The sequence below is a fragment of the Streptomyces sp. NPDC047453 genome (genome assembly GCF_040643155.1).
In the GTDB taxonomy this organism is placed as follows: Bacteria; Actinomycetota; Actinomycetes; order Streptomycetales; family Streptomycetaceae; genus Streptomyces.
This window is the reverse complement of record NZ_JBEYTS010000023.1, coordinates 1-113645: the sequence shown is the minus strand read 5'-3', so window position 1 is coordinate 113645 and position 113645 is coordinate 1. Positions and strand designations below refer to the sequence as shown.

104 protein-coding genes and 1 pseudogene (1 of these 105 running past the window's edge) are annotated in these 113645 nt (G+C 72.8%); 62 read left to right on the top strand and 43 right to left on the bottom strand.

What is annotated here, in order from left to right; all coding sequences use genetic code 11:
• Positions 1 to 442, bottom strand: partial view of a hypothetical protein gene (locus ABZ818_RS21460; RefSeq protein ID WP_361416714.1) — the 5' portion only. It extends 401 nt beyond the left edge of the window; only the first 442 of its 843 coding nucleotides appear in the window; it begins with the start codon at positions 440 to 442; the stop codon falls past the left edge of the window.
• A 399-nt stretch (positions 443 to 841) separates the two neighbouring features.
• Here ABZ818_RS21460 and ABZ818_RS21455 point away from each other — a divergent pair, with 399 nt between their 5' ends.
• Positions 842 to 1618, top strand: a complete 777-nt coding sequence (locus tag ABZ818_RS21455) for a hypothetical protein (RefSeq protein ID WP_361416711.1) — start codon at positions 842 to 844, stop codon at positions 1616 to 1618.
• Positions 1619 to 1703: 85 nt separating this feature from the next.
• Here the strand turns inward: ABZ818_RS21455 and ABZ818_RS21450 are convergent, their stop codons facing one another.
• Positions 1704 to 2996 (bottom strand): DUF1015 domain-containing protein, encoded by a 1293-nt coding sequence (locus tag ABZ818_RS21450; RefSeq protein ID WP_361416708.1) that lies wholly within the window; start codon positions 2994 to 2996, stop codon positions 1704 to 1706.
• Between the two features lie 73 nt (positions 2997 to 3069).
• On the opposite strand from ABZ818_RS21450, the gene ABZ818_RS21445 reads away from it, so the two are divergent.
• From ABZ818_RS21445 to ABZ818_RS21430, 4 genes are read left to right on the top strand one after another with little or no spacing between them, the layout of a single operon-like run.
• Complete coding sequence (locus ABZ818_RS21445; protein ID WP_361416705.1) at positions 3070 to 4095, top strand: HAD-IIA family hydrolase; 1026 nt, start codon at positions 3070 to 3072, stop codon at positions 4093 to 4095.
• Positions 4096 to 4153: 58 nt separating this feature from the next.
• Positions 4154 to 5197 (top strand): iron chelate uptake ABC transporter family permease subunit, encoded by a 1044-nt coding sequence (locus ABZ818_RS21440; RefSeq protein WP_361416702.1) that lies wholly within the window; start codon positions 4154 to 4156, stop codon positions 5195 to 5197.
• Complete coding sequence (locus ABZ818_RS21435) at positions 5194 to 6249, top strand: iron chelate uptake ABC transporter family permease subunit (RefSeq protein ID WP_361416699.1); 1056 nt, start codon at positions 5194 to 5196, stop codon at positions 6247 to 6249. The genes ABZ818_RS21440 and ABZ818_RS21435 overlap by 4 nt, the downstream gene beginning before the upstream one ends.
• Entirely contained in the window at positions 6246 to 7130 is an 885-nt protein-coding gene (locus tag ABZ818_RS21430) for an ABC transporter ATP-binding protein (protein WP_361416696.1), read from the top strand. The genes ABZ818_RS21435 and ABZ818_RS21430 overlap by 4 nt, the downstream gene beginning before the upstream one ends.
• Here ABZ818_RS21430 and ABZ818_RS21425 read toward each other — a convergent pair.
• On the bottom strand, positions 7114 to 7461 hold the full coding sequence (locus ABZ818_RS21425; RefSeq protein WP_361416693.1) for an SCP2 sterol-binding domain-containing protein: 348 nt from the start codon (positions 7459 to 7461) through the stop codon (positions 7114 to 7116). The genes ABZ818_RS21430 and ABZ818_RS21425 overlap by 17 nt on opposite strands.
• A gap of 42 nt (positions 7462 to 7503) precedes the next feature.
• On the opposite strand from ABZ818_RS21425, the gene ABZ818_RS21420 reads away from it, so the two are divergent.
• The 5 genes from ABZ818_RS21420 (at position 7504) to ABZ818_RS21400 (ending at position 13712) form a co-directional block, all read left to right on the top strand.
• A complete protein-coding gene (locus tag ABZ818_RS21420) occupies positions 7504 to 7839 on the top strand; it encodes a hypothetical protein (protein WP_361416690.1) in 336 nt (111 codons plus the stop codon).
• A gap of 7 nt (positions 7840 to 7846) precedes the next feature.
• Positions 7847 to 8662 carry a TlyA family RNA methyltransferase gene (locus ABZ818_RS21415; protein ID WP_361416687.1) on the top strand — a complete coding sequence of 272 codons (816 nt, stop codon included), beginning with the start codon at positions 7847 to 7849 and terminating at the stop codon, positions 8660 to 8662.
• Entirely contained in the window at positions 8659 to 9564 is a 906-nt protein-coding gene (locus ABZ818_RS21410; RefSeq protein WP_361416684.1) for an NAD kinase, read from the top strand. Before ABZ818_RS21415 ends, ABZ818_RS21410 begins: the two co-directional genes overlap by 4 nt.
• Before the next feature lie 82 nt (positions 9565 to 9646).
• Complete coding sequence (recN, locus tag ABZ818_RS21405) at positions 9647 to 11398, top strand: DNA repair protein RecN (RefSeq protein WP_361416681.1); 1752 nt, start codon at positions 9647 to 9649, stop codon at positions 11396 to 11398.
• Positions 11399 to 12581: 1183 nt separating this feature from the next.
• Positions 12582 to 13712 (top strand): glycosyltransferase family 4 protein, encoded by a 1131-nt coding sequence (locus ABZ818_RS21400; RefSeq protein WP_361416678.1) that lies wholly within the window; start codon positions 12582 to 12584, stop codon positions 13710 to 13712.
• Between the two features lie 3 nt (positions 13713 to 13715).
• On the opposite strand, the gene ABZ818_RS21395 is transcribed toward ABZ818_RS21400, so the two are convergent.
• Both ABZ818_RS21395 and ABZ818_RS21390 read right to left on the bottom strand, forming a co-directional pair.
• Positions 13716 to 15383, bottom strand: coding sequence for a PucR family transcriptional regulator (locus ABZ818_RS21395; protein WP_361416675.1), 1668 nt, complete (start codon positions 15381 to 15383; stop codon positions 13716 to 13718).
• 116 nt (positions 15384 to 15499) lie between these two features.
• On the bottom strand, positions 15500 to 17302 hold the full coding sequence (locus ABZ818_RS21390; protein WP_361416721.1) for a glycoside hydrolase family 15 protein: 1803 nt from the start codon (positions 17300 to 17302) through the stop codon (positions 15500 to 15502).
• Positions 17303 to 17817: 515 nt separating this feature from the next.
• Here ABZ818_RS21390 and ABZ818_RS21385 point away from each other — a divergent pair.
• From ABZ818_RS21385 to ABZ818_RS21345, 9 genes are all read left to right on the top strand, one after another.
• On the top strand, positions 17818 to 19485 hold the full coding sequence (locus ABZ818_RS21385) for a CTP synthase (RefSeq protein WP_361416672.1): 1668 nt from the start codon (positions 17818 to 17820) through the stop codon (positions 19483 to 19485).
• 85 nt (positions 19486 to 19570) lie between these two features.
• A complete protein-coding gene (locus ABZ818_RS21380) occupies positions 19571 to 20197 on the top strand; it encodes an NUDIX hydrolase (RefSeq protein ID WP_361416669.1) in 627 nt (208 codons plus the stop codon).
• A 160-nt stretch (positions 20198 to 20357) separates the two neighbouring features.
• Complete coding sequence (locus tag ABZ818_RS21375; RefSeq protein WP_361416666.1) at positions 20358 to 22445, top strand: tetratricopeptide repeat protein; 2088 nt, start codon at positions 20358 to 20360, stop codon at positions 22443 to 22445.
• Positions 22446 to 22580: 135 nt separating this feature from the next.
• Positions 22581 to 23705 carry an alanine dehydrogenase gene (gene ald / locus ABZ818_RS21370; protein WP_361416663.1) on the top strand — a complete coding sequence of 375 codons (1125 nt, stop codon included), beginning with the start codon at positions 22581 to 22583 and terminating at the stop codon, positions 23703 to 23705.
• 400 nt (positions 23706 to 24105) lie between these two features.
• Complete coding sequence (locus ABZ818_RS21365; RefSeq protein ID WP_141362315.1) at positions 24106 to 25242, top strand: ParA family protein; 1137 nt, start codon at positions 24106 to 24108, stop codon at positions 25240 to 25242.
• Positions 25227 to 25796, top strand: coding sequence for a hypothetical protein (locus tag ABZ818_RS21360; RefSeq protein ID WP_361416659.1), 570 nt, complete (start codon positions 25227 to 25229; stop codon positions 25794 to 25796). The genes ABZ818_RS21365 and ABZ818_RS21360 overlap by 16 nt, the downstream gene beginning before the upstream one ends.
• A 275-nt stretch (positions 25797 to 26071) precedes the next feature.
• Complete coding sequence (locus ABZ818_RS21355) at positions 26072 to 27184, top strand: segregation/condensation protein A (RefSeq protein WP_361416656.1); 1113 nt, start codon at positions 26072 to 26074, stop codon at positions 27182 to 27184.
• Positions 27181 to 27855 carry an SMC-Scp complex subunit ScpB gene (gene scpB, locus ABZ818_RS21350; RefSeq protein WP_361416653.1) on the top strand — a complete coding sequence of 225 codons (675 nt, stop codon included), beginning with the start codon at positions 27181 to 27183 and terminating at the stop codon, positions 27853 to 27855. Before ABZ818_RS21355 ends, scpB begins: the two co-directional genes overlap by 4 nt.
• Positions 27855 to 28916: a pseudouridine synthase gene (locus ABZ818_RS21345; protein WP_361416650.1), complete on the top strand. Its 1062-nt coding sequence runs from the start codon at positions 27855 to 27857 to the stop codon at positions 28914 to 28916. Before scpB ends, ABZ818_RS21345 begins: the two co-directional genes overlap by 1 nt.
• Before the next feature lie 34 nt (positions 28917 to 28950).
• Here the strand turns inward: ABZ818_RS21345 and ABZ818_RS21340 are convergent, their stop codons facing one another.
• Complete coding sequence (locus tag ABZ818_RS21340; protein ID WP_361416647.1) at positions 28951 to 29643, bottom strand: nucleotidyltransferase domain-containing protein; 693 nt, start codon at positions 29641 to 29643, stop codon at positions 28951 to 28953.
• A gap of 22 nt (positions 29644 to 29665) precedes the next feature.
• Positions 29666 to 30139 (bottom strand): Rieske 2Fe-2S domain-containing protein, encoded by a 474-nt coding sequence (locus ABZ818_RS21335; RefSeq protein ID WP_361416644.1) that lies wholly within the window; start codon positions 30137 to 30139, stop codon positions 29666 to 29668.
• 218 nt (positions 30140 to 30357) lie between these two features.
• Between ABZ818_RS21335 and aroH the strand changes: the two genes are divergently transcribed.
• The 5 genes from aroH to der all read left to right on the top strand — a co-directional run bounded on the left by aroH (position 30358) and on the right by der (position 34810).
• Positions 30358 to 30720 (top strand): chorismate mutase, encoded by a 363-nt coding sequence (aroH, locus tag ABZ818_RS21330; RefSeq protein ID WP_361416641.1) that lies wholly within the window; start codon positions 30358 to 30360, stop codon positions 30718 to 30720.
• On the top strand, positions 30717 to 31802 hold the full coding sequence (locus ABZ818_RS21325; RefSeq protein ID WP_361416637.1) for a prephenate dehydrogenase: 1086 nt from the start codon (positions 30717 to 30719) through the stop codon (positions 31800 to 31802). The genes aroH and ABZ818_RS21325 overlap by 4 nt, the downstream gene beginning before the upstream one ends.
• An 89-nt stretch (positions 31803 to 31891) precedes the next feature.
• On the top strand, positions 31892 to 32587 hold the full coding sequence (gene cmk, locus ABZ818_RS21320; protein WP_361416634.1) for a (d)CMP kinase: 696 nt from the start codon (positions 31892 to 31894) through the stop codon (positions 32585 to 32587).
• Positions 32584 to 33258, top strand: a complete 675-nt coding sequence (locus ABZ818_RS21315; RefSeq protein ID WP_361416631.1) for a lysophospholipid acyltransferase family protein — start codon at positions 32584 to 32586, stop codon at positions 33256 to 33258. The genes cmk and ABZ818_RS21315 overlap by 4 nt, the downstream gene beginning before the upstream one ends.
• A gap of 67 nt (positions 33259 to 33325) precedes the next feature.
• Positions 33326 to 34810, top strand: a complete 1485-nt coding sequence (der, locus tag ABZ818_RS21310) for a ribosome biogenesis GTPase Der (RefSeq protein WP_361416628.1) — start codon at positions 33326 to 33328, stop codon at positions 34808 to 34810.
• Positions 34811 to 34865: 55 nt separating this feature from the next.
• Here the strand turns inward: der and ABZ818_RS21305 are convergent, their stop codons facing one another.
• Together ABZ818_RS21305 and ABZ818_RS21300 are read right to left on the bottom strand one after the other, a co-directional pair.
• Entirely contained in the window at positions 34866 to 35240 is a 375-nt protein-coding gene (locus ABZ818_RS21305; protein WP_361416625.1) for a hypothetical protein, read from the bottom strand.
• A 38-nt stretch (positions 35241 to 35278) separates the two neighbouring features.
• Positions 35279 to 36172, bottom strand: a complete 894-nt coding sequence (locus ABZ818_RS21300; RefSeq protein WP_361416622.1) for a hypothetical protein — start codon at positions 36170 to 36172, stop codon at positions 35279 to 35281.
• A gap of 541 nt (positions 36173 to 36713) precedes the next feature.
• Here ABZ818_RS21300 and ABZ818_RS21295 point away from each other — a divergent pair.
• Positions 36714 to 37436, top strand: a complete 723-nt coding sequence (locus tag ABZ818_RS21295) for a transglycosylase family protein (protein WP_361416619.1) — start codon at positions 36714 to 36716, stop codon at positions 37434 to 37436.
• Positions 37437 to 37840: 404 nt separating this feature from the next.
• The gene (locus tag ABZ818_RS21290) at positions 37841 to 38056 is read left to right on the top strand and encodes an I78 family peptidase inhibitor (RefSeq protein ID WP_141362342.1); all 216 of its coding nucleotides are present in this window, start codon (positions 37841 to 37843) and stop codon (positions 38054 to 38056) included.
• A 39-nt stretch (positions 38057 to 38095) separates the two neighbouring features.
• On the opposite strand, the gene ABZ818_RS21285 is transcribed toward ABZ818_RS21290, so the two are convergent.
• Both ABZ818_RS21285 and ABZ818_RS21280 read right to left on the bottom strand, forming a co-directional pair.
• A complete protein-coding gene (locus tag ABZ818_RS21285; RefSeq protein WP_361416616.1) occupies positions 38096 to 39133 on the bottom strand; it encodes a phosphatase PAP2 family protein in 1038 nt (345 codons plus the stop codon).
• Between the two features lie 238 nt (positions 39134 to 39371).
• Positions 39372 to 40574, bottom strand: a complete 1203-nt coding sequence (locus ABZ818_RS21280) for a hypothetical protein (protein ID WP_361416613.1) — start codon at positions 40572 to 40574, stop codon at positions 39372 to 39374.
• Between the two features lie 290 nt (positions 40575 to 40864).
• Between ABZ818_RS21280 and ABZ818_RS21275 the strand changes: the two genes are divergently transcribed.
• Together ABZ818_RS21275 and ABZ818_RS21270 are read left to right on the top strand one after the other, a co-directional pair.
• A complete protein-coding gene (locus ABZ818_RS21275) occupies positions 40865 to 42466 on the top strand; it encodes an MFS transporter (RefSeq protein ID WP_361416610.1) in 1602 nt (533 codons plus the stop codon).
• Between the two features lie 138 nt (positions 42467 to 42604).
• Entirely contained in the window at positions 42605 to 43816 is a 1212-nt protein-coding gene (locus ABZ818_RS21270; protein WP_361416607.1) for an acyl-CoA dehydrogenase family protein, read from the top strand.
• A gap of 36 nt (positions 43817 to 43852) precedes the next feature.
• Here ABZ818_RS21270 and ABZ818_RS21265 read toward each other — a convergent pair whose 3' ends face one another.
• The gene (locus ABZ818_RS21265) at positions 43853 to 44290 is read right to left on the bottom strand and encodes a cell division protein SepF (RefSeq protein WP_225076049.1); all 438 of its coding nucleotides are present in this window, start codon (positions 44288 to 44290) and stop codon (positions 43853 to 43855) included.
• A 290-nt stretch (positions 44291 to 44580) separates the two neighbouring features.
• On the opposite strand from ABZ818_RS21265, the gene ABZ818_RS21260 reads away from it, so the two are divergent.
• The 7 genes from ABZ818_RS21260 to ABZ818_RS21230 all read left to right on the top strand — a co-directional run bounded on the left by ABZ818_RS21260 (position 44581) and on the right by ABZ818_RS21230 (position 54388).
• On the top strand, positions 44581 to 45774 hold the full coding sequence (locus ABZ818_RS21260; RefSeq protein WP_361416603.1) for a DUF5685 family protein: 1194 nt from the start codon (positions 44581 to 44583) through the stop codon (positions 45772 to 45774).
• 100 nt (positions 45775 to 45874) lie between these two features.
• Positions 45875 to 46216: a hypothetical protein gene (locus tag ABZ818_RS21255; RefSeq protein WP_361416600.1), complete on the top strand. Its 342-nt coding sequence runs from the start codon at positions 45875 to 45877 to the stop codon at positions 46214 to 46216.
• A 271-nt stretch (positions 46217 to 46487) separates the two neighbouring features.
• A complete protein-coding gene (locus tag ABZ818_RS21250; RefSeq protein WP_361416597.1) occupies positions 46488 to 47393 on the top strand; it encodes a S1 family peptidase in 906 nt (301 codons plus the stop codon).
• A 166-nt stretch (positions 47394 to 47559) separates the two neighbouring features.
• Entirely contained in the window at positions 47560 to 48396 is an 837-nt protein-coding gene (locus ABZ818_RS21245) for a slipin family protein (RefSeq protein WP_361416594.1), read from the top strand.
• Positions 48397 to 48645: 249 nt separating this feature from the next.
• Entirely contained in the window at positions 48646 to 49722 is a 1077-nt protein-coding gene (locus ABZ818_RS21240; protein WP_361416591.1) for a S1 family peptidase, read from the top strand.
• Between the two features lie 227 nt (positions 49723 to 49949).
• A complete protein-coding gene (locus ABZ818_RS21235) occupies positions 49950 to 53417 on the top strand; it encodes a DNA polymerase III subunit alpha (protein ID WP_361416589.1) in 3468 nt (1155 codons plus the stop codon).
• Positions 53414 to 54388 (top strand): hypothetical protein, encoded by a 975-nt coding sequence (locus tag ABZ818_RS21230; protein ID WP_361416586.1) that lies wholly within the window; start codon positions 53414 to 53416, stop codon positions 54386 to 54388. The genes ABZ818_RS21235 and ABZ818_RS21230 overlap by 4 nt, the downstream gene beginning before the upstream one ends.
• 17 nt (positions 54389 to 54405) lie before the next feature.
• Here ABZ818_RS21230 and ABZ818_RS21225 read toward each other — a convergent pair whose 3' ends face one another.
• The gene (locus ABZ818_RS21225) at positions 54406 to 54780 is read right to left on the bottom strand and encodes a cupin domain-containing protein (protein ID WP_361416583.1); all 375 of its coding nucleotides are present in this window, start codon (positions 54778 to 54780) and stop codon (positions 54406 to 54408) included.
• A gap of 100 nt (positions 54781 to 54880) precedes the next feature.
• Between ABZ818_RS21225 and ABZ818_RS21220 the strand changes: the two genes are divergently transcribed.
• Positions 54881 to 55327 (top strand): MarR family winged helix-turn-helix transcriptional regulator, encoded by a 447-nt coding sequence (locus ABZ818_RS21220; RefSeq protein WP_361416580.1) that lies wholly within the window; start codon positions 54881 to 54883, stop codon positions 55325 to 55327.
• Between the two features lie 185 nt (positions 55328 to 55512).
• Positions 55513 to 56373, top strand: a complete 861-nt coding sequence (locus ABZ818_RS21215; protein ID WP_361416577.1) for an alpha/beta fold hydrolase — start codon at positions 55513 to 55515, stop codon at positions 56371 to 56373.
• A 60-nt stretch (positions 56374 to 56433) separates the two neighbouring features.
• On the opposite strand, the gene ABZ818_RS21210 is transcribed toward ABZ818_RS21215, so the two are convergent.
• Complete coding sequence (locus ABZ818_RS21210; protein WP_361416574.1) at positions 56434 to 57510, bottom strand: lytic polysaccharide monooxygenase; 1077 nt, start codon at positions 57508 to 57510, stop codon at positions 56434 to 56436.
• A gap of 233 nt (positions 57511 to 57743) precedes the next feature.
• Between ABZ818_RS21210 and ABZ818_RS21205 the strand changes: the two genes are divergently transcribed.
• Complete coding sequence (locus ABZ818_RS21205; protein WP_361416571.1) at positions 57744 to 58205, top strand: GNAT family N-acetyltransferase; 462 nt, start codon at positions 57744 to 57746, stop codon at positions 58203 to 58205.
• 22 nt (positions 58206 to 58227) lie between these two features.
• Here ABZ818_RS21205 and ABZ818_RS21200 read toward each other — a convergent pair whose 3' ends face one another.
• Positions 58228 to 58362 carry a hypothetical protein gene (locus tag ABZ818_RS21200; protein WP_361416568.1) on the bottom strand — a complete coding sequence of 45 codons (135 nt, stop codon included), beginning with the start codon at positions 58360 to 58362 and terminating at the stop codon, positions 58228 to 58230.
• A 139-nt stretch (positions 58363 to 58501) separates the two neighbouring features.
• Here ABZ818_RS21200 and ABZ818_RS21195 point away from each other — a divergent pair, with 139 nt between their 5' ends.
• Positions 58502 to 59128: a class I SAM-dependent methyltransferase gene (locus tag ABZ818_RS21195; RefSeq protein WP_361416565.1), complete on the top strand. Its 627-nt coding sequence runs from the start codon at positions 58502 to 58504 to the stop codon at positions 59126 to 59128.
• Positions 59129 to 59150: 22 nt separating this feature from the next.
• On the opposite strand, the gene ABZ818_RS21190 is transcribed toward ABZ818_RS21195, so the two are convergent.
• Positions 59151 to 59669 (bottom strand): DUF402 domain-containing protein, encoded by a 519-nt coding sequence (locus ABZ818_RS21190; RefSeq protein WP_361416562.1) that lies wholly within the window; start codon positions 59667 to 59669, stop codon positions 59151 to 59153.
• Positions 59650 to 60579 carry a GNAT family N-acetyltransferase gene (locus tag ABZ818_RS21185; RefSeq protein ID WP_361416559.1) on the bottom strand — a complete coding sequence of 310 codons (930 nt, stop codon included), beginning with the start codon at positions 60577 to 60579 and terminating at the stop codon, positions 59650 to 59652. Before ABZ818_RS21185 ends, ABZ818_RS21190 begins: the two co-directional genes overlap by 20 nt.
• 86 nt (positions 60580 to 60665) lie before the next feature.
• Here ABZ818_RS21185 and ABZ818_RS21180 point away from each other — a divergent pair, with 86 nt between their 5' ends.
• Positions 60666 to 61037, top strand: a complete 372-nt coding sequence (locus ABZ818_RS21180; RefSeq protein ID WP_361416556.1) for a GntR family transcriptional regulator — start codon at positions 60666 to 60668, stop codon at positions 61035 to 61037.
• Between the two features lie 175 nt (positions 61038 to 61212).
• Here ABZ818_RS21180 and ABZ818_RS21175 read toward each other — a convergent pair whose 3' ends face one another.
• A complete protein-coding gene (locus tag ABZ818_RS21175; protein ID WP_361416553.1) occupies positions 61213 to 62004 on the bottom strand; it encodes a DUF72 domain-containing protein in 792 nt (263 codons plus the stop codon).
• A gap of 37 nt (positions 62005 to 62041) precedes the next feature.
• Positions 62042 to 63136 carry a DUF5925 domain-containing protein gene (locus ABZ818_RS21170; RefSeq protein WP_361416550.1) on the bottom strand — a complete coding sequence of 365 codons (1095 nt, stop codon included), beginning with the start codon at positions 63134 to 63136 and terminating at the stop codon, positions 62042 to 62044.
• A gap of 143 nt (positions 63137 to 63279) precedes the next feature.
• Here ABZ818_RS21170 and ABZ818_RS21165 point away from each other — a divergent pair, with 143 nt between their 5' ends.
• A complete protein-coding gene (locus ABZ818_RS21165) occupies positions 63280 to 64698 on the top strand; it encodes a xylan 1,4-beta-xylosidase (protein WP_361416547.1) in 1419 nt (472 codons plus the stop codon).
• Between the two features lie 30 nt (positions 64699 to 64728).
• Here the strand turns inward: ABZ818_RS21165 and ABZ818_RS21160 are convergent, their stop codons facing one another.
• From ABZ818_RS21160 to ABZ818_RS21135, 6 genes are all read right to left on the bottom strand, one after another.
• A complete protein-coding gene (locus tag ABZ818_RS21160) occupies positions 64729 to 68658 on the bottom strand; it encodes a lipopolysaccharide biosynthesis protein (RefSeq protein ID WP_361416544.1) in 3930 nt (1309 codons plus the stop codon).
• The gene (locus ABZ818_RS21155; RefSeq protein WP_361416541.1) at positions 68651 to 69466 is read right to left on the bottom strand and encodes a polysaccharide deacetylase family protein; all 816 of its coding nucleotides are present in this window, start codon (positions 69464 to 69466) and stop codon (positions 68651 to 68653) included. Before ABZ818_RS21155 ends, ABZ818_RS21160 begins: the two co-directional genes overlap by 8 nt.
• A complete protein-coding gene (locus tag ABZ818_RS21150) occupies positions 69463 to 70533 on the bottom strand; it encodes a glycosyltransferase family 2 protein (RefSeq protein WP_361416538.1) in 1071 nt (356 codons plus the stop codon). Before ABZ818_RS21150 ends, ABZ818_RS21155 begins: the two co-directional genes overlap by 4 nt.
• A complete protein-coding gene (locus ABZ818_RS21145; RefSeq protein ID WP_361416535.1) occupies positions 70530 to 71351 on the bottom strand; it encodes a glycosyltransferase family 2 protein in 822 nt (273 codons plus the stop codon). Before ABZ818_RS21145 ends, ABZ818_RS21150 begins: the two co-directional genes overlap by 4 nt.
• A gap of 392 nt (positions 71352 to 71743) precedes the next feature.
• Positions 71744 to 72838, bottom strand: coding sequence for a GNAT family N-acetyltransferase (locus ABZ818_RS21140; RefSeq protein ID WP_361416532.1), 1095 nt, complete (start codon positions 72836 to 72838; stop codon positions 71744 to 71746).
• A gap of 1 nt (position 72839) precedes the next feature.
• On the bottom strand, positions 72840 to 73265 hold the full coding sequence (locus ABZ818_RS21135; RefSeq protein ID WP_361416529.1) for a hypothetical protein: 426 nt from the start codon (positions 73263 to 73265) through the stop codon (positions 72840 to 72842).
• Between the two features lie 260 nt (positions 73266 to 73525).
• On the opposite strand from ABZ818_RS21135, the gene ABZ818_RS21130 reads away from it, so the two are divergent.
• The gene (locus ABZ818_RS21130) at positions 73526 to 74335 is read left to right on the top strand and encodes an SGNH/GDSL hydrolase family protein (protein WP_361416525.1); all 810 of its coding nucleotides are present in this window, start codon (positions 73526 to 73528) and stop codon (positions 74333 to 74335) included.
• A gap of 114 nt (positions 74336 to 74449) precedes the next feature.
• Here ABZ818_RS21130 and ABZ818_RS21125 read toward each other — a convergent pair whose 3' ends face one another.
• From ABZ818_RS21125 to ABZ818_RS21115, 3 genes are all read right to left on the bottom strand, one after another.
• Complete coding sequence (locus ABZ818_RS21125; RefSeq protein ID WP_361416522.1) at positions 74450 to 75937, bottom strand: nickel transporter; 1488 nt, start codon at positions 75935 to 75937, stop codon at positions 74450 to 74452.
• A gap of 176 nt (positions 75938 to 76113) precedes the next feature.
• Positions 76114 to 77691 carry a tetratricopeptide repeat protein gene (locus ABZ818_RS21120; RefSeq protein WP_361416520.1) on the bottom strand — a complete coding sequence of 526 codons (1578 nt, stop codon included), beginning with the start codon at positions 77689 to 77691 and terminating at the stop codon, positions 76114 to 76116.
• A gap of 138 nt (positions 77692 to 77829) precedes the next feature.
• Positions 77830 to 79389 carry a DUF4331 domain-containing protein gene (locus ABZ818_RS21115; RefSeq protein WP_361416517.1) on the bottom strand — a complete coding sequence of 520 codons (1560 nt, stop codon included), beginning with the start codon at positions 79387 to 79389 and terminating at the stop codon, positions 77830 to 77832.
• Positions 79390 to 79596: 207 nt separating this feature from the next.
• On the opposite strand from ABZ818_RS21115, the gene ABZ818_RS21110 reads away from it, so the two are divergent.
• From ABZ818_RS21110 to ABZ818_RS21100, 3 genes are all read left to right on the top strand, one after another.
• A complete protein-coding gene (locus ABZ818_RS21110) occupies positions 79597 to 80139 on the top strand; it encodes a sigma-70 family RNA polymerase sigma factor (RefSeq protein WP_361416514.1) in 543 nt (180 codons plus the stop codon).
• On the top strand, positions 80136 to 80948 hold the full coding sequence (locus ABZ818_RS21105; protein WP_361416511.1) for an anti-sigma factor: 813 nt from the start codon (positions 80136 to 80138) through the stop codon (positions 80946 to 80948). Before ABZ818_RS21110 ends, ABZ818_RS21105 begins: the two co-directional genes overlap by 4 nt.
• A 115-nt stretch (positions 80949 to 81063) precedes the next feature.
• Positions 81064 to 81330, top strand: coding sequence for a hypothetical protein (locus tag ABZ818_RS21100; RefSeq protein WP_141362413.1), 267 nt, complete (start codon positions 81064 to 81066; stop codon positions 81328 to 81330).
• A 42-nt stretch (positions 81331 to 81372) separates the two neighbouring features.
• Here ABZ818_RS21100 and ABZ818_RS21095 read toward each other — a convergent pair whose 3' ends face one another.
• The 3 genes from ABZ818_RS21095 to ABZ818_RS21085 form a co-directional block, all read right to left on the bottom strand.
• A complete protein-coding gene (locus tag ABZ818_RS21095) occupies positions 81373 to 82569 on the bottom strand; it encodes a CaiB/BaiF CoA-transferase family protein (RefSeq protein WP_361416507.1) in 1197 nt (398 codons plus the stop codon).
• 421 nt (positions 82570 to 82990) lie between these two features.
• Complete coding sequence (locus ABZ818_RS21090; protein WP_361416504.1) at positions 82991 to 83773, bottom strand: ABC transporter permease; 783 nt, start codon at positions 83771 to 83773, stop codon at positions 82991 to 82993.
• The gene (locus tag ABZ818_RS21085; protein WP_361416501.1) at positions 83770 to 84738 is read right to left on the bottom strand and encodes an ATP-binding cassette domain-containing protein; all 969 of its coding nucleotides are present in this window, start codon (positions 84736 to 84738) and stop codon (positions 83770 to 83772) included. The genes ABZ818_RS21090 and ABZ818_RS21085 overlap by 4 nt, the downstream gene beginning before the upstream one ends.
• Before the next feature lie 64 nt (positions 84739 to 84802).
• Here ABZ818_RS21085 and ABZ818_RS21080 point away from each other — a divergent pair, with 64 nt between their 5' ends.
• The gene (locus ABZ818_RS21080; RefSeq protein ID WP_361416498.1) at positions 84803 to 85516 is read left to right on the top strand and encodes a TetR/AcrR family transcriptional regulator; all 714 of its coding nucleotides are present in this window, start codon (positions 84803 to 84805) and stop codon (positions 85514 to 85516) included.
• A 7-nt stretch (positions 85517 to 85523) separates the two neighbouring features.
• Here ABZ818_RS21080 and ABZ818_RS21075 read toward each other — a convergent pair whose 3' ends face one another.
• Genes ABZ818_RS21075 through hmgA form a run of 3 tightly spaced genes read right to left on the bottom strand, consistent with a single transcriptional unit; the run spans position 85524 to position 88816 of the window.
• Complete coding sequence (locus tag ABZ818_RS21075) at positions 85524 to 86696, bottom strand: type ISP restriction/modification enzyme (RefSeq protein ID WP_361416495.1); 1173 nt, start codon at positions 86694 to 86696, stop codon at positions 85524 to 85526.
• Between the two features lie 26 nt (positions 86697 to 86722).
• A complete protein-coding gene (locus tag ABZ818_RS21070; protein WP_361416492.1) occupies positions 86723 to 87472 on the bottom strand; it encodes a GntR family transcriptional regulator in 750 nt (249 codons plus the stop codon).
• 27 nt (positions 87473 to 87499) lie between these two features.
• Positions 87500 to 88816, bottom strand: coding sequence for a homogentisate 1,2-dioxygenase (gene hmgA / locus ABZ818_RS21065; protein WP_361416489.1), 1317 nt, complete (start codon positions 88814 to 88816; stop codon positions 87500 to 87502).
• A 143-nt stretch (positions 88817 to 88959) separates the two neighbouring features.
• Between hmgA and ABZ818_RS21060 the strand changes: the two genes are divergently transcribed.
• From ABZ818_RS21060 to ABZ818_RS21035, 6 genes and pseudogenes are all read left to right on the top strand, one after another.
• Positions 88960 to 89598, top strand: a complete 639-nt coding sequence (locus tag ABZ818_RS21060; RefSeq protein ID WP_361416486.1) for a hypothetical protein — start codon at positions 88960 to 88962, stop codon at positions 89596 to 89598.
• A 7-nt stretch (positions 89599 to 89605) separates the two neighbouring features.
• Positions 89606 to 90223, top strand: a complete 618-nt coding sequence (locus ABZ818_RS21055) for a TetR/AcrR family transcriptional regulator (protein ID WP_361416484.1) — start codon at positions 89606 to 89608, stop codon at positions 90221 to 90223.
• Between the two features lie 12 nt (positions 90224 to 90235).
• Positions 90236 to 90379 (top strand): annotated as a pseudogene (locus tag ABZ818_RS21050) (class F sortase); the annotation flags it as partial.
• Positions 90380 to 90604: 225 nt separating this feature from the next.
• Complete coding sequence (locus ABZ818_RS21045; protein WP_361416481.1) at positions 90605 to 91981, top strand: ABC transporter ATP-binding protein; 1377 nt, start codon at positions 90605 to 90607, stop codon at positions 91979 to 91981.
• 152 nt (positions 91982 to 92133) lie between these two features.
• Positions 92134 to 93522: an aldehyde dehydrogenase family protein gene (locus ABZ818_RS21040; RefSeq protein ID WP_361416478.1), complete on the top strand. Its 1389-nt coding sequence runs from the start codon at positions 92134 to 92136 to the stop codon at positions 93520 to 93522.
• 14 nt (positions 93523 to 93536) lie between these two features.
• Positions 93537 to 94619, top strand: a complete 1083-nt coding sequence (locus ABZ818_RS21035; RefSeq protein ID WP_361416475.1) for a Zn-dependent alcohol dehydrogenase — start codon at positions 93537 to 93539, stop codon at positions 94617 to 94619.
• Positions 94620 to 94640: 21 nt separating this feature from the next.
• Here the strand turns inward: ABZ818_RS21035 and ABZ818_RS21030 are convergent, their stop codons facing one another.
• From ABZ818_RS21030 to ABZ818_RS21020, 3 genes are all read right to left on the bottom strand, one after another.
• Positions 94641 to 95567 carry a DMT family transporter gene (locus ABZ818_RS21030; RefSeq protein ID WP_361416472.1) on the bottom strand — a complete coding sequence of 309 codons (927 nt, stop codon included), beginning with the start codon at positions 95565 to 95567 and terminating at the stop codon, positions 94641 to 94643.
• Between the two features lie 75 nt (positions 95568 to 95642).
• The gene (locus tag ABZ818_RS21025) at positions 95643 to 96377 is read right to left on the bottom strand and encodes a winged helix-turn-helix domain-containing protein (RefSeq protein ID WP_361416469.1); all 735 of its coding nucleotides are present in this window, start codon (positions 96375 to 96377) and stop codon (positions 95643 to 95645) included.
• 46 nt (positions 96378 to 96423) lie between these two features.
• Positions 96424 to 97065 carry a TetR/AcrR family transcriptional regulator gene (locus ABZ818_RS21020; RefSeq protein WP_361416466.1) on the bottom strand — a complete coding sequence of 214 codons (642 nt, stop codon included), beginning with the start codon at positions 97063 to 97065 and terminating at the stop codon, positions 96424 to 96426.
• Positions 97066 to 97214: 149 nt separating this feature from the next.
• On the opposite strand from ABZ818_RS21020, the gene ABZ818_RS21015 reads away from it, so the two are divergent.
• Both ABZ818_RS21015 and ABZ818_RS21010 read left to right on the top strand, forming a co-directional pair.
• A complete protein-coding gene (locus ABZ818_RS21015; protein WP_361416463.1) occupies positions 97215 to 97502 on the top strand; it encodes a YiaA/YiaB family inner membrane protein in 288 nt (95 codons plus the stop codon).
• Positions 97503 to 97598: 96 nt separating this feature from the next.
• The gene (locus ABZ818_RS21010; protein WP_361416460.1) at positions 97599 to 98243 is read left to right on the top strand and encodes a TetR/AcrR family transcriptional regulator; all 645 of its coding nucleotides are present in this window, start codon (positions 97599 to 97601) and stop codon (positions 98241 to 98243) included.
• Positions 98244 to 98256: 13 nt separating this feature from the next.
• Here the strand turns inward: ABZ818_RS21010 and ABZ818_RS21005 are convergent, their stop codons facing one another.
• A complete protein-coding gene (locus tag ABZ818_RS21005; RefSeq protein ID WP_361416457.1) occupies positions 98257 to 98718 on the bottom strand; it encodes a MaoC family dehydratase in 462 nt (153 codons plus the stop codon).
• 111 nt (positions 98719 to 98829) lie between these two features.
• On the opposite strand from ABZ818_RS21005, the gene soxR reads away from it, so the two are divergent.
• On the top strand, positions 98830 to 99306 hold the full coding sequence (soxR, locus tag ABZ818_RS21000; RefSeq protein WP_361416454.1) for a redox-sensitive transcriptional activator SoxR: 477 nt from the start codon (positions 98830 to 98832) through the stop codon (positions 99304 to 99306).
• A gap of 199 nt (positions 99307 to 99505) precedes the next feature.
• On the opposite strand, the gene ABZ818_RS20995 is transcribed toward soxR, so the two are convergent.
• Complete coding sequence (locus ABZ818_RS20995; protein WP_361416451.1) at positions 99506 to 100108, bottom strand: hypothetical protein; 603 nt, start codon at positions 100106 to 100108, stop codon at positions 99506 to 99508.
• A 251-nt stretch (positions 100109 to 100359) separates the two neighbouring features.
• Here ABZ818_RS20995 and ABZ818_RS20990 point away from each other — a divergent pair, with 251 nt between their 5' ends.
• On the top strand, positions 100360 to 103173 hold the full coding sequence (locus ABZ818_RS20990; protein WP_361416448.1) for a penicillin acylase family protein: 2814 nt from the start codon (positions 100360 to 100362) through the stop codon (positions 103171 to 103173).
• Positions 103174 to 103214: 41 nt separating this feature from the next.
• On the opposite strand, the gene ABZ818_RS20985 is transcribed toward ABZ818_RS20990, so the two are convergent.
• A complete protein-coding gene (locus tag ABZ818_RS20985; protein ID WP_361416445.1) occupies positions 103215 to 104531 on the bottom strand; it encodes a serine-threonine protein kinase in 1317 nt (438 codons plus the stop codon).
• 85 nt (positions 104532 to 104616) lie between these two features.
• The gene (locus ABZ818_RS20980) at positions 104617 to 105858 is read right to left on the bottom strand and encodes a DUF1343 domain-containing protein (RefSeq protein WP_361416442.1); all 1242 of its coding nucleotides are present in this window, start codon (positions 105856 to 105858) and stop codon (positions 104617 to 104619) included.
• Between the two features lie 187 nt (positions 105859 to 106045).
• Between ABZ818_RS20980 and ABZ818_RS20975 the strand changes: the two genes are divergently transcribed.
• Together ABZ818_RS20975 and ABZ818_RS20970 are read left to right on the top strand one after the other, a co-directional pair.
• Positions 106046 to 106810 (top strand): SDR family oxidoreductase, encoded by a 765-nt coding sequence (locus ABZ818_RS20975; protein WP_361416439.1) that lies wholly within the window; start codon positions 106046 to 106048, stop codon positions 106808 to 106810.
• Positions 106811 to 106948: 138 nt separating this feature from the next.
• A complete protein-coding gene (locus ABZ818_RS20970; RefSeq protein ID WP_361416436.1) occupies positions 106949 to 107542 on the top strand; it encodes a TetR/AcrR family transcriptional regulator in 594 nt (197 codons plus the stop codon).
• Positions 107543 to 107615: 73 nt separating this feature from the next.
• On the opposite strand, the gene ABZ818_RS20965 is transcribed toward ABZ818_RS20970, so the two are convergent.
• Together ABZ818_RS20965 and ABZ818_RS20960 are read right to left on the bottom strand one after the other, a co-directional pair.
• Positions 107616 to 108131: an NUDIX domain-containing protein gene (locus ABZ818_RS20965; protein WP_361416433.1), complete on the bottom strand. Its 516-nt coding sequence runs from the start codon at positions 108129 to 108131 to the stop codon at positions 107616 to 107618.
• A gap of 88 nt (positions 108132 to 108219) precedes the next feature.
• Positions 108220 to 109113: a DMT family transporter gene (locus ABZ818_RS20960; protein ID WP_361416430.1), complete on the bottom strand. Its 894-nt coding sequence runs from the start codon at positions 109111 to 109113 to the stop codon at positions 108220 to 108222.
• 458 nt (positions 109114 to 109571) lie between these two features.
• On the opposite strand from ABZ818_RS20960, the gene ABZ818_RS20955 reads away from it, so the two are divergent.
• The 4 genes from ABZ818_RS20955 to ABZ818_RS20940 form a co-directional block, all read left to right on the top strand.
• Entirely contained in the window at positions 109572 to 110522 is a 951-nt protein-coding gene (locus ABZ818_RS20955) for a hypothetical protein (RefSeq protein WP_361416427.1), read from the top strand.
• A 55-nt stretch (positions 110523 to 110577) separates the two neighbouring features.
• Positions 110578 to 112146 carry an APC family permease gene (locus ABZ818_RS20950; RefSeq protein WP_361416424.1) on the top strand — a complete coding sequence of 523 codons (1569 nt, stop codon included), beginning with the start codon at positions 110578 to 110580 and terminating at the stop codon, positions 112144 to 112146.
• Positions 112147 to 112287: 141 nt separating this feature from the next.
• Positions 112288 to 112977 carry a molybdopterin-dependent oxidoreductase gene (locus ABZ818_RS20945; RefSeq protein ID WP_361416718.1) on the top strand — a complete coding sequence of 230 codons (690 nt, stop codon included), beginning with the start codon at positions 112288 to 112290 and terminating at the stop codon, positions 112975 to 112977.
• Positions 112961 to 113645: cytochrome b/b6 domain-containing protein (locus tag ABZ818_RS20940; protein WP_361416421.1), on the top strand; the 685-nt coding region annotated here is incomplete at its 3' end. The genes ABZ818_RS20945 and ABZ818_RS20940, both read left to right, overlap by 17 nt.

The window sequence follows — 113645 nt, the reverse complement described above, 5'->3', positions numbered from 1 at the left end:
CGACTTCGACCGCGGTGACCGTCGCGACGAGCGTCGGGACTTCGACCGCGGCGACCGTCGTGACGACCGGGGCGAGCGCCGTGATGACCGCCGAGGCTTCCGTCGTGACGACGACCGTGGTGGTTTCGGCCGTCGTGACGACCGTGGTGGATTCCGTCGTGACGACAGGCCCGAGCGGGGCGATCGTCCCGAGCGCGGGGATCGTGGCGGCTTCCGCCGTGACGACCGCCGTGATGACCGGCGGGATGGTGACCGCGGGGGCTTCGGCCGCCGCGACGACCGTGACCGCGGCTTCCGCCGTGAGGGCGACCGCCCCACCTACCGCCGCGACGACCGCCGTGACGACCGGAGGGACGAGCGCCGCGACTTCGACCGCGGCGAGCGCCGTGACGACCGCCGGGACCACCGGAGGGACGACCGCCGTGACGACCGCCGGGACCACCGGAGGGACGACCGCCGTGACTTCGAACGCAGCGACCGCCGTGACGACCGCCGGGACTTCAACCGCGGCGACCGTCGCGACGACCGGCGGGACTTCAACCGCGGCGACCGTCGCGACGACCGGCGGGACTTCAACCGCGGTGACCGTCGCGACGACCGCCGTGACTTCGACCGCGGTGACCGCGGTGACCGCGGTGGCTTCCGTGGCCGTGACGACCGTGGCGGGCGCGGCCCGCGTCGGGACGACCGGGGCGGACGCCCGGGTGGTTTCCGGGGCGGCCGTGACGACCGGCGCGGTGGCGGGCGTTTCGGCGACGACCGGGACCGTGACCGGGACCGGGAGCCGATCAAGCGGCTGCCGATCCCGGAGGACGTCACGGGCGAGGAGATCGACAAGGACGTGCGGCAGGAGCTGCAGAGCCTGCCCAAGACGCTCGCCGAGGACGTCGCCAAGAACCTGGTGATGGTCGCCCGGCTCATCGACGAGGACCCCGAGGGCGCCTACGGCTACTCCAGGGTGGCCCTGCGCCTGGCGTCCCGTGTCGCGGCCGTGCGAGAGGCGGCCGGGTTCGCCGCGTACGCGAGCCAGAAGTACAGCGAGGCGCTCGCCGAGTTCCGGGCCGCCCGGCGGATGACCGGGAACGTGGACCTGTGGCCCGTCATGGCCGACTGCGAGCGCGGTCTCGGACGGCCGGAGAAGGCGCTGGACATGGCCGGGGCGCCGGAGGTGCACAAGCTCGACAAGGCCGGGCAGGTGGAGATGCGGCTCGTCGCGGCCGGCGCCCGGCGGGACATGGGCCAGCTGGACGCGGCCATCGTGACGCTGCAGAGCCCCGAACTGGCCTCCGGCTCGGTTCAGCCGTGGACCGCGCGCCTGCGGTACGCCTACGCCGACGCGCTGCTCGCCGCCGGCCGGGACTCCGAGGCGCGGGAGTGGTTCGCCAAGGCCGTCGAGGCCGACCGGGACGGCAGCACCGACGCCTCGGACCGGCTGGCCGAGCTGGACGGTGTGGAGTTCACCGACGCGCTCGACGAGACCGACGCGCTCGACGAGACCGACGAGAACGCAGAGACCGACGAGAACGCAGAGACCGACGAGAACGCAGAGACCGACGAGAATGCAGACAACGGCGTGACCGGCGAGAGCGGCAACGCCGAGCCGGCCGACAAGGACTGACGGACACCACAGGACGTCAGGCCGTCACGCCGACCGTCACAGACAGAGGGCGGGCCCCGGTCACCGGGGCCCGCCCTTCGTCGTTTCAGAGGTCCAGTGCCCTCAGCACCAGTCCCGACGCCGGCTTGGGGCCGAACGACGTCGACTTGCGGGGCATCGTGACACCCTGGCGGGCCAGGTCGCGGACGACCTCCTCGCGGACCGGGTGCATCAGGACGGCCGTACCGCCGTCGCGTTCGGCCTTCTCCACGGTGGCGACCGTGTCGTGGATGTAGGCGATGTGGGCCGGGGAGTCCTCGGGGATGTGCCAGACGTGCTCGAGGAGCGTGGCGTGCAGGACGGTCGCGTCGAGGGTCCGCCAGGCGGCGGGGTGCTCCGCCGGGATGGTACGGGCCAGCAGGGCCGGGTCCGGGCGGTCCACGAGATGGAAGCTGCCGTCGCCGGCGATCAGGAAGGCGTTGCCCTCGCAGGCCGCGTCCGCGAGTGCCTCCAGCGCGTCCGCCAGGGGCAGGTCCAGACGCCGTACGCGGAACAGGCCCTCCAGGGCGGACAGCGCGTCGGCGACCGGCAGGCCGTGCAGCAGGCGGTGGATGGCGCGTACCCGGAGCGGGTAACGGGCCGTGTCGACGAGGAGGACCAGACCGTAGTCCCAGGCGCTGGGGGAGGGGTGTTCCGCGCGCAGCCGGCGGTAGGTCGCCCAGCGGTGATGGCCGTCGGCGATCAGGGCCTGGTGCCGGGCCAGGTCCCCCTGCACGCGCGCGAGGTCGTCGGGGTCGGTGACCGCCCACAGGCGGTGGCCGAAGCCGTCCTCGGTGGTCGTCGACAGCAGCGGCGGCCGCTCGGCGACGCGTTCGATGATCATGGTGGTGGCGGCGGTCGAGCCGTCGCCGCGGTAGGTGAGCAGCAGCGGTTCGAGATTGGCGCTGGTCGCGCGCATCAGAGCGGCGCGGTCCGCGACCACGTGCGGCATGACGTCCTCGTGCGGCAGCACCACGCCCTCCGCCGGCTCCGACACGCGCAGCGCGCCGATCAGTCCGCGTTGCAGCATGCCGTCGCCGTCGCGCTGCTCGTAGACGTACAGGGCCGGTTCCGGGTCGGCGGCCAGGACGCCCTCGGAGAGCCAGCGGCGCAGGGTCTCCGCCGCCTGTTTGTTGCGGGCGCTGGGCGTTTCGGCCTGCGGCAGAATCAGCCGGACGATGTTGTACGGATCGGCCGACTGGAGGTGGTGCAGGCCGTCGGGCCGCACGACGACGTCGTACGGCGGGGACGTCACGGCGGCCAGGCTGCCGACCCGGTCCGGGTCGTAGCGCAGCCCGCGGAACGGGGTGAGTTCGAGGCCCGGGCGCGGTGTCGCCGGTGGGGGACCTGCTGTGTTCATCCCGGCATCGTACGTGTGTCAGTGGCGTGGGGGATGATCGGGGGAAAACGGGTTTCATGAGGAGAGATGCGGAATGACCCAGGGCGTCAGGACGAGGCCCGAAGGCAGTGCACAGGCCCTGAGCGAGGCGTACGACACGGCCCTGCTCGACCTGGACGGAGTGGTCTACGCGGGCGGTCACGCGATCGCGCACGCGGTCGACTCGCTGGGCACCGCCCGCGCGGGCGGGATGCACCTGGCGTACGTCACCAACAACGCCCTGCGTACCCCCGCCGCGGTGGCGGCACACCTCACCGAGCTGGGCATACGGGCGGAGGCGGCCGATGTGGTCACCTCCGCTCAGGCGGTGGCCCGGCTGATCGCGGACCAGGTGCCGTCGGGCGCGCGCGTACTGGTGATCGGCGGTGAGGGGCTGCGTACGGCGCTGCGCGAGCGCGGGCTGGAGCCAGTCGAGTCGGCCGACGACGACCCGGCCGCGGTGGTGCAGGGCTACGGCGGTCCGGAGCTGGCGTGGGGGCGTTTCGCGGAGGCGTGCTACGCCATCGCGCGCGGGGTGCCCTGGTTCGCCTCCAACACCGATCTGACGATTCCGGGCGCACGCGGGATCGCGCCCGGCAACGGCGCGGCGGTGGAGGTCGTCCGGATCGCCACGGGCGCGGAGCCGCAGGTGGCGGGTAAGCCGCTGCCGCCCATGCACCGCGAGACGATCCTGCGCACCGGTGCCGAGCGGCCGCTGGTGGTCGGGGACCGGCTGGACACCGACATCGAGGGCGCGTTCAACGGCGGGGTCGACTCGCTGCTCGTCCTGACCGGCGTGACCGACGGCGCGAAGCTGCTCGCCGCGCCCCCTCGGCACCGGCCGACGTATGTCGACGCGGATCTGCGGGGGTTGCTCACCGGGCAGCCGGAAATCACTCGGGAGGGTGACGGTTTCCGGTGCGGCGGATGGACGGCGACGGCGGACACCGGTCTTGAGCTGAACGGCGAGGGGGAGGCACTGGACGGGCTGCGGGCGCTGTGCGCGGCGGCGTGGACGGCAGGCGGAGAGGACGCGTGCGAGCTGGACGGGGGGAAGGCGCTGGCGCGACTGGGGCTCTGAATCGGGTGAGGCGCCGGGAACCGTCGAGCCGGTGGAGAGGGTAGGCTAACCTAACCTCGTGTTGGTCGACAGTCCCCCGGAAGAGCGCGCGGCGGCCGCCGCCGCGCCCCCAACCCGTCGAGGCGCGCGGGCCGTTGGGCTCCTCGCCTCCGTCGCGGTACTGCTGCTCGTCGCCCTGGCGAGCATCGCGATCGGAGCGAAGGAGCTGTCCCTGGCCCAGGTCTGGCACGGCCTGTTCCAGGACTCGGGGACGTACGGCGACGTCGTCGTCGGCGAGCGGCTGTCCCGTACCGTCCTCGGACTGCTCGCCGGATCGGCGCTCGGGCTGGCCGGGGCCGTGCTCCAGGCGCTGACCCGCAACCCGCTCGCCGATCCGGGCATCCTCGGCATCAACGCCGGCGCGTCCGCCGCCGTCGTCACCGCCATCACCTTCCTGGGCGTGACCAGCCTGAGCGGCTACGTCTGGTTCGCCTTCCTCGGCGCCGCGGCCGTGGGCGCCCTGGTGTGGTTCCTCGGCGGCAGCCGGGGCGCCACGCCCGTACGCCTCGCGCTCGCCGGCACCGCGATCGGCGCCGCGCTGTACGGCTACGTCCAGGCCGTGATGATCATGGACGGGGCGGCGCTGGGCAGGATGCGGTTCTGGACCGTGGGTTCGCTCGCCTCCGCCACGACGGCGACCGTCATCCAGGTGCTCCCGTTCTTCGCGGTCGGCACGGTCGTCGCCCTGCTGCTGGCCCGGCCGCTCAACGCCATGGCCATGGGCGACGACACTGCCCGCGCCCTCGGCGCCGACCTGAACCGCACCCGGGCGCTCGCCATGCTCGCCGCGACCGTGCTGTGCGGGGCCGCGACCGCCGCCTGCGGGCCGATCGTCTTCGTCGGGCTGATGGTCCCGCACGTCGTGCGCTCCTTCACCGGACCCGACCTGCGCTGGATCCTGCCCTACGCCACGGTCCTGTCCCCCGTGCTGCTGCTCGGCGCCGACGTCGTGGGGCGGATCGTCGCCCGGCCCGCCGAGCTCCAGGTCGGGGTCGTCACCGCGATCATCGGCGGCCCGGTGTTCATCCTGCTCGTACGGCGGCGGAGGACGGCCCAGCTGTGAAGACCACCCGCACCCCCCGCCCCGTACGGGCCCTGCGCACCCCCGGCGGGCTGTCCCTGCGCCTCGACGTCCGCACCTGCGCGGTCGTCGCCCTGCTGGCGCTGGCCGCGATCGCGGCGAGCGTCGTGCTGATCGGCACCGGAGACTTCCCGATCCCGGCCTCCGACGTGCTCAGGACGCTCGTCGGCCAGGGCGGACAGGGGCAGGAGTTCGTCGTCCGCGAACTGCGGCTGCCGCGCGTCCTCGTCGGGCTCCTGGTCGGCGGCTGCCTCGGCGTCGGCGGCGCGCTGTTCCAGTCCGTCTCCCGCAATCCGCTGGGCAGCCCGGACGTGCTCGGCCTCTCCCAGGGCTCGGCCGCCGGTGCCCTCACCGTCATCGTCCTTTTCTCGGGCAGCGCCACCGCGGTCACCCTCGGCGCGCTCGTGGGCGGCCTGGTCACCGGTACGGCCATCCATCTGCTGGCCTGGAAGCAGGGCGTGCACGGGTACCGGCTCGTCCTGGTCGGAATCGGCGTCTCCGCGGTGGTCACCGCCGTCAACGGCTACCTGATCACCAAGGCCGACTTCGTGGACGCGGCCCGAGCGGTGGTCTGGATGACCGGTTCGCTGAACGGGCGCGACTGGACCCAGGTCGGACCGCTGGCCGTGCTGTGCGCCGTGGTGCTCCCGGTCGTCCTCGCCAACGCGCGCGCCCTGCGGATGCTGGAGATGGGCGACGACGTCTCCTACGCGCTCGGGGTGCGCGTCGAACGCGTACGGCTGCTGCTGATGGGCTGTGCCGTCCTGGTGGTCGCCGCCGCCACCGCGGCCGCCGGCCCCGTGAGCTTCGTGGCCCTGACCGCGCCGCAGCTGGCCCGGCGCCTGACCCGCTCCCCGGGCCCCAACCTGGTGCCCTCCCTGTGCATGGGCGCCGCCCTGCTGGTCACCGCCGACCTGGCCGCGCAGCGGGCCTTCGGCGCCGACCAGCTGCCGGTCGGCGTGGTCACCGGCGTGCTCGGCGGGGTCTACCTGCTGTGGCTGCTGGTCACCGAGCGCAGGGCCGGGCGGATATGAGCGCCCGCAGCAACGCAGTGAGCAACCGAAGGAGCACCGTGAACCGCCTGTCCGCCGACAACGTCACCCTCGCCTACGACCAGCGCGTCATCGCCGAGCAGCTGTCGGTGGAGATACCCGACAACTCCTTCACGGTGATCGTCGGCCCCAACGCGTGCGGCAAGTCCACCCTGCTGCGGGCGCTGTCGCGGATGCTCAGGCCCAGCCGGGGCCGGGTGCTCCTCGACGGGCAGGTCATCCAGTCGATGCCCGCCAAGAAGGTCGCCCGGACGCTCGGCCTGCTGCCGCAGTCCTCGATCGCGCCCGACGGGATCACCGTCGCCGACCTCGTGGGCCGCGGCCGCTACCCGCACCAGGGGATCCTGCGCCAGTGGTCCGCCGAGGACGAGCGGGTCGTGCGCGAGTCCATGGAGCGGACCGGCGTCGCTCCGCTCGCCGAGCGGTACGTCGACGAGCTGTCGGGCGGCCAGCGGCAGCGCGTGTGGATCGCCATGGCGCTGGCCCAGCAGACGCCGCTGCTGCTGCTCGACGAGCCGACGACGTACCTGGACATCCAGCACCAGATCGACGTCCTCGACCTGTGCGCCGAACTGCACGAGGAACAGGGGCGCACCCTCGTCGCCGTGCTGCACGACCTGAACCACGCCGCCCGCTACGCCACCCACCTCGTCGCCCTGCGCGGTGGCCGGGTCATCGCCCAGGGCGCGCCGAACGACATCGTCACCGCCGAACTCGTGGAGGAGGTGTTCGGGCTGCGCTGCCAGGTCATCGAGGACCCGGAGACCGGCACGCCGCTGGTGGTGCCGGCGGCGCGCGCGGCCCGCGCGTGTGTGGCGGCCCACGGCGCGGTCGCCGGCCCGGCCGCTACAGAAGCTTCGTGAGCCGCATCAGGTCCAACAGGCTCGCCTGGAGCTTCACCCGCCCCGACCCCCAGGCCTTGGCGAACGCCAGCTCCCCGCCGACCATCGCGAGCAGGTCGTCGCCGGTCATGGCGAGCCGGATCTCGGCCTTTCCGGGCGGCGGGCCCTGAACGGTGTCCCGCACCTCTATCCGGCCGCCGACGAGGCGGCCCAGGAAGGTGACGTCCAGATCCTTGATGTGGCAGCTCACCGAGCGGTCCAGGGCCGCCGCCTCGCGGACGTCCCCTTCCGCTGTCGCCATGTTGTCGGAGAGTCTTTCGAGTGCGCTGCGGCACTCCTCGATCGTTGCCATCACCACCGACGTTACCCCAGGGCTTCGCGGTAGCGTCTGGGCATGACCGACTCTGTGACCGGGACGGAGGTCCCGGAGGAGGCGGCGGACCCCGAAGGGGAGGCTCCACCGCCCGGCGGCGAGGCGGCCGACGCGACCGGCGGGCACGACCCCGCCGCCCCCGCCCCGCTGCTCGTGCCCCGCACCCCCACCGGCGACGCCCGCGTCGACGCGGCCCTGGAACGGCTCGGCGACGCCGACCACCTCGCCACGGACGGACACCTCGAGGTGTACGAGGATGTACACGGGGGGCTGCGTGACGCGCTCACCGCGCTCGACGCCCGTCCGGCACCTCCGGCGCCCCCCGCGCAGTCACCGCCGTACCGACACAGGAGCTGAACCGAACGTGGCAGGAGTCGCACGCCGCCGTCTCGACGCGGAGCTGGTCCGCAGGAAGCTCGCACGCTCGCGCGAGCACGCCGGCCAGCTGATCGCCGCCGGGCGGGTCACCGTCGGCAAGACCGTCGCGACCAAGTCCGCCACCCAGGTGGAGACCGCCGCCGCCATCGTCGTCGCCTCCGACGACAGCGACCCCGACTACGTCTCCCGGGGCGGGCACAAGCTGGCCGGCGCGCTGGAGGCCTTCGTACCGCGCGGGCTGGTCGTCGAGGGGCGGCGGGCACTGGACGCCGGCGCGTCCACCGGAGGCTTCACCGACGTGCTGCTGCGCGCGGGCGCCGCACACGTCGTCGCCGTCGACGTCGGATACGGACAACTCGCCTGGTCTTTGCAGAGCGATGAACGCGTCACCGTCAAGGACCGTACGAACGTACGCGAGTTGACGCTCGAAGCGATCGATGGGGAGCCTGTGGATCTTGTCGTGGGGGATCTGTCCTTCATCCCGCTCGGCCTGGCGCTGCCCGCCCTGGTGCGGTGCGCGAAGCCGGACGCCGACCTGGTGATGATGGTCAAGCCGCAGTTCGAGGTGGGGAAGGAACGGCTGGGCAGCGGGGGTGTCGTACGGAGCCCGGAGCTGCGGGCGGAGGCCGTGCGGACCGTGGCCGGGAAGGCGTGGGAACTGGGGCTGGGGGCCGAAGGCGTCACCGCCAGTCCACTGCCCGGGCCCTCCGGGAACGTCGAATACTTTCTGTGGCTGCGTGCCGGGGCGCCCGCTCTGGACCCGGCCGATGTTGACCGTGCAGTGGCGGAGGGGCCGCGTTGACACAGACCCAAGCTCGAACCGTTTTCCTGCTGGCCCACACCGGGCGGCCGGCCGCCATCCGCAGTGCCGAACTCGTGGTCAAAGGGCTGCTGCTGTCCGGCATCGGCGTACGCGTCCTGGAGGCGGAGGCACGCGACCTGCCGCTGCCGGACGAGGTGGAGCTCGTCAGGGAGGCCACCCCGCAGTGTCTCGACGGGTGCGAGCTGCTCATCGTGCTGGGCGGTGACGGCACGCTGCTGCGCGGCGCGGAGTTCGCCCGCGCCTCGGGCGTGCCGATGCTCGGGGTCAACCTCGGGCGGGTCGGGTTCCTCGCCGAGGCCGAGCGGGACGACCTGGACAAGGTCGTCGACCGGGTGGTCAGCAAGGCCTACGAGGTCGAGGAGCGCATGACCGTCGACGTGGTCGTGCACCGCAACGGGGACATCGTGCACACCGACTGGGCGCTGAACGAGGCGGCCGTGCAGAAGGTGTCCGCCGAGCGGATGCTGGAGATCGTGCTCGAGATCGACGGGCGCCCGGTGACCGGGTTCGGCTGCGACGGCATCGTCTGCGCCACCCCCACCGGGTCCACCGCGTACGCCTTCTCCGCCGGCGGGCCCGTGGTGTGGCCGGAGGTCGAGGCGCTGCTGATGGTGCCGATCTCCGCGCACGCGCTGTTCGCCAAGCCCCTGGTGACGTCGCCCGACTCCGTGCTGGCCGTCGAGGTGCTGCCGCACGTCCCGCCGGGCGTGCTGTGGTGCGACGGACGGCGCACGGTCGAACTGCCGCCCGGTGCGCGCGTGGAGGTGCGCCGCGGAGCGGTACCGGTCCGGCTGGCCCGCCTGCACCACGCCTCGTTCACGGACCGCCTGGTGGCCAAGTTCGCGCTGCCGGTCTCGGGGTGGCGCGGGGCGCCGCACTAGGACGGCCGTCCCGGGACACGGGTGGACGGGCGTGCCCCCTCTATGGGTGGGGCGGCGTCGCACGACGCGACCAAAACCTCGTATGGTCGTGGTCGTGTTGGAGGAGATGCGGATACGGTCACTCGGAGTGATTGACGACGCGGTCGTCGAGCTGTCCCCGGGGTTCACCGCCGTCACCGGTGAGACCGGGGCGGGCAAGACCATGGTGGTCACCAGTCTGGGACTGCTGCTGGGCGGACGCGCGGATCCGGCGCTGGTGCGGATCGGCGCCGGGAAGGCGGTCGTGGAGGGGCGGGTCACCGTACCCGCGGACGCCTCCGCCGCCGTACGGGCCGAGGAGGCCGGTGCCGAGCTCGACGACGGGGCGCTGCTGATCAGCCGCACCCTCTCTGCCGAGGGCCGCTCCCGGGCGCACCTGGGTGGGCGGAGCGTGCCGGTGGGGCTGCTCGCCGAACTCGCCGACGAACTGGTGGCCGTGCACGGGCAGACCGACCAGCAGGGGCTGCTCAAGCTGTCCCGGCAGCGGCAGGCGCTCGACCGGTACGCCGGCGACGCCGTCGCCGTGCCGCTCGCCAAGTACGCCGAGGCCTACCGCCGGCTCCGCGTCGTGACCGCGGAGCTGGACGAGATCACCACGCGTGCGCGTGAGCGGGCCCAGGAGGCCGACATGCTGCGCTACGGCCTCGACGAGATCGCCGGGGTCGAACCGCGGGCCGGGGAGGACACCGAGCTGGCCGAAGAGGCGGAGCGGCTCGGCCACGCCGAGGCGCTGTCCGCCGCCGCGACGGCCGCGCACGCCGCTCTCGCGGGCAATCCGGAGGACCCCGAGGGCATCGACGCGGCCACGCTCGTCGCGGGCGCCCAGCGGGCCCTGGAGGCCGTGCGGTCGCACGATCCGGCGCTGGCCGCGCTCGCCGACCGCATCGGCGAGATCGGCATCCTGCTCGGCGACGTGGCCGGGGAGCTGGCGGGGTACGCCGACGACCTGGACGCCGATCCGCTGCGGCTGGCGGCGGTGGAGGAGCGGCGGGCCGCGCTCGGCGCGCTGACCCGCAAGTACGGCGAGTACGAGAAGGGCGTCGCCGCCGTGCTCGCCTGGGCCGAGCGGAGCGCCGCGCGCCTCACCGAGTTGGACGGCGACGACGAGCGGACCGGGGAGCTGACCGCCGAGCGGGACGCGCTGCGCACCGAACTGGGCGGTCTGGCCCAGGCGCTGACGGACGCCCGCACGGAGGCCGCGGAGCGGTTCGCCGCCGCCGTGACGGCCGAGCTGGCCTCCCTGGCCATGCCGCACGCGCGCGTGTCGTTCGACATCCGGCAGACCGAGGACCCCGAGGGCGTCGAGGTCGGCGGCCGTACCGTCGCCTGCGGGCCGGCCGGCGCCGACGAGGTCGAACTGCTGCTCGCCCCGCACCCCGGGGCGCCGCCCCGGCCGATCGCCAAGGGCGCCTCCGGCGGTGAGCTGTCGCGCGTGATGCTGGCCGTCGAGGTCGTCTTCGCCGGGACGGATCCGGTGCCGACGTATCTGTTCGACGAGGTCGACGCGGGCGTCGGCGGCAAGGCGGCTGTGGAGATCGGGCGGCGCCTGGCCCGCCTGGCGAAGAGCGCCCAGGTCGTCGTCGTCACCCACCTGCCCCAGGTCGCTGCCTTTGCCGACCGGCAGTTGCTGGTGGAGAAGACCAACGACGGCTCGGTGACCCGGTCGGGCGTGAAGGTGCTCGAGGGTGAGGACCGCGTCCGGGAGCTGTCCCGGATGCTGGCCGGCCAGGAGGACTCGCAGACGGCCCGGGCGCACGCCGAGGAACTGCTCGCCGCGGCCCGGGCGGACGTCTAGACAGTGCGTAGGGTGGCGAAATGATCTCCCGCGCCGCCACCCCGCGCACCCAGCCCCCCACTCCCACCCGACCCGCCACCACCGTCCTCCCCACCGCACCGCCGGCCGGACGCGAATGCTGGGGCCGCAGGCACCACGAGGGACGACCCATAGGGCGGCACACCGGCCCGGCGACGGCCGTAGCCGGGGTCGGCCGTGTGCGGTCCACGGTCGGTCCGGCGGTGGCGGCCGCGTGTGCCGGGTCGGCGGTGGCTGTAGTGGCCGCGGCCGGGGTCGGTCGAGTGCGGTCCGCGGCGGGCCCGGCCGCGTGCGCTGGGTCGGCGGCGGCTGTGTATGCCGTGTCGGCGACGGCCACGACGGCCACGACGGCCACGACGGCCACGACGGCCACGACGGCCACGACGGCCACGACGGCCACGACGGCCACGACGGCCACGACGGCCACTACGGCCACGACGGCCGGGGCTGGCCGTGTGCGGCCCGAGGTCGCTTTGGCGGGGTCGGTCGTTGAGAGTTGCGGCGTCCACGACTACGTCGCCGGTGGCTCGCGGCGCGGCTTCCGGGCGTGCCTCGCTGTCCTGCGGTGCGGTGAGGTCGCCCGCGGGACGGCCGAGCTGCCGTGGATCCCCGCCGCCGGGGCGAGGCTGAAGGAATGGCTCCCGGACGGAGCGTTGATCGCCGGGGGCCGCGTGCGTCGTCGGCCTCCCGGACTGCGGCCCGGTCGGTTGGCCGGCGCGGTGTTCGCGCTGCCGTGCGGTGGACCGGTCGCTGCCGGGGGAGTTGCCGCGGCGGTGCTGCCCCGCGCGCTCGGGGAGCGGGTGGTGAACGGTGGTACAGGGGCGCACGCCCTGGACGTGGCGCCGTCGCGTGCGACGGGCGCGGCGGACTGGTCGCGCACGCCCTCGCGGTGGCCGCCGCTGCCGCGCGCGGGGAGAAAGTGAACGCGCCGAGGGCGGCACCGACCCGCCGGTTTCACTCTTATGAGTGATCCGGCGTCAAGCTGTCGGACCATTCCCGCAGGCGCCCGGCACCCCGCGCCGACCCGGAACACCCGTACGTACTGGCATCCTTGGACGCTGCGGGCAGTGAGCCGGGACAGCGTGTGCGGCTTTGTACCCCGGCTCGATACCTTCTGTACGTTTCCCCGTGACCCTCCCGACGCCGAACCAGGAGCCCCGGCCGCGTGAGCCCCGTGAGCAGCCACGTATCGCACGGTCAGTCGACGCTGCGCACCGTGCAGGTGCTGGGCGGAGGCAGCGCCGGCAGCAGCGCGCACGTGCGGTCGCTGGCCGCGGGCCTGGTCGCCCGGGGCGTGCGGGTGACGGTGTGCGCCCCCGCCGAGGCCGACCGCGCCTACTCCTTCACCGGCGTCGGCGCCCAGCACGTGCACGTGCCGCGCAGCAGCGACCCGGTGTCCGTGGCCGCGCTGCGCACGGTCTGCGCGGACGCCGACCTGGTGCACGCGCACGGGCTGCACGCCTCCTTCCGCGCCGTCCTGGCGCTGAGCGGCCGCAGCACGCCCCTCGTGGTGACCTGGCACAACCACGCGCACGCCGAAGGGGCCCGCGCGCACCTGATGCGGCTGCTGGAGCGCCGTGTGGTCAGGGCCGCCACCGTCGTGCTCGGCACCACCTCCGAACTCGTCGACCGGGCCCGGGGCAGGGGCGCGCGGGACGCCCGGCTCGCCGCCGTCGCGATGCCCCGGCCGGCCGCCGGATACGAGCACCCGGACCGTCCGAGCTCCAAGGTGCGGGCGGAACTCGGCGCCACCGACCGGCCGTTGCTGATCGCCGTCGCCTCCCTGGACCCGGGCCGCGGCCACGAGCTGCTGCTGGACGCGGCCCGCGCCTGGCGCCTCCTGGAACCCGTGCCGCTGCTCGTCGTCGCGGGGGAGGGGCCCCTGCGCGCGGAGTTCCAGCGGCGGATCGAGGACGAGGAGCTGCCGGTCCGGCTGCTCGGGCGGCGCGACGACGTCGGCGAGCTGCTCGCCGCCGCCGACCTGGCGCTGCTGCCCAGGAGCTGGGAGGCCCGCTCCGTCCTCGCCCAGGAGGCCCTGCACGCGCGGGTGCCGCTCGTCGCGGCGCGGACCGGCGGCATTCCCGAACTCGTGGGCGACGCGGCCGAACTGGTACCGGACCAGGACGCGGACGCGTTCACCGGCGCCGTCATACGGCTGCTCGGCGACCCCGAACGCCGCGAGGCGCTGCGGGACATGGGCACCCGGCAGGCCGCCACCTGGCCCACCGAGGACGACACGGTCGCCCAGGTGCTCAGCGTCTACGACGAGTTGACCAAGCCCCGGCCGCTGACCTGACGCTCACGGCACGTGCCGGCGGGCCCGCAGGGCCAGGCTCAGTGCCAGGACCGTCTGCGGGTCGTCGAGGTCGGTGCCCAGCAACTCCCCGATCCGGGCCAGGCGGTTGTAGAGCGTCTGCCGGTTCAGGTGCAGCTCGCGGGCGGTCTCCGCCTTGCGGCCCGCGTGCGCCAGATACGTCTGGAGGGTGGGCAGCAGCGGCGGCTTCGAGCGCTGGTCGTGGTCCCGCAGCGGGCCGATGGCGCGGTCCACGAAGGCCGCCAGGTCGGGGTGGTCGCGCAGCCGCCACAGCAGCAGGTCGATGTCCAGGCGGCGGGCGTCGTACCAGGGGCGGTCCGGCAGCCCCTGCGCCGCCGTCGCCGTCTCCGCCGCGTGCCGCAGGCCCGCCGAGGCGGCCGCCCAGCCGCCCGCCACACCGACGACCACCACCTCCGGCTGCCCGCCCGGCCGCCGCATCCCGGCCCGCTCCACACCCGCCCGCAGTGCCGCAGCGACCCGGTCCGCGACGGTGGGCCGCTCCGCCTCCGAGCGCAGGCCGACCAGCAGCGGCACCCGGCCCTCGACCGGCCGCACGCCCAGCAGCACCGGCACGCCCACCGAGGCGAGTTCCTCGGCGACCGCGCGGGCCAGTACCGCCCAGCCCCCGCCGCCGCCGGCCGCGCTCGGCCGGGTGGCGTCCCCGGTGGACGCGAGGGCGTCGCCGAGCCGCATCACCACGGGCAGCAGCGGACTGTTGCCCGGCTTGAAACCGAGGACCCGGGCCTGCGCGGGAGCGTCCTCCGCGGCGATACGTCCCTCGGCGAGGTCGGTGAGGAAGTCGCCGCGGCCGCGCGCCGCCAGCTCCTCGTCCTGGCGGGCCTGCATCAGCACCACGGCCAGGAGGCCCGCCGCCCGCTCGGCGGCCATGCGGTGCACCGGGGCCAGCGGCGAGCGGACCGGCAGCAGCACGAGCCGGGCGCGCACCGAGCCGGTGCCGGGTCCGCCGCCGGGCACGTCCACGACGACCGAACCGGCCGGTGGCGCCGCGTCCCTGCGCTGGCCGCGCAGTCCCTCCCAGACCTGGAGCGGATCGGCGCCCTCGGGGCCGGAGCCGGCCGCGTACAGCAGCTGCCCGTCCGGGGTCTCCAGGAAGACCGGGTTGCCGCCGAAGTCGGCCAGGATGCCGAGCACCTGCGGCACTCCGCCGCCGCCGAGCAGTGCCTGAGTGCAGCGGCGGTGCACCTCCTCGGCCCGCTGGAGCAGCGCGTAGTGGCCGTTGACGATCTCCGTGTGGATCTCCTCGGTGACCGCCACGAACGGCACCTCGCGGTGCAGCTGGACGAGGGGGAGACCGGCGGTCCGCGCGGTCTCGACGAGGGCGGCGGGCAGGCGGGTGAAGCGCGGACCCAGCTCCACCACCAGCGCCGCGATGCCGCGGTCGGCGAGGGTGCGCACGAAGGCCCGCTGGTCGGCGGGGCGGGTGCCGAGGCCGTAGCCCGTGGTCAGCAGGAGTTCGCCGCCCTTGAGGAGGGAGGCGATGTTGGGGACCTCGCCGGCGTGCACCCAGCGGACGGTGCGGGTCAGCTTGTCGGCGCCGGCGAGGACCTCGGGGAGGCCGCTGCGCAGGCCGGGCAGTTCGAGGGCGCGTTGGACGGTGATGCCGGTGCCCTCGGTGTCGAATCTGCGGTCCATGAAGCGGACGCTACCTCTGCCCGCAGGGCCGCGGCAGCGTCGGGTGGCCGGAGTGGTCCGACCACCCTGAGCTGGGCCGACCGCCGGGCGGGCGCGCTCGCCCGCCCGGCGCCGGGTCAGCCTCCGTAGGCGCCGCTGGCCGTCAGGCGCAGGGCCGTGTCGATCAGCGGCACATGGCTGAAGGCCTGCGGGAAGTTGCCGACCTGGCGCTGGCGGCGCGGGTCCCACTCCTCGGCGAGGAGGCCCAGGTCGTTGCGGAGCGAGAGGAGCTTGTCGAAGAGCTTGCGCGCCTCGTCCACGCGGCCGATCATCGCCAGGTCGTCGGCCATCCAGAAGGAGCAGGCGAGGAAGGCGCCCTCGTCGCCGGGCAGGCCGTCGACGCCCGCGTGGTCGCCGTCGGTGGGGTAGCGCAGGATGAACCCGTCCGCGGTGGACAGCTCGCGCTGGATCGCCTCGATGGTGCCGATGACCCGCTTGTCGTCCGGCGGCAGGAAGCCCATCTGTGGGATGAGCAGCAAGGACGCGTCCAGCTCCCGCGAACCGTAGGACTGCGTGAAGGTGTTGCGCTCCTTGTCGTAGCCCTTCTCGCACACCTCGCGGTGGATGTCGTCGCGCAGCACCTTCCAGCGCTCCAGCGGGCCGTCCGCCTCTCCGGACTCGATGAGCTTGATGGTGCGGTCGACGGCGACCCACGCCATGACCTTGGAGTGCACGAAGTGGCGGCGCGGCCCGCGCACCTCCCAGATGCCCTCGTCCGGCTCCTGCCAGTGCTTCTCCAGGTACTGGATCAGCTTGAGCTGGAGCAGCGCGGCGTAGTCGTTGCGGGCCAGGCCCGTCATGTGGGCCAGGTGCAGTGCCTCGGTGACCTCGCCGTAGACGTCCAGCTGGAGCTGGTGCGCGGCGCCGTTGCCCACCCGGACCGGCGCGGAGTTCTCGTAGCCGGGCAGCCAGTCCAGCTCCGCCTCGCCCAGCTCGCGCTCGCCGGCGATGCCGTACATGATCTGGAGGTTGTCCGGGTCGCCGGCGACGGCCCGCAGCAGCCACTCGCGCCAGGCGCGGGCCTCCTCGCGGTAGCCGGTCCGCAGCAGCGAGGACAGGGTGATCGCCGCGTCGCGCAGCCAGGTGTACCGGTAGTCCCAGTTGCGCACACCGCCGATGTCCTCGGGCAGGGACGTGGTGGGGGCCGCCACGATGCCGCCGGTCGGGGCGTAGGTCAGGGCCTTGAGCGTGATGAGGCTGCGGACCACGGCCTCGCGGTAGGGGCCGTGGTACGTGCAGTGCCCGACCCACTCGCGCCAGAAATCCTCCGTCGCCTCGAGCGCCTGCTCCGGCTCCGGCAGCGGCGGCGGCTCCTTGTGCGAGGCCTGCCAGGAGATCGTGAACGCGATCCGGTCACCGGGAGCGACCGTGAAGTCCGCGTACGTGGTCAGCGACTTGCCGTAGGTCTTCACCGATGTGTCGAACCACACGGAGTCCGGACCCGCCACCGCCACCGTGCGGCCCTCGTGCCGGTGCACCCACGGCACGACCCGGCCGTAGGAGAAGCGCATGCGCAGCGCCGAGCGCATCGGCACCCGGCCGGTGACGCCCTCCACGATGCGGATCAGCTGCGGGGCGCCGTCGCGCGGGGGCATGAAATCGGTCACGCGGACCGTGCCGCGCGGGGTGTCCCACTCGGATTCCAGGATCAGCGAGTCGCCACGGTAACTGCGCCGGGCCGCCTTGGGCGGCTGTGTGCCGGCCGCGAAGGCCGGGCCGATCCGCCAGAAACCGTGTTCCTCGGTACCCAGCAGGCCCGCGAAGATGGCATGGGAATCGAAGCGGGGCAGGCACAGCCAGTCGACTGTCCCGTCCCGGCAGACCAGGGCAGCGGTCTGCATGTCTCCGATGAGTGCGTAGTCTTCGATGCGCCCGGCCACGTGCAACTCCAGTCGAACGGCCACGTCACACCCCGCGAAGGGGCTGTCGCTAGTGCGGTCAAGGGGTGGTTGTAATGCGTCGTCGAGCGGTGGGGGGACCGCCGGTCGGCCGTGGGGGCAGAACGACAACCCTTGCTCAACGAACTGACGAGCTCTTGTTGTTCCGGGTCATACGGACGGGGGTGGTGCCGTGTTGCCGGCGGGGCTCCTCAGCGAGTGTCCGAGCAGGATACGACGCACGTAGATGATCTGCGTGCCGCTCCGGGCAACCCGGGTGCGCCGAACGAGTGAGCCATGGGTGAGGGACCTGTGAGTGGTACGCGCACGTGTCCGGGCGTGCGCGGAGCGTGGCCGGGAGCCATGCCCGTCAGGCGCTGATACCCTGGTAGCCCGTGGACCGGTGGGCACGAAACCCCCGAACCGCAGCGACGGCGCCTCAGCCGGACACCCGGGTTCCCCGGACCGGCCAGCCGTACCGCACGACAAACCGCGACCACGGGAGCCCCCTCTTGGCCATGCCGCCCGCTGCTTTCCGAAACAGCAAAGCCACGACGACCAAGCACATCTTCGTCACCGGGGGTGTCGCCTCCTCGCTCGGCAAGGGCCTCACCGCCTCCAGCCTGGGCATGCTGCTGAAGGCCCGGGGCCTGCGCGTCGTGATGCAGAAGCTGGACCCGTACCTCAACGTCGACCCGGGCACGATGAACCCCTTCCAGCACGGTGAGGTGTTCGTCACCAACGACGGCGCCGAGACCGACCTGGACATCGGCCACTACGAGCGCTTCCTCGACCGCGACCTGGACGGCTCCGCCAACGTCACCACCGGCCAGGTGTACTCCACGGTCATCGCAAAGGAGCGGCGCGGCGAGTACCTGGGTGACACGGTGCAGGTCATCCCGCACATCACCAACGAGATCAAGCACCGCATCCGGCGCATGGCCACCGACGAGGTGGACGTCGTCATCACCGAGGTCGGCGGCACGGTCGGCGACATCGAGTCGCTGCCGTTCCTGGAGACCGTCCGCCAGGTCCGCCACGAGGTCGGCCGGGACAACGTCTTCGTCGTGCACATCTCGCTGCTTCCCTACATCGGCCCCTCCGGGGAGCTGAAGACCAAGCCGACCCAGCACTCGGTCGCCGCGCTGCGCAACATCGGCATCCAGCCGGACGCGATCGTGCTGCGCTGCGACCGCGAGGTGCCCACCGCGATCAAGCGCAAGATCTCCCTGATGTGCGACGTCGACGAGGCGGCCGTGGTCGCCTGCCCCGACGCCCGGTCGATCTACGACATCCCGAAGGTCGTGCACTCCGAGGGCCTGGACGCCTACGTCGTGCGCAAGCTGGACCTGCCCTTCCGCGACGTGGACTGGACGACCTGGGACGACCTGCTGGACCGCGTCCACAAGCCCGAGCACGAGATCACCCTGGCCCTGGTCGGCAAGTACATCGACCTGCCCGACGCCTATCTGTCGGTGACCGAGGCGCTGCGCGCGGGTGGCTTCGCCAACAGGGCCCGGGTGACGATCAAGTGGGTCACCTCCGACGACTGCAAGACCGCGGCCGGCGCCGAGCAGCAGCTCGCCGGCGTCGACGGCATCTGCATCCCGGGCGGCTTCGGCGACCGCGGCGTGCTCGGCAAGGTCGGCGCCATCCGCTACGCCCGCGAGAACGGCATCCCGCTGCTGGGCCTGTGTCTGGGCCTGCAGTGCATCGTGATCGAGGCCGCCCGCAACCTCGCCGACATCGCGGACGCCAACTCCACCGAGTTCGACCCGGCCACCGGCCACCCGGTGATCTCCACCATGGCCGAGCAGATGGACATCGTCGCCGGCGAGGGCGACATGGGCGGCACCATGCGGCTCGGCATGTACCCGGCGAAGCTGGCCGAGGGCTCGATCGTGCGCGAGGTCTACGACGGCAAGGAGTACGTCGAGGAGCGCCACCGCCACCGCTACGAGGTGAACAACGCCTACCGCGCGGAGCTGGAGAAGAAGGCGGGCATCGTCTTCTCCGGTACCTCCCCGGACGGCAAGCTCGTCGAGTACGTGGAGTACCCGCGCGAGGTCCACCCCTACCTGGTCGCCACCCAGGCGCACCCGGAGCTGCGCTCGCGCCCGACGCGTCCGCACCCGCTGTTCGCGGGCCTGGTGAAGGCCGCCGTCGAGCGGAAGAACTCCAAGTAGCACACCCGGTTGTACGGTTGCGGGGGTGCGTACCGTCGAAGGTGCGCACCCCCGTTCTGCTTGCGCACGTCGGAAAGGCCAGGGCATGACGATCAAGGACGTCCCGGAGGAGTGGGAGATCCGGGCCACCAGCACCCCGTTCGTCGGCGGCAAGACCTCCATCCGCACCGACGACGTCGTCATGCCCGACGGCTCCGTGGTCACCCGCGACTACCAGGTGCATCCGGGCTCCGTGGCCGTCCTCGCCCTCGACGAGGAGGACCGGGTGCTGCTGATCCGCCAGTACCGCCACCCGGTGCGGCAGCGGCTGTGGGAGATCCCGGCGGGCCTGCTCGACGTGCCCGGCGAGAACCCGCTGCACGCCGCCCAGCGCGAGCTGTACGAGGAGGCCCACGTCAAGGCCGAGGACTGGCGGGTGCTGACCGACGTCTACACCACCCCGGGCGGCTGCGACGAGTCCGTGCGGATCTTCCTCGCCCGGGGCCTGTCCGAGGCGGTCGGCGAGCGCTTCGCGGCGGAGCACGAGGAGACCGACATGGAGCATGCGCGGATGCCGGTGGACGAACTGGTACGGGGCGTGCTCGCGGGCGAACTGCACAACAACTGCCTGGTGGTGGGTGTCCTGTCGCTGGTCGCCGCGCGCCAGGGGGACGGACTGGACGCGCTGCGCCCGGCTGAGGCGCCCTGGCCGGCGCGCCCCTTCGCGTCCTGAACACATCGGCGACCCCTGCGGTGTGACGATCGCCTGATCCGATCGGGCGACGTGTCCGCCGTGCTCCTCACGGAACGTCGCAGAGCGTGAACTAGGCTCTGGAAACGCCCGAACCGGAGTCCCGGCGGGCTTGCACGTGCGTGGGACGGGAGTGTGGCCCGTGACGGATCAGGCGGTGGACGCAGGTGGCGTGAACCTGTCCGGCGGGGACCGGTTCCCCGCGGCCGCGAAGAGTCTTTTCCTGGGCCGCACACGGGAGTTGAAGGAGCTGCGCGCCGACATCGAGCGGGCCGGCCTCGACACCCTGGCCGGCCGCAAGGAGCCGCGCGCACGCGTCCTGCTGATCGCGGGCAGGCCCGGCTCCGGCCGTACGGCGCTCGCCGAGGAACTCGTGGGGCAGGTCGCGCAGCGTTACCCCGGCGGTGTGCTGCGCGCCGGGCTCACCGAGCCCGACGGCACCCCCGTACCCGTCGAGGCCGTCGCCCGCGACCTGCTCGCCGCCCTCGATCTGCCGACCCCGCCCGGCGCCGCCGAGGACGACCTGACCGAGGCCCTGCGCACCGCCCTCGCCGAGCGCCGGGCGCTGCTCCTGCTCGACGACGCGGCCGGCGCGGACCAGGTCGACGCGCTACTGCCGGAGAACGCCGACTGCCTGCTCGTCGCCGTCTCCCGGGGCCCGCTCACCGGGATCGCCGACGTCCGCCCGTGCACCCTGGGCGGCCTGGACACCAAGTCCGGCGTGGAGCTGCTGGCGCAGCGCATCGACCCGGTGCGCATCACCGTCGACCCGCGCGCCGCCGAGAGCCTGGTCGAGGTCTGCCAGGGCCAGCCCGCCGCGCTGACCCTGGCCGGCGGCTGGCTCGCCGCCCACCCCCAGGCGGCGGTCGCCGACCTCGCCAAGCAGCTGCGCGCCGACCCCGACGAGCGCTCCGTCCTCGACCGGGTGCTCCGGTTGGTGCACGACACCCTGTCCGGTCCGGCCGCCCGGCTGCTGCGCCTGCTCTCCCTCGCCCCGGCCGGCGACGTCGACCCGCAGACAGCCTCCGCGCTCGCCGGCTGCTCGGTCGAGGCCGCCCGCGGCTTCCTCGACGACTTCGCCGAACTCGGCGTACTGCGCGCCGTTCCCTCATCACTGCCGTGCTACGAGGTCCCCGGCTGCCTGCACCCGCTGCTGGCGGACCTCGCCGGACGCCGGGACCGCCCCGCCGAGCTGCGGCTCGCCCGCGCCCGGATGCTGGAGCGGACCGTGCGGCTGCTCCAGTCCTGCCGGGCGATCACCGAGACCGACAGCCCCGAGACCAGGGAGAAGTTGAAGAGTCTGCCTCCCGGGCTGCGCTTCGCCACTCCGCGGGCCGCCGAGAAGTGGCTGCGGGCCCGCAGGCCCGCCCTGCTCGCCGCGGCCCGGCTCGCCGTCGCCGACGGCGAACTGGACACCCTGGCCCGCCGCTTGATGTCCCAGCTGGTGCGGGCCATGGTGGCGCACATCGGCACCCAGGCCGCCGCCGGTGACCTCTACGGCATCCACCGGCTCGTCCTGGACGTGGCCGAGCGGCGCGGGCTGCCCCGGGAGAGGGCCGCCGCCCTGCTGAACCTCGCCGACCTGGACGCCCGCACCGGGCGTACCGCCGGGGCACTGGCCCGCTACCGGGCCGCGCTGGACGCCGGACGGGAGGCCGACGACCCGTACGCGATCAACCGCGCCATGGAATCCGTAGGCAGCACCCACCAGGAGCTGGGGGACTACGACCGGGCCGCCGACTGGTTCGGCCGGGCCCTGGCGCAGCGGCTCGCGCGCGAGGAGCGCGAGGACGCCGCCCGCCTCTACGGCCGCATCGCCACCGCGCACACCTACGCGGGCCGCTACGGCGAGGCCCTGCGCGACTGGCGGGCGGCCGCCGCCATGCACCGCAAGGCGGGGGATGTCGCCGCCCACGCGCGGGCGTTGAGCGAGCTGGCGCGCGTCCAGGAGTACGCCGGGCGGCCCGAGGACTGCCTGCGCACCTGCCAGGAGGCGGTGGAGTGGGCCCGCCGCGCCGAGGACGTACGGCTCCAGGCGGCGCTCCAGTTGCGGCTCGCCGACACCCTGGAGCGGCTGGGCGACTCGGCCACGGCGGCCCTGCACCGCGGGACGGCCCGGCGCATGCTCGGCGACGAGATCCCTGCGGCCGAGGACGGCGGCCCGCAGGGCCCCTTGACGGAAGATGACGCCAATGCCTGCGAAATCCGCAGTGCATCCACTGAAGATTGATGCAATGGAAGGCTAGACAGAGAGAAAGCCTTCATTAGACTGGTTCTGCCGCTCGTTCTCCTGCGGTGTTGCCTGGTATGCCCCCGCATGCCGGGGTACGTCTGATATTGCCCCACATTCTCTGAGCCAAGGACCGTGATCGACGTGAAGGTCGGCATCCCCCGCGAAGTCAAGAACAACGAGTTCCGGGTGGCCATCACCCCCGCCGGCGTGCACGAGCTCGTGCGTAATGGCCACCAGGTCGTCGTCGAGCGGAACGCGGGCGTCGGCTCCTCGATCCCGGACGAGGAGTACGTGGCCGCCGGCGCCCGGATCCTCGAGACCGCGGACGAGGTCTGGGCCGCTGCCGACATGGTGCTGAAGGTCAAGGAGCCCATCGCCGAGGAGTACCACCGCCTCCGCAAGGACCAGATCCTCTTCACCTACCTGCACCTGGCCGCCTCCAAGGAGTGCACGGACGCCCTGCTGGAGTCCGGCACCACGGCGATCGCCTACGAGACCGTCGAGCTCCCGAACCGCGCGCTGCCGCTGCTCGCCCCGATGTCCGAGGTCGCGGGCCGCCTCGCGCCGCAGGTCGGCGCCTACCACCTGATGCGCGCCGCGGGCGGCCGCGGTGTGCTGCCGGGCGGCGTCCCGGGCGTGCCGGCCGGCGAGGCCGTCATCATCGGCGGCGGCGTCTCCGGCTGGAACGCCGCGCAGATCGCCATCGGCCTGGGCTTCCACGTGACGCTCCTGGACAAGGACATCAACAAGCTCAAGGAGGCGGACAAGATCTTCGGCACGAAGATCAAGACCGTCGTCTCCAACGCCTTCGAGCTGGAGAAGGCCTGCGTCGAGGCCGACCTCGTGGTCGGCGCCGTGCTCGTCCCGGGCGCCAAGGCCCCGAAGCTGGTCAGCAACGAGCTGGTGTCCCGGATGAAGGCCGGAAGTGTCCTTGTCGACATCGCGATCGACCAGGGCGGATGCTTCGAGGACTCCCACGCGACCACGCACGCCGAGCCGACCTTCAAGGTCCACGAGTCGGTGTTCTACTGCGTCGCCAACATGCCGGGCGCGGTGCCCAACACCTCCACCTACGCGCTGACCAACGCCACGCTGCCGTACATCGTCGAACTGGCCAACCGCGGCTGGGTGGAGGCGCTGCGCCGTGACGCGGCGCTGGCCAAGGGCCTCAACACCCACGAGGGCAAGGTCGTTTACCGCGAGGTCGCCGAGGCCCACGGCCTCGAGCACGTCACGCTGGAGTCCCTGCTCGGCTGAGCGGGTCGCCAAGTCGCCAAGGTGTGAAAGGCGATACGTCAACACGCGTCGTCAACCTCGCACGACCGGCCGGACCTTGTCCCACAAGGTCCGGCCGGATGTGTGTATGGTCACTTCGCCGCACTCGGTCAACTCGCCTCGAACGGAACCATTCGACCGATTCACGCACCGGTGAAACCTGTCGTGCGACGGTCGTACGCCCTTGACAGAGGGATGTTCCATTACCGACACATCGGGCCGGGTCCGGCGGATTGTGTTGCTGCGGACCGCCGACACGCCATAGAGTCGCCAATCGTCGGCATGGTGCCACGCTGACCTGTCTAGAAGTCCCCTGGTCACCAAGGAGGTAAGACGACTTGTGAATGAGTCGACATTTTCTCCCGGGGGTGGTCAACCAGGAATGCCTGCGACGGGCCAGGGCCCCACGCGGCTCGAGGCTGTCGGCTCCGTTGCTGTGCGCACCTTCGCAGCCCACCAGAGTCACCGGACACCAGGGGTGACTCAGCCAGCACACCCAAGCATGGATGGCCATCACGTGAACGCCATGGCCGGCGACGGAAGTGGCGCGCCCCACAACCACTTCGCCGACTACGACGAACTGCCCGAGGGGCACTTCTACGACCCCGACGCCGAGTACGAGCCCGACCCCGAGTACGCGGCCACGCTCGCGCCCGACGCGGCCCGCCAGCGCCGTGAGCGCATCGGCCCGACCGGACGCCCGCTGCCGTACTTCCCGATCCCGGGTCCGCTGACCGACCACGGCCCCGCGAAGATCATCGCGATGTGCAACCAGAAGGGCGGCGTCGGCAAGACCACGTCGACCATCAACCTGGGTGCCGCGCTCGCGGAGTACGGCCGCCGGGTGCTGCTCGTGGACTTCGACCCGCAGGGCGCGCTGTCGGTGGGTCTCGGCGTCAACCCCATGGAGCTCGACCTCACCGTCTACAACCTGCTCATGGAGCGGGGCATGTCCGCGGACGAGGTCCTGCTGAAGACGGCGGTCCCCAACATGGACCTGCTGCCCAGCAACATCGACCTGTCGGCCGCCGAGGTCCAACTGGTGAGCGAGGTCGCGCGCGAGTCGACGCTCCAGCGCGCCCTGAAGCCGCTGATGGACGACTACGACTACATCGTCATCGACTGCCAGCCCTCGCTCGGCCTGCTCACCGTCAACGCCCTCACGGCCGCGCACAAGGTGATCGTGCCGCTGGAGTGCGAGTTCTTCGCGCTGCGCGGTGTGGCACTGCTGACCGAGACCATCGAGAAGGTCCAGGAGCGCCTCAACCCGGAGCTGGAGCTCGACGGGATCCTGGCCACGATGTACGACTCGCGCACCGTGCACAGCCGTGAGGTGCTCGCGCGTGTCGTCGAGGCGTTCGACGACCACGTGTACCACACGGTCATCGGACGCACGGTCCGCTTCCCGGAGACCACGGTCGCCGGTGAGCCGATCACCACGTACGCCTCCAACTCCGTCGGTGCCGCCGCCTACCGCCAGCTCGCCAGGGAGGTGCTCGCCCGGTGTCACGCCGAGTGAGTCTGCCGGGGGCCGACGAACTGTTCCGTACGACAGGGGGAATGGCGCTCCAGCCGTCCACTCCCCGACGCCAGGCAGGCGGCGAGGCCCGGGTGCCCGCCCCCGCGGCGGAGGGCGACGCGGCCGCCGCGGCGGAGGACGCCCCGCAGTCGGTGCCCGCGCAGGGCGGCGACGGTGAGGGCGCGGAGCACGTGGCGGTGGATGCGGGGCCGAACGACGCGGGCGAGTCCCGCAGCCGGTCCGCGACCGCGGAGCGCTCCGCGCGGCGTTCGGCGGCGGCGCAGGAAGGTTCTGCCGCCGCGCAGCCGCGCAAGCGGGGCCGTGGCGCGGCGCGCCGGCCCAGCGGACGGGAACGGCACGACGAGAAGATCACCGTGTACGTGTCCGCCGAGGAGCTCATGGACCTCGAGCACGCCCGGCTGGTGCTCCGCGGCGAGCACGGCCTCGCTGTGGACCGCGGGCGCATCGTCCGCGAGGCGGTCGCTGTGGTGCTGGCCGACCTGGAGTCCCGGGGCGAGGCGAGCATCCTGGTTCGGCGGCTGCGCGGCCGTTAGCCGTCCGCGCGGGCGGTAAGCGGTAGCCTGCGACGGCAATGACCTCGAACGACGCTCCCACGCCCACCGGCCGCAGACGCGCCCTCGGCCGCGGCCCGGGAACGGCATCCCCACCCCCGGCTCACCCATCCGAGCCACCCGCGCCCCAGGACGAGCGCCCCGAACCGCCGGCCGCGCCCCCGGAGCCCACGCCCGCACCCGGGGCCGCCGAGCAGTCTTCCGAGCCGTCGGTACCGGCTCCTGAGCCTACGGCGGACCTCCCCGGGGACGGCCCGGTGGGCCCGGCCGCCGAGCCGCCGGCCCAGCAGGCGATCGGCGTTGCCGAGACTGCGGCGGCCGAGCCGAGCGGCTCGACCGTGCCCCGCACCGGTTCCGACACGACGGCCACGCCGGGGGCCGGGGATGCCTCGCAGCCGGCGGTCGCGGACGGTTCCCGGGCGGAGGCTCGTGCTGCTTCCGAAGCGGAAGCCGACGAGAGGCGCCGGGCGGAGGCCGAGGCGGTGGTCGAGGCCGCTGCCGGTGTGGGGGCCGAGGCCGGGCCGCCGTCGGAGGGGGCCGGCGACGGGGTGTTCAAGGTTCGGCTGGCCAACTTCGAGGGGCCGTTCGACCTGCTGCTCCAGTTGATCTCGAAGCACAAGCTCGACGTCACCGAGGTGGCCCTGTCCAAGGTCACCGACGAGTTCATGGCGCACATCCGGGCGATGGGGCCCGACTGGGACCTGGACCAGACGACCGAGTTCCTGGTCGTGGCCGCCACCCTGCTCGACCTGAAGGCGGCCCGGCTGCTGCCCGCGGCCGAGGTGGAGGACGAGGCCGACCTGGCGCTGCTCGAAGCACGCGACCTGCTGTTCGCACGGCTGCTCCAGTACCGCGCGTACAAGCAGATCGCCGACATCTTCAGCCGCCGGCTGGACGAGGAGGGCCGGCGCCACCCCCGTACCGTCGGGCTGGAACCCCACCACGCAGAACTGCTGCCCGAGGTCGTCATCAGCATCGGCGCGGCGCGCTTCGCCGAGCTCGCGGTCAAGGCGATGCAGCCCAAGCCCAAGCCGCAGGTGTACGTCGACCACATCCACGCGCCGCTGGTCAGCGTGCGGGAGCAGGCGGGGATCGTGATCGCGCGGCTGCGGGAGCTCGGTGAGGCCGGCTTCCGGGAACTGGTGGCGGACACCGACGACACGCTCACCGTCGTGGCCCGCTTCCTCGCCCTGCTTGAGCTGTACCGCGAGAAGGCCGTGGCCCTGGACCAGGAGACCGCCCTCGGCGAGCTGATCGTGCGCTGGACCGGCGGTGACGGGGACGAGACGCCCACGGTGACGGACGAGTTCGACCGTCCGCCCGAGGGGCCCAAGGAGCCCGAGGAGCCCAAGGAGGAGAAGAAGGCGTGAGCGAGGAGACCACCGACCCGTCCGAGGGCCCGAGCACCGTCGCCGACCTCGACCTCAGGCCCGCCCTGGAGGCCGTCCTCATGGTCGTGGACGAGCCCGCGACCGAGGAGCACCTGGCGAGGATCCTGCAACGGCCCCGCCGGCAGATCGCGGACGCGTTGCGCGAACTGGCCGACGAGTACACCGTGCAGGGCCGCGGCTTCGAGCTGCGGCTGATCGCCGGCGGCTGGCGTTTCTACACCCGCCCCGAGTACGCGGCCGCCGTCGAGGGCTTCGTCCTGGACGGTCAGCAGGCCCGGCTCACCCAGGCCGCCCTGGAGACCCTCGCCGTGGTCGCCTACCGTCAGCCGGTCAGCCGCAGCCGCGTCTCCGCCGTCCGCGGAGTCAACTGCGACGGAGTCATGCGTACGCTGCTCCAACGCGGTCTGGTCGAGGAGGCGGGCGCGGAACCCGAAACAGGTGCGATCCTGTACAGGACGACGAACTACTTCCTGGAGCGGATGGGCCTGCGCGGTCTGGACGAGCTCCCGGAACTCGCGCCCTTCCTCCCCGAGGCGGAGGCGATCGAGGCCGAGACCCAGGAGGGCGTACCGTCGTTCGACCCGGACGCTCCCGATGACGCGCCGGGCGCAGACGGCGACCACACGACGACCACGACGACGGAATTTTGATGCGAAGCAGCGGCAGCGGCAGGAACGGCGGGCGCGGCAACTACCGCGGTGCCGGCAACAACAGGGACGAGCGGCAGGGGCAGGGCCGCCCCCGCAACCCCCGACCCGAGGAGCGCCGCTACGACGTCGGCCCCGGCGCGACCAAGGACGGCCCCAAGTCCGGACGCGGCGGATCCGCGCGCGGTGGCGCCAAGGGCGGCCCCAAGCAGCCCCAGCAGGGCGGCCGTACGGCTCCGTCCCGCTCCCGCGAGTACGAGACGCGGATGGAGGAGCGCAACCGCGATCGGTACGCCGGCAAGAAGGACGTCAAGCTGCCCAAGACCTTCCCGGGCGCCGAGCAGGAGGGCGAGCGTCTGCAGAAGGTGCTCGCCCGCGCGGGATACGGTTCGCGGCGCGCCTGCGAGGAGCTGATCGAGCAGGCTCGGGTCGAGGTCAACGGCGAGATCGTCCTGGAGCAGGGCCGCCGGGTCGACCCGGAGAAGGACGAGGTCAAGGTCGACGGCCTGACCGTGGCCACGCAGTCGTACCAGTTCTTCTCGCTGAACAAGCCCGCCGGCGTCGTCTCCACCATGGAGGACCCGGAGGGCCGCCAGTGCCTCGGTGACTACGTCACCAACCGCGAGACGCGCCTCTTCCACGTCGGCCGGCTCGACACCGAGACCGAGGGCGTGATCCTGCTCACCAACCACGGCGAGCTGGCGCACCGGCTGACCCACCCGAAGTACGGCGTGCGCAAGACCTACCTCGCGCACATCGTCGGCCCCATCCCGCGGGACCTGGGCAAGCAGCTCAAGGACGGCATCCAGCTGGAGGACGGCTACGCGCGCGCGGACCACTTCCGGGTCGTCGAGCAGACCGGCAAGAACTACCTCGTGGAGGTCACGCTCCACGAGGGCCGCAAGCACATCGTCCGCCGTATGCTCGCCGCCGCGGGCTTCCCGGTCGACAAGCTCGTCCGCACCGCCTTCGGCCCGATCACCCTGGGCGACCAGAAGTCCGGCTGGCTCCGCCGTCTGTCGAACACCGAGGTCGGCATGCTGATGAACGAGGTCGACCTCTAGGCCCTGGCCGACCCGGCCTCAGGGCCCGGACGGCTCAGACGCCTGCCTGGCAGGCCGACGCGTGGCGGACACGGCGCAGGAAGTCCGCCACGCGTCGGTGATCGGGCTCCGCGGGGAGCGGGGTGCGGTCGGCGGCCCGTTCGGTCTCGGCGGCCAGGCGGGCCATCCACGACTCGATCTCGGGCCACGGGACCTCACCCCGCCGCACCTCCAGGAGCGGTTCGCGCCGGTCGCCGACGTCGACCGTCAGCGTTCCGGTGCGCAGCAGGTCGCGGGCGCTGGCCAGCAGGCGCAGCAGGTGCATCGCGTGCTTCCAGCGCGGGGCGCCGTGCGTGCGGACATCGGCTTCGAGCTTCCCGCGCTGGCTCAGCGCATAGCGGGTGAACGTTCCGTACACCTGCCGGGAGAGGAACGCGCCCCGCAGGGACAGCAGTTCGCGGCCGGTGTCGTCCACGTACTCCACCAGGGGCGAGTGCAGGCACTCCAGGATGTTGGGGTTCGCGCGCAGGGCCAGCACGCAGAAGCGCTCCAGCTCCCAGCTGAACTGCTCATCGAGGGGCCCCTCCACATGCGTCGGCGGCTTCTCGAAGCGCCAGAACAGGGGAGTGGGCGCGACGAACACGCCCCTGCGGTCCGTGTCGCTGTCGTCCGTCGCCAGTCCGAAGGCCCGCGACCCCATGACACAGGCGTAGATGGTGTGGTCACGCACCAGGTCCCCGGGCTGCATGCCCGGGAGCGTACGCGGATCCTCACAGCAGGTGGATGGAATTTCCCTCCACCTTGATCTGCTTGGCGTCCAGCGGGCTGACCGCCGGCCCCTTGGCCACCGAGCCGTCGGCGATGCGGAACCTGCTGCCGTGGCAGGGGCAGTCGATCATGCCGTTGGCGATCTTGCCCACCGTGCAGCCCTGGTGCGAGCAGATCGCCGAGAAGGCCTTGAACTCGCCCTTCTTCGGCTGGGTGACCACGACCTTCTGCTCGGCGAAGACCTTGCCGCCACCTTCCGGGATGTCGGCCGTGCTCGCCAGCTCCGGCCCGGTGGCGGTCCCCTCCGTGGCGCCGGAGGCCGCCGAAGGGTGGGACGTCGTCCCGTCCGAGGGGGAGGTCGCCTCTGCGGCAGGCGACGCCTCGGAGTTGCTGCTGGCTTTGGTGCCGCAGCCCGCCGCCACGAGCGCCACCGCACTCGTGGCGAGAACCGTGCGCCGCGTCGAGCCCTGCGTCATGTCGTCACTCCGGATTTCCGGGGGAGGTAAGGGATGAGCTCCGAGCGGAGCATCAGCATCTTCGCATCAAATTCGGTCAAGTCGAAGCACATCGTGACAGCGCGTAATAAACCACCCGTTTCCCCAGTCGTCTCAGCGGGCGGGCGCCGGCCACCCGTCCCACGCGGTCTGACTAGGCTGGACGCGAGACCCGATTCACCTCAGCAAGGAGCAGCACCGTGGCGGTACGAGCGGTCCGGGGGGCCGTCCAACTCGAGCGGGACGAGGCCGGGCACATGGACGAGCAGGTCGGGACGCTGCTCACCGCCGTCCTGGAGCGGAACGGCCTGACCGCGGACGACCTGATCAGCATCTGGTTCACGGCCACCCCCGACCTGCACAGCGACTTCCCGGCCGCCGCGGCCCGCAAGCTGGGCATCGTCGACGTACCGCTGATCTGTGCCCAGGAACTGGACATCGAGGGCGCCATGCCCCGGGTCGTCCGCGTCCTCGCGCACATCGAGTCCGACCGGCCGCGCGCCGAGATCGCCCACGTCTACCTCGGCGCGGCGGCCGCCCTGCGCAAGGACATCGCCCAGTGAGAAACGCACTCGTGATCGGCACCGGGCTGATCGGCACCTCCGCCGCCCTGGCCCTCGCCCAGCGCGGGGTGGTCGTGCACCTCGCCGACCACGACCCGGAGCAGGCCCGTACGGCCGCGGCGCTCGGCGCCGGCACGGACGAGGCCCCGGACGGCCCGGTCGACCTCGCCATCGTCGCCGCGCCGCCGGCGCACGTGGCGGAGGTGCTCGCCGACGCCATGCGCCGGGGCGTGGCCCGCGGCTACCTGGACGTGGCCAGCGTCAAGGGCGGCCCGCGCCGTGAGCTGGAGTCGATGGGCCTGGACCTGACCGGCTACATCGGCACGCACCCCATGTCGGGCCGCGAGAAGTCGGGTCCGCTGGCGGCGACCGGTGACCTCTTCGAGGGCCGCCCCTGGGTGCTCACCCCCACCCGGGACACCGACACCGAGGTCCTCAACCTCGCCCTGGAGCTCGTCTCGCACTGCCGGGCGGTCCCGGTCGTCATGGACGCCGACGCCCACGACCGTGCCGTGGCCCTCGTCTCCCACATGCCCCACCTGGTCTCCAGCCTGGTCGCCGCACGCCTGAAGAACGCCGAGGACACGGCCGTACGGCTGTGCGGGCAGGGCATCAGGGACGTGACCCGGATCGCGGCCTCCGATCCGCGGATGTGGATCGACATCCTGTCCGCCAACCCGGGACCGGTCGCCGACCTGCTCTCCGACATCTCCACCGACCTGGGGGAGGCCGTGCAGGCCCTGCGCGCCCTCCAGTCCTCCGACGAGGCCAAGCGCCGCGAGGGCGCCGCCGGCATCGAGGACGTGCTGCGACGGGGCAACGCCGGCCAGGTCCGGGTCCCCGGCAAGCACGGGTCCGCGCCGCGGGTGTACGAGGTCGTCGCGGTCCTCATCGACGACCAGCCCGGCCAACTGGCCCGCATCTTCGCGGACGCGGGGCTGGCCGGGGTCAACATCGAGGACGTGCGCATCGAGCACGCCACCGGGCAGCAGGCCGGTCTGGTGCAGCTCATGGTCGAGCCGAAGGCGGCACTGGTCCTCACCTCCGCGCTGCGGGAACGGGGCTGGTCCATCCGCCAGTAAGAGGGTGTCCGGGAAGCCAGTAACCTTGTGCGGGGCGCTCTCGCGTCCCGCACACCACCCGCCACCCTTCACCAGGAAGGTGCCCCGCTGTGGAAAACGGCGCCGCCCGGACCGCCCAGCCCGTGATCGTCGCCATCGACGGCCCTTCCGGCACGGGCAAGTCGAGCACATCGAAGGCCGTGGCCGCGCAGCTCGGCCTGAGCTACCTGGACACCGGGGCCCAGTACCGGGCGATCACGTGGTGGATGGTGACCAACGGGATCGACATGGACGACCCCACCGCGATCGCCGCGGTGGCCGGCAAGCCCGAGATCGTCTCCGGTACCGACCCCGCCCACCCGACGATCACCGTCGACGGCGTGGACGTGGCCGGTCCGATCCGCACCCAGGAGGTCACCGCCCAGGTCAGCGCGGTCAGCGCCGTACCGGAGGTGCGGACCCGGATCACCGAGCTCCAGCGCTCGCTGGCCGTGTCCGCCGAGGCCGGGATCGTCGTCGAGGGTCGCGACATCGGCACCACCGTGCTGCCTGACGCCGACCTGAAGATCTTCCTCACCGCCTCCCCGGAGGCCCGCGCCGCCCGGCGCAGCGGCGAGCTCAAGGGCGCCGACGTCCACGCCACCCGTGAGGCCCTGATCAAGCGCGACGCGGCCGACTCCAGCCGCAAGACCTCCCCGCTGGCCAAGGCCGGCGACGCCGTCGAGGTGGACACCACCGAGCTGACGCTGGCACAGGTCATCGAGTGCGTGGTCACCCTCGTCGAGGAGAAGCGGGTCGCGAAGTGAGCCGTCCGCCGGAGCGTGCGGCGGGCCCGCCGTCGGAGCGCGGTGCCGACGTCGGCCGGCGGATCGGCGTCGGGCTGATGTACGGGCTGTGGCGCCCGCGCGTGCTGGGCGCCTGGAAGGTGCCCGCCACCGGCCCGGTGATCCTCGCGGTCAACCACGCGCACAATGTCGACGGCCCGATGGTCATGGGCGTGGCACCCCGGCCGGTGCACTTCCTGATCAAGAAGGAGGCGTTCGTCGGCCCGCTCGGCCCCTTCCTGACCGGCATCGGTCAGCTCCAGGTGGACCGGCACTCCGCGGACCGCTCGGCGATCACACGGGCGCTGGGCGTCCTGAAGCAGGGCGGCGTCCTCGGGATCTTCCCCGAGGGCACCCGCGGCGAGGGCGACTTCGCCTCCCTGCGGGCCGGGCTCGCCTACTTCGCGGTCCGCAGCGGCGCCCCGATCGTCCCGGTCGCCGTGCTGGGAAGTTCCGAGAGGCGCGGACGGTTGATGAAGGGGCTCCCTCCGTTGCGCCACCGGGTCGACGTCGTCTTCGGCGACCCGTTCGAAGCGGGCGACGACGGCGGGCGGCGTACGCGCCGGGCCCTGGACGAGGCCACCGAGCGCATCCAGAAGCAGCTCACCGACCACCTGGAAAACGCCCGGCGACTGACCGGGCGCCACACTTGAGTAGTGGATCACCGCGAACCGGTGGTGTTCCACCGATCACCACGATGAACGACGAGGTACGGACTTCATGAACGACGACATCCAGCCCGACGGCTCGGTCGAGCACGAGTACGAGCACGGGGCGCTCGGCGACGTCGAGTACGCGGAGTTCATGGAGCTCGCCGCGGAAGAGGGCTTCGACGTCGAGGACGTCGAGGGCGCCATCGAGGCCGCCGGACACGGCCCGCTGCCCGTCCTCGCCGTCGTCGGCCGCCCCAATGTCGGCAAGTCGACTCTGGTGAACCGCATCATCGGCCGCCGCGAGGCAGTCGTCGAGGACAAGCCGGGCGTCACCCGCGACCGTGTCACCTACGAGGCCGAGTGGGCGGGCCGCCGCTTCAAGGTCGTCGACACCGGCGGCTGGGAGCAGGACGTCCTCGGCATCGACGCCTCCGTGGCCGCGCAGGCCGAGTACGCCATCGAGGCCGCCGACGCGGTGGTGTTCGTCGTCGACGCCAAGGTCGGCGCCACCGACACCGACGAGGCCGTCGTACGGCTCCTGCGCAAGGCGGGCAAGCCGGTCGTGCTGTGCGCCAACAAGGTCGACGGCCCGAGCGGCGAGGCGGACGCCACGTATCTGTGGTCGCTCGGTCTCGGCGAGCCGCACCCGGTCTCGGCCCTGCACGGCCGCGGCACCGGCGACATGCTGGACCGCGTCCTGGAGGCGCTCCCCGAGGCGCCGCGCGAGACGTTCGGCGGGGGCGGCATCGGCGGCCCGCGCCGCGTGGCCCTGATCGGCCGCCCGAACGTCGGCAAGTCCTCGCTGCTGAACAAGGTGGCCGGCGAGGAGCGCGTCGTCGTCAACGAACTGGCCGGCACCACCCGTGACCCGGTCGACGAGCTGATCGAACTGGGCGGCAAGACCTGGAAGTTCGTCGACACCGCCGGTATCCGCAAGCGCGTCCACCTCCAGCAGGGCGCCGACTACTACGCCTCGCTGCGCACCGCGGCCGCCGTCGAGAAGGCGGAGGTCGCCGTCATCCTGATCGACGCCTCCGAGTCCGTGTCGGTGCAGGACCAGCGGATCATCACCATGGCCGTGGAGGCGGGCCGCGCGCTCGTCATCGCCTACAACAAGTGGGACACCCTCGACGAGGAGCGCCGCTACTACCTGGAGCGGGAGATCGAGACCGAGCTCGCGCAGATCGCGTGGGCCCCGCGCGTCAACGTCTCGGCGTACACCGGACGGCACGTGGAGAAGCTGGTCCCGGCGATCGAGACGGCGCTGGCCGGCTGGGAGACCCGGGTGCCGACCGGCCGCCTGAACGCCTTCCTCGGCGAGCTGGTCGCCGCCCATCCACACCCGATCCGGGGCGGCAAGCAGCCGCGCATCCTGTTCGGCACCCAGGCCGGCACCAAGCCGCCGCGGTTCGTGCTGTTCGCCTCCGGGTTCATCGAGGCCGGCTACCGGCGGTTCATCGAGCGACGGCTGCGTGAGGAGTTCGGCTTCGACGGCACGCCGATCCACATCTCGGTGCGGGTGCGCGAGAAGCGCGGCGCGAAGAAGAAGTAGCGGAAACGGCGAAGGGGCGGCCCCGAACGGGGGCCGCCCCTTCGCCGTCGGCGGATCAGATTCCGCGCCGCGGAGCCGGTGGCAGGGCCGCGGGAACGTGGTGCATCCCGGTCTCCTGCCGTCCGATCGTCCCTACCCGCTGCCACTGCGTCTGCTGCCGGCCCGTGCCGTGGCGGGTGCTGTAGGCCCTCAGGCTGTAGGCGTCGTACACGGTGGAGCCCGTATCGTGCGGCAGGTTCCCGAAGGCTACGAAACCCAGCTCCTCCTCGCCGCTGCGGTCGCCCGGCAGGGTCCGGTAGGACTTGACGTACTCGGCGTAGAGCGCGTCGTAGATCGGCGTGGCCGATGGGCCGCTGTGAGGATCCTGGGGCGTCCGTGCGGAGGGGATCGGCGGGTAGGACTGGCGGCGGGGGACGTCATATGCGTGCACGTATCTCCAAACGACCCCGAACCGGAAGGGATGCGGGCTCAGGTCCCGGCGAGCGGCAGCGTCGCCGCGACCAGCCTTCCGCCCGCCGCGGCCTTGTCCAGCGCGTCCCGCAGCAGGTCCTCCCGCGGCTGCCGGCCGATGGACCCGACCGGCGCGGCGAACATGATCACCTGCTGGTGCTTGTTGGCGGCCGCCCGCCAGCCGTCGGTGACCTGGAGCGGCTGGTGCGCCTGCCACCAGGCCACCGGCTGGCCGCCGTTGGCCTGGGGCTGGAGGACGGCGTGCAGCTGGCCCACGGCGAGCAGCACCGACCAGCCGTGCAGTACCGGCGGCACGGCGGCGAGTTCGGCCACCGGGACGTAGCCCTGCTCGATGAGCAGCGGCAGGAACTCGTCGCCGCCGCCCAGCGAGCCCGGACGCACGATGGGTGCGGTCGGCTCGACGACCAGGGCGGGGTGCAACTCCCCGGCGATCAGCACGAGTCCGCTGGTGATCCCGAGCACGGCCTGCTCCGGCACCGCCCTCTGCGGCGCGGCCTGCTCGGTCGTGCTCCATTGCGGCGGGGCCTGCTCGGTCGCGCTCCATTGCGGCGGGGCCTGCTCGGTCGTGCTCCACTGGGGCGGGGTCTGCTCCGGCACCCTGTCGGAGGGGCTCGTCTCCCCGTTGATGGAGCGGACCGCGCCCCGCAGCTGCTCCTCGGTGACCTGGACGACCTGCGAGGGCAGGCAGGTGGCGTGGGCGAAGGCGAGGACGGCGGTCTCGTCCCCGATGAACAGGACGGTGCTGGTGCGCTCCTGTTCGGAGTCGCCGGGGGTGCGGCAGGACGTGCAGTCGTAACTGCCCGGGGCGTTCTGTCCGGCGAGCAGCCGGTCGGCTTCTTCGTCGCCGATCTCGGCGCGTACGGCGTCGCTGACGTCGAGCATGCGCGGCACGGGTGGCTCCCTCGGGATGTGGTGCGTGGCGGAGCCGGGTGGCTCCCGGCCCATGAACCGGGAGGGACCCGGCTCATGAAGAAGACAACGGGTGATCTGTGGCGGGAGTCACGCCCTCCGGCGAACGGAATCGAACCATCCCGTGCGGAGGGTGACGGTAGGTGCGGAATCCGGCACTCATGGTCAACCCCCGGCAAATGCAAGGGGGTTGGGTCGGTGAAGTGAGTCACAGATCGACGGTGCCGGTGGTCGAAAAATCAGGAAATCAGCGAATGAAGTGGGTGGCCGAAAAAAGTCGATACCGCCGGTAACAGCGAACTGGCCTGCCAGAACAGGCAGTTGGTTGATCCGGGCTCCGCCCGCTCCTTACATTCCTCAGCCGTGTGCAACGAGCACCACTCGGGTACGTCCGCCGACCGCACCGGGCCGAGCGCGGCTCGGCACGACCTCGTGCGGCGGACGGGGCGAGCGCGCCGACCGCGTCCATGCGCGGCGGGCGCGCCCGCCTTGGGGGACCCCGGGTGTTTCGAGAGGGATCCACATGTCCGAATGTGCCGACAAGGGCCACGACACCACGCGCGACAACGCCCGCAGGGCACGGACGACGGCGGCTCTCGCCGGGGCGGCCCTGCTCGCCCCGCTCGGGCTGCTGGCCGCCACCGGGAACGCCCACGCGGCGGACGGCGGCGTGTGGGACCGCATCGCCCGGTGCGAGAGCGGTGGCAACTGGCACATCAACACCGGCAACGGCTACTACGGCGGGCTCCAGTTCGCCACCGGCACCTGGCGCGCCTACGGCGGCACGGCCTACGCGCCCACCGCCGACCGGGCCTCCAGGTCCCAGCAGATCGCCGTCGCCACCAGGGTCCAGCAGGCCCAGGGCTGGGGTGCGTGGCCGGTCTGCTCGGCCCGGGCCGGGGCATACGGCAGCGCGCCCGCTGCCGGATCTGGGGCGGGGACGGGGGCGACGACCGAATCGGCGCACAGCACAGACAAGTCGGCGAACAAGCCGGTCCAGGAGGGCGGCCGGCGGAAGACACGGGACGCGGTCCCGCCGCGGCGGCCGTCGACGGCGCCGGCGCGCGAGGCGGGCCACACGAACCGCGGTGCCTCCCACGGCGCGTACACCGTGCGCGCGGGCGACACGCTGAGCGGCATCGCCGCCCGGCACGGGACCACCTGGCAGTGGCTCCACTCCGTCAACAGGTCCGTCATAGGGGGCGATCCCGATCTGATCGTGCCCGGTCAGCGCCTCGAACTCTGAGCCGCTCCGGCTCCCACCACGGGCGCCAGGCCCCGTCCGGTCCGCCGACCGGGCGGGGCCTTCCGCCGTCCGGCGGAGCGCTCGCTCCGGCAGCGGAACGGGCGGAATTCCCATGCCGTGTCAGCTTCCGGGAACGGCCGCGGATTCGGAATGCGAGGGCGCCCCTGTGCGGTTCGGGAACGCTTCTCGCGGCGTATTCGGCCGGACTTTTCCGGGCGCTGTCCCGGCCGGTGGGAATTGTGTTCGCACGACTGCCGAAGAGGGACGGAACCCCCCGTACGTGTGACGGAGCGGGAGCGTTCCGGAGACTTGGGCCTGTGACACAAGTGTGACAGGAGGGGATGGAGTGGCCCGCGTACCGGGGTGGGCTTTCCCCGTCGCCGGCCGGCGCCTAGCGTGGCGCTATGGCACCCATTCCCACTCCGCCGGCGGAACCCCAGGACAACCCCGACGCATACGTCGGCCTCGAGGCCGGACAGGCCGAACGGCTCGCGCGTGAACGGGGCTGGAGCACGGTGCGGTCACTGCCGCCGGGCGCGATCATCACCATGGAGTACCGGTTCGGACGGCTGAACTTCGAGGTCCGGGACGGCCGCGTGGCGCGGGCCTGGAAGGGCTGAACCGCCGCCGGCGCTCCCGGCCCCCGCGGCGGTCCGTCGTCAACGGCCCGTCAGAGGGCGGGCCGCCGAGGCCGTGCCGCGCGGGACGCGGTCGGGGTGCGGCGGTCTGCGGCTGCCGGCCGGGGTGACCGGCGTGCGCTCGGCGCGGCTCGTGTGCCGGCCCGGGGCGAGGTGGGCCGGTGTGCGGGACGTGCGTCCGGCGCCGACCGTCTCGTGGGCCGCCGGGGTCTCGTCCGAGACGGAGGCGCGTGGGGTGAACACGACGGGCGCGCCGACGGGTGCGGCGGGCGCGGGCGCGGGCACGGGTGCCGGGCGGCCGCGACGGGCGCGCCAGCGGTCGCGCAGGTCGAACAGGGCGACCTCGGTCCTGGTGATCAGCGGCTCGAACCACGGCAGCGCCAGCAGGATCAGCAGCCCCGCGGCCCAGCCGAGGAGTACGTCGCTCAGCCAGTGCGTCCCCAGGTAGACCGTGGTCAGGCCGACGCCGAGCGCCGTCACCGCGGACAGCGCCGACAGCCAGCGGCGCGCTCGCGGGGTGGACGCCAGATAGGCCAGGATGCCCCAGGTCACCACGGCGTTGGCGGTGTGGCCGCTGGGGAATATATCGCCGCCCAGGCCCATCTCGTTCGAGCCGATGACGGTCGCGTAGTGCGGTCCCAGACGCCCCATGCCGATCTTCGCCGCGCCGACCGTGACGTTGAGCAGCAGCAGCGAGGCGGCGAGGGTCAGCAGCGGGCGCAGCGTGTGCTGCCGCCACGAGCGCCAGCCCAGCCACGCGCAGACCATCACGGCGGTGGGACCACGCTGGCCGAGCACCACGTAGTAGTCGAGGAACGCGTGGATCTGCGGCCACTGCTGGTACGGCCGGAAGAACATGACCTGCCAGTCGAGCCGGACCAGCCACGAGGTGGTGACCACGGCCCAGACGATCGACAGGTAGAAGGCCAGGGTCGCCGAGAAGAGCACGAACCGGTGGCGGCTCATTCGCGGCATGTCGATGTGCGCCGGCCGTTGCGGCTCACGGTCCAGCCTGGCGAACACCCGGTCCAGGCGGGTGAGGGTTCGTTCGGTACGCACCCAATCGACGTTACAGCGAGTGAGCTGTGTTCCCGGACGAAGCACGTGATTTGTGATGACGACGTGATGTGGGATTGCTCTCAACGGGGCTTTATAACCACGGAATCCGCAATCACGGCCGAACCCGTCCCGCATTTCCTTTGATCATTCCGGCAGGTGCTTATGCGGTGCTTATAAATGCGTTAACCGAACGCTCGGATGAAATTCCGTGCGCCTTCGGCCGGTCGGAGCCGGCCGGTCACGGGGGACCGGAGCCGTTCAGCCAGAACGCCCCGTAGACAGCCGAGGCCACCGCGACGGCGCCCACCACCAGCGCCGACCGGGCCACGCGCGGCCGGGCCAGGGCGATTGCGAGCGGCAGCAGCAGCGGGAAGGCGGGCAGCAGCAGACGCGGCTTGGAGCCGAAGTAGCTCGACGCGCACAGGGCGAGTGCGGTCACGACACCCGAGTACACCAGCAGCGCGAGCGGCTGCCGCTGCCGTACGCCGGTGACGTACAGCCAGATGACCCCGGCGACCCCGAGAATCAGCCCGGCCCCGGCGAGGGCCGAGGGGAAGGACGTGAACTTGTCGGCGACGAAGCGGGCGAAGGCGTACCCGCCGTCGAAGCCGTTGCGCCAGCCGGCCTGGACCTGGAGGTAGCCGAAAGGGCCCTTGCCGGTGCGGTGGCCGACCCACAGGACGTAACCGGCGGCGCCGAGCGGGGCGAGCGCCATGCCGAGCAGGCGGCGGGCGGTGGCGCGCCCCGTGACGGCCGGGGCGCGATGCGCGTCCCGTGCGCCGTCCGCCGCCGTCGCGCTCCGGTCTCCCACGAACGAGGCAAGGGCCGCCGCCCACACCGCCGCGACCACCGCGAGACCCACCGGCCGGGTGAGTCCCGCCAGCAGGGCCAGGGTGCCCGCCGTCACCCAGCGGCCGGTGAGCACGGCGTACAGCGCCCAGGCGGCGAGCGCGGTGAACAGCGACTCGCTGTAGGCCATGGACTGCACGATCCCGACCGGCAGCACCGCCCACAGCAGCACGGCCGCGATACCGGCCTCGCGGCCGTACACGTGATCGGCCACCGCGAAGATCCCCCAGGCCGCGGCGAGGGAGGCCGACAGGCTGACCGCGAAGCCCGCGTCGGCGTACGACAGCGGGCTCACCGCGGCGAGCAGCCGCTCCAGCCAGGGCAGCAGCGGGAAGAAGGCCAGGTTCGAGTGCACGTCCCCGTTCGGCAGGCGCACCTCGTAGCCGTAGCCGAGCCCGGCCACCCCGGCGTACCAGAGCGAGTCCCAGCGGGCGGTCAGCAGCGTGTACGCGCTCTTGCCGCGCTCGGCACTCCACAGCGCCAGGGCGATCAGGCCCAGAGCGCGCACGGCGGCATACCCGAGGAGTGCCGGGGCGGCCCTGCGCAGGGCCCCGGCACGGGCCACTGCCACGCGCGTCGCAAGATCGCTCACGGACTCGATTATCGGCGCTGCCGGGAACCGGAGCGGCCACCGGGGCACGCTCATGGGGGGCTCACAGGGGACTTTTGGGGGACTCACAGGGAAGCGGAGTGGCGTATGCCACACGGGTTGAGCACCTGCTCTGAGAGGTGAGCCACGCCCCATCCGGGCGAATGAGCGTACTCTGACGTGTCACTCGCACGTCGTCGCGCAGGTCGGGGGCCCGCTCCGCTCCGGCCGAGCCCGGGGAGTCCCCACCCCGCGGGCCGCCGAACGCGAGGGCTCATCTGGGAGGTACGTACATGTCCGGGACGACCGCGGCCGCCGACCGGCTGCGCCGTCGGGCGGCGGGTGCCGGTGCCAACCGCTGGGTCGTCCTGGTCGTCCTCTGCGTCAGCCTGCTGCTGGTGGCGGTGGACGCGACCGTGCTGCACGTGGCGGTGCCCGCGGTCACCGAGGATCTCAAGCCCGGCGCCATCGAACTGCTCTGGATCGTCGACACCTATCCCCTCGTCTGCGCCTCGCTGCTGATCCTGTTCGGCACGCTGGGCGACCGGGTGGGCCGCAGACGGATCCTGCTGCTGGGCTACTTCCTCTTCGGCATCGCCTCCGGTGTGGCGGCCTTCGCTCCCAACCCCCAGATGCTGATCTTCGCGCGGGCGCTGCTCGGCGTCGGCGGCGCCATGATCATGCCGGCCACGCTGTCACTTCTGCGGCAGGTGTTCCCGGACCGGCGCGAGCGGGCGCTGGCGATCGGCATCTGGAGCGCGGTCGCCGCGGTGGGCGCGGCGGTCGGGCCGCTGCTCGGCGGCTTCCTGCTCGAGCACTTCTGGTGGGGGTCGGTCTTCCTCGTCAACATCCCGCTGATGCTGGTCAGCCTGCCGGTGGGCCGGCTGCTGCTGCCCGAGTCGACCGGCGGCCGGAGCGGGCCCTGGGACGTGGTCGGCGCGTTGCTGGCGGCGGCCGGACTGTTCGGTGTGGTGCTGGGCGTGAAGCGGCTCGGCGGCGGGGAGACGGCGCTGAGCGCGCTCACCGTGGGACCGCTGGTGGTCGGCGCGGCGCTGCTGGTGACGTTCGTACGGCGGCAGCGGCGGCGGACGCAACCGCTGGTGGACCTCAGGATGTTCGCGCGCCCGGCGTTCAGCACGTCGGTGGGCTGCATCGTGCTGGCCATGCTGGCGCTGGTCGGGCTCGAACTGATCGCGGCGCAGTACCTCCAACTGGTGCTCGGGCTGTCGCCGCTCGCCACGGGGCTGCGGCTGCTGCCGCTGACGTTCGCCGCGATGGCGGCCGGGCTGGCCGGGGCGCGGATGCTGCGGCGGTTCGGGCCGCGGCGGATGGTGTGCTTCGGGTTCTGTGTGACCGCCGCCGCGGTGATGCTGCTCACGGCGATGGGCGGCCGGGACAACCCGGGGCTGCTCCTCGCCGGCTTCGTGCTGCTCGGCTTCGGCCTGGAGACGACGCTGTTCGGGGCGTACGAGTCGATGCTGAGCGAGGCGCCGCCGGCGCAGGCGGGCGGAGCGGCGGCGATAGGGGAGACGTCGTACCAGTTGGGCGCGGGGATGGGCATCGCCCTGCTGGGCACGGTGATGAACGCGGCGTACGCGCCGGGGCTCGTCGATGTGCCGGGGGTGCCGGCGCAGGAGTCCGGAGCGGCGGCGCACTCGCTGGGGGAGGCGTACGAGGTCGCCGAACAGCTCGGCGGGCCGGTCGGGGCCGCCCTGCGGCGGGCGGCCCGGGACGCCTTCGTGCACGGACTGCATGTGACGCTGCTGGTGAGCGCGGGGCTGTTGCTGCTGGGGGCGGTGATGGCGCTGCGGCTGCCGCGGGTGATGCAGTGTGAGGAGCCGGCGGTCGAGCTGCCCGCGCAGCGGGAGGCCGAGAGGCCCCGCGTCTCGGCGTGAGCGCTCTCCCTCTCCCTCGGTCGGCGCCGCGGCGGGGGAGGAGCACGCTGGACGTGGGCGGCTCCGCGCCGTAACGTCGGGCCGGAGTCGCACAACTAGCGGTGCTAGTTTCAGTTGCCGTTGCCGGAGGGTGTCCGCATGTCCTCGCCGTCGTCCCCGTCGTCCCCGTCGTCCTCATCGCCTTCGTTCGATCCCGCCGACCCGCTCGGGATCGACGATCTGCTGGACCCGGAGGACCTGGCCGTCCGCGACACCATGCGGCAGTGGGCCGCCGACCGGGTCCTGCCCCATGTCGCCGAGTGGTACGAGAAGGGCGAGCTGCCCGTCATCCGGGAACTGTCCCGCGAGCTCGGCAGCATCGGCGCCCTCGGCATGTCCCTGACCGGATACGGCTGCGCCGGCGCCACCGCCGTCCAGTACGGGCTCGCCTGCCTCGAGCTCGAGGCCGCCGACTCCGGCATCCGGTCCCTGGTCTCGGTGCAGGGCTCGCTCGCCATGTACGCCATCCACCGGTTCGGAAGCGAGGAGCAGAAGCAGAGGTGGCTGCCCGCCATGGCCGCCGGCGAGGTGATCGGCTGCTTCGGGCTCACCGAGCCCGACCACGGCTCCGACCCCGGCTCCATGCGCACCCACGCCAAGCGCGACGGCACCGACTGGATCCTCAACGGCCGCAAGATGTGGATCACCAACGGCTCCGTGGCCGGCGTCGCCGTCGTCTGGGCGCAGACCGAGGCCAGCATCCGCGGCTTCCTCGTGCCGGCCGGCACCCCCGGGTTCTCCGCCCCGGAGATCAAGCACAAGTGGTCCCTGCGGGCGAGCGTCACCAGCGAGCTGGTCCTGGACGACGTACGGCTGCCCGCCGACGCCGTACTGCCGGAGGCCACCGGGCTGCGCGGACCGCTCGGCTGTCTCTCGCACGCCCGCTACGGCATCGTCTGGGGCGCCATGGGCGCGGCCCGCTCCAGCTTCGAGGCCGCCCTCGACTACGCCAAGTCGCGCGAGCAGTTCGGCAGGCCCATCGGCGGCTTCCAGCTCACCCAGGCCAAGCTCGCCGACATGGCGGTCGAATTGCACAAGGGGATTCTGCTCGCCCACCATCTGGGGCGGCGCATGGACGCCGGCCGCCTGCGTCCCGAGCAGGTCAGCTTCGGCAAGCTCAACAACGTACGAGAGGCGATCGAGATCTGCCGTACGGCGCGGACGATTCTCGGGGCGAACGGGATCTCCCTGGAGTACCCCGTGATGCGGCACGCGACCAACCTCGAGTCGGTGCTCACCTACGAGGGCACCGTCGAGATGCACCAGCTCGTGCTGGGCAAGGCGCTCACCGGGTTCGACGCCTTCCGGTGAGCCCCGAACGGGGCAGGGCCGGTGTACGGCCCTGCCTCAGCTCTGGTTGAAGAACCCGTCCGCGCGGTGCACCGCCGGGTCCCCGTTGACGATCTCGGTGTCGGCGGGGGACAGCAGGAACACCCGGGTGGACACACGGTCGATGGAGCCGCGCAGCCCGAAGACGAGCCCGGCCGCGAAGTCGACCACACGCTTGGCGTCGGAGGCTTCCATGGCCGTCAGGTTCATGATGACGGGCACGCCCTCCCGGAACAGTTCGCCGATGGCGCGGGCGTCCCGGAAGCTGTCCGGTGTCACCGTGCCGATCCGGCGGCCCTTGTCCTCTGCCGTGTCCGTCGCCACCTTCACCCGGGGATCGGTGACCCAGGCGTCCCCGGACTCGGTCCCCTCCGTGTAGTCGTCGTCGTAGTAGCGCTCGTCATCGTTGTCGTCGACGAGGCCGAGCCACGCACTCGCCTTGCGTACCGATCCCATGGACGCCTCCTCTCACAGCGGTCTTTCCTGCATTCCGCATCCCTATGGTCATCCATGATGCTGACAACGCGCCAAGTGAACAGGCGGCGCACGGGGGGTTTGTGACGGTACTGGTGCACGACCAATACGTCGAGAGCCCGTATGCCCCAAGGGTTCTGCCCTACACGACTGCTGACGGGGAGTGAAATATGATTGTCCTCAGCATATGGGTGACGGTCGGGGCGTACGGGTGAACGAAGGGGTCGATACGATGCCGCGACTCCACGTCCTGCACACCAAGGGGGATGGTCGTGTTCGGAATCGTCAGGCCCTGCCGTCATCGGCTCGGGGAAAGGCTCGGCGCCGAGTGGATGGCCCACTTGTGCGGGCTGTGCCTGGCCCTGCGCGGTGACCACGGGCAGTTCGCCCGGATCGTGACGAACTACGACGGGCTGCTCGTCTCGGTCCTGACGGAGGCTCAGGCGGAGAAGGCCGGCCGGGCCGGCGGCCTGCGGCGTACCGCCGGGCCGTGCCCGCTGCGCGGGATGCGCACCGCGTCCATCGCTCTCGGCGAGGGTCCCCGACTGGCGGCGGCCGTCTCCCTGGTGCTGGCCTCGGCCAAAGTGCGCGACCATGTCGCCGACGGCGACGGACTGCTGGCGCGCCGGCCGGTGGCACTCGCCGCGCGCCGGGTCGCCGACAACTGGAGCCGGGCGGGCGCCCGTACGGGGGCCGGTGTCGGATTCGACACCGCGGTGCTCCTGGACGCGGTGGACCGGCAGACGGGCGTCGAGGCGCTCGCCGGTCCCGGAACGCCGCTCCTGGCCGTCACCGAGCCGACCGAGACCGCGACCGCCGCGGCCTTCGCGCACACCGCGGTCCTCGCCGGGCGGCCGGGCAACGCCGCCCCGCTCGCCGAGGCCGGGCGCCTGTTCGGACGGCTGGCGCACCTCCTGGACGCCGTGGAGGACCGCCAGTCCGACGCTGCCACCGGCGCCTGGAATCCGCTCACTGCCACCGGAACGCCGCTCGGCGAGGCGCGCCGGCTCGCCGACGACGCGGTGCACGGCATCCGGCTCGCCCTGAGCGAGGTGGAGTTCGGCGACGGACGGCTCGCCCATCGACTGCTCGTGCACGAACTCCGGCGCTCCGTCGACCGCGCCTTCGGTACCGAGTCCTGCGGGCACGCGCCCGACGGGGCCTTCGGCCCGCCGCAGGGGCCGTACGCCCCGCAGGCTCCGTACGACCCGAACCATCCGAACCACCCGTACTCCGGGGGCGGTGAGCCGCCGCGGCCCGGCGGGCGCGGGTTCTGGGCCGGGTGCGCGGTGGCCGTCGGGCTGTGCTGCACCTGCAAGGTGTGCTGCGCCGACGAGTTCGAGGGTCCGTGGTCGGGCAAGAAGCGCTCGGGCTGCTGCAACTGCGACTGCTCGTGCTGCGAAGGGTGCGACGGTTGCTGTGATGGCTGCGACTGCTGTGACGGCTGCTCGTGCTGCGACTGCTGACCGTCGCGGCCGGCCGTCCACCCCGTCCACGGGCTCCGGGCCCGGACGGTGGGCGGCAGTGGGGTTTGGCAGCCGGGCCGCGTATGGAAGGGCTCATCTCATGATGGACCTATCCGACCAGCGGAAGCAGGGGCGCGCCCACCGTGCCGAGACGGTGCCGGCGCTCCGCGCCCCGCTCGCCCGGACCGGCGCCCACGGGCTCGGGAACTATCCGGAGCGTCGAGTTCCGGACATCCCCCGAGCCTGGACGGCCGAGAGCGAAGCGGTCGCGGTCACCGCTGCCGAGGCGGACGAACCGGCCTTCTGCGCACGGCCCTTCGGCCGTCCGGTGCGGTTCGCCGCCGGCGCCGGACCGGAGCGGGCCCCACGGGTCGACCTGGGCGAGCGCCCGGCCGGACGGCGCCGCGAGGGCATACGGGGTGCGGGGGCCGCGACGTCGTGACGGCGGTGAGGGGACACGGCCCGCACCTGAGCCGCCTTCCCGCTGCCGACTGGATGTCAATTCACCCTGATCGCACATAGTTCACTCGAATCGCACATGGCCGCACGGCCGAAAGGCGCCCTTGCGCCGACCGGTCGTTCGGCCGAATACTCCCCCACAGCGCTTGTCAGGGGCACGGCATGTTCGGAATCCGAACAGCCGTCCGCTGACTGCGCCTCACGGGCCCCGACCCCACGCGGGCCCCCCGACTTCCTTTGTGGAGGAACGACAAGTGAGGATCAAGCGCACCACTCCCCACGGCGTGACGAGACGGACCCGGCTGATCGCCATCGCCTCCGGCTTCGTGGCCGCAGCCGCGTTCGCGGTCCCCCATGCGAACGCGTCCGACACTCCCACCACCTTCAGTGCGGCCCAACTCACCACCGCGAGCGACTCCGTACTCAAGGCCGACATCCCGGGCACAGCCTGGAGCGTCGACAGCAAGACCAACCGAGTCGTCGTCACCGTCGACAGTACGGTCTCCCAGGCCGACATCGCCCGGATCAAGCGGCAGGCGGGGAACAACTCCGGCGCCCTGACCATCAAGCACACCGCCGGGAAGTTCAACAAGCTGATCTCCGGCGGCGACGCCATCTATGCGAGTAGCTGGCGCTGCTCGCTGGGCTTCAACGTCAAGGACAACAGCGGCAACTCCTACTTCCTGACCGCCGGTCACTGCACCAACGGCGCGGGCACCTGGTGGTCGAACTCCTCCCACACCACCACGCTCGGCACCACCGCCGGCTCCTCCTTCCCCGGCAACGACTACGGCATCGTGCGCTACACCAACACTTCGGTGGCCAAGCCGAGCGCCGTGGGCAGCGTGACCATCACCAGCGCAGCCACGCCGTCCGTCGGCACCACCGTCTACCGGCGGGGCTCGACGACCGGCACCCACAGCGGCCGCGTCACTGCGCTCAACGCGACGGTCAACTACGGCAACGGCGAGATCGTCAACGGCCTCATCCAGACCACCGTATGCGCCGAGCCCGGTGACTCCGGCGGCTCGCTCTACTCCAACAGTGGCATCGCCTACGGTCTGACCTCCGGCGGCAGCGGCAACTGCACCTCCGGCGGTACGACCTTCTTCCAGCCGGTGACCAAGGCGCTGAGCGCCTATGGGGTCCACGTCGGCTGATGTCCCCCTCTGCCGGGCCGCGGAGTGCGCGGCCCGGCCCGCCCCGCGCTCGACATCGATGAGCCCCCGTACGCAACCGGCGTGCGGGGGCTCGCCCTTGGGCGCGGCGCGGGTTACGGTCGAAGGATCGTGAGCCGGCGCGCCCGTGCCGGATTGGGGGGCCGTGATGGTTGAGGAACTGGTGACGGCGGGGGTGGCGCTCGCGTCCGCCGGAGCGGTGGGCCTGGTGGCGGCGGCGCGGGTCGTCAAGCAGTACGAGCGGGGGGTGGTGTTCCGCCTCGGCAGGCTGCGTCCGCAGGTGCGCGGACCCGGGCTCACGCTGATCGTCCCGTTCGTGGACCGGCTTCACAGGGTCAGCCTGCAGATCGTGACCATGCCCGTGCCGGCGCAGGAGGGCATCACCCGGGACAATGTGACGGTGCGTGTGGACGCCGTCGTCTACTTCAAGGTGACCTCGCCGGCCGAGGCGCTGGTCCAGGTGGAGGACTACCGCTTCGCGGTCTCGCAGATGGCGCAGACCTCGCTGAGGTCCATCATCGGCAAGAGCGAACTGGACGATCTGCTGTCCGACCGGGAGAAGCTGAACCAGGGTCTTGAGCTGATGATCGACAGCCCGGCCGTGGAATGGGGCGTCACGATCGACCGGGTGGAGATCAAGGACGTGTCGCTGCCCGAGACGATGAAGCGGTCCATGGCCCGGCAGGCGGAGGCCGACCGTGAGCGCCGGGCCCGGGTCATCAACGCGGACGCGGAACTCCAGGCGTCGAAGAAGCTGGCGGAGGCCGCCCAGCAGATGGCGGACACGCCCGCCGCGCTGCAACTGCGGCTCCTCCAGACCGTGACGGCGGTCGCCGCCGAGAAGAACTCCACCCTGGTCCTGCCCTTCCCGGTCGAGCTGCTGCGGTTCCTGGAGAAGGCCCAGCATCAACTGCCCGCGGCGGCCCCGGCGCCCGCACCCCGGGTGGATCCCGCCCCCGAGGGGCCGAATTCGAGCCAGGGCTAGACCTCACGGAATGTGGGCCGGTCGTCCGCACGCGGTGTTTGCGCTGTGAATGTTGCGTGAACGCTCCTGCGGCGACCTCGGGGGGCAGGCCGATACGCAGGGGGCTTACGTCAGTTGACGTACACGCGTCCAGAACTCGACCTTGTGTGCTCCCTGGGGGCATCGGAATAGTGGGCGCCGTTCAACCGCCTTCCGGCTCGTCGGGTCCCCACTACCTGACGGGCCGATCCCCCCACAGGAGGACGTCAGTTGAAGCACCGACGCATACCCGGACGCCGTGCGGCCGTGGCGGGTGCGGGCATCGCCGCCCTGCTCGTCGCGGGAGTCACCTTCCAGAGTGCGAACGCCAGTGAACCCGCGAAGGCCCCCGAGCTCCGGACCCTTTCGTCCGTGGCGGCCGGAAAGCTCGCCTCGACGCTCGTGCGGGACCTCGGCTCCGACGCCGCGGGCACGTACTACGACGCCACGACGAAGAGCCTCGTGGTGAACGTGCTCGACGCGAGCACCGCCGAGACCGTCGAGCAGGCGGGCGCCAAGGCCAGAGTCGTACGGAACTCCCTCGCCGAACTGACCGGCGCCCGCACCACGCTGGAGAAGGACGCGGCCATCCCCGGCACCTCGTGGGCGACGGACCCCGTGACCAACAAGGTCGTCGTCACCGCCGACAGCACGGTCTCCGGGGCCGAGTGGACCACGCTGAGCCAGGTCGTCGACGGGCTCGGCACCAAGGCCGAACTCAGGCGATCGAAGGGGGAGTTCAAGCCCTTCGTCGCGGGCGGTGACGCGATCACCGGCTCCGGCGGCCGCTGCTCGCTCGGCTTCAACGTGGTCAAGGACGGCCAGCCGTACTTCCTCACCGCGGGCCACTGCACGGAGGCGATCTCCACCTGGTCGGCCGGCGGCACGGTGATCGGCCGGAACGAGCGGTCCAGCTTCCCGGGCGACGACTTCGGTCTGGTCCGGTACACCGCGAGCGTGGACCATCCGAGCGCGGTGAACCTGTACAACGGCTCGACGCAGGCGATCACCGGGGCGGGCGAGGCGACCGTCGGCGAGAAGGTGACCCGCAGCGGCTCGACGACCCAGGTGCACAGCGGCACGGTCACCGGTCTGAACGCCACCGTGAACTACTCCGAGGGCACGGTCAGCGGCCTGATCCAGACCGATGTGTGCGCCGAGCCCGGTGACAGCGGCGGCTCCCTGTTCGACGGCGACACCGCGATCGGCCTCACCTCCGGTGGCAGCGGCGACTGCACCTCGGGCGGTGTGACCTTCTTCCAGCCGGTCACCGAGGCCCTCTCGGCGACCGGCGCCCAGATCGGCTGATCCCGGCCCCGGCCTCCACACAGCCGGTGAAAGCCCCGCCCTCACGAGGGCGGGGCTTTCGCATGGCCGTCACGTCCCTCACGCTCCGGGCGCCCGGGCGTTTGCGCAGGTGGGACACGCTCGAACGGATGTCGCACAGACGTTCGGAAATTGGTTTATGGTGGGGGTGAGAGAGATGGGAACTGATGTTCGAGGGCGGTCACGGCTCACGAGTGCGGGAGGTGCGGATGCCGGACTTCACGCATCTGCACACCGCCTCCGGGTTCTCCCTGCGCTACGGCGCCTCGCACCCGGAGCGGCTGGCCGAACGCGCCGCGGAACGGGGCATGGACGCGCTCGCGCTCACCGACCGCGACACCCTGGCCGGCTCGGTCCGCTTCGCCAAGGCCTGCGCCGCGGCGGGCGTCCGCCCGCTGTTCGGTGTGGAGCTGGCGGTGGAGACCGCGGAGCCCGTACGGCGGGACCGGCGCCGTACCCCGGTGCGCGGAGGCGCCTTCGTCGACGAGTCGGCTCCCCGCGCCACCTTCCTCGCCCGCGCCGGCGCCCGCGGCTGGGCCGATCTGTGCCGCCTGGTCACCGCCGCCCACTCCGGGCTCACGGCTGCGCGCGAACGGGGGGGACCCCCGTCTCCGGGCGCCCCGCTGCTGCCCTGGCCCGGCAACCACGCGGACGGCCTGACCGTTCTGCTCGGGCCCGACTCCGACGTCGGCCGCGCCCTCGCCGCCGGCCGCCCCGACCGGGCCGCCGGACTCCTCGTGCCCTGGCGTGAGACCTACGGCGACGCCCTGCGCCTGGAGGCGGTCTGGCACGGCCGCACGGGCACCGGACCCGGATCGCTGCGCCTGGCCGCCCGCACCGTCGGCTTCGCCGCCGAGCAGCGGATCCGGCCCGTGCTCAGCAACGCCGTCCGGTACGCCGACCCGGGGCAGGGCCCGGTCGCCGACGTGCTGGACGCCGCCCGCCGGCTCGTCCCCATCGACCCGGCCAAGGAACTGGACTCCGGCGAGGCCTGGCTGAAGGAGCCGGACGCCATGCTGCGCGCGGCCGAGCGGATCGTGGAGGCCGCCGGCTTCCGCACCGAGGCCGCCCACCGCCTGCTGGAGCAGACCCTCACGACGGCCGCCGAGTGCCTGGTCGACCCCGAGGACGACCTCGGCCTGGGCACCGTCCACTTCCCCGAGCCGCACCTCGTCGGCGCCGGCCGCCGCACCGCCCAGCGCGTACTCGCCTCCCGGGCGGCGGCGGGCATGGTGCTGCGCGGCTACGCCGGCCGCCGGGACTACTGGGAGCGGATGCACCGGGAGCTGGACATCATCGCCCACCACGGCTTCGCCACCTACTTCCTCACCGTCGCCCAAGTCGTCGACGACGTACGGAGGATGGGCATCCGGGTCGCCGCCCGCGGCTCCGGCGCCGGCTCCCTCGTCAACCACCTCCTCGGCATCGCCCACGCCGACCCGGTCGAGCACGGGCTGCTGATGGAGCGCTTCCTGTCCAAGCGGCGCACGGCCCTGCCCGACATCGACATCGACGTGGAGTCCGCACGCCGACTGGAGGTCTACCGCGAGATCATCGGCCGGTTCGGCACCGAGCGGGTCGCGACCGTCGCCATGCCGGAGACGTACCGCGTACGGCACGCCATCCGCGATGTCGGGGCGGCCCTGTCCATGGACCCCGCCGACATCGACCGCATCGCCAAGTCCTTCCCGCACATCCGCGCCCGCGACGCCCGCGCGGCACTCGACGAACTGCCCGAACTCAGGGCGCTGGCGGGGGAGCGGGACAGGTACGGCAGGCTGTGGGAGCTGGTCGAGGCCCTGGACGCCCTTCCACGCGGGGTCGCCATGCACCCCTGCGGGGTCCTGCTCTCCGACGCCTCCCTGCCGTCCCGCACACCGATCGTGCCCACCAGCGGTGAGGGCTTCCCCATGTCCCAGTTCGACAAGGACGACGTGGAGGACCTCGGGCTGCTCAAGCTGGACGTGCTGGGCGTGCGGATGCAGTCGGCGATGGCGCACGCGGTCGCGGAGGTGGAGCGGACCACGGGGGAGCGGATCGACCTGGACTCCCTGCCGGACGGCGACCCGGCGACGTACCGGCTCATCCGCTCCGCCGAGACCCTCGGCTGCTTCCAGATCGAGTCCCCGGGCCAGCGCGACCTGGTCGGGCGCCTCCAGCCGGCCACGTTCCACGACCTGGTCGTCGACATCTCCCTGTTCCGGCCCGGTCCGGTCGCCGCCGACATGGTGCGGCCGTTCATCGAGGCCCGGCACGGGCGGGCGCCGGTGCGCTATCCGCACCCCGATCTCCGGGAACCGCTGGAGGAGACGTACGGGGTCGTCGTCTTCCACGAGCAGATCATTCACATCCTGCACCTCATGACCGGCTGCGGCCGTGACGAGGCGGACCGGGTGCGGCGCGGGCTGTCCGACCCGGAGTCGCAGGGGCGGATCAAGGTGTGGTTCGCGCAGCACGCGGCGGCGAAGGGATACGACGCGGAAACGATTCACCGCACCTGGGAGGTCGTCGAGGCGTTCGGCTCCTACGGCTTCTGCAAGGCGCACGCGGTCGCCTTCGCCGTGCCGACGTACCAGTCGGCGTGGCTGAAGGCCCATCACCCGGCCGCCTTCTACGCCGGGCTGCTCACGCACGACCCCGGGATGTACCCGAAGCGGCTGCTGCTGGCGGACGCGCGGCGGCGCGGGGTGCCGATCCTGCCGCTGGACGTGAACAGGTCGGGAGTCGCCCACCGTATCGAACTGGTGTCTGAGTCAAAGTCTGGTTCTTCCGGTATGTGGGGACTTCGGCTGGCCCTCTCCGACGTGTACGGCATCAGCGAGGCCGAGGCGGCGCGGATCGCGGACGGACAGCCCTACGCCTCGCTGCTCGACTTCTGGGAACGGGCCCGGCCCAGCCGCCCGGTCGCCGCCCGGCTCGCCCAGGTGGGCGCGCTGGACGCGTTCGGCGCCAACCGGCGCGATCTGCAACTGTACCTGACCGAGCTGCACCGCGGCGCCCGCGGCGCGGGCGGCGGCCAACTGCCGCTGGCCGGCGGGAGGCAGACGGCCGCGGCCGGGCTCCCCGGCCTGTCCGACGCCGAACGGCTCAGCGCCGAGCTGGGCGTGCTGTCCATGGACGTCTCGCGGAACCTGATGGACGACCACCGGGAGTTCCTCGACGAACTGGGCGTGGTCCCGGCGCGCCGGCTGCGCGAGGCCCGGCACGGCGAGACGGTACTGGTCGCGGGCGCCAAGGCGGCCACCCAGACCCCGCCGGTCCGGTCCGGCAAACGGGTCATCTTCACCACGCTGGACGACGGCACCGGCCTGGTCGACCTCGCCTTCTTCGACGACTCCCACGACGCCTGCGCGCACACCGTCTTCCACTCCTGGCTGCTGCTGGTGCGTGGTGTGGTGCAGCGGCGCGGTCCGCGCAGCCTCAGCGTGGTGGGCGCCGCCGCCTGGAACCTGGCCGAACTCGCCGAACTGCGCGCCGAGGGCGGACTCGGCGAAGTGGCGGCGCGCCTGGCCGAACCGGCACCGGAGGAGCCCGCCGACGGCGCCCCCGTGCACGGCCGGACGATCCGCATGTCCACGGGGTACGAGATGCACCCCTGGGCCGATCTGCGTCCCGCGGGCGAAGGCCCGCCGGGCGGAAGGAAGTTGTGGCACCAGAGTCCAGGGAGTGCGGGATGACGGTTCTCTGCGTACGTTTCCAGCTGCCGCCGATGTACGAGGCCGCCCTGCCGGGGCTGCTCGGGCTCCTCGAGGAGTTCACCCCGGTCGTCGAGGCGCTGCCGCCGGACGGGGCGCTGGCCGATCTGCGGGGCGCCGAACGGTACTTCGGGCGCGACGCGGTCGAGCTGGCGTCGGTGATCCGGGTCCGCGCCCTGGCGCTGCACGGCGTGGACTGCGTGATCGGCGCCGGGCCGGGCCCGATGCTGGCCCGCATGGCCCTGCGCGACGCCCGGCCCGGACTCACGTGCGCGGTGCCCGGCGAACCGGACGCCGTGGCGGGGTTCCTGGCCGAGCGGCCCGTCACCGCGCTGCCCGGCGTCGGCGCGGCGACGGCCCGCACCCTGGACGAGTACGGCCTCGACACCCTGGGCCGGGTCGCCGCCGCGCCCCTGCCGACCCTCCAGCGCCTGGTCGGCGCCAAGTCCGGCCGCGAACTCCATGAGAAGGCGAACGGCGTCGACCGGAGCCGGGTCGTACCGAACGCCATCTCCAGGTCGCTCGCGGCGGAACGCCCCTTCGACCGGGACGAACTGGACCCCGACCGGCACCGCAGGGCGCTGCTGTCGGCCGCCGGGGAATTGGGCTCCCGGCTGCGCGCCCTGGGCAAGGTCTGCCGCACCCTGACGCTCACCGTGCGCTACGCCGATCGCTCCGGCACCACCCGCAGCCGCACGCTGGCCGAACCGACCGCGCACTCGGCCGCGTTGACCGGAGTCGCGTACGCCCTGTACGAGGCCCTGGGGCTCCAGCGCGCCCGGGTCCGCGCGCTCGCCCTGCGCGCCGAGGGCCTCGGGCCCGCCGAACACGCCTCCCACCAGCTCACCTTCGACCCCGTCGACGAGAAGGTCCGCCGTATCGAGGAGGCCGCGGACCGCGCGCGAGCCCGGTTCGGCCCGCGGGCGGTGATGCCGGGCACGCTGGCCGCGTGACTCCCTTCGGCTCGCGGTCAGTTGGCCCACGGCGGAGTGAGCACCGTGCCGTCCGCCAGGCGGGCCTGAAGGCCGAGGGACGTGGTGACCCAGGAGACCGCGGTGCGGTCCGCGGGGTTCTCCACGGTGAGCGTCGTACCGGCGTTGATGATCACCGTGTCGCCCGCGGCGACGCGCTCGGTGCGGTCGTCGAGCGTGATCAGGAGTTCGCCGTCGAGCAGGTGGAGGATCTCCTCGTGGGTGACGGTGTGGGCCGGGGCCCTGGTGCCGGCGGGGATCTCGCCGCGCCAGGCGCACAGCTGCCTGGACCCGGTCTGCGGGGTGGCGTACGAGACGAAGCGGGCGCCGTGGATCTCGTGCGTCACGGCGTCGGACGGGCGGACGACGGGCATGGGTGCCTCCTCGGAGTCAATGGTCAAGCTGCTTGACCAAGCGGATGAGAGCTATGGTCAAGTCGCTTGACCATTTCGTCAAGGGTGTTTCAATGCCTCCGTGCAGAACTCCGAAGCCATGGCCCTGTCCGCCGCCCTGCTGGCCGTCGCCGGCGAGCTGACTCAGCGCATCCACGACGGCGTCGTCGCCCGCGGCTTCGAGGGGCTCCGGCCGGCGCACGGCTTCGCGTTCGCGCGGCTGGCCCCGGACGGTGCGACGGTCACCGAGCTGGCCGCCCATCTGGGGGTCACCAAGCAGGCCGCCAGTCAGCTCGTCGACGAGATCGTGCGCAAGGGATACGCGGAGCGCCTGCCGCATCCCGAGGACGCGCGGGCCCGTCTGATCGTGCTGACCGAGCGCGGCCGGGCCTGCACCCGCGCGGCGGAGGAGTCGGCCGCCGACGCCGTGCGGGTGTGGGGCGAGGCGATCGGCGAGGGTGAAGTGCGCGCGCTGTGGGGGCAGTTGACGCGCCTCGCGACGCAGGGCCCAATTCGGCCCACTTGGTGACGGTTCGTCAGGGGCGTTACATCACGACCTTCGGTCGTAGCCGGATGTCGCCCGAAGTTTTTACTGACGCGTAACTTCACAGTTTTACTACTCGTCCGTAACTTGACGAGTGAACAGCATCCCGTGATCCGGATCACAGGGCGTAGCGCCGTCGCACCTCCCTTGAGCCGCAAGGAGATCACCCGATGCTGCCCTTCAAGCGCGCCCTCAGACCACTCGCCGCCCTGCTGCTGGCCGCCGCCCTCGCCACCGCCCCCGCCGCCACCGCTCACGCCGCCAGTGCTCCCAGCAGGGGGTGGAACGACTACGGCTGCAAGCCCTCCGCCGCCCACCCTCGCCCCGTCGTCCTCGTCCACGGCACCTTCGGCAACTCCATCGACAACTGGCTGTCCCTCGCGCCGTACTTGAAGGACCGCGGGTACTGCGTCTTCTCCCTGGACTACGGCCAGTTGCCGGGCGTTCCGCTCTTCTACGGCCTCGGCCCCATCGACAAGTCGGCCGAGCAGTTGTCCGCCTTCGTCGACAAGGTGCTCGCCGCGACCGGCGCCGCCAGGGCCGACCTCGTCGGCCACTCTCAGGGCGGGATGATGCCCCGCTACTACCTGAAGTTCCTCGGCGGAGCCGCCAAGGTGAACGCCCTCGTCGGCATCGCTCCCGACAACCACGGGACCACCCTCAGCGGCCTCACCAACCTCCTGCCCTACTTCCCGGGCGCGAGCGACCTGCTCAAGACCGCCACCCCCGGCCTCGCCGACCAGATCGCCGGGTCCGCCTTCCTCGCCAAGCTCAACGAGGGCGGCGACACCGTGCCCGGCGTGCGCTACACGGTCATCGTCACCAAGTACGACGAGGTGGCCACGCCGTGGCGCAGCCAGTACCTGACCGGCCCCGACGTACGCAACGTCCTGCTGCAGGACCTGTGCGCGGTCGACCTGTCCGAGCACGTGACGATCGGCACGATCGACCGCATCGCCTTCCACGAGGTGGCCAACGCGCTCGACCCGGCCCACGCCACCGCCACCACCTGCGCGTCGGTCTTCAGCTGACGTGGCTCGGGGCCTGCCCGGCCTGAGCCGCCGGACAGGCCCCGCGTTCAACGGGCCGCGTCAGCGGCCTCGCCCGCCGCCGGCCGCGGCGCGCCGGCGGACCGAGGCGAACAGGGCCGCCGAGCCGAGCGCCAGGGCGGCCGCGCCGCCGACCGCGAGGTACGGGGTGCGGTCGTCGCCGCCGGTCTCGGCCAGGTTCACCGGACTGCCGGCGGCCCGCGGCCGGTTCGGCTCGTCGGCGGGGGCCCGCGCGGCGTGGTCCGCCGCGGCTGTGTCCTCTGCCGACCGCACGGCCGGGTCCGACGCCGGATGCGACGCCGGGCTCGCGGCCGGGTCCGCCGACGCGGGCGCCACCGGGTCCTTCGTGGTCCGGACGTCGTCGTCCCCGTGGCCGTGGTGCTCGACCGACGACCTGCCGGCACCGTCCTCGATCTGCCGCTCGGTGGGCGCGGAGGCGGCCGGCGCCGGGGCGGAGCCGCCGGACGCGCCGCCACCGCTCCCGCCGCCGAAGGTGACGTCCGAGCAGGAGTAGAACGCCTCCGGGCTGTCCGAGCGCTGCCACACCGCGTACAGCAGATGCCTGCCCGAGCGTTCGGGCAGCGTGCCGGAGAAGGTGTAGAAGCCGTCCGCGGCGACCGGGTCGGTGGCCGTGGCCACGGGATGCGCCAGATCGAGGTCGTCCCAGGCCGGCGACTTGGCCGGGTCGTAGCCGGGCTTGGTGAGGTAGACCGTGAAGGTGCCCTTGTGCGGGGCGGTCACGCGGTACCTGAAGGTGTACGCGCCGCCGTGCACGCCCGTCGCGGGCCAGTCCGCGCGGGGCAGGTCCAGGCCCTTGAACTCCTCGTTGCCGGCGCTGCACAGCCTGCCGTCCGGGATCAGCTCCCGGTGGCGGCCGCCCGCGTCGCCGATCCGTATGCCGTTCCAGTCGTACAGCGCCTGGGTGCCGCCGGCCGCGCCGACCGCCTTGCAGGCCGCCGACTTCGGGCTCTCCGGCCCCTCCGCGTAGCACTGGGCCACCCGGCTGACCGGGTCCCCCATGGACCCGTGCGCGGCCGCGGGCGCCGCGGCGAGCGCGGTCAGGGCCAGCGGGGCCAGGCCGAGGACGGCGGAAGCGGCGGCCGTACGGCGTGCGGGCATCGGGGGAACTCCTCGGGCCGGTTGTTCTGACACGGCGGGACGGATCCCGTGAGAGGGACGGATCCCGTGGGGCGGGACGGATCCCGTGGGGGTGATCAGAAGCTAGCCGCAACGCACCGCGAAAACGCCGGCTGGAGGCGGTGCGGGGAGATCCTTATGCTCGCGTTAAGGGAGTGCTGAGGCTGCGCTCAGGTGGGGCATCGGGCAGGGACCGGACAGGGGGCGCGCAGGACATGGCGGACGAGGGGATCAGGGCGGCGTCCGCCGCCGACGTACCGGCCGTGAAGGCGGTGACCGACGCGGCCTACCGCCCTTACATCGAGCGCATCGGAGTCGTCCCGGCGCCCATGGAGGCGGACCACGCGGCGGACGTGGCGGCGGGGAAGGTGTTCGTCGTCCGTGAGCCCGAAGGGGGCCCGGTGACCGGGCTCGTCGTGATCGAGGCGCGCGCGGACCATCTCTTCCTCGACAGCATCGCCGTCCACCCCGACGCGCACGGCGCGGGGGTGGGACGGCGGCTGCTGGAGTTCGTGGACACGCGCGCGCGTGCACTGGGCCTGCCCGAGGTCAGGCTCTACACGAACGCGCTGATGTGGGAGAACCAGCGGATCTATCCGCGGTTCGGCTACGAGGTCGTCGAGCGCCGTGTGGACGGGCCCTACGACCGCGTCCACTACCGCAAGCGGCTGGTCTGACGTCTCATCGCCCGGCCGCCGGTCATGTGTCCGGCCACCACGTGCGCGCGATGTCCTTGCGGACCTCGGGCCGCCCGGCGGGACGCTCGTCGGCTTCCTCGCGGACGCGGCGGGTGTCCGTCTTCCTCAGGGGCTTCTGCACTGTCACTCGGCGCATGGCTGCCTCCTTCGAGGCCTACCGGGTCCGTCTTCGTACGGAGGTAGGACCTTTCGGGCGAGAGTCGCTTATCGGTGCGGGTCTGTCTGTGGCGGCTGTCACGATTCGGTTGTCAGTGGCGGGTGTCACTCTGGGGTGCATGAGTGCGCATACGACGACCGACGGTGACGGGGCGGTCCGGGGCGGGGTGGACTGGGATGCCCAGGCCGCCGTCTTCGACGAGGAGCCGGATCACGGGCTGCGCGACCCGGGGGTGCGCGCCGCCTGGGCCGAACGGCTGCGCGGCTGGCTGCCCGGACACCCCGCCGAGATCCTCGACCTCGGCTGCGGCACCGGCAGCCTGTCGCTCCTCGCGGCCGAGCACGGGCACCGGGTGACCGGCGTCGACCTGTCCCCGGCGATGGTGGAGCGGGCCCGGGCGAAGCTCGCCGGCCACGACGCGGTGTTCCTGGCCGGTGACGCGGCGAACCCGCCGGTGGGCGGGCAGCGCTTCGACGCCGTCCTGGTCCGGCATGTCCTGTGGACACTGCCCGACCCCGCCCGCGCGCTGCGGCACTGGCAGGGGCTGCTGCGGCCGGACGGCCGGCTCGTCCTGATCGAGGGTGTCTGGGGCACGCTCACCCCCGTCGGCATACCCCCGGACCGGCTGACCATGCTTCTGCGGCCACTCGCCTCCCACATCCACCTGGAGCCACTGTCGGCGGACGCGCGGCTGTGGGGCCGGGAGGTGGACGACGAGCGGTACGCGGTGGTGGCCTCGAACTGAGCCGCGCGAGCCGGTGCGGGAATCAGGACAGCAGCGCCTCGAAGCCGCCCTCGCGGGCCAGTCCCTCCAGTTCGTCGAGGGCGGCCAGGGCGGCGGCCGCCGCCCCGGGGTCGGTGCGCGCCAGGCCGCTCGCCGCGAACTCGTCCTCGTCCAGGCGCCGTACGTCCGTGCCGTCGGCGGAGCGCCACAGGTCCAGGTCGAGGTCCTCCACGACGAGGTCCGTGCCGGAGCGGGTGGCGGGGCGGGTGACGTCGCAGTACCAGCCCTTCAGCGCGCCTCCGGCCTCGCGGACCTCCTTCACCGAGTACCAGCGGTCCCGCCAGTAGTGCTCGGTGAAGACGTCGCCCGGTTCGAAGCGCACGAAGCCGAAGTCGCGGACCCCTTCGCCCGCCCACGCGGCCCGGACGGTGAGGCGCGTGCCGTCGTCGGACACGAGCGCGCCCCGGTAGCGGATCTTGGTGCGGCCGCCCTTGACGAGGACGACGTCCACCTCCGTCGGCGCCGGCGGCCGGCCGCCGGCCTCAGCCGAGTTCGCGGACATGGCGCACCTCCGTCCCGCAGACCGCGTACCCGAACCACTCGTTGATCGCGATCATCGGCGCGTTGCCGGTGTCATTGCCCGTGAACGCCTCCGTGTACCCGGCGGCCCGGGCGCGGTGCAGCGAGTCGTTCTTGGCGAGCTTGGCCAGACCCCGGCCGCGGAAGGCGCGGGCGGTGCCCGTCATGGCGGTGGAGTACCGGGTACCGCCGTCCGTGCGGGCCGCAGTGAAGGCCGCGGGACGGCCGTCGACGACCGCCACCGAGGTCAGCTCGGGGTTGAACAGCGGGTGCCGCCAGGTCTCGGCCAGCCAGGCCGCGTAGTCGGTGAACTCGTAGTCCACGTCGCCGGGTTCGTCCGCCGCCGTCTCCGCGTCCAGCTCGAACAGGGGGCGCGGGTCGTCGGCGTAGTCCGAGCCCCGGCGCAGCTCCACGCCCGGGGGCGGGTCCTGGAGCGGTGGGAGCGTGCCGTTCGCCAGGTCCAGGCGGAGGAAGTGCGCGCTCCGGCTCGCGCGGTAGCCGTGCCGCTCGGCGAAGGCGCGGTTGCCCGGCTCGTCCAGGACCCAGGAGTACAGCCTGGTCGCCCCGTGCGCGGCCAGATGTTCCTCGGCGGCCCGTACGAGGAGCGTGGCGGCGCCGCGGCGGGTGTGCTCGGGATGCACGTACACGTTGATGTTGCCCTGGCCGGGTTCGGTGCTCTCGTGGGACAGGTGCACCTGCGCGGTGCCGATCACCTCGCCGTCCGCCACGGCGACCAGCGGCCGGTAGTGGGCGTCGGGATGCAGATGGGTGAGGTCGTGGACGAGCGAGTCGGGCGTGAAGAGTATGAACGGCAGCGCGAGGTGCCGGACGCGGGCGAAGCCCTCGAGGTCGGCCCGCGCGTCGGGACGGAGGTCACGGATGATCACGGTCATGGAGGGGCACGCTACGGCGGAGACCGGGCGGGGTGCCTCCCATTTTCCGCTGGGCCGTACGCGTGCGGGTGCGGGACAATCACTCCGTGACCTTGAAGATCCACATCGAGGACGGCGCACCTCCCTACGAGCAGGTGCGGGCGCAGATCTCCGAGCAGGCGCGGTCGGGGGCGCTGCCGGTGGGGTACCGGCTGCCCACGGTGCGCGGGCTGGCCGAGTCGCTCGGGCTCGCGGCGAACACGGTCGCCAAGGCCTACCGGGCGCTGGAGGCCGACGGCGTGATCGAGACGCGCGGGCGCAACGGCACGTTCGTCGCCGCCGCGGACTCGGCGGCGGCGCGGGAGGCCGCGGCCGCCGCCCAGGCGTACGCCGAGCGGGTGCGACGGCTCGGTCTCACCGAGGACGACGCGCTCGCCGCCGTGCGGGACGCCCTGCGGGCGGCCTACGAGGGGCGGTAGGGGAGCGGCGGCCCCGCGAAGTCACCGGCCCGGCGGGACCTTCTGCCGGTCACCCGTGAGCGCCGGAGTGCGGGTCACCGCCAGGCCCGCGCTCCTGGTCACCGGCCCGGCGGGACCTTCTGCCGGTCACCCGTGAGCGCCGGAGTGCGGGTCACCGCCCGGCCCGCGCTCCTGGTCACCGGCCCGGCGGGACCTTCTGCCGGTCACCCGTGAGCGCCGGAGTGCGGGTCACCGCCCGGCCCGCGCTCCTGGCCGCCCGGGCGAACACCACCGCGTCCTGGACCGCCGCCCCCGTCGGGTCGTTGTTGAAGTAGGCGTACACGTCCCGCTCGCCCGGCCAGGTCGTGGCGATCCGGTCGACCCAGGTCTCCAGCGACCGCCGGCCGTAGTGCGGCCAGGCCCGGGCGCGGCCCACGTGGAAGCGGACGTACCCCCAGCCGGCCGTCCGCCACAGCGGCGTGACCGGGCGGGCGTAGGCGTCGGCCCAGCACAGGGCGGCGTCCCGGGCCCGGAGGACCTCGCGCACCCGTGGCGTCCACCACGACTCGTGGCGCGGCTCGACCGCGACCCGGGTGCCGGACGGGAAGCACGCCAGGCAGGTGTCCAGCAGTTCCGGATCCGCGCGCAGGGTCGGCGGGAGCTGGAGCAGTACCGGGCCCAGCCGGTCGCCGAGACCCGCCGCGTGCGTCATCAGGCGGTGCACCGGCTCCTCGGGGTCCTTCAGCCGCTTGATGTGGGTGAGGTACCGGCTCGCCTTCACCGCGACCACGAAGTCCGCCGGAACCCGCTCCCGCCAGGCCTCGAAGGTCTCCCGCGCGGGCAGCCGGTAGAAGGCGTTGTTGACCTCCAGGGTGGCGAACGCGGCGGCGTACTCCTCCAGCCACAGCCGCGTGGGGCACCCTTGCGGGTACAGCACGCCCCGCCAGTCCTTGTACTGCCAGCCCGACGTCCCGACGAACAGGGTCATACGCCCATCAAAGCACCGGTTCCCGCACGGGGACCCGTCACAGGTACAGACCCGCGTCGGCCCCCTCGCGCGGCTCCGGCAGCGCCGTCGGCGACGTGCCCCGCCGCAGCGCGTACAGCTCGGCGAGGGTCGCCCCGTCGCGGCTCACCCCTTCCTCGGTGCCAAGCCAGTCCACCGCCTCCCGGCGGGTCAGCCGGCCCACCTCGATACGGGCCAGGCACCGGCCCGGGCGGACCACGGCCGGGTGCAGGCGCTCCAGGTCCTCGTTGGTCGTCACCCCGACCAGCACGTTGCGCCCCTGGCCGAGCAGACCGTCGGTGAGGTTCAGCAGCCGGGACAGCGCCTGGCCCGCGGTGTGCTTGGCCTCGCCGCGGATCAGCTCGTCGCAGTCCTCCAGCAGGAGCAGCCGCCAGCGCCCCTTGCCCGCCGCGTCCTCCTCGCCGATGGCGATGTCCATGAGGTAGCCGACGTCGCTGAACAGCCGCTCCGGGTCCAGCACGCAGTCCACCTGGCACCAGTCGCGCCAGGACCGGGCCAGGGTCCGCAGCGCCGAGGTCTTGCCCGTGCCCGGCGGGCCGTGCAGCAGGAGCAGCCGGCCCGCGATGTCCTCGGGGGTCGTCTTCATCAGCCGGTCCATGGCGTTCGCGACCGGGCCGGTGTAGTTCGGCCGGAGCTCGTCCCAGGTGCCCGCCGCGATCTGCCGGGTGGTGCGGTGCGGGCCGCGCCGGGGCGAGACGTACCAGAAGCCCATCGTCACGTTCTCCGGCTGCGGCTCCGGTTCGTCCGCGGCGCCGTCCGTCGCCTGCTCCAGGACCTTCGTGGCCAGTTCGGCGCTGGTCGCGGTGACCGTGACGTCGGCGCCCCGGTTCCACCGGGAGACCAGCAGCGTCCAGCCCTCGCCCTCGGCGAGGGTCGCGCTGCGGTCGTCGTCGCGGGCCGCGCGCAGCACCCGGGCGTCCTGGGGCAGCAGGGTGGCGCCGGGGCGCACGCGGTCGATGTTCGCCGCGTGCGAGTACGGCTGCTCGCCCGTCGCGAAGCGGCCGAGGAACAGCGCGTCGACGACGTCGGACGGCGAGTCGGAGTCGTCGACGGTGAGCCGGATCGGCAGAGCGTCGTGTGGGTTCGCGGACATGCCGCCATGATCTGTCACGCGGGCGCCGTGCGCACCCGGTTTCCCCCGCGCGTCCCGTGCCGGCGCCCGGACGGAGCCCGTCGTGGGCCGAGCCTGCCGGAACCCTGTCCCGCGGATGATTTCCGCCCTTACTGTTGTCCTTGATGAGACGTCATGGGGGGAATCCGGAGGCGGGGCGGTGGCGGCTTCCCGCGCTGCTCGGCGTGGGAGTGACGGCGGTGGCCCTGGTCGTGGCCCTGCTGAGCACGCTGCCCGGCGGCGCGAACACCGAGGGCACCACACGCCACGGCGACAAGGTGCACGGGACACCGGCGACCCCGCGGAACGCGGACGAGCCGGACGTCGGCTGGGGCTTCACCCACACCCAGTTCAGCGCCGACGAGGGCAGCGCTGCCGCGACCGGCCGGGTCGGGGCGCTGCTGTCGAAGGACGGCGGCCTGCCGCAGAACCAGGCGATCATGGGCTGGGGCGCCGACAACCCCGAGCCGGTCAAGGGGAGTTACGACTTCGAGGCGCTGGACCGGCGGATCGACTTCGTCCGCGCCTCGGGCGGCACTCCGGTGATCACGCTGTGCTGCGCGCCCGACTGGATGAAGGGCGGCCGGGCCGGCGTGGACAGCACCGACTGGAGCCAGGACGCCCTGGAGACCGCGCCGACCCGCGACCACTACAAGGACTACGCAGCACTCGCCGCGACCGTCGCCAAACGCTATCCGGACGTGCGCCACTTCATCGTCTGGAACGAGTTCAAGGGCTTCTGGAACAACGCCGAGGGCCGCTGGGACTACGAGGGCTACACCGAGCTCTACAACCTGGTTCACAAGGCGCTCAAGCAGGTCGACCCCAAGATCATGGTGGGGGGGCCGTACCTGGTCATGGACAGCGTCGACCCACGCCAGAAGCAGGACGCCTCCACCGTCCTGCGGGGCCCCTGGGGAGCCTTGGACCAGCGGGTCCTGGACGCCTTCGCCTACTGGAACCAGCACAAGGCGGGCGCCGACTTCGTCGTCGTGGACGGCTCCAGCTACACCAAGGACGACGACCTGCTGCCCGACGAGTTCCGCGCCACCGACAAGCTGAAGGACGTCGGCCGGTGGGTGCGGCGGCAGACGGGCGGCCTGCCGCTGTGGTGGGCCGAGTACTACGTCGAGCCCGCCGACCGCAACGACGACCGCAAGGACTGGTCCGAACCGCACCGCGTCGCAGTCCAGGCCGCCGGCCTGATCGCCATGGCCAAGGGCGGCGCCTCCACCGGCTTCTACTGGAACCCGGAGAACCGCACGGGCGACTGCCCCGGCTGCCTGTGGACCCCGACCGACTCCTCCGGCGGCGGCCGGGAGCTGCCCATGCACGACCTGGTCTCCCGCTTCAACCGGGCGTTCCCGCCGGGAACCGGGTACCGGACGGTGTCCGTCGCCCCGGACGACGTGCCCAACGTGCGCGTGCTGGCCGACGACCGGACGGTCCTGGTGGTCAACACCCTGAACCGCACCATCAGCGCGCAGATCGACGGCAGGCGCTTCGACATGAAGGCGTACGAGGTGAAGTGGCTCCAGCGGTAGCCCGCCGGAGCCGCTCCACCCGCCGTCCGCTCAGCCGCCACCCATGGTCAGGAACCGCTGCACCAGCGAGGCGAACAGCACCGCCAGCAGCGGCAGCGAGAACCAGAAGCTGCCCTGGAGCCACCGCAGCCGGCGCACACTGGGCCGCATCGCGACCCTGACGACCTCCCGCGCCGTCAGCATCACGGTCAGCGCCAGCGCCGCGACTCCGCCGACCACCGACCACGGCGTCCACGTCACCCTCGGCCCGATCGGCCCCGGATCCGGCTCGGGCACGGGACCGGAGGGCTGCTCGCGCAGCTCGTACAGGGTCACGTCGTCGTTGCCGAGGACCTTCCTCAACTCCCGCCGGTCGTCGAGGTGGCGCACGAGTCGTGACTCCCAGGTGGCCGAGTAGCCCACGTCCATCCGCAGATACGTCACCTGACTGCGGTTGATCATCAGGTACGCGTTCGGACCCGCGTCCTTGAGCGACTTGACCAGGCCGGAGACCAGCACCGGGTCGGTCGGCGCCAGGGTGGGCACGTAGTCGACGCGCTCCATGTCCCGCGCGCCCCACGGCATGGCCGGAGTGACGTTGGTGGCCGGGTCGTTGCTCAGCCACAGCAGCCGTACCGTCGGTTTGTCGTGGGCGTACACGTAGTCCATGGCCGCGACCTCGCCGGGCCGGATCCGCTCGAAGGTCTCGTTGCCCCACCGGGCGACCAGGAAGCCGCCCATGAGCAGCAGGCCCGCCATCAGCGCGGCCAGCGGCGCCAGGCTCACCCGGTCCTTGTCCCGTTCCTCCGCGGTGGCGCCGGTGCGCGGGAAGAGCGCGAGCGCGGCGAGCAGGGCGGCCCCGGGCAGGGCGAACATGAAGACCCGCAGCGCCATCTCGCCGCCGTAGGACTGCATGCCGAAGCCGAGGAACGGCACGAAGGTGAGCACCAGCAGCGACCGCTCGCGGTACTTGTGCTCGCGCCGCCGCCACCAGCCCCAGCAGGCGAAGGCCATCACGGAGCCGGCCAGCAGCACGCGCGTGTACAGCACCAGTTGGTGGGTCGAGTCGCCGCCCTGGATCCGGCCCGAGACGGACGTCGAGACGTTGCTGCCGACCCCGCCGACCCCGCCGAACAGCTCGTCGAAGTGCCCGGACCAGTACGGCTCGGCCATGAAGCCCAGCCAGAACGCCGCCAGGACCGCGAACAGCACGGGCAGGCCGCGCAGTTCGGATCTGCGGACCAGGACGAGCACGGCCAGCACGCCCAGCATCACGAACGGGGTGAGCTGGTGGGCCGGGACGCTGGCGGCGAACAGGCCGATCACCACCAGGAGCAGCACGGCCCGCTGCCGCCGGTCGGCCGGCTCCACCTCCGCCTCGCCCGGCCGGGCCTTGGTCCACAGCATCCGCGGCGCCCGGAACCAGACGAGGAGGATCGCCACGAAGGCCAGGTACAGCAGATAGGTGAAGCCCTGCGGGGAGAAGTAGTCCTGGCCCACCCAGCCGCTGAGCACGAAGATCCATACGCCGGTCCACCTGGCCCGCCAGCTCGCCCGCAGCGAGCGGGTCAGCAGGAACATGGGGGGCAGGTACAGCAGTTGGACGGTCAGCGGCCACCAGCGGATGACCTCGGTGAAGTCGCTCAGACCGCACGCGCGGGCGACGAAGGCGGCCACCGCGAAGAACCCGGGCCAGCTCCACCGGGCGTCCAGGTCCGGCACGGCCGATCCGGTGCGGTCGATGAAGTCGATGAAGCCGAGGTGCTGCCAGGCGGTGGCGAAGCGCGGCTCGCTCTCGATCACCGCGGGCAGCGCGTGCAGGGAGACGACGGTGGCGACCAGGGTGACCAGCAGCAGCGCCCGGTGTTCGCGGCGCAGCCACAGCAGCGCGGCGAACACCCCGATCAGCAGCGCGGCGCCGGCCAGGGTCGGCAGCGGCAGCACCGAGACGAGGCCGAGGCCGCCCATCCGGTCCAGGTCGGAGTCGTCCAGGCGCAGCGCGGGCACCCAGTACAGCAGCAGTGCCGTGGTCAGCAGACAACCGAGCAGGACGCCGGCCCGGGTGGGCGCGAGTCGGTCCCGCCAGGACGGGTCGGGCCCGCTCCGGGCGGGAAGTTCCTCCTCCGCCGCGGCCTCCCGCGGCGAGGTCCCCACCTTCGGCACGAGGTCCAGGCCCCCGGCCGCGAAGTGCGCCTCCGGCACGACGGCCCGCTCGCCGGTGGAGTACGGGCCGTCCGGTACTGCGGCCCGCTCGCCGGTGGAGTTGGGCCCGTCCGGTACGACGGCTCGTTCCTCCGTCCCGAACGGGGCGTCCACCTCCCGCTCGGTCGGCCCCGGCGAGGACGGTGGGACCGGCTTCAGCTCCTCCACCGGGAGCCCCAGCGCCTCCGGACCGTGCGCCCCGGCCGGCGGCCGATCGGGGTCCACCGCGGCGGTGCCGGCGGGCGGGGTGCCCGGTCCGGGCCGTACGTCCGGCCGGCGCTCCACGTGGTCGAAGTCGACGTGGATGCCCAGGGCGAGGGTGTCGGACTCCACTGCCCAGGCGGGCCGCCGGTGCGGTGCGGTATCGGCGGGGACCTCGCGCGCCCCCAGGTCGGCGAGGTCCCCGTCGGGTGCCGCGTCGTCGGGGACGTCGGCGGCGGGCACGGCCCTGACGGTCCGGTACAGCTTCGGCGCGGCGATCGCGACGATCACGGCGAGGCTGGAGATCTCCGCGACGCCGGCGCCGGTCAGCCCCATCCGGGGGAGCAGCAGCAGCGTCAGACCCAGCACCAGCGCGCACAACAGGCCCTGGAGCCAGGCCAGTCCGGCGGTACGGCTCTGGGCGCGCAGCACCGCGAAGTACGTCTCCATCACGACCCGAAGCAGCGCGCCGACGGCGAACCAGCGCAGCAGCGGGGTGGCCGCGTGCGCGTAGCCCTCGCCGAAGACGTGCAGGATGTACGGGGCCAGCAGGAACAGCAGCCCGCAGATGGGCAGCATGATGCGGGCCATCCGCTTCAGCGCCGCGCGGGTGTTGGCGGCCAGCCGGGCCGGGTCGTGCGACCCCTCGACGGTCAGCGAGGCACCCATGTTGATGGCGAGCAGGTTGACCGTGCCGCCGATGGTGGTCGTGATGTAGAAGTACGCGTTGTCCGCGGAGCTGACCTGCGCGGCGATGATCACCGGCACCAGGTAGACGACCGCGAGGGAGAACAGCGAGCCGGTGTAGTCGCCCGCCAGGAACCGTCCGAGTTCCTTCGCCGTCGGCGGCCTGGCGTGGTCCTCGGTCGCCCGTACGTGCCGGGGCACCAGGCGCCGGAACACCAGCCAGCCCAGCGGCACGATGGAGAAGGCGATCGCCGCGACCCAGGAGACGAAGACGCCGGTCGTCGGGATCGCGACGGCGAGCCCCACCAGCAGGGCCAGCTTCACCGCCGAGAACACGGTGTTGCCCACCGGGACCCAGGGCGCGCTGCGCAGCCCGGTCAGCACCCCGTCCTGGAGGGTGAGCAGGTTCCACGCCATGACGGCGACGACGAAGCCGAGGCCGTGGGCGAGCCCGTGCAGGAAGCGGTACGACGGCCCCCACATGTCGAGGGTGAGCAGGAACACCCCGGCCGCGCACGCCACGATCAGTGAACTTCCCACGTACGTACGGGCGATGAGACGCCCGGTGGCGCGGCCGGAGATCGGGATGAAGCGGGCCAGGGCCCCGGTGAGCGTGACCGCGGTCAGCCCGGCGAGGAGCTTCATGGCGGCGATGGCCGCCGAGCCCTGGCCGACCGCGTCGTCGGAGTAGTAGCGGGCCGCGACCAGCCAGTAGCCGAGGCCCAGCACCGCGGAGATCCCGGTGTTGAGCATCAGCGCGTAGGCGTTGCGGAACAGCGGGTTGCCGCCGGGGGACCGGCCCCGTCCGGGCAGCCGCAGACGGCGCCCCGGCTGCTCGGTCGCTTCGGGCCCGGTGGCGGATGCCTCGGTGGTGGTGGTCGTGTCAGACACGGGTGCTGATGGCCTTCCGGCGGACCTGTCGGGCTCTGCGGACCATGGCGTAGCCCTTGGTGAGGGCACGGTCCCTGGCGAAGTTCCGGGTGATCGCGCGGCCCTGGACGATCCGCTCGAACTCCTCGGTGGTCGTGCTGCGGCGCACCGTGAGCCGGTGCAGCGCGTAAGGGCCCTGACGTCGGCGGGCCAGGGCGTTGCCGACGGCGAGGGCCTGGGTGAAGCCCGCCGCCCGCACCCGGGCCCGTACCCGGCGGCTGGAGTAGCCGTAGGGGTAGGCGAACGAGGCGGGCACGGTGCCCAGTTCACCGGCGACGATCTCCTTGCAGCGGATCAGCTCCGACCACAGGGTGTCGTCGTCGAGCTGGTCGAGCTGCGGGTGGGTGTGGCTGTGCCCGCCGATCTCGACCCCGCCGGCCGCGAGTTCGCGCACCTGGTCCCAGTCGAGCATGGTGTCCAGGCCCCCGCCGGTGTCGTGGGCGCCGCGGATCCAGCCCGTGGAGACGAACAGCGTGGCGGGGAAGCCGTAGTGCTCCAGTGTCGGCAGGGCGTAGCGGTGCACGCCCTCGTAGCCGTCGTCGAAGGTGATCAGGACGGGGTTCGCGGACAGCGGCGGCAGGCCCGTGCCGCGCCAGTGCTCGGCCAGCCGGGCCGTGGTGACCGGCTGGAAGCCCCGGTCCTTGAGCACGGCCATCTGCTCCGCGAACGCCTCGGGCGTCACGGACAGTTCGCGGGTGGCCTCGTTGGGCTCCGGCGCGACCGCGTGGTACATGAGCACCGGCACGGGTGCGCTGGTACGGCCGTTCATGCCGTGCGTCCCCCCTCGTCCTGCCCGGTTCCCCCGCTGCGCGGGGTCTGCCCGGTCCTCCCGTCCTGCGGGGTGCGCGCGATCCCGGTCACCGAGGTCACCGAGAACCCTGTGCCGCCCCGCCGGGCCCTGACACTGCCGACGGCGTAGCCGCCCGCGGCGGTGAGCACCCCGGCGACGATCGCGCCGGCCCGGCCCGCGCCGCCCGGCCGGGCCAGCAGCGCGTCCCGCAGCCCGCGGGCCACTCCGGCGGGCAGCACCCGGGTGGTGTACCGGCGCTCGGACTCGAGGCCCTTCTGCGCGCCGACACTCCGCGCGACCAGCGCCTTCGACAGGCCCTCCGCGTAGACGCGGGTGCGGAAGTAGCGGAAGTGCTCGCGCGCCTCGGGCACCCGGTGGTGGATGACCGCCCGGTCGTCGATCAGGAGGACCGCGTCCGGCCGGGACCGGGTGAGCCGGATGCACAGTTCCGTCTCCTCGCAGCCCAGCGGGCGCTTGTCGCCGTCGCGGCCGATACCGGTGGCGAAGCCGCCCGCGGCGTCGAACGCCGTGCGCCGGAAGGAGGCGTTGCCGCCGAGCACGTTGCGCACCCGGACCCGGCCCGGCGGCAGGCCGCGGTAGGTGCAGCCCACCACCCAGTCGAACTCCTCCGGGAACCAGGCCGGCCGGCGGCCCGACGCCCAGACCGGGACCGTCCGGCCGCCGACGGCCATGACCCGCGGGTCCGCGTACCCCTCGGCGAAGTGCCGCAGCCAGTCCCGCTCGGCCACGGCGTCGTCGTCGAGGAAGGCGACGATCTCGCCGCGGGAGGCGGCGATGCCCGTGTTGCGGCCGGCGGACAGGCCGCGCGGGCCCGCGTTGGCGAGCACCCGTACCTCGCCGCCGTCCCGGTACTCCTTGTACTCCTCGGCCAGCCTCTCCAGAAGCGCCGGGTTGTGGTCCACCACCAGGAGGGTCTCCAGGGCCGGCCGGGACTGCGCCCGCACCGAGGAGACCGCCGCGAGGATGTCCTCCCAGCGGTCCTCGGTGTAGACGCAGACCACGACGGAGATGCCGAGACCGCTCAAGACGCCTCTCCCCGCACCGCGTCGAGCATCGGTGACCGGCGGCCCTGGCGGCGCAGCTCGCGCCGGTTGGAGCGCTCCTTGAGGATCACCTTCAGCACCCGCAACCCGTCCCGCACGGCACGCAGATTGCTGGCGCCGTGGATGCGCAGGTACTCGTGGCTGGGGATCTCCTGCACCTTCAGTCCGGCCTTGACCACTCTGATGTTCATGAGCGTCTCGACTTCGAAGCCGGTGCAGTCCAGCTCGATCTTGTCCAGGCAGTGCCGCCAGAACGCGTTGTACCCGTAGCACAGGTCGGTGTAGCGGGCGCCGAACTTGCGGTTGACCACGGCGCACAGGGCCCGGTTGCCGAGCTTGCGGATGAAGGTCATGTCGTCGGTGCCGCCGCCGTTGGCGAACCGGGAGCCCTTGGCGAAGTCCGCGCCCGAGACCAGGGCGGAGACGTAGGAGACGATCTCGCCGCCGTCGGCCGAGCCGTCCGCGTCGACCATCACGATGATGTCGCCGGTGCACTCCTCGAAACCGGTGATCAGGGCATCCCCCTTGCCCTTGCCGCGCTGGTCGACGACCTTCACCTTGGGCCACAGTTCCCGGGCCACTTCGACGGTGTCGTCGGTGGAATTGCCGTCCACGAGGACCACTTCGTGAATCCAGTCCGGAAGTGTCTTGAAGACGTAGGGCAGATTCTCGGCCTCGTTCATGGCGGGAATCACCACGCTCACCGGCGGTGTGATGGCCAGGTGCGAGGAAATGGGCCGGTATTCCGCGGCGAGCGTCGGATCCTGTTCCGACGAAGGCGAGCGCAGAACGGAGCTCATGAGTCGTGTTCCCTCTCGTCCGGCGGACCGCCCGCCCCTCGGGCGGCCCGGCTGTGTATCCGGTTCGAAAGGGGGGTTGATCACCCGGGGCGCGCCGGAACGGCTCTCCGAACACACCGGGTGAGCTGGCAAAGCTGTCCGGCCTGCCGGAAGAACGGCAGCCGGTCGCGCGGCACGGCTCGGTCACACCTGTGGTCACCGAGCACGGCACCCCCCTACCGCGCTCCGCGCCGGAACGTCCCGGCCCTGAGCCCTCCCCTAGAGCCGCTTGCCGACGGACCGATGCGGGTGAGATGTACGACGGTATTGATGATTGAACCAGTATGGCAAGACCTGGAACGAGGCCTCACGTTTTTGTTGGTTTTGCCGTAACGAAACCCTGTACGTACTGTTCAGCGCCTGGAACGGATTTGTCCCATGCGTTTGAGGATCCTGTCCGCGGGCTCGAACAGTTCCGGCCGCGACAGCACCGCGTTGCGCAGCGCCCGGACCGGGGCGCGGCGCGCCCGATGCCCGGCCGCCACCGGGTGGCGGCGTGTCACCCACCCTTCGGACACGCTGAGTTCGCGTGTCTTCAGGGAGTCCTTGTACTCCTTCTGGCCCCGGCCGAGATCCAGGTACGCGATGCCGTCGGCGGCGGCCGCCTCGGCCATGCGCAGATGCAGGATCAGTCCCGGGGAGAACTTCGCGTACGCCGGGTCGTAGGCCGGGAACCAGCAGGCCAGCACCCGCTCGGAGCGCAGCCCGAAGTGGGCGGCGACCGGCCGGCCGTCCGCGTACAGCACCGACAGGATCCCCGCGAAGGAGTCGGAGCGGGTGTGGAACAGCTGTGTCACCAGGCGGGAGATCCACTCGTGCGCGAAGCGGTCGCTGCGCCCGGTCCGCCGGTACTGGGCGGACTTCCAGGCCATCAGCCTGCGCAGCGCGGCGGGGTCGCGCTCGTCGTGGACGTAGCGCACCGGGCCCGTGTCACGGCCCAGCCTGCGCTCCTTGGCGAGCGTGGTCCGGGTGAACTTCGGCGACCGGGCGCGCAGTTCGCGCACGTAGGTGTCGTAGCCCTGGTCGACGTCCATGACCGGGGACGGGAAGCTGCCGGAGGCTCCCGCCTCGAACGGCTCCTGGCCCGCCACCAGGTGGTCGAACTCCCAGACGGCCAGTGAGCAGGCCCGCAGCAGCTCACGGGCGTCCCAGGTGAAGCCGGGCCGGTGCACCAGGCCCTGGCAGTCGGAGACGCCGAGCCCGACGGCCCGGCCTACGCCGGTCGCCGATCTCTGGAACGGGAAGAACGCGGCGGGCTCGCCGTCCTCGCGGACCACCGCGATCCGCACTCCGCGTCTGCACCGGCCCACCGCGAGCGCGAACTCGGGGCACAGGAAGGGGTTCGCCAGTTCCTCCGCACCGTGCAGATGCGCCTTGGACTGCATCGCGGTCCACGCCGCCCGGTCGGCGGCGCTCAACTCGCCGGGGCGGTACACGTTGATGTCCACGTCAGGAGCCCTGTCTTCTCGCCGTACGGCCGCGCTGCCGCCGCACCAGAACCAGCAGGAGAACGAGGGAGCTGAACGCGGTGACGGCCAGCAGTCCGCCGCTGACGGACCATCGGTGCACGGCCAGCATCCCCTGGGCCACCAGCATGTCGAGGACGACCGCGCCCGCCACCGAGGCGAGGACGCGGCCGAAAGGATCCAGCCCGCGCAGCGCGGCGGCGATTGCCGTGGCCGGCGCCGCGAGCAGGAAGAACAGCGTCAACGGGCCGCGCAGAGGGGAGTCGGAGCCGGTGAGCGCGAGCAGCGCACCGATCCCCCCGACTGCCGTCGCGGCGCCCGCGAGCAGCGGTGACAGGTCCCTCCCCGGCCCTGGCCGCGCCCGCTGACTGCCCGGTGTTGAAGCTGTCTTGATGCGTATGGTCTGCATTGGCGACTTTGCCCCCCGAAGCGCCGGATGCCGGGCTTCAATGTCGCGCAGCCCGCGGCGCCAGTCAAGATGCGGAAGCCGCCCGTACGGGTTCTCGCCTGCTTGCGAACTCCGTTCGAGTGGCCGGTTCCCGACCTCCCAAGCCCCTTGTGCCACAGCGGATTTCGTTGATCGCTGAAAAGTTTTGGCATGGACACTTCCAGTCAACACGCGTAACTGCTACGACGGTTACGGCAGAGATCCTGCTAAAGGGAGGTTCCATGAGACGAAGTTCCCGAATTTCCGCCTATATCGGTTCCCTCCTCCTGACCATCGGCTTCGCCCTGACCGGGGTGACGACGGCTCAGGCGTCCCAACTGGCGGCGAACGGCCCATATGTGGCCCTCGGCGACTCCTACTCCTCCGGGGTGGGCGCCGGCAGCTACATCAGCTCCAGCGGCAGCTGCAACCGCAGCACGAACGCGTACCCCTACCTGTGGAACGCGGCCCACTCCCCGTCGTCGTTCTCCTTCACCGCCTGTTCGGGTGCCAGGACCGACGACGTACTGGCCAACCAGCTCGGCCCGCTCAACTCCGCCACCACCCTCGTCTCGATCACCGTCGGCGGCAACGACGCCGGGTTCTCCGACGTCATGACGACCTGTGTGCTCCAGTCCGACAGCGACTGCCTTTCGCGCATCAACACCGCCAAGGCGTACGTCGACTCGACGCTGCCCGGCAAGCTGAACAACCTCTACTCGACGATCCGCTCCAAGGCTCCCAACGCGCGCGTGGTCGTCATCGGCTACCCCCGCTTCTACCTGCTCGGCCAGCTCTGCCTGGGCCTCAGCGAGGCCAAGCGCTCCGCCATCAACGGCGCCGCCGACCACATCGACGCCGCCACCGCCAAGATCGCCGCCAACCACGGCTTCGTCTTCGGCGACGTCCGCACCACCTTTACCGGCCACGAGATCTGCTCCGGCAGCTCCTGGCTGCACAGCGTCAACTGGCTCAGCATCGGCGAGTCCTACCACCCGACGGCGGCCGGCCACTCCGGCGGCTACCTCCCCGTGTTCACCAAAGCGGCCTGACCCACCGTCACCACCAGGGCCTCTTCGCGCCCGAAGCGGAGACTCCGCCCGCCGGGGTCTCCGCCGCGCCGGCCCGCCCCTCGGGCCGAGCCTCCGGGATCTCTCGGCCAGTGCTCAGCCCAGTGCCGCTGCCGCCCCCTTGAGCATCAGCCCGGCTCCCAGGGCGACGACCACGCACGCCGACCCGAGCGGCGCGGTCCTGCGCACCAGGGCCGCCGCCGGGCCCGCGGTCCAGCGGGGGCGCCCGTCCAGCAGCCGGTTCACACCGCTGCCCAGCTTCACCACGGCGATCCCGGCCGCGGTGAGGGTCAGGGCGAGCCCGACGCCGTACGCCACCACGAGCAGCAGCCCGAACCAGGCCTGCCCCAGCGCCGCCGCGCCCACCAGGACCACCACGGCTGACGGACTGGGCACGAGCCCGCCGGCGAACCCGAGGAGCAGGGTGCCGCGGAGGGTGGGGACCGCGGGGTGCGTGTGGGTGTGGCCGCCGTGGGTGTGTTCCAGGCCGTGGGAGTGGTCGTGAGCGTGATCGTGAGCGTGATCGTGGCTGTGCGAATGCCCGTGCCCGTGGTCGCGGTTGCGCCAGGCGCGGCGTACGAGGCCGGCGCCCGCCAGGGTGACCAGGACACCGCCGGCGACGCCCAGCCAGGCGATCACCGAGGGCGCGGCCGCGGAGCCGGCCGCGACCAGCAGCCCGAGGGCGACCACGCCGAGGGTGTGGGTGACGGTCACCGAGGCGGCCAGCGGCAGGACGTCCCTCGGGCGGGCCCGGCCGCCGCGCGCCGCCGCCATCGCCGCCATGACGGTCTTGCCGTGGCCCGGGGCCAGGGCGTGCAGGGCGCCGAGCCCGACCGCGACGACCAGGGCGAGGGCGGCGAAGCCGAGGGTGAGGTCGTGCCGGGCGATCAGGTGGTCCAGGGCCCGCGTCCAGCGGTCGGCGCCGCGGGGCAGCACGGAGGCGGCGGGCGCGTCGCGCCGCTCGTCGGCGAGCGCGGGGCCGCCAGGCCGCACCCGCAGGGACGCGGTGGAGGTGTCGGCCGGGGAGGACAGCAACCGTGCCGGATAGCGGGTCAGTTCGCCGGACACGGAGGTCTTCGGCACATCGGACGCGGTGAGCGTCATCCGGTCGCCGCGCGCCGTGATCTCCCGCCAGCCGGGCCCGGAGGACGCCTCCGCGCCGCGGAAGCCGACGGCGGCGGTGGCCCCCTCGGGCAGCGGCGCGCTCAGCCCGCACTCCACCCGGAGGGTGTCGAGGCCCGCCTGGCCGGGGCGCACGCGCGCGTGGCTGCCGTGCGCGGTGAGCGCGACCGTGCGTCCGTCGACCGTGACGGCGCTGTCCCGCGCGGCTTTCTCGCACCGCTGCCGGGCCCACGCGGCCAGGCCGATCCGCTCGATGTCCGGCTTGGCCTGGGTCGCAGGGATCTCGGCGAGGTCCTCGACGTGGTCCACGCGGAGCGCGCCGGGGGTGGCGACCAGTCCGTCGTAGCGGTTGACGGTGAAGTTTCCGAGCGGGTGCGCGCTCGCGGCGCCGGCCGGGACGAGGACGAGCGCGCAGGCCGCGACGAGGGCGGCCGCGGCGGCGCGGAGTGGGCGGAGGCGCATCACCGGGCCGCTTCCGCGGAGTTCAGGGTCGTACGTGCTGTGCGGGCGCCGAGGGGGGAGAAGGCAGGGTTCAGGTTCACGGCGGCCTTGCAAGGGGAGGGCTTCCCAGGCACGGTCGTTCCTGTGCGGCGCCCTGGCGAGGGCGGCCGTGGTGGCGGGGAGTGGATGGAGGTGCTTCACCGGGCTGTCTCCAGGGACTTCAGGGTCGTGCGTGCCGTGCGGGCACCGAGGGGGGAGAAGCCGGGGTTCAGCTTCAGGGCGGCGGTCAGGTGGGTGCGGGCGGCGTCGGTGCGGCCGGTGGCGTGCTCGATCATGCCGCGGTGGTAGAGGAACGCGGCGTTGCGGTAGCCGGTGGCCGTGGCCTGCCGGGCGTAGGGGTGGGCTTCCCGGGCGCGGCCGTTCCGGTGCAGCGCCCAGGCGAGCGCGTCCGCGGTGTGCACGGTGTGCCGGCGGGCCCACTCGGCGCGGGCCGCGCGCAGCGCCGCCCCGGCGTCGCCGTGGTCGGCGGCGGCGAGCGCCGTGTCGAGGTCGGCGTTGACACCGCTCGCGCGGGCGAGCGCGATCCAGGCGTCGACGAGGGCGTACTGGTTCCGCGCCTTCGCCCGGTCGCCGGCGGCGGCGCGGGCCTCGTACAGCTCGCCGAGCGCGACGAGCGGTCCGGGCAGCGGGTAGCGGGAGACGACGTCCTCCAAGTCCCTGACGGCGGCGGCGAGGTCACCGCTCGCCGCCCGGGCGCGGGCGCGCCCCTCCAGGGCGGGCAGGTAGCCGTCGTCGGTGGCCAGGGCCCGCGCGAAGTGGCCGAGGGCGGCCTTGTAGTCGCCCTGGTTCCAGGCGAGTTGGCCGAGCTGGGTGGCGACGTAGGCGATGTCGCCGCGGGAGGCGGCGGCGAGCGCCTGTTCCAGGACACGGCGGGCGGTGGTGACGTCGCCGCGCAGTTCGCGCACGTAGGCGTAGCGCGTGAAGACCGGCACGCCCGGGCGCCGGGCGTCGGCGGTGTCGGCGGCCTCGGACGCCGCGTCGTACCGGCCGAGTTCGACGAGGGCGTCGATCCGGGAGGACAGGGCGCGCTCGCTGTAGGGGTTCTGCTCCAGGGCCTGGTCCGCGTGGGTCAGGGCGCCGGCGAAGTCGTGCCGGGCGGCGGCGAGCGCGGCGCGGCCGGCGAGGGCCTGGTCGTTTCCGGGCGCCAGCTTCAGCGACCGCGCCAGCGCCCTCTCGGCCTGCGGGTACCGCGAGGGATCGCCCTTGGTGCGCGCCTCCTCGACGTAGGCGAGCCCGAGGGCGGCCCAGCCGGCGTGGTCCTTCGGCCGCACCCGCAGAAGCGCCTGGAGCGACGTGATGCCGGTGCCCGGACTTCCCCCGGCGAGCAGCTCCGGCGCCACGGCCCCGCCCGCGGGGCCGGCCGCCTCGTGGCCGTCCCGCCCCGCCCCCACGGCCAGGGCACCCCCGGTCATCGCCACGGCCAGCAGCACCACGAGTCCGACGAGCGGCCCCCGCCGCCGGCGGTGTCCCGTCGCGGCGACGCGCCCGTCCGTGACGGCTCCGTCGACGCCCTCGCCGGTGCCGTCCTGCGGGCCTTCGGCCTCGCGCTCCGCCGGGGCCGCGGGGGTGTCGTCGTGCGGGTGTTCGCGGTGGTGTTCCCTCGGGGGGTCCGCCGGGCCGTGTTCGGGCTCGGCGGGCCGGTTCTCCGAGGGCGTCGCGGGACCGGTGGCGTGGTGTCCGCGGTCAGGTGGGATGGGGTCGTCGCGCCGGGCCATGCCCTCTCCTTGGTCGCCTGGGTGTTCGGGCCGTACCGCCGGTACGGCCGGGTTCGCGTGGGGTGGCGCGGCCCGCGTCGTGAGGGATGGGTGGAACGCGGGCCGCGCCGGCCGGTGGGGGCGTGAGTCGGCACGGGGTCAGTACGGGCGCTGCGAGCGGCGGCGCCACCAGGACAGACCCGTGCCGATCAGCAGGACTCCGGCCGCCCCCGCGGCCGCCGAACCGGCCATCAGCATCGTGTCCCCGGAGGCGCCCGCCGGCCGCAACGCGTCGCCCAGCCCGCTGCGCACGTCCGCGCCCGTGCTCTCGGCGGCCCGTCCGCGCGAACCGGACGTCGGCTCGGCCACGTACGGGAACGAGCGATCGAACTCCTTGTCGTTCGCGTCGACCGCGTCGCCCAGGTCGTTCTTCGCGCCGAGCAGCGCGCCCTCCATCACCTGGAGCGCCGCGTCGATCACGTCGTCGGTGAGCCTGCGGCCGTTCGGGAAGCCCGCGTTGTCGCCGTCGAGAACGCCCAGCCGCTTGGGATGCGGGCTCGGCGCGATCGAGGTGTTCAGCCGCAGCTGCTCCGAAGGCCGCACGTACGGCGGCTGGTTGAGGTCCTTCACGCCCTTGAGGAACACCTCCACGAGATCGTCGCGCGGCTCGGCGGGCGCCTTGATCTTGTAGATCTGTTCGACGAGCTTCGGCAGTTCGGGATGGGTGACGTTCCGGAGGAACCGCGCGTCGCCGTAGGGCGAGGAGGCGTTGAACCCGTCCTTGTCCTTCTGCGGGTTGACGACCTCGTTGACGAGCGGGTTGCCCAGGCGCGAGACCTGCGTGAAGCCGCCGCGGGCGTTCTTGCGCTGCGTGGTCGACCAGATGCCCACGACGGGCTGCCCGGCCGACTCGCGGATCAGGTCGTTCGGCACCTGGAGCGCGATCGTGTTGACGTTGTAGCCCTTGAGCGTGTCGTTGCCGACCTCGGAGAGGTCCCCGCCGTACAGCAGGTCGAAGACGCGCAGGTCCGCGAAGAACGGGTCGTCGGCCTGCCCGGCGAACGTCGCCGCACCGCCCGGCGTCCGGTGGACGGCCTGCTTCCGCAGTGCGCCGTAGTCCGGCATCGACGCCTTGCCGACGTTCGACGGCGCCACCGGCACACCGTCCGCGAGCCGCGTCGTGGACATCTCCCGCCCGTGGCGCAGCCTGATCAGGTCGACGTCGTACGTCTGGGTCACGTTCAGGTTCGGGTCGTCCAGGCTGTGCACCGGGCCCGTGTTGTAGAGGAACGTGTTCTCGTCCTTGACGTGCGTCCTGAACGTGTACCGGAAGACCAGGTCGCTCCGCGCGTCACCGTCGTTGTCGATGTGCAGGTCGTACTGGGCGTCCTCAGCGAACGTGTAGAAGTTCGGACCCCCGGCCGGCTCCTCGAACGGTATCCAGTTCGCCACGAGGGTCGTGGTGTCGGGCTTGTCCGGGCTGACGAACGCGTACAGGTCCGTGTTGTCGTACTGCGGGGCGCCCGAGACGAGCGGCGCCTCCCGGTGGCTGGAGGCGGCGGCCCGCCCGGGTTCGAGCACGGCCGTGCCGGCGGCCGCGAGCCCCCCGGCGGCCAGCGCGCCGCAGACGAGGGAGGCGAGGCCTCTGCGTCCCTCCCCGGGAGCCGAACGCCTGGGGGTGCCCCCGCCGCGCTTGGAGAGACTGGAGAAAGGTGTCATGCCGATCCGTCCTCAGTGCCGACTTGCCTGTCGTAGGGGATTCGGAGACCGGCCCGGGACGGATCGGTCCGCCGGCGGATTTCTTTTCCCGCCGCTCGACCCGCGTTTTCGGCCCGCGGATCCGTACCACATCCGAGGGGCACGCACGCCGCGCGCCCCGCGCGCGTGAGGACGAGCCCACGGCGGCCGGGGGAGAGGGGGCGGCGGGTGGAGGCGGACGAGTTTCTGGTGCTCGTGGCGGGGGGCGACCACAAGGCGTTCGAGGAGCTGTACGGACTGGTGTCCGGGCCCATCTACGGGCTGGTGCGGCGCGTGGTGCGCGACCCGGCCCAGTCCGAGGAGGTCACCCAGGAGGTGTTGCTCGAAGTGTGGCGCTCCGCCCCGAGGTTCGACCCAGGGCGGGGCAGCGCCCTGTCCTGGGTGCTCACCCTCGCCCACCGCCGCGCCGTCGACCGGGTGCGCAGCGTCCGCGCCGCCGGCGAGCGGGAGCGGCGCGAGGCGGCGCGCGCCGCCTCGCCCGCCTTCGACCACGTCACCGAGGAGGTCGAGGTGGGCCTGGAACGCGAATGGGTACGGCGCTGCCTGGACCGCCTCACCGCCCTCCAGCGCCAGTCGGTCACCCTCGCCTACTACGACGGTTACACCTACCGTGAAGTGGCCGAGCGGCTGTCCCTGCCGCTGGGCACGGTCAAGACGCGGATGCGCGACGGGCTCATCCGGCTGCGCGAGTGCCTGGGATGTGCCGCATGAGCCTGCTCGACCGCCTGCTGCGCCGCGAGGACCCGCACTCCTTCGCCGCGCCCTACGCCCTCCACGCCCTGGAGCCCGCCGAACGGGTCCGCTTCGACAAGCACCTGAGGAACTGCTCCGCGTGCGCCGCCCAGGTGCGTGCCCTGGCCGAGGACGCGGTGCGTCTGGCCTGGTCCGCCGCCACCCCGGCGCCCGCCGGGCTGCGCGAGCGGGTGCTGGCCGCGATACGCGACACCCCTCAGGATCCCGCCCCGGCGCGTGAGCACACGCCCCAACTGCCCCCGCACGTCTGGGGCACCCGGCCGCCACCCGCGCGCACCCGTGCGCCCCGGCCGCGCCCCCTGTTCGTGCCGTTCGCCACCGTGACCGCAGCCGCGGCCCTCGTGGTCGCCGCGCTCTTCGCCGTCCAGGCGAACCGGACCCAGGACGAACTGGCGGCCCAGCGGGACCGGGCACGTGAGATCGCCCACGTTCTCGCCGCCCCGGACACCCGGGCCGCCACCAGCCGGGACGCGGAGGGCTGCAGTATCGGAGTGATTGCTTCCGCCTCCCGGGAGCAGGCCGTGGTGACCCTGGGCGGGTACGCGGACCCGCCCAGTGGCCGGGTGCGCCAGCTGTGGCTCATGCGCCCCGGCGCACCACCGAGCTCCCTCGGCCTGTTCGAGGGTGACGCGCCCCTGGTCGTCTCGGGTCTCACCCGTTCGGCGACATCACTCGCCGTGACGGTCGAGCCCGACGGGGGGTCACCCGGGCCCACTACGCGGCCAATTGCTCAACTCGCCTTGAATGCGGTCGGATTCGGAGAGTAATCGTCAACACCCCTCCAGGGAAGGTGAATCCTGCCACCGCGATACACGAGTGCCCCAACGGGGCGATAGGGTTACTCTGCCCGGGCCGGGTGGACTCGTACGGGTGGGGAGTGACATGGAGCAGATAACAGTGCGCAGCAGGGCCAGGGTCCCTGCGATCACCTGCGGGAGCAGCGCGACCAGCTCGCGTCTCGACCGTCATCTGTCGGTGCTGGCCGGTCCTGCCGTGCCGCAGCGGGAGACGGCCGAGGCGACGTCGCTGATGCGCGAGCTGACCGCACGTGGCCCGCACGACCGCACGGGCAGGCGCGCCCGGGTCCACCGCGTGTCGCTGTTCGCGCCGCTGCGCAGGCTGCGCCGCTCGCTGTTCGGCGCGCGCTGAGCTCCGACCTGCGTCTCCTCGGCCCGTTCACCCGACCCGCGCTCAGGCCACCACGCCGTCCCGGCGCAGCGCCGCGATCTCGCCGTCCGTCATTCCCACGGCACGCAGCAGCGCCCCGGTGTGCTGTCCGAGCGCGGGAACGTCTCCCATGCTCGGCCCGGTCCCGCCCGGCAGCGTGATCGGCGGCAGCAGCGCCCTGAGCGGGCCGGCCGGCGTACCCACCTCCCGCCACCGCTCCCGGGCCGCGAGCTGCGGATGCTCCGCGAGCTCGTGCACGTCCCTCAGACGTGCGCAGGCGATGCCCGCGCCCTCCAGCCGGGCCAGCGCCTCGTCGGTGTCCAGCGCTCCGAGCGCCTTGCCGACCAGTTCGTCGGTGCGTTCCCGGTGCGCGACCCGTGCCGCGTTCGTCGCGAACATCGGATCGTCCCCCGACTCAGGCTGCCGCAGCACGTGTTCGGCGAGCCGGCGCCACTCCCGGTCGTTCTGCACCGACAGCAGCACCCGTCCGCCGTCCGCGGTCGGAAAGGCGTCGTAGGGGGCGATGACGGCGTGCGCGAGGCCGGTGCGCGCCGGGGCGGTCCCGCCGTGCATCGCGTGGTGCAGCGGATGCCCCAGCCACTCGGCGAGCGCCTCCAGCATCGACACCTCCACCGGACCGCCGCGCCCCGTCGTGCCGCGCCGCACCAGCGCGGCCAGCACGCCCGAGAAGGCGTACATGGCCGCCGCGATGTCCGCCGCCGGGATCCCCGCCTTCACCGGCTGCTCCGGCGTGCCGGTCACGGACACCAGCCCCGCCTCGCACTGCACGAGCATGTCGTAGGCCCGCTTGTGCGCGTACGGACCGCCCGACCCGTAGCCCGAGATGTCGACGGCGATCAGCCGCGGATGCCCGGCGCACAGCGTCGCCGCGTCCAGGCCGAGCCGGGCCGCCGCGCCCTGGGCGAGGTTCTGCACGAACACGTCCGCGCGGGCGATCAGCCGCCGTACGACGTCCAGACCCCGCGGGTCCTTCAGGTCCAGCGCCACGGATTCCTTGCCCCGGTTGCACCACACGAAGTGCGAGGCGAGTCCGCCCGCCGCGGTGTCGTATCCCCGCGCGAAGTCACCCCCGTCCACCCGCTCGACCTTGATGACCCGAGCCCCGAGGTCGGCGAGCTGCCGGGTGGCGAACGGCGCCGACACGGCCTGCTCGACAGCGACCACGGTGACGCCCTCCAGGGGCGGCGGAAGCTGATCCATGCCCCGGATCATGACCCGCGCCCAGTGGGTTTGTCAGCAGCGGGCATGGCCGGCCACCGACGGGTCACCGCGCCGTGCGGCTCGTCGAGCCGGCCGGGGCGCGGGCCCGGGTGCCGGCCGGGGCCCAGACCGGGGCGTGCAGGCCCGGGTGCCGGCTGGCGGCGCGGGCCGGGGCTCGGCGCGGGGATGCCGGGGCGGGGGTGCCGACTGGCGGCGGGGGCCCTGGCGGGCGCTGCCGACCGTGGCGCCGCCGACCGGCGCTCGACGGACCCGGCGGTGGGCCCCGGTCTCCAGGTGGGTAGACGGATCCGGCGGCGGGAGCGCCGCGCCGGTCGGCGGGCGACCGCCACGGGCGGCCGCGCACTTCCGGGCGGCGGCCGCGCTCTTCCTGCCGGAGGTCAGGGCAGTCCGGCGCCCGCTGTCAGCCCTCTTCGCGGGCGTACCGCCGGACGGCGAGGGGTCCGCACAGGGCGATCAGGAGCGCGCACCAGGCCAGCGACCCGGCGACGGGGTGGGCCACCGGCCAGGCGGCACCCTCGGGCACGGGTGCGTTGCCGAAGAGGTCCCGCAGGGCGGTGGTCACCGCGCTGATCGGGTTCCATTCGGCCGTCGTGCGCAGCCAGCCCACCAGGTTGTCGGTCGGGATGTAGGCGTTGGACAGCAGCGGCAGCACGAAGGTGGCGGCGCCGAGCTGCCCGGCGGCCTCCTCGCTGCGGGTGAGCAGCCCGAGGAGGATCCCGATCCAGGTGCACGCGAACCGGAACAGCAGCAACAGGCCCACGGCGCCCAGCGCTTCGGGCGCCGACCCCTCGACCCGCCAGCCCACCGCGAGCCCGACCAGCAGCAGGGGCACCGTTCCGGCGGCCGTGACGACGAGGTCCGCCACCGCCTGTCCGAGCGGCACCGCCGCCCGGCTCACCGGCATCGTGCGGAAGCGGTCCATCACGCCCCGGTGCGTGTCCTGGGCCGCCTGGAACATGCCGGTCATGATCCCGCCCGCGGCGGTTGCCACCAGCAGCCCCGGCACCAGGAAGGAGCGGTACTCCCGGCCGGGCATCGCCAGCGCGCTGCCGAAGACGTAGCCGAAGAACAGCAGCATGTTGATCGGCATGACCTGGGTCAGGATCGCCAGTCCCGGACTGTTGCGGACCCGGCGCAGCTGCCGGCCCACCATCGCCATGCCGTCGTACGTCAACGCGCTCATGCCACGAGCTCCTTGGTGTCGGGGGAGGTGCCGGGGGGCTGCCCGGTCAGCCGGAGGAAGACGTCGTCGAGGGTCGGCGGCCTGAGGCTCGCGTCGAGCAACGGCACGCCGGCCGCGTCGAGTTCGCGCACCAGGCGGGGGAGAGTGAGCGTCGCGTCGGTGGTGACCGCGCCGACGGTGTGCCGTTCGTGGTCGAACGCCGGCTCGGAGCCGGTGAGCCGGTCGAGGACGCCCGCGGCCCGCTCCATCGCGTCGGCCCGCGCGACGACGACTTCCGCGTAGGAGCCGATCAGCGACTTGAGCCGGGCGGGCGATCCGGTGTGCGCGACCCGGCCCCGGTCCATCAGGGCGACCTCGTCGGCGAGTTGGTCGGCCTCCTCCAGATACTGGGTGGTCAGCAGCACCGTCGTCCCCTGCTGCTTCAGGTCGCGTACGGCGTCCCGGATGCGGTTGCGGCTGGCCGGGTCGAGCCCGGTGGTCGGCTCGTCCAGGAACAGCACGTCAGGGCGGCGGATCAGGCTGGCCGCCAGGTCGAGGCGGCGTCGCATTCCGCCGGAGTAGGTGGACGCGGTCCGGTCGGCCGCCTCGGCGAGGCCGAACCGCTCCAGCAGTTCGTCGGCCCGCGCGGCCGCGTTCCCGACCCGGTGCAGCCGCGCGAACAGCCGCAGGTTCTGGCGCCCGGTGAGGTCCCCGTCGACCGATGCGTACTGCCCGGTGACACCGATCCTGCGGCGCACCGCGGCCGCCTCCCGGACGAGGTCGTGCCCCGCGACACGTGCCGACCCCGCGTCCGGACGCAGCAGCGTGGTCAGCAGCCGAACGGCCGTGGTCTTGCCCGCCCCGTTCGGCCCGAGCAGCCCGCAGACGGTGCCCTGTGGCACGGCCAGGTCCAGCCCGCGCAGGGCGTGGACCTCCCCGAACCGCTTCTCCAGACCTTCACTAAGTACAGCGTACGTAGTAGCCATGTGTCGACGATAGCGCACTACGTACGATGTACGTAACTACGATGGTGGGGCGAGGTGATGATCAATGACTGGCCGAGCGGCCGTACCCGAAGTGATCTGGGCCCGTCCCGAGCGGGCGGGCCGGGGGCCGAGGCCGGCGTACAGCCGTGCCGACATCGCGGCCGCCGCGGTGCGGATCGCCGACGCCGGAGGCCTGGACGCGGTCTCCATGCGGCACGTGGCGGCTGAACTCGGCTGCGGCACCATGTCGCTGTACAACTACGTCCCCCGCAAGGAGGACCTGTACGAGCTGATGGTCGACGCCGTCAGCGGTGAGCACGAACTGTGGGAGCCCTCGGGCGACTGGCGCGCCGATACGCTGCGGGTCGCCCACCAGACCCGCGGCCTCATGCGACGCCACCCCTGGCTGCCGCGCCTGATGTCGGGCATCTACGGCTTCAGCCCCAACGCCCTGCGGTATCTGGAGCACTGCCTGGTCTGCCTCGACCCGCTCGAGGTGTCCTACGGCACCAAGATGGAACTGGTCGCGATGGTCAACAGCGTGGTGACCATGTACGTGGCGAACGAGCTGGCCACCGCCGAGCGCGCCCGGTCGTTGCCCTGGTCGGAGGAGCAGGAGCACGCGGTGCGGATCGCCTATCTCGGCGGGCGGATTGCCACGGGTGAGTATCCGCGGATGGCGGCGGCCTTCGCGGAGGACGCCGGGCCGATCGACCTGGAGGCGGTGTTCGATCGGGCGCTGGGGCGGGTCCTCGACGCGTTCGCGCCGCGCGGCTGAGGCGTCCTCAGATCAGGGCGAACTGACCCTCCGGACCCTCTTCGAGGTGATCGAGGACCGAGGCCGGCCGGCGGGCCGCGTCCGGGACCGGAAGGATCCCCGCGGACCGCAGATCGGCCGCGGTGATCGGGGCCGTCACCTCCAACGCCTCGCGCCGCGGACGCAGTTCCGCCAGCAGGGCGAGGACCGTGATCAGCTCCAGGAGCTCGGACGTCCACGACTGCGGCCAGGTCGCCGGGCGGACGGCCGCCAGGGTGCCCGGTTCGCCCTGCGCGGTCCGCGCGGCGAACCACTGTTCCAGGACCCGCCCCGAGCCGGCCTCGAAGTCCCAGGCCTGTGGCGGGACGGGGGAGACGCGGCCCTCGTCGAGGTGCAGGGCCTCCTCGTCGCGGTCGTAGCGCAGGGTCAGCGGGCGGGCGGGCAGCGGGGCGCGGACGTAGGGGCGGCGACCGCCGGGGAGCTTGGGGCGCTCGCCGTCGCGGCGCATCAGCCACAGCGTCCGGCGGCCCAGCTCCACTCCGGCCGCCCAGACCCCGGAGTCCCCGGTGAGCGGGACCACCGGGGACTCCGGACCGGGGCGCGCCGCCGCGAGCGTCCAGGCGAGGACGTCCTCCGGGGCGGGGCGGTGCCCGAGGCGGGCGGCCAGGTGGTCCAGGAGGCCGGGCGCCAGGTTCGGTTCCGCGGCCGCCGGGCGGCGGTACAGGGGCCGGACGCGTCCCGGACGCAGGACGGGCAGCAGGGACGTCGCCAGCAGGGGCGGTCCGGTGCCGGGCGCGGCGGCCGTCTCCGCCACGAAGACCTGCCGGGCGTCCGCCACCCGCCACAACTCGGGGCGGGCCGCGTCGATCAGACGGTGGTCGGGGATCAGCCACTGCTCGTCGAACGGCGCCACGAGCACCCGCACCGGCTCCGGACAGGGGCCCGAGGCGCGGATCAGCCTCTCGGTGCCGCCGGTCCGGCTCGGCAGCTGCCCGACGGCCGTGTACGGCGTGCGCGAGCGCGTCGGCTCGAACAGGGCCTCCCGGTCGGGGCCCTCGGCCTTCAGCAGGGCCTCCCAGCGGGCCCTGAGACAGTCCGCGTCGGGAGCCATCGGCCACCCCCGGCCCAGCCGCGGCGGTGCGACGGACCACGGCATGAGGTCGGCCAGCGGCGGAGCGTCGTCGTGCGTCACGCCGGGCATCGTACGACCTGACCCGGACGGCCGGGTCAGGTGGCGTCGAGGGTGACCGTGAAGGAGAAACGATCCCCCCGGTAGTGGATCACCGCCACGTCCAGCGGCCGCCCCGCCGCGTCGTAGGTGATCCCCGTGTAGTGCAGGATCGGGCTGAGCAGTGGGACCTGCAGCAGCCGTGCCGTCTCCGGATCGGCCAGCCGGGCCTGCACGGTGTCCGTGATCCGGCTGATGTCCGCGCCCACCACGTCCCGCAGCACCTTGGTCATCGGCCACCGCACCAGATCCTCCGGCGCCATCCGGCGGGCCAGCTCCGGACGGAGGTAGTTGCGGGCGTGGTTGGTCGGCTCACCGGTCTTCTCGTCGCCGCGAAGACGGTGGTACGTCGCCACCTCGCCCAGATCCGGGAAGAACTCGGCCAGTTCGGCGGGCACCGCCTCCGTACCGTGGGCCAGCAGCTCGGTGGTCATGCCGGACTGCTGGGCCACGATGGCGTCCACCGAGCCCAGCAGCCGCACCGGGGTGCCCCGCCGGGCACCGGGCTCGATGAACGTGCCGCGCCGCCGGTGCCGGGTGATCAGCCCCTCGTCCTCCAGCTCCTTCAGCGCCTGCCGCATGGTCAGCACGCTCACGCCGTAGTGCCCCGCCAGCTGCTCCTCGGTGGGCAGGCGCAGCGGGTCCTGGGGCGAGCGGCCGAGGATCGAGGCGCGCAGCGACTGCGACACCTGGTACCACAGCGGCAACTTGCGGTTCAGGACGATCGAATCCGGGGCGAAGGAGGTCACGGTCCATCCGTACCGGTAGGGAATCGATCAGGGCAAGGGGCGGAAGTGCCGCTCGAGCCCCTGCCACACGTCGTCGTACCGCCGCTGAAGGTGCTCGGCCCCGGCCGCGTCCGACGTGAGCGTCAGCGGCCAGCGCGTCTCGAACATGAACGCCAGACCGTCGTCCACCTTGTGCGGCCTCAGCTCCGCCGCGCTCGCCCGGTCGAAGGTCTCCCGGTCCGGGCCGTGCGCCGACATCATGTTGTGCAGCGAGCCGCCGCCCGGCACGAAGCCCTCCGCCTTGGCGTCGTAGGCGCCCTCGATCAGGCCCATGTACTCGCTCATCACGTTCCGGTGGAAGTACGGCGGCCGGAAGGTGTCCTCGCCGACCAGCCACCGCGGCGCGAAGACGACGAAGTCCACGCCGGCCAGGCCCGGGGTGTCGGAGGGCGAGGTCAGCACCGTGAAGATCGACGGGTCCGGGTGGTCGTACGAGATCGTGCCGATCACGTTGAAGCGGCGCAGGTCGTAGACGTACGGCACGAGGTTGCCGTGCCACGCCACCACGTCCAGCGGGGAGTGGTCGTAGGTGGCGGTCCACAGGTTGCCGCAGAACTTGTTCACCACCTCCACCGGGCCCTCGGTGTCCTCGTAGGCGGCGACCGGAGCGCGGAAGTCGCGGGCGTTGGCGAGGCCGTTGGCGCCGATGGGGCCGAGGTCGGGGAGGCGGAAGGGGGCGCCGTAGTTCTCGCAGACGTAGCCGCGGGCGGTGGTGTCGAGAAGCTCCACGCGGAAGCGCACCCCGCGCGGGATGAGCGCCACGTCGCCCGGTTCGGCGTGCAGCATCCCGAACTCGGTGTGCAGCAGCAGCCCGCCGCGTTCCGGCACGATCAGCAGCTCGCCGTCCGCGTCGCTGAAGACGCGCTCCATCGAGGAGTCGGCGTGGTAGAGGTGCACGGCCACGCCCGTGCGCTGGGTGGCGTCGCCGTTGCCGCCCAGTGTCCACAGTCCGGCGAGGAAGTCCGTGCCGCGGGCGGGCTCCGGCAGCGGGTTCCAGCGCAGCCGGTTCGGGTCGGGCACCGTCTCGGTGAACGGCGCCGTGCGGATCGTGCCGTTGCCGGTCCGGGTGAACGCCGGGTGCGCGGCCGACGGGCGGATCCGGTACAGCCACGAGCGGCGGTTGTGGGCCCGCGGCTCGGTGAACGCCGTACCGCTGAGCTGCTCCGCGTACAGCCCGAGGGGGGCGCGCTGCGGGGAGTTGCGGCCCTCGGGCAGCGCGCCCGGAACCGCCTCGGAACCGTGCTCGTTGCCGAACCCGGAGAGGTAGGTCAGTTTCTCGGCGGTCTTGCGTGCGTCCCCGCTCATGATCGCTCCCTTGCAACCTGATTCCTATGGGACACCGTAGGATTGCGTATTCCGGGGCGCAAGACCCCCTACTCCGGGCGGAGGGCGGAACCCGACCTCAGGGGGATCCGGCGGGTCCGGCCGCTGCTCTACGCTCCCCAGTCATGTCGTCGTGGACGCGGGGATCACTCGCTGCGCTCGCGGTCTGTGCCCTGCTGTTCGCCGGGCCGGCGGGCTGTGGACCAAAAGGCGCGCACGGGCCGGTGGACGGGAAACCGGCCGAGCCCGTGGGCAAGCTCCTCGACCACACCGACGAGGAGGGCCGGCTCTACCGCGAGGTGGACCGGAAGACCGCGCCCGAGGTGCGTGTCGAGGTGCGGCCGGACGCCGACGGCGACTGGGACGTACGGCTGGCCGTGCGCCGCTTCCGCTTCTCCCCGGCCGGCACGGCGGCACGGGCGACGGCCGGCCGCGGCCTCGCCCAACTGCTGGTGGACGGCCGGCTCGTCGTCCGCCTGCGCGCCCCGGAGTACCGCCTCTCCGGCCGGCTCGTCCCCCACGGCACCCATCACGTCACCGTCCGCCTCTACGCCGACGACGGCACGGTCTGGGCCGTCGCGGGCCATCCGGTCCAGAGCACGGCCGACATCACGGCCGCGCCCCCGGAGTCGCCGGAATCGCCGGAGTCGTCCCAGGCCGTGCCTCCGAAGGAGCCTGCCCAGGCCGCGTTTCCGAAGCCGTGGCGGGTCGCGGCCCGGCCCAACGGGAGGCGCGCTTCACCCGCTCGCCGGGGGAAGGCATGATGAAGCCGTGCCCCACCCGACCCAGCTTCGCCGTGCGCCCGTGCAGCGACGCAGCGCCGAACGGCTGACCAGGATCCTCGACGCCTGCGCCGATCTCCTCGACGAGGTCGGCTACGACGCGCTGACCACGCGTGCCGTCGCGGAGCGCGCCGGTGTGCCCATCGGCTCGGTCTACCGGTTCTTCGGCAACAAGCGGGCGATGGCGGACGCGCTCGCCCAGCGCAACCTCGACCGGTATACCGAGCGCGTCACCGAGCGGCTGAAGAAGGCGAAGAAGACGGGGACCAGCGGATGGCGTGCCGCCATGGACGCCGTCCTGGACGAGTACCTGGCCATGAAGCGGACCGCCCCCGGGTTCTCCCTCGTCGACTTCGGCAACCAGATCCCCGTCGGTGCCCGCTACGCCGAACCCAACCACCGCGTCGCCGACCGGCTCACCGACCTCCTGTCCGGCTATCTGCGCCGCCCGCCCGACGACGACCTGCGCCGCACCTTCCTGATCGCCGTCGAGACCGCCGACACCCTGGTCCAACTCGCCTTCCGTGTCGACACGCAGGGCGACGAGCGGATCATCGAGGAGATGCGGCGGATGCTGCGTGCCTACCTGGAGCGGGTGCTGGACTGAGGCCGTCCGCGCTTCGACAAGGCCCGCTTCCCGGACAAGGAGGTGTACGGCACGTCCCGGCGCTCCGAACTCCGTGTGATCACCTGCGGCGGCCTCTACACCCACCGAGCCGGCCACTCCGGCAACGTCGTCGTCTTCGCCCACCTGACCTCGACGACCTGGCACCGGGCGGTGCGGCGGGCGGGTGGCCCACGGCCGGCCGCCCTGAACGCGATCGTCCGCTTTCTCGCCCGGCGGACGGCGGCGCCCGATCCTGCCCGGTCCCTTCCCCCCGGCGCGCACATTCCGTTAACTTCCGTGGCTCATACGCCCCGTACGACCCGCACGAGGCGTTCGACCCGCGGAGCCTCAGTGCTCTGGTGAGTCCCGGGGGAATGCCTCATGACACGCGCCATCTCTCTGCACGACGTGACCAAGACCTACACCAAGGGCGTCCGCGTGGTGGACCGCCTCTCGCTCGACATCGCGCCCGGCGAGTTCCTGGTGCTGCTCGGGCCCTCCGGCTGCGGGAAGTCCACCGTGCTCAGGATGATCGCCGGGCTGGAGGAGATCACCGAGGGGCAGTTGCTGCTCGACGGCGAGTACGGCAACGATCTGCCGCCCTCCGGCCGGGACATGGCGATGGTCTTCCAGAACTTCGCCCTCTACCCGAACATGACCAGCCGCGACAACATCGGCTTCCCGCTGCGCATCGAGTCGCCCGGAGCGGATCCGGCCGGCCGCGTCGACGCCACCGCCCGGATGCTGGGCATCGAGGACCTCCTCGACCGCTTCCCGAGCCAGCTCTCCGGCGGCGAACGCCAGCGGGTCGCCATGGGCCGCGCGATCTCCCGGCATCCCTCCGCCTTCCTGATGGACGAGCCGCTGTCCAACCTCGACGCCAAGCTCCGCAACCATCTGCGCGCCGAAATATCCAAGCTGACCCGGGAATTGGGCGTCACCACGGTCTACGTCACCCATGACCAGTCCGAGGCCATGTCCGTGGGCGACCGGGTCGCCGTCCTGCGCGGCGGCGTCCTCCAGCAGGTGGACACCCCGCGCGCGGTGTACGCCCTGCCCCGCAACGTCTTCGTGGCCGCCTTCATCGGCACCCCGCGCATCAACCTGCTGCGCGGCCTGGTCCGCGCCCCGCTCGACGGCGCCATGACCATCAGCCTGGGCAAGCAGTTCCTGCGCCTGCCCGAACCCCTGTCCCTGGACCACCAGTTGCTGCGTGTGCAGCAGGGCCGCGAGGTGATCGTGGGGCTGCGCTCGGAGGCCGTTCGGATCGCCCCCAAGTTCTCGGCCTCGTCCCGGCGGACGGGAGCCCCCGCGCCCGCCGCGCGGCCCGGGGAGGTGGCGATCACCGGGCTGGTGGAGCACATGGAGTTCCAGGGCCACGAGGTCCTCGTCCACTTCAACACCGGCTCCCGCCCCGCCGTCGTACCCGATCTGGAGGCCCCGCGTCCCACCCGGCGCCCGACCCGGCGGCGCCGGCGCGAGGGCACGGTCCTGAACCGGCTGCGGGACCGGGCGGGCGCCCTGCGCGCGGGACCCGTGGTGGTGCTGGAGCACCCCGCCGGACCCGCGCCGGAACAGGTCGCCGCGCCGGAGCAGCGCCTGCCCGGCGACCTGGTCGTGCGGACCACGCCGGACATCGAACTGCGGCACGGCATGCAGGTGCCGCTCCTGGTCGACATCGCCCGCCTGTTCGTCTTCGACCAGCGCGGCGAGCGCATCTGCCCGGCCCCGGACCGCCTGCCCGACCTGGAGGAGTGAAGGGCCCCGGCAGGTCGCGGGCCGGGCGGGTGAGGGGTGTGCGGTTGACGGAAAGCTACCGGCGCTGGTTTATGGGCTGTCAGTAGCTTGTTCACGCGGAAGCTTGTCCACGCGGACGAGACCGACGACGGCCCCCGCCCCGGAGGAGCACGATGAAGGCACACGACGGCATGTACATCGACGGCGCCTGGCGTCCCGCCGAGGGCCGGGACGTCATCGAGGTGGTGAACCCGGCCGACGAGCGGGTGATCGGCACCGTGCCCGCGGGCACCGCCGAGGACGTCGACGCGGCCGTACGCGCGGCCCGCGCCGCCCTGCCCGGCTGGTCCGCGACCGCGCCCGCCGAGCGGGCCGCGCGCCTGGCCGCCCTGCGGGACGTGCTGGCGGCCCGCGAGGAGGAGATCGCCGAGACCGTCACCGCGGAACTCGGCTCGCCGCTCGCCTTCTCCCGGACGGTCCACGCGGGTGTGCCGATCGCGGTCGCCGACTCCTACGCCGACCTCGCGGCGACGTACGCCTTCGAGGAGAAGGTCGGCAACTCCACCGTGTACCACGAGCCGGTCGGCGTGGTCGGCGCGATCACCCCCTGGAACTACCCGCTGCACCAGATCGTCGCCAAGGCCGCCCCCGCGCTGGCCGCCGGCTGCACCGTCGTCCTCAAGCCCGCCGAGGACACCCCGCTCACCGCCCGGCTGTTCGCCGGCGCGGTCGACGAGGCCGGGCTGCCGGCGGGCGTGTTCAACCTGGTCACCGGCCTCGGCCCGGTCGCCGGGCAGGCGCTCGCCGAGCATCCGGACGTGGACCTGGTCTCCTTCACCGGCTCCACGGCCGTCGGCAGGCGGATCGGCGCGATCGCGGGCGCCGCCGTCAAGAAGGTCGCCCTGGAACTGGGCGGCAAGTCCGCCAACGTCATCCTGCCGAGCGCCGACCTCGCCAGGGCGGTGAACGTCGGCGTCGCCAACGTGATGTCCAACTCCGGCCAGACGTGCAGCGCCTGGACCCGCATGCTGGTCCACCGCGACCAGTACGAGGAGGCGGTCGCCCTGGCCGCGACGGCCGCCGCCAAGTACGGCGAGCGCATCGGTCCCGTGGTGAACGCCAAGCAGCGGGCACGTGTGCGCGGTTACATCGAGAAGGGTGTCGCCGAGGGCGCCCGCCTCGTCGCGGGCGGCCCCGAATCCCCGCGCGAACGGGGCTACTTCGTCAGCCCCACCGTCCTCGCCGACGTCACCCCCGAGATGGCCGTCGCCCAGGAGGAGATCTTCGGCCCGGTCCTCTCCGTCCTCCGCTACGACGACGAGGAGGACGCCCTGCGCATCGCCAACGGCACGGTCTACGGCCTCGCCGGCGCCGTCTGGGCGGGCGACGAGGCGGAGGCGGTGGCCTTCGCCCGCCGGATGGACACCGGCCAGGTCGACATCAACGGCGGCCGCTTCAACCCCCTCGCCCCCTTCGGCGGCTACAAGCAGTCCGGCGTCGGCCGCGAACTCGGCGCCCACGGCCTCACCGAATACCTCCAGACCAAATCCCTCCAGTTCTAAGGGAGTCACGCGTCATGGCCGTACGTGCCGCCGTCCTGCCCGCCATCGGCTCCCCGCTGGAGATCACCGGGATCGAGTTGCCGGAGCCCGGGCCCGGCCGGGTCTGTGTCCGGCTCGCCGCCGCCGGGGTCTGCCACTCCGATCTGTCCCTGACGAACGGCACCCTGCGGGTGCCGGTGCCCGCCGTCCTCGGTCATGAGGGCGCGGGGACCGTCGTCGCGGTCGGCGAGGGCGTCACCCAGGTCGCGCCGGGGGACGCGGTGGTGCTCAACTGGGCGCCGTCCTGCGGGAACTGCCACGCCTGCTCGCTCGGCGAGGTCTGGCTGTGCGCCAACGCGATGAACGGCGCCGCCGACGTGCACGCCCGCACCGCCGACGGCACCGAACTGCACCCCGGCCTGAACGTCGCCGCCTTCGCCGAGGAGACGGTGGTCGCCGCCTCCTGCGTGCTGCCGCTCCCGGACGGCGTCCCGGTCACCGACGCCGCGCTCCTCGGCTGTGCCGTCCTCACCGGCTACGGCGCCGTCCACCACGCGGCGAAGGTGCGCCCTGGTGAGACGGTCGCGGTGTTCGGCGTCGGCGGGGTGGGCCTCGCCACCCTCCAGGCCGCCCGGATCGCCGGCGCCGAGCGGATCGTCGCCGTGGACGTCTCCCCGGAGAAGGAGGAACTCGCCCGCCGGGCGGGCGCCACCGACTTCCTCCCGACCACCGCGGACACCCCCCGCGAGATCCGCGCCCTCACCGGGAAACAGGGGGTCGACGCCGCCGTGGAGTGCGTGGGCCGCGCGGTCACCGTCCGCGCCGCCTGGGAGTCCACCCGCCGTGGCGGCCGCACGACGGTCGTCGGCATCGGCGGCAAGGACGAGCAGGTCACCTTCAACGCCCTGGAACTCTTCCACTGGGGCCGCACCCTGACCGGCTGCGTCTACGGCAACTCGGACCCGGCCAGGGACCTGCCCGTGCTCGCCGGACACGTCCGCGCCGGCCGGCTGGACCTGACCACCCTGGTCACCGACCGGATCTCCCTGGACGACATCCCGGCCGCCTTCGGGAACATGCTGGCCGGCAAGGGCGGCCGGGCGCTGGTGGTGTTCTGAGGCCCGCCGCTCGCCCCGGGGTCAGGACACGCGTTCCGGCCGGGGCTCCTCGCGCGCCGTACGGGAGGTCCGGCGTTGCGGACGGGAGCGGGAGACCGCCACTCCGGCCAGGCACAGGGCCCCGCCCACCAGGGTCACCGGCCCCGGCACCTCACCCAGCGCCAGCCACGACATCAGCACGACCAGGGCCGGTACGGCGTACGTCGTCGCGCCCATCCGGCTCGCGGTCGTGCGGGACAGCGCGTAGGCCCAGGTCGTGAACGCGAGCGCGGTCGGGAACACGCCGAGGTAGACCATGTTGAGCGTGGCCGGCAGCGGGGCGCGGGCGGCCTCGTGGAGCAGTTGGCCGGTGAACGGGAGGCAGACGACCGCGCCGACCAGGCACCCGAACGTCGTCACCTGCAACACGCTCGCCCGGCCCAGCGCCGGCTTCTGGGCGACGACCCCGGAGGCGTACGCGACCGCCGCCAGCAGGCACAGCACCACGCCCAGCACCGAGGAGCCGCCGCCGCCCGACATCGACAGGCCCACGGTCACCGCCCCCGCGAACGACACCGCCATGCCCGCCAGCAGCCGAGGCGGCATCGGATCCCCCAGCAGCCGCGCCCCGAGCAGCGCGATCAGCAGCGGGCCGACATTGACCACCAGCGCCGCGGTACCGGCGTCCACCTGCTGCTCGCCCCAGTTCAGGGCCACCATGTAGAAGCCGAACCACAGCAGCCCTGATATCGCGATCCCGCGCCAGGCCGCCCGCGGCGGCCACCCCTCCCGCCGCACCAGGCAGATCGCGCCCAGTGTCAGGGCTCCGGCCAGCAGCCGCCCGAGGGCCAGCGCGCCCGGCGAGTACGCGGCACCCGCGCTGCGGATCGAGACGAAGGCGGAGGCCCAGAGCACCACGGTGACGGTGGCGGCCGCTGCGGCCAGGCGGGACGGGGAGACGTTCATCATGCTTCCTGAGGCTAGGCGGGCAGGGGTGGGCGGGGCTCGCGGATTTCGGACGGCCAGGACCGGCCGGCGGTGCGGTCAGCGCAGCGCCGCCGTCTCGATCCCCAGCAGGTCGGACAGGGCGTGTGCGCCGGCCGGGGTGACCCCGACGGCGCGCTCCGAGCCGATGCGCACGCACCAGCCCGCGTCGAAGGCGTGCCGGCACAGGGCCGCGCCGGCGGCCCCCGCGAGATGGGGGCGGCGTTCCGTCCAGTCGAGGCAGGCCCGGACCAGTGGGCGTCGCCCCGTGCGGTCCAGGCCGATGCCCAGCGTGCCGAACCAGTTCAGCCCGGCGTCCGTGAGCGCGAAGCCGAGGTCCTGGCGCAGCAGCCCGCGTGCGGTGAGCGCGTCGGTGAGCGCGATGCCGAGCCGCCCGGCGAGATGGTCGTAGCAGGTGCGCCCACGGGCCATCGCCGAGCCGGCGCTCGACTCCCGCAGCGTGCGCGGCCGGCGCGCGGCCCGCGGTGCGGCCTGGGAGGCCAGGTCCTCCACGAGGTGGGCGACCCGCGCGTCGGCCAGGCGCACGTACCGGTGCCGGCCCTGCCGCTCCTCGGTGAGCAGCCCGCCCGCGACGAGCTTGCCCAGGTGCTCACTGAGCGTGGAGGCGGCGACGCCCGCGTGCCGGGCCAGTTCGCCGGCCGTCCACGCCCGCCCGTCGAGCAGCGCCAGCAGGCACGCGGCCCGCGTCTCGTCGGCGATCAGCCCGGCGAGCGCGGCCAGCGATGGTGCCACGGGGTCCGCGCGCCGGGTCCGTACCCGTTCTCCGGTGCTCATGAGGCCAGCATGGGACACGGACGGTTCGGCGCGTGCCGAAGTGTGCTCACGCGTTCCGCCCCATCTGCTCGTACTGCCGCGCCAGCCCGTCCAGCAGGGCCGCGAGACCGGTCTCGAAGGCCCGTTCGTCGATCTTCTCCTGCTGCTCGGCCAGCAGATGGGCCTGCCCGAGACGCGGGTAGTCGGCCGGGTCGTAGGCGTCGGCGTCGTCCACGAAGCCCCCGGCGAAGGAGCCGAGCGCGGAGCCCATGACGAAGTACCGCATCAGCGCGCCGATGGAGGTGGCCTGCGCCGGCGGCCAGCCCGCGTCGGCCATCGCGCCGTAGACCGCGTCGGCCAGCCGCAGCGCGGCGGGACGGCGGCCGGGGCCGCGGGCCAGGACCGGAACGATGTTCGGATGGTCGCGCAGGGCGGCCCGGTAGGACACGGCCCAGTCGTGCAGCGCGGTCCGCCAGTCCCGGCCGTCCTCGAACATCGACAGGTCGACCTGGGCGCTCACCGAGTCCGCGACCGCCTCCAGGATCTCGTCCTTGGTCCGGAAGTGGTTGTAGAGCGAGGGCCCGCTCACCCCCAGCTCGGCGGCGAGCCGGCGGGTGGAGACGGCCGCCAGGCCCTCCGCGTCCACGAGCTCCCGCGCCGTCGCGACGATGCGGCCGGTGCTGAGGAGGGGGGTGCGGGGTCGGACCATGGCGCACATCGTAGAGCCGCGGGATCGAACAGGCGGCGCCCGCGCGGGCGGGCGTTCCGGGCCCCGGCGCCGGTACCCGGACATCTGAGTACGCGAGCTGAGTACCCCGGCGGATGCGGCGCCGGGCCCGTGGGCCGACGCTGGTCGCCATGAGTGACACACCGGTCAAGCAGCAGAACACGGCCGCCTTCTACGGCCAGGCGGTCGCCTCCTTCGGCATCGCCATGGCGGCCACCTCCCTCGGCATCTTCCGACTGAACGCCGACGCCTGGGTACGCGCCTTCCTCGCCATCGCCGTCCTGTACCTTGTCACCTCCGCGTTCACGCTCGCCAAGGTGATCAGGGACCGCCAGGAGGCCGTCCGGATCGTCAGCCGGGTCGACCAGGCACGGCTGGAGAAGCTGCTCTCCGAACACGATCCCTTCGAGAAGCTGTGAGGCCGCGGGCCGCCGTACACCGCCGGCCCAGCAGGCTAAGCGAGCGCTCACCCTCGGCGGTATGGTGGACGCCCTGACGCGAAAGAGGGGCGAGCGATGACTACGGCGGAGGAGACGGCCGGCGGTGACCCGCAGCCGTGGGGCGAGGTCACCCCGGACGCGGCCCGGCGGCTGCTCGTGGCCGCCGTGGAGGCCTTCGCCGAACGGGGCTACCACGCGACGACGACCCGCGACATCGCGGGCCGGGCCGGAATGAGCCCGGCCGCCCTCTACATCCACTACCGGACCAAGGAAGAACTGCTCCACCGCATCAGCCGGATCGGCCACGAGAAGGCGCTGGAGATCCTGCGCACCGCCGCCCGGCGCGAGGGCGGCGCGACCGAGCGGCTCGCCGACGCCGTCAGCTCCTTCGTGCGCTGGCACGCGGGCGGGCGCACCACCGCCCGGGTCGTGCAGTACGAACTGGACTCGCTCGGTCCGGACGCCCGCGCGGAGATCCTCGCACTGCGCCGCCAGGTCGACGCCGAGGTGCGCGGGATCATCGAGGACGGCGTCGCCTCGGGCGAGTTCGACGTGCCGGACGTGCGTGGCACCACGCTGGCGGTGCTCTCCCTGTGCATCGACGTCGCCCGCTGGTTCAACCTCGACGGCCCCCGCACCCCCGAGGAGGTCGGCGCGCTGTACGCCGACCTCGTGCTGCGGATGGTCGGGGCCGGCCGGAACCTTCCCGAGACGCTCTAGAACCCGAGACGCTCTAGAAGTAGTAGCGCACCACCGACTCCGCCACGCACACCGGCTTGTCGCCGCCCTCGCGCTCCACGGTGAAGGCGACGGTCACCTGCACCCCGTCCGGCACGTCGTCCACGCCGGTGATCGCGGCGGTGGACCGCAGCCGTGAGCCGACCGGGACGGGGGCGGGGAAACGGACCTTGTTGGTGCCGTAGTTGACGCCCATCCGCACGCCCTCGACCGCGATCAGCTGCGGGCCGAAGAGCGGGAGCAGCGACAGGGTCAGATAGCCGTGGGCGATGGTGGTGCCGAAGGGGCCCGCGGCGGCCTTCTCCGGGTCCACGTGGATCCACTGGTGGTCGCCGGTCGCGTCGGCGAACAGGTCGATCCGCTTCTGGTCGATCTCCAGCCAGTCGGTGTACCCCAGCCGCTCACCCACCGCCGCCCTGAGTTCGTCAGGGGACGTGAAGATCCTCGGCTCTGCCATGTGTCCGGCCTCCCGCCTCGCGGTCGAAGTCTAAGCAACTGCTTAGCATGGTCGCGTGCGGGGCCCCTGTCAACGGACCGGGCGGGTGGCGCGGTGGGTAGGCTCTGAGAGGTGCCCCAGATCCCCGAGAAGATCCACGAGCTGACCGTCGGCCAGCTGTCGGCCCGCAGCGGAGCCGCCGTCTCCGCCCTGCACTTCTACGAGTCCAAGGGTCTGATCAGCAGCCGCCGCACAACGGGCAACCAGCGCCGCTACTCCCGCGACACGCTGCGCCGGGTCGCCTTCGTCCGGGCGGCACAGCGCGTGGGCATCCCGCTCGCCACGATCCGTGAGGCGCTCGCCCGGCTCCCCGAGGAGCGCACCCCCACCCGGGAGGACTGGGCACGGCTCTCCGAGGCCTGGCGCTCCGAACTCGACGAGCGCATCAGGCAGCTCAACCGCCTGCGCGACCACCTCACCGACTGCATCGGCTGCGGCTGCCTGTCCCTGGACACCTGCGTGCTGTCCAACCCGGACGACGTCTTCGGCGAACGCCTGACGGGCTCGCGCCTGATGGCGGAACGGGGGAGCGGCGCCGGCCGCGCGTAGCCCCCGCGGTGGGCGGCAGCGCATCCCGGCGGAGCCGGCCGCCGCCGAGCCGAACTCCCCGGACCGCCCTGCGGGACGCGCCGGTCCGCCGCGTGCCGACGGGCGCCGGCGGTCCCCCGGCCGCCGGGCGGACTCCGAGGCGCCCCGTCATCCGTCCGGCAGGACCGGCGCACCTCACCTCAAGGGCCTGATGTCGTGGTCAGGCGGACATCAGCAGCCGCCCCCGCCTGGCGTACGCCAGGGCCTCGGGCGTGAGAACGGGCAGCGGGACCAGGATCCCGCAGACCGCGCAGACCGGGCCGGACGACGGCTCGTGATCCAGGTCGTACGTCCAGGCCAGCCGCTCACCGCCGCACACCGGGCACGCCGCGCCCGGTTCGCGCTCCAGCGCGGCGATCAGCCGGCGCAGCACCTCGGCCAGCGGTTCCCGCGGGTGCACCCGCGGGTCGTCGCACCAGGCGACCCCGAAGCCGCCCCAGGTCATCCGGTGCCAGTCGTCCACGCTGCCCGGCCTGCGCAGCCCGTCGTGCTTCTCCTGCTTGCGGCGCCTGGCGAACCCGGCCTCGTAGTCGAGCCACACCGAACGCGCTTCTTCCAGTTCGTCCAGTGCGGCCACGAGCCGCACCGGATCGGGGGACCTGTCCTCGGGTCCGAACCCGGCCCGGGAGCACAGATGGTCCCAGGTCGCCCTGTGCCCATAGGGAGCGAACCGCTCGAGGCACTTGCGCAGCGAGTAACGCCGCAGCGCCAGATCGCACCGCGGGTCCCTCACCTGTCTCGCGAGACTCCGGAAACCGGCCATCGCCCTGCACCTCCGTCACACCTGCATCCGCACTTCGGTCACTGCGGCGTCGTCGTACGGAGCCGTCGCGACGGCTCCGCCGGATAGACGTGCCGACATCCGATCCGGCTCCATCCGTTTTCCGATGCCCGCCATAACGCCGCCCTGGTTGACCTCCACGAGGTGGCCCCAAAAAGTGACGCATGTTCATCTTCCCCCTGGGTGATACCGGCGGTAACGTCCCGGCACCACCCCCGTCGGGAGGAGCTGCCATGCACCGGCGCACCCCACACTTCGCGCTTGCCAGACTGAGAACTCCCCGCAGATTCCCCGGGTTCCTGAAGACCGCATCGGTATGCGTCCTCATTGCCGGTCTTTTGTCACCCTTTTCCCAAGCGGCCGCGGCCGGGACGCCGGCCGGCGGCGCCGCCGGCGTGACCGCCGCGGCCTCGAACGACTACTGCGGCGGCCAGTGCTCCGACATCCTGCCGCCCGGCGAGAACGGCAACGCCACCCTCGCCCAGATCCTCCTCAACCAGGCCTTCGGCACCCAGCCGAGCCACGCCGAGGACCAGCTCGGCCCGTACGCCAACCTGGCCACGGGCTACCCGGCGCTCACCGACGCGAAGATCAACTCCTTCTTCAACGACGCCTCGTTCGGCGTCGCCTCCGGGCAGATCGCCTCCACCGAGAAACCCGCGGGCCGCAGTGACGTGACGATCGTCCGCGACAAGAAGACCGGTGTGCCGCACATCACGGGCACCACCCGCTACGGCACCGAGTTCGGCGCCGGATACGCCGCCGCCCAGGACCGGCTGTGGCTCATGGACGTCTTCCGGCACGTCGGCCGCGGGCAGCTGACCTCCTTCGCCGGCGGCGCGGCCGCCAACCAGGGCCTGGAGCAGGAGTTCTGGCGCAACGCCCCGTACACCGAGGCCGACCTCCAGGCGCAGATCGACCGCGCAGTGGCCGGGAACGGCGCCCGCGGGCAGCAGGCCCTCGCCGACGTGAACGCCTACCTCGACGGCATCAACGCCTACATCGACGCCTCCGACTCCGGCCGCTACTTCCCCGGCGAGTACGTCCTGACCGGCCACAAGGACTCGATCACCAACGCCGGCACCATCGCCCACTTCAAGGTCACCGACCTGGTCGCGCTGGCCTCCGTGGTCGGCGCCCTGTTCGGCTCGGGCGGCGGCGGCGAGGTGGACAACGCGCTGTCCCTGCTGGCCGCCCAGTCCAAGTTCGGCGTCGAGGAGGGCACCAGGATCTGGGAGTCCTTCCGTGAGCGCAACGACCCCGAGGCCGTCCTGACCGTGCACGACGGCAAGAGCTACCCGTACGCGACGAAACCCGACGACCCCAGGGGCCGGGCCCTGCCCGACGCCGGCTCGGCGGCCCAGGAGCCGCTGGTGTACGACCGCACCGGCAGCGCGGCGACCGCGGCCGCGCGGGGCGCCACCTCCTCGGCCGCGAAGAGCGCCCTGACCTCCGCCCGGCGCGGCATGTCCAACGCCCTCGTCGTCGGCGGCGAGCACACCGCGAGCGGGCACCCGGTCGCCGTCTTCGGCCCGCAGACCGGCTACTTCGCGCCCCAGCTGCTGATGCTCCAGGAGATCCAGGGCCCGGGCATCAGCGCCCGCGGGGCCTCCTTCGCCGGCCTGAGCATGTACGTCGAACTCGGCCGCGGCCAGGACTACTCGTGGAGCGCCACGACCTCCGGCCAGGACATCATCGACACCTACGCCGTCGAACTGTGCCAGGACGACTTCCACTACCTGTACCGCGGCACCTGCACCGCCATGGACAAGGTCGAGCAGACCAACTCCTGGAAGCCCACCGTCGCCGACGGAACGGCGGCAGGCTCCTACACCATGCGCGCGTGGCGCACGAAGTACGGCCCGGTCGAATACCGCGCCACCGTCGGCGGCAAGAAGGTCGCCTACACCACCCTGCGCTCCTCCTTCCTGCACGAGGCCGACTCGATCATCGGCTTCCAGATGCTCAACGACCCCGACTTCGTGAAGGGCCCCGAGGACTTCCAGAAGGCCGCGCAGCACATCAACTACACGTTCAACTGGTTCTACGCCGACTCCCGGCACACCGCGTACTACAACAGCGGCGACAACCCGGTGCGGGCGAACGGCGTGGACGCCGAGTTCCCGGTGTGGGCGCAGTCGGCGTACGAGTGGCGGAACTGGAACCCGGGGGTCAACACCGCGGACTACACCCCGCCCTCCGCCCACCCCGCCTCCGTCGACCAGGACTACTACGTCTCCTGGAACAACAAGCAGGCTCTGGACTACGCCGCGGCCTCCTGGGGCAACGGCTCCGTGCACCGCGGCGACCTTCTGGAGGACCGGGTGAGGAAGCTGGTCGCGGCCGGCGGGGTGACCCGTGCCTCACTGGTGAAGGCGATGACGGACGCGGCCGTGGCCGACCTCAGGGCCGAGGACGTGCTGCCGAACCTGCTGAAGGTGATCAACAGCTCGCCGGTGACCGACTCCGCGGCCGCGGCGGCGGTGGGCAGGCTCCAGACATGGCTCTCCGCGGGCGCCAGGCGCACCGAGACCTCGCCGGGCTCCAGGACCTACGCCGACGCCGAGGCCATCCGGATCCTGGACGCCTGGTGGCCGCTGCTGGTGAAGGCCGAGTTCGAACCGGGGCTCGGCAGCGACCTGTACAGCGCCTTCACCGCCAACCTGTCGGTCGACGAGTCCCCGTCGGCCGGGCACGGCCCGACCGGCTCGCACGCCGGAAGCGCCTTCCAGTACGGCTGGTGGAGCTATGTCGACAAGGACATCCGGGCCGTGCTCGGCGAGCCGGTGCAAGGCCCACTGGGCCGGACGTTCTGCGGCGGCGGCAGCCTGAGCACCTGCCGCGACACCTTGATCGGCACCCTGAAGCAGGCGGCGGGAGCGAAGGCGGCCCAGGTCTACCCCGGCGACGACCAGTGCTCCGCGGGTGACCAGTGGTGCGCCGACTCGATCGTCCAGCGCGCCCTGGGCGGCATCAAGCACGGGAAGATCAGCTGGCAGAACCGCCCGACCTTCCAGCAGGTCGTGGAGTACACCGGTCACCGTTAGGTCTTCCGAACCGGCGGCTCGACCGGGGCGGCGGGCCGGTGTCAGCGGACACGGCCCGCCGCCAGCACCACCCGCGCCAGTTCCGGGTGGACGATGTCGCTGTGCGCGCCGGACGGCGGGCCGCCGCGCCTGACCACCTCGGCCGCGTCCACGTTGACGCATCCCGACGCCGGGAAGGGCGTTGCCAGGGCCGCGGAGAGGGTGCACGCGCGCGTGCCGGGCACCGCCTGCACGCCGTCGTGCCCCATCGCACCCCAGGCGGACCCGAGCAGGGCGCCCACGTCGAGGCCGAGCACCGACCGGTCGTCGTCCGCCATCCGCGAGGCCAGCGGATACAGCGTGCCGAGGGCCGTGTCGAAGCGGGAGTAGCAGCACACCAGGGGACCGCCGACACGGCGTTCCCGGCCCCGCAGCACTCCGCCCGCGCGCGGATCGCCCGGCAGCCGGGGCGCGAACGCGTAGTGGGAGAAGGCCCCTTGGAGCAGCGTCACGGACTTCACCGTCCGCACGCCCTCGGGCAGCCCGCTCAGCGCGAACGACACCAGCCGCCCGCCGAAACTGTGGCCCACCAGATGGACCCGCATCCCGGGCGCCGCCTGCGCGAGCCGTCCGAGCACCGGGCCGAGCCCCCGCTCGCCGACCGTGCCCGCGCGCCGCTTCATCGTGTAGTACGTCGCCTGCCGCAGCAGCTCCTTCGCCCCGTCCCACGGGTTCGGCAGCGTGAACGACCGCTGCCCGCCCGGGTCCCCGAGCCCGGCGAGGGCCCCGGCGAACTCGGCGCAGACCTCCGCCGCGGGCCGAGCGAACATCGCCGGCTCGCGCTGCGGCACGCCCTCCGTCACGGTGTCCGCCGCGAAGCGGCCCCACGGCCCCGGCGACACGTCCTCGACCAGCCGCCGCACCAGCCGTCCGAACTCCTCCAGCGCGGCCGGTTCGCGCGCGGGGCCGTCCAGCATCCGCGCGAGCGCGTCGACCACCGCCGCCCGCCCGGGGAAGGTGTCCCGCAGCGCCTTCCGGGTGTCCTTGTCGAGCGCCGCCGACGGCACCGGCCCGGCGGCGGTGGACCGGGGGAAGTCGGGGATGGGCTCGTCGCAGAACCGCATCGACGGCCATACCACCCCGACGTACCCGATCCGGGCCGCCGGGGCGAGCCGCGGGACGGGCGCGAAGAAGCTGCTGTAGAGCCGGGTCGCGCCCGAACGGTCGTTGTTCCAGCCGTGCGCGAAGACGATCAGGTCGCGCACCTCCCGCCGCTCGACTCCGGCGAGCAGCCGGTCCCGCTCGGCGCCGTCCACGTCCCCGTCGGCGTCGAAGGTCAGTTCCCAGTAGGGAGCCACACTGATGTCCGGTACCGCCATGACCGACCCCTTCGTTCCCGGAAGCGGAGCGATGTGTCGCGCATCGTCCTGCCAACGGGCCGGGCCGGCCAGGGGTCACGGCCCGTCAGTAGAGGAGGTATTCCTTCCGGGTCTTCCGGAACGCGGCCAGCTCCTGCCGCCAGGCCGCCACCACCTCGTCGGTGTCCGCCCCGGCGTCGATCATCGTGCGCACCTGGGTGGAACCGGTGAGCTTGTCGATCCAGTTGTCCGAGCGCCAGGCGAACCCGCTCCAGACCCGCTTGGCGGTCACGAGCAGCGCGATCCCGGTCCGCACCGGATCGAAGGCGTCCCGGTTGTGCACGTGGATCTGCACCCCGCCGACGGTCGTGTTCTGGAACTTGGAGAAGGTGGGCGCGAAGTACGCCTCCCGGAAGTGCACGCCGGGCAGGCGCAGCGCGTTGGCCGCGGCCGCCCAGCGCCCGTCGACGCCCGCCGCGCCCAGCAGCTCGAAGGGGCGGGTGGTGCCCCGTCCCTCCGACAGGTTGGTGCCCTCGAACAGGCACGTTCCGGAGTAGACCAGGGCGGTGTCGGGCGTCGGCATGTTCGGGCTCGGCGGCACCCAGGGCAGCCCGGAGGCGTCGTAGAAGTCCGACCGCCTCCAGCCGGTCATCAGGACGGTCTCCAGCGGAACCGGCGTGGTCAGGAACTCGCCGTTGAACAGCCGCGCCAGCTCGGCGACGGTCATGCCGTGCGCCTGCGCGATCGCCTTCCGCCCGACGAAGGTCGCGAACTCCGGGTGCATCACCGGCCCCAGGGCCTCCCGGCCGGTCATCGGGTTGGGCCGGTCGAGCACCACGAACCGCTTGCCGGCGAGGGCCGCGGCCTCCATGCAGTCGTAGAGCGTCCAGATGTAGGTGTAGAAGCGGGCGCCCGCGTCCTGGATGTCGAAGACGACCGTGTCCACGCCGGAGGCCGTGAAGACGTCGGCGAGCGGCTGCCCGCTCTTGAGGTACGTGTCGTACACCGGCAGCCCGGTGGCCGGGTCGTCGTAGCGGCCCTCCGAGCCGCCCGCCTGCGCGGTGCCGCGGAAGCCGTGCTCGGGGCCGAAGACGGCCACCAGGTCCACCCGGCGGTCGGCGTGCATCACGTCCACGATGTGCCGCACGTCCCGGGTGATGCCGGTCGGGTTGGTGACGATCCCGACCCGCTGCCCGCGCAGCGAGGCGTAGCCCTCGGCGTCGAGGCACTCGAAACCGGTGCGCAGCGGGCGGTTGCCCCCGGGGGCGGCCTGGGCCGGGGCCGCCACGGCTCCGGAGGCCGCCGCGGCGGCGGTGGTGGCGAGCAGGCTCCGTCTGGACAGCTTCATACAGTGACCTCCGTGATCGCGGCGGGTGTCATGTTCACGCACGCTAGCCTGCGCCCGTCCGTCAGGGAACGGAGCGGACGGCGCCTCCTGCGGAACATGCCTTCCTGCACCACATACCGACTGGTTAGTCTGAGGCGGCGGAGTCGAGTCGATCCGTGTCGTGTCGGAGCCATGCCGAAGGAGACCGATGGTGCAAGCCGTGCAGGGTGCGGGAGTGGTCGTCACCGGGGCCGGGGGCGGAATCGGCGCCGCGCTGGCCCGCCGGTTCGCCGCCGAGGGCGCCCGGGTCGTCGTCAACGACCTCGACGCCGACCGGGCCGCGTCCGTGGCCGGGGAGATCGGCGGCATCGCGGTCCCGGGCGACGCCTCCGAGGCCGTCGCCGCGGCCCGTGACGCGCTCGGTGGCACGGTCGACGTCTACTGCGCCAACGCGGGCCTCGGCTCGGGCGGTTCGGAGGCGGCCGGCGAGCAGGTGTGGGCACAGGCCTGGGACGTCAACGTCATGGCCCATGTCCGCGCCGCCGAGGCGCTGCTCCCCGGCTGGCTGGAACGCGGCAGCGGCCGGTTCGTCTCCACCGTGTCCGCGGCCGGGCTGCTCACCATGATCGGCGCGGCTCCGTACAGCGTCACCAAGCACGGCGCGTACGCCTTCGCCGAGTGGCTGTCGCTGACCTACCGCCACCGCGGGATCAAGGTGCACGCGATCTGCCCGCAGGGCGTGCGCACCGACATGCTGGCCGCCACCGGCAGCGCCGGCGACCTGGTGCTCCAGCCCACCGCGATCGAGCCGGAGGACGTGGCCGACGCCCTGCTCGAGGGCATCGCCGAGGGCCGCTTCCTGATCCTGCCGCACCCCGAGGTCGCCGGGTTCTACCGGGCCCGGGCCGCCGACCCCGACCGCTGGCTGACGAACATGAACCACATCCAGCGGACATGGGAGGAGACCCGCTGACGCCGGGGGCGGGGCGACCGGGGCCGACCGAGATCCTGCCGGACTTGCCGAGGACGGCAAATGGGAAGATCCTCCGTCGGGAACTGCGTTCCCCTAGGCAGCACAGCGAGCAGGAACACGGAAGGCAGGTGGCGGCAGGTGCCCAGGACGACGGACTCAGGCGGTACTCCGGTGACGCAGCGGCTCCTGGCCGCCGCCACCCGGCTCTTCGCCGAGCAGGGCTACGACCGCACCTCGGTGCAGGAGATCGTCGAGGCGGCCGGCGTCACCAAAGGGGCGCTCTACCACTACTTCGGCTCCAAGGACGACCTCCTGCACGAGGTGTACGCGCGCGTGCTGCGCGTCCAGCAGGAGCGCCTCGACGCCTTCGCGGACGCCGACGAACCGGTCGAGAAACGGCTGCGGGACGCGGCGGCGGACGTGGTGGTCACCACCATCGAGAACCTCGACGACGCCATGATCTTCTTCCGCTCGATGCACCATCTCAGTCCGGAGAAGAACAAGCAGGTGCGCGCCGAGCGCCGGCGCTACCACGAACGCTTCCGCGCGCTCATCGAAGAGGGCCAGCGGGCCGGCGTCTTCTCCACGGCGACCCCTGCGGACCTGGTGGTCGACTACCACTTCGGCTCCGTCCACCACCTGTCGACCTGGTACCGGCCCGACGGCCCGATGGGTCCCCAGCAGGTCGCCGACCACCTGGCCGACCTGCTGCTGCGGGCGCTGCGGCCGTAGCGCGTTCGTACGCCCGGCCCGCGTCCGAGCGGATGCTGGGGGGCGGCTCCGCCGTGCCGACGCCGGGGCCGGTTCACCCCCGTGACCGGTGCGCCTTCAGCCGTTCGTAGGCGGCCAGGCCGTCCGGTACCCACTCCCACTCGCCCAGGCGGCGTTCCACCTCGTCCTCGGGCAGGAAGTCGTGCCAGGCGACCTCCTCGGCCTGCGGCCGCACCGGCAGGTCGCAGCGGACCTGGTAGACCGCCGACCACCAGGTGCGGCCGGCGCCGTCGTCGTACAGGAACTTGAAGAGGTACTCGGGGCGGGGCAGTCCCGTCACCCCCAGTTCCTCCTCGGCCTCGCGCAGGGCCGCGTCGTCGTAGGCCTCGCCCGCGCCGACCACCCCGCCGACGAACATGTCGTGGAGGGAGGGGAAGACCAGCTTGGTGGAGGTGCGCCGGTGGACGAAGAGGCGGCCCTCCGCGTCCCGGGCCTGGACGAAGACGCAGCGGTGGCGCAGCCCCTTGGCGTACGCCTCGCCGCGCGGGCACCGCCCGACGACCCGGTCCTGTTCGTCGACGATGTCGAGGATCTCGTCTTCAGCGCTCATGCCGCCATCCAAGCAGGCCGCCGTGCCGGCAGGCCGCCGTCCGGGTGGGTGGCCGTCACCGTCCGCGTGGCCGCTGGCCGGGTCCGGCTCAGCGTGGTTGCAGGTCGTGCTTCCGCTCGGGCACCGCCGCCCCGTACGGCATCGCCGGGTGCAGGCCGAGCAGGACGATGCCCGCCACGATCGCCGCGAGGCCCGACGCCTCCCAGGCCAGCGCCCCGGTGTCGGTGCGCAGCCGGTCGCCGAGGAAGCCCACCCCGCAGACGATCCCGGCCAGCGGCTCGGCCGCGGTCAGGGCCGGCAGGGACATGCGCAGTGGCGCCGTCTCGAACGCGCTCTGCACCAGGATCAGCCCGGTGACGCCGATCACCAGCAGGCCGTACGGCTGCCAGCCGGTGAACAGCTCCGTCCAGCCGCCCGCCGAGAACCGCAGCCCGCTCACCCGGGTCAGCGCGTCCTGCACGCCGTAGAGCAGCCCGGCGGCCACCGCCAGCAGGACCGGTCCCCAGCTCAGCCGCGAGCGCTTGGCGTACGCCGTCAGCAGCAGGGCCACGCCCACCATCACGCCGATGATCAGCCAGTGCCGCAGCGGGTCGGTGACGGCGCTGCCGGCACGTGGCCGGCCCGCCACGATGAACGCGGTCACGCCCCCGGCCAGCAGGGCGAGCCCCGCCCAGCCCTGGCGGCCCAGCGGCTGCCTGGTCTGCCGTCGGGACAGGGCGAGGGCGAACAGCAGGTTCGTGGCCAGCAGCGGCTCCACCAGCGAGATCTCGCCCCGGCCCAGGGCGAAGGCGCCCAGCACCATGCCGCCGATCATCAGCCCCAGACCGCCCAGCCAGCGCGGCACCTTCATCAGGTCCAGCAGCAGCCGGGGCGAGAGGAAGTCGCCGAGTGGTGCCCGCTGGGCCGCGTTCTGCTGGAGCACGAAACCGACGCCCAGGCAGCAGGCGGCGCTCACGGCGAGAATCACAACCAGAACCGACACGCTGCGTACCTCGATCATCCGGCCGGGCCACGGGGTGCGTAGTGGCCGACTGTAGCGTCCCGGGGTCCGGCCCGCTGCCGGGATGACCCGGATTTCGGGCGGTCCGTCCGGTCACGGTGCCCCGCGGTCGGGGGAGATGGCGCGCCCCCGGGCCATGGTGGGACCCGCGGCATCGCCGCGCCATGGCGTACGCCACAGGAGTGATCCTCGCGCGGGACGGGCCGCCGTACCGCCCCGGCGACCGGACATCTCCACAAGTACCTCCTGTGTAAGGGCAGTTGACGCGTGTAACGCGAGGGTGACCCTTGACGGAGCGCATTGGCTGGGGGTTTGCTGTCCGTGATCAGCCGATGGCAAGCCGATGACCGACGAGCAGGCCGAGGCCGGTGGGCCGAACGGGGGGCCGCTCCCGGGGCGTACCGGGCCACGAAACAAAGAGCGCGTGAGGAAGTCCCGCGGTGTCCCCACCCCCGCCTCCCCTCGGACGCGGCCGCAAGCGAGCGGCCCAGGCCTTCGACACCGCTCTCGACGACACCGAACTCCGTGACGCGCGCATGGCGTTGGCGCAGGGCCGGTGGCAGGCGGTGCGCTCGCTGCTCGTGCGCACCAACGACGACTGGGACCGCCGGGGACATCGCGTCACCGTCCTCGCCGAGGAGTCCCACACCGTGGCCTGGACCCGTGACTGGCTGCTCGCCGAGCCCGAATCCGCCGACGCCTCCGTCCTGCTCGGCATGTCCCTGGTGCAGGGTGCCCTGTGCGGCAGGGAGAAGCCCGACCGGGCCCGCGAGGCCTGCCGTGCGGCGGCGGAGCTGGCGCCCGAGGACCCCACGCCGTGGCTCGGCCTGCTCCTGCTGGAGCGGGGCCTGGGCGACGAGGAGGAGGTGGTCCGCCTCTTCGACAAGGTCCACCACCGCCACCCCGACCACCACCACGCCCACCACCTGATGGTGGCCCAGCTGGCCGAGCGGCACGCCGACGCCGGCCCGGATCCTCTGCACGAGGTCTACGACTTCGCCAACTGGGCCGCCGAGCGGGCGCCCGCCGACTCGCCGCTGGCCATGCTCCCGGTGGTCGCGCACGCCGAGCGCTACCGCGTCCTGGCCGGCGCCGGCCACGCACAGGCCGACCCGGCCGCGTCCGGGCACTGGACCGGCCGCCGGGCCCGCCAGGTGATGAAGGCCGCCTTCGACTGGTGGCTGGAGTGGGAGCAGGAGGGCCATCCCCGCCGCCTGGTCGATCTGAACTTCCTCGCCCACGCCAAGCACTGCGAGGGCCGGGGTGCCGAGGCCGCCGCCCTGTTCCACCGCATCGGCGACCATCCCACCCAGGCGCCGTGGGCGTACCCCGACCGAGATCCGTACACCGCCTTCCGCATCGCGCGCGCCGGCGCGCTCGGTGCGGTGTAGTGCCCCGCAACCCCGTACGCACCACGACCCCGACGCCCGAAAGGACGAACCCCCGATGACGACGGGCAGTTCGAGCACGAGCAGAACCACCACCGCCGACGGCGGCGGCATCAGCACGTTCAAGGGACAGGAGCGCGCCCTGCGCGCCGACCGCCTCGGCACGGGGGGTCTGCTGCTCTCCGTGCTCGCGGCGACCGCCCCCCTCATGGTGGTCGCGGGTGTCATGCCCACCACATTCGCGGTGATGGGGATCGTCGGACAGCCACTGCTCTTCGTGGTCCTCGGCACCGTGCTGATCCTCTTCAGCTTCGGGTACGCCGAGATGAGCCGCCACGTCCACAACGCGGGCGCCTTCTACGCCTACATCTCCCGGGGCCTCGGCGGCACGGCGGGCGCCGGCGCGGCGCTCGTCGCCCTCGTCGCCTACAACGCGCTCCAGGCCGGCATCTACGGGATCTTCGGCTTCGAGGTCTCCAACCTGTTCGCCACCTACGCCGACGTCACCGTCGCCTGGTGGATCCCCGCGCTCGCGGCCGCGGCCGTCGTCGGCGCGCTCGGCTGGCTGAAGATCGACGTCAACGCGCGCGTGCTCGGCGTGCTGCTGGTCATCGAGGTCGTACTCGTCGTGATCTTCGACGTGGCGGCGATCGCCGACCCCGCCAAGGAGGGCCTGTCCCTGCACGCCTTCAACCCGGACACCCTCGCCGGCGCCGGCATCGGCACCGCGCTGTGCTTCTGCATCGCGGCCTTCCTCGGCTTCGAGCAGGCCCCGGTGTACGCGGAGGAGACCAGCCGCCCGCACGTCCTGGTCCCGCGCGTGATGTTCCTCGCCGTCGCCGGCGTCGCCGTCTTCTTCGCGGTCAGCAGCTGGGCCCTCACCGTCGCCACCGGCCCCTCGGCGATCATCGGCACGGCGCAGAAGGAGAGCGCCGGGCTGCTGTTCACCCTGACCGAGTCGCGGCTCGGCGGCACCTTCACCGACGTCCTGCACGTCCTGTTCGTCACCGGCATGTTCGCGGCCATGCTGAGCTTCCACAACGTCGTCGCCCGGTACGCCTTCGCCATGGGCCGCGAGGGCCTGCTGCCGGCCGCCTTCGGGCGCACGTCCAGCTCCAGCGGCGCGCCCGCGACCGGATCCCTCTCGCAGACCGTCGTCTCACTGGTCATCGTGATCGCCTTCGCCGTCACCGACGACAAGCCGACCGGCGACCCGACCGCGCCCGTGCTGCACCTGTTCACCTGGTTCGGCAACCTCGGCGCGCTCGGCGTGATCGTGCTGATGGCGGCCGCCAGCGTCTCGGTGATCGTCTTCTTCGTGCGGCGCGGCGCGGCGGCCGCGCAGGCCTGGCGGCTGGTCACCTCGGCCGTGGCGGGCCTGGCCCTGCTGGTGATCGCCACCTACACCGTCAAGGACTTCGACGTCCTGGTCGACGCCGGCCCCGGCTCGGCCCTGAGCCGGGTGCTGCCCGGCATCATCGGCCTCGCCCTCGTCGTCGGCCTGGTCCAGGGCGCCGTACTGCGCTCCCGCAGGCCGGAGGCACACGCCCGCATCGGACTGGGCAACGAGGCCTTCCAACTGGAGAAGGCCGCGGAGGCGGCGGAGACCTCGGAGGCGGCGCCCTGAGCCCCGGGTACGGGAAACAGTGACGGAAGTCTGACGGGCACCCGCGATCCCTGGCCCGCACGGGGGCGCGGGTGTTCGAATGAAGGCGTGAACCCCGAACTCCCCGACGAGGAGGGACGGTCCGAGGAGGAAGGCCGCCCCATGGGCCGCCGTATCTTCCTCGCCACCCTCGGCCTCGGTGCCCTCGGCGTTGCCACCGCGCCCAGGCTGCAACGCGGCATGGAGGGCCTCCTCGGCGCGGTGTCCGGCAAGGACCCCACCGGCCTGACCGGGCTGCTGCCGAACGGCGGCGGCTTCCGCTACTACTCGGTCGCCGCCTCGGTCCCGCACGAGGACGCCACGGACTACCGCCTCACCGTCGACGGCCTCGTCGACCACCCCGCCGCCTACACGCTGGCCGACCTCAGGGCCATGCCCCGCACCCGCATGGTCCGCGACGTCCAGTGCGTCACCGGCTGGCGGGTGCCCGGCACACTCTTCGAGGGCGTACGGCTCTCCCGGCTGCTCGACGCGGCCGGAGTGCGGGCGGGCGCCAGAGCCGTCCGCTTCACCTGCTTCGACGGCACCTACACCGAGAGCCTCACCCTTGCCCAGGCCCGCCGCCCCGACGTGCTGGTCGCGCTGCGCATGCAGGACAAGGACCTGACCCACGCGCACGGCGGGCCGGTCCGCCTGTACGTGGCCCCCATGTACTTCTACAAGTCGGCCAAGTGGCTCTCCGGCATCACCGTCACCGACCGCGTCGAGCCCGGCTACTGGGAGAAGCTCGGCTACGACGTCGACGCCTGGGTCGGCCGTTCGAACGGACGCACCGATGTCCCTACGAGCTGACACCCCGGCCCCGCCCGGCACCCGCGTCCGCCGCTTCACGCGGGCCGAGCGGTGGGTGCACCGGACCACGGCCGCGCTCATGGGCGTGTGCGTGGTGACGGCGGCCTGCCTCTACATCCCCCAGCTCGCCGAACTGGTCGGCCGCCGCGAACTGGTGGTCCGCGTCCACGAGTGCGCGGGCCTCGCCCTGCCCGTACCGGTCCTGCTGGGCCTGGCCTCCCGCGCCTTCCGCGCCGACCTGCGTCGTCTCAACCGCTTCGGCCGGCACGACCGGGTCTGGCTGCGCGCCGCCCTGCGCCGCGACCGCCGGCCCGCCTCCCGCCCGGCCGGAAAGTTCAACGCCGGACAGAAGGTCTACGCCGCCTGGATCGCCGGCGCCGGCCTGGTCATGCTCGGCACGGGCCTGCTGATGTGGTTCACCCACCTCACCCCGGTGGCCTGGCGCACCAGCGCGACCTTCGTCCACGACTGGCTCGCCCTGACCATCGGCGTCGTCCTGGCCGGCCACATCGGCATGGCCCTGGGCGACCCGGAGGCCCGCCGCGGCCTGCGCACCGGCCTGGTGACCCGCGACGACCGAACCCATCGAGGGTTCCGAAGAACTGAACACTCCCAGCGACACCCTGCCGCCGCGTCGTCGGCGCCGTGCCGCGTCCCGCCCGGCGGGT

Bases quoted from the DNA above. Each gene is read 5' to 3' on its own strand.
- ABZ818_RS21010 (WP_361416460.1), top strand. From the start codon at position 97,599: ATGACTACGGCGGAGGAGACGGCCGGCGGTGACCCGCAGCCGTGGGGC.
- ABZ818_RS21005 (WP_361416457.1), bottom strand. From the start codon at position 98,718: ATGGCAGAGCCGAGGATCTTCACGTCCCCTGACGAACTCAGGGCGGCG.
- ABZ818_RS21090 (WP_361416504.1), bottom strand. From the start codon at position 83,773: ATGAGCGCGTTGACGTACGACGGCATGGCGATGGTGGGCCGGCAGCTG.
- ABZ818_RS21135 (WP_361416529.1), bottom strand. From the start codon at position 73,265: ATGCAGACCATACGCATCAAGACAGCTTCAACACCGGGCAGTCAGCGG.
- ABZ818_RS21205 (WP_361416571.1), top strand. From the start codon at position 57,744: ATGGCGGACGAGGGGATCAGGGCGGCGTCCGCCGCCGACGTACCGGCC.
- ABZ818_RS21145 (WP_361416535.1), bottom strand. From the start codon at position 71,351: ATGAGCTCCGTTCTGCGCTCGCCTTCGTCGGAACAGGATCCGACGCTC.
- ABZ818_RS21120 (WP_361416520.1), bottom strand. From the start codon at position 77,691: ATGGCCCGGCGCGACGACCCCATCCCACCTGACCGCGGACACCACGCC.
- ABZ818_RS21450 (WP_361416708.1), bottom strand. From the start codon at position 2,996: ATGAACACAGCAGGTCCCCCACCGGCGACACCGCGCCCGGGCCTCGAA.
- ABZ818_RS21430 (WP_361416696.1), top strand. From the start codon at position 6,246: ATGAGCGCCCGCAGCAACGCAGTGAGCAACCGAAGGAGCACCGTGAAC.
- ABZ818_RS20950 (WP_361416424.1), top strand. From the start codon at position 110,578: ATGACGACGGGCAGTTCGAGCACGAGCAGAACCACCACCGCCGACGGC.
- ABZ818_RS21115 (WP_361416517.1), bottom strand. From the start codon at position 79,389: ATGACACCTTTCTCCAGTCTCTCCAAGCGCGGCGGGGGCACCCCCAGG.
- ABZ818_RS21235 (WP_361416589.1), top strand. From the start codon at position 49,950: ATGCCGGACTTCACGCATCTGCACACCGCCTCCGGGTTCTCCCTGCGC.
- der (WP_361416628.1), top strand. From the start codon at position 33,326: ATGAACGACGACATCCAGCCCGACGGCTCGGTCGAGCACGAGTACGAG.
- ABZ818_RS20995 (WP_361416451.1), bottom strand. From the start codon at position 100,108: ATGGCCGGTTTCCGGAGTCTCGCGAGACAGGTGAGGGACCCGCGGTGC.
- ABZ818_RS21025 (WP_361416469.1), bottom strand. From the start codon at position 96,377: ATGAGCACCGGAGAACGGGTACGGACCCGGCGCGCGGACCCCGTGGCA.
- ABZ818_RS21335 (WP_361416644.1), bottom strand. From the start codon at position 30,139: ATGACGCAGGGCTCGACGCGGCGCACGGTTCTCGCCACGAGTGCGGTG.
- ABZ818_RS21155 (WP_361416541.1), bottom strand. From the start codon at position 69,466: ATGAACGGCCGTACCAGCGCACCCGTGCCGGTGCTCATGTACCACGCG.
- ABZ818_RS20980 (WP_361416442.1), bottom strand. From the start codon at position 105,858: ATGAAGCTGTCCAGACGGAGCCTGCTCGCCACCACCGCCGCCGCGGCG.
- ABZ818_RS21075 (WP_361416495.1), bottom strand. From the start codon at position 86,696: ATGCCCGGCGTGACGCACGACGACGCTCCGCCGCTGGCCGACCTCATG.
- ABZ818_RS21185 (WP_361416559.1), bottom strand. From the start codon at position 60,579: ATGACCGTGATCATCCGTGACCTCCGTCCCGACGCGCGGGCCGACCTC.
- hmgA (WP_361416489.1), bottom strand. From the start codon at position 88,816: ATGAGCGGGGACGCACGCAAGACCGCCGAGAAACTGACCTACCTCTCC.
- ABZ818_RS21245 (WP_361416594.1), top strand. From the start codon at position 47,560: ATGGTTGAGGAACTGGTGACGGCGGGGGTGGCGCTCGCGTCCGCCGGA.
- ABZ818_RS21020 (WP_361416466.1), bottom strand. From the start codon at position 97,065: ATGGTCCGACCCCGCACCCCCCTCCTCAGCACCGGCCGCATCGTCGCG.
- ABZ818_RS21030 (WP_361416472.1), bottom strand. From the start codon at position 95,567: ATGATGAACGTCTCCCCGTCCCGCCTGGCCGCAGCGGCCGCCACCGTC.
- ABZ818_RS21230 (WP_361416586.1), top strand. From the start codon at position 53,414: ATGACGGTTCTCTGCGTACGTTTCCAGCTGCCGCCGATGTACGAGGCC.
- ABZ818_RS20990 (WP_361416448.1), top strand. From the start codon at position 100,360: ATGCACCGGCGCACCCCACACTTCGCGCTTGCCAGACTGAGAACTCCC.
- ABZ818_RS21365 (WP_141362315.1), top strand. From the start codon at position 24,106: ATGCCTGCGACGGGCCAGGGCCCCACGCGGCTCGAGGCTGTCGGCTCC.
- ABZ818_RS21295 (WP_361416619.1), top strand. From the start codon at position 36,714: ATGTCCGAATGTGCCGACAAGGGCCACGACACCACGCGCGACAACGCC.
- ABZ818_RS21100 (WP_141362413.1), top strand. From the start codon at position 81,064: ATGGAGCAGATAACAGTGCGCAGCAGGGCCAGGGTCCCTGCGATCACC.
- ABZ818_RS21040 (WP_361416478.1), top strand. From the start codon at position 92,134: ATGAAGGCACACGACGGCATGTACATCGACGGCGCCTGGCGTCCCGCC.
- ABZ818_RS21275 (WP_361416610.1), top strand. From the start codon at position 40,865: ATGTCCGGGACGACCGCGGCCGCCGACCGGCTGCGCCGTCGGGCGGCG.
- ABZ818_RS20965 (WP_361416433.1), bottom strand. From the start codon at position 108,131: ATGAGCGCTGAAGACGAGATCCTCGACATCGTCGACGAACAGGACCGG.
- ABZ818_RS21225 (WP_361416583.1), bottom strand. From the start codon at position 54,780: ATGCCCGTCGTCCGCCCGTCCGACGCCGTGACGCACGAGATCCACGGC.
- ABZ818_RS21130 (WP_361416525.1), top strand. From the start codon at position 73,526: ATGAGACGAAGTTCCCGAATTTCCGCCTATATCGGTTCCCTCCTCCTG.
- ABZ818_RS21080 (WP_361416498.1), top strand. From the start codon at position 84,803: ATGACTGGCCGAGCGGCCGTACCCGAAGTGATCTGGGCCCGTCCCGAG.
- ABZ818_RS21035 (WP_361416475.1), top strand. From the start codon at position 93,537: ATGGCCGTACGTGCCGCCGTCCTGCCCGCCATCGGCTCCCCGCTGGAG.
- ABZ818_RS21215 (WP_361416577.1), top strand. From the start codon at position 55,513: ATGCTGCCCTTCAAGCGCGCCCTCAGACCACTCGCCGCCCTGCTGCTG.
- recN (WP_361416681.1), top strand. From the start codon at position 9,647: ATGGTCGTGGTCGTGTTGGAGGAGATGCGGATACGGTCACTCGGAGTG.
- ABZ818_RS21165 (WP_361416547.1), top strand. From the start codon at position 63,280: ATGAGACGTCATGGGGGGAATCCGGAGGCGGGGCGGTGGCGGCTTCCC.
- ABZ818_RS21175 (WP_361416553.1), bottom strand. From the start codon at position 62,004: ATGACCCTGTTCGTCGGGACGTCGGGCTGGCAGTACAAGGACTGGCGG.
- ABZ818_RS21445 (WP_361416705.1), top strand. From the start codon at position 3,070: ATGACCCAGGGCGTCAGGACGAGGCCCGAAGGCAGTGCACAGGCCCTG.
- ABZ818_RS21270 (WP_361416607.1), top strand. From the start codon at position 42,605: ATGTCCTCGCCGTCGTCCCCGTCGTCCCCGTCGTCCTCATCGCCTTCG.
- ABZ818_RS21085 (WP_361416501.1), bottom strand. From the start codon at position 84,738: ATGGCTACTACGTACGCTGTACTTAGTGAAGGTCTGGAGAAGCGGTTC.
- ABZ818_RS21340 (WP_361416647.1), bottom strand. From the start codon at position 29,643: ATGCAGCCCGGGGACCTGGTGCGTGACCACACCATCTACGCCTGTGTC.
- ABZ818_RS20975 (WP_361416439.1), top strand. From the start codon at position 106,046: ATGGTGCAAGCCGTGCAGGGTGCGGGAGTGGTCGTCACCGGGGCCGGG.
- ABZ818_RS21255 (WP_361416600.1), top strand. From the start codon at position 45,875: ATGATGGACCTATCCGACCAGCGGAAGCAGGGGCGCGCCCACCGTGCC.
- ABZ818_RS21095 (WP_361416507.1), bottom strand. From the start codon at position 82,569: ATGGATCAGCTTCCGCCGCCCCTGGAGGGCGTCACCGTGGTCGCTGTC.
- ABZ818_RS21190 (WP_361416562.1), bottom strand. From the start codon at position 59,669: ATGTCCGCGAACTCGGCTGAGGCCGGCGGCCGGCCGCCGGCGCCGACG.
- ABZ818_RS20985 (WP_361416445.1), bottom strand. From the start codon at position 104,531: ATGGCGGTACCGGACATCAGTGTGGCTCCCTACTGGGAACTGACCTTC.
- ABZ818_RS21420 (WP_361416690.1), top strand. From the start codon at position 7,504: ATGACCGACTCTGTGACCGGGACGGAGGTCCCGGAGGAGGCGGCGGAC.
- ABZ818_RS21170 (WP_361416550.1), bottom strand. From the start codon at position 63,136: ATGTCCGCGAACCCACACGACGCTCTGCCGATCCGGCTCACCGTCGAC.
- ABZ818_RS21385 (WP_361416672.1), top strand. From the start codon at position 17,818: ATGCCGCCCGCTGCTTTCCGAAACAGCAAAGCCACGACGACCAAGCAC.
- ABZ818_RS20945 (WP_361416718.1), top strand. From the start codon at position 112,288: ATGGGCCGCCGTATCTTCCTCGCCACCCTCGGCCTCGGTGCCCTCGGC.
- ABZ818_RS21380 (WP_361416669.1), top strand. From the start codon at position 19,571: ATGACGATCAAGGACGTCCCGGAGGAGTGGGAGATCCGGGCCACCAGC.
- ABZ818_RS21195 (WP_361416565.1), top strand. From the start codon at position 58,502: ATGAGTGCGCATACGACGACCGACGGTGACGGGGCGGTCCGGGGCGGG.
- ABZ818_RS21265 (WP_225076049.1), bottom strand. From the start codon at position 44,290: ATGGGATCGGTACGCAAGGCGAGTGCGTGGCTCGGCCTCGTCGACGAC.
- ABZ818_RS21125 (WP_361416522.1), bottom strand. From the start codon at position 75,937: ATGCGCCTCCGCCCACTCCGCGCCGCCGCGGCCGCCCTCGTCGCGGCC.
- ABZ818_RS21210 (WP_361416574.1), bottom strand. From the start codon at position 57,510: ATGCCCGCACGCCGTACGGCCGCCGCTTCCGCCGTCCTCGGCCTGGCC.
- ABZ818_RS21060 (WP_361416486.1), top strand. From the start codon at position 88,960: ATGTCGTCGTGGACGCGGGGATCACTCGCTGCGCTCGCGGTCTGTGCC.
- ABZ818_RS21045 (WP_361416481.1), top strand. From the start codon at position 90,605: ATGACACGCGCCATCTCTCTGCACGACGTGACCAAGACCTACACCAAG.
- ABZ818_RS21425 (WP_361416693.1), bottom strand. From the start codon at position 7,461: ATGGCAACGATCGAGGAGTGCCGCAGCGCACTCGAAAGACTCTCCGAC.
- ABZ818_RS21105 (WP_361416511.1), top strand. From the start codon at position 80,136: ATGAGCCTGCTCGACCGCCTGCTGCGCCGCGAGGACCCGCACTCCTTC.
- ABZ818_RS21395 (WP_361416675.1), bottom strand. From the start codon at position 15,383: ATGGACCGCAGATTCGACACCGAGGGCACCGGCATCACCGTCCAACGC.
- ABZ818_RS21290 (WP_141362342.1), top strand. From the start codon at position 37,841: ATGGCACCCATTCCCACTCCGCCGGCGGAACCCCAGGACAACCCCGAC.
- ABZ818_RS21345 (WP_361416650.1), top strand. From the start codon at position 27,855: ATGCGAAGCAGCGGCAGCGGCAGGAACGGCGGGCGCGGCAACTACCGC.
- ABZ818_RS21015 (WP_361416463.1), top strand. From the start codon at position 97,215: ATGAGTGACACACCGGTCAAGCAGCAGAACACGGCCGCCTTCTACGGC.
- ABZ818_RS21200 (WP_361416568.1), bottom strand. From the start codon at position 58,362: ATGCGCCGAGTGACAGTGCAGAAGCCCCTGAGGAAGACGGACACCCGC.